The 105,814-nt window shown below is 71.0% G+C and carries 90 protein-coding genes, 1 tRNA gene and 1 pseudogene; 42 read left to right on the top strand and 50 right to left on the bottom strand.

Annotated features, from left to right (window positions below; translation table 11 throughout):
- Positions 1 to 151: 151 nt before the first annotated feature.
- A tRNA-Arg gene (locus tag AC07EG_RS33740) sits at positions 152 to 224 on the bottom strand.
- Between the two features lie 208 nt (positions 225 to 432).
- Between AC07EG_RS33740 and AC07EG_RS33735 the strand changes: the two genes are divergently transcribed.
- Positions 433 to 1,362, top strand: coding sequence for a cation diffusion facilitator family transporter (locus AC07EG_RS33735; protein ID WP_478257296.1), 930 nt, complete (start codon positions 433 to 435; stop codon positions 1,360 to 1,362).
- Here the strand turns inward: AC07EG_RS33735 and AC07EG_RS33730 are convergent, their stop codons facing one another.
- The 14 genes from AC07EG_RS33730 to pip all read right to left on the bottom strand — a co-directional run bounded on the left by AC07EG_RS33730 (position 1,363) and on the right by pip (position 20,524).
- The gene (locus AC07EG_RS33730; RefSeq protein WP_478257295.1) at positions 1,363 to 2,331 is read right to left on the bottom strand and encodes an ABC transporter permease; all 969 of its coding nucleotides are present in this window, start codon (positions 2,329 to 2,331) and stop codon (positions 1,363 to 1,365) included. It lies immediately after the preceding gene.
- Positions 2,328 to 3,275: an ABC transporter permease gene (locus tag AC07EG_RS33725; RefSeq protein ID WP_478257294.1), complete on the bottom strand. Its 948-nt coding sequence runs from the start codon at positions 3,273 to 3,275 to the stop codon at positions 2,328 to 2,330. Before AC07EG_RS33725 ends, AC07EG_RS33730 begins: the two co-directional genes overlap by 4 nt.
- Entirely contained in the window at positions 3,272 to 4,792 is a 1,521-nt protein-coding gene (locus AC07EG_RS33720) for a sugar ABC transporter ATP-binding protein (RefSeq protein ID WP_478257293.1), read from the bottom strand. The genes AC07EG_RS33725 and AC07EG_RS33720 overlap by 4 nt, the downstream gene beginning before the upstream one ends.
- Positions 4,782 to 5,861: an ABC transporter substrate-binding protein gene (locus AC07EG_RS33715; protein ID WP_478257292.1), complete on the bottom strand. Its 1,080-nt coding sequence runs from the start codon at positions 5,859 to 5,861 to the stop codon at positions 4,782 to 4,784. Before AC07EG_RS33715 ends, AC07EG_RS33720 begins: the two co-directional genes overlap by 11 nt.
- A gap of 39 nt (positions 5,862 to 5,900) precedes the next feature.
- Positions 5,901 to 8,342 carry a LamG-like jellyroll fold domain-containing protein gene (locus tag AC07EG_RS33710; protein WP_478257291.1) on the bottom strand — a complete coding sequence of 814 codons (2,442 nt, stop codon included), beginning with the start codon at positions 8,340 to 8,342 and terminating at the stop codon, positions 5,901 to 5,903.
- Between the two features lie 383 nt (positions 8,343 to 8,725).
- Positions 8,726 to 8,929, bottom strand: coding sequence for a LuxR C-terminal-related transcriptional regulator (locus tag AC07EG_RS33705; protein WP_478257290.1), 204 nt, complete (start codon positions 8,927 to 8,929; stop codon positions 8,726 to 8,728).
- A 1-nt stretch (position 8,930) separates the two neighbouring features.
- Positions 8,931 to 10,097, bottom strand: a complete 1,167-nt coding sequence (rhaI, locus tag AC07EG_RS33700; protein ID WP_478257289.1) for an L-rhamnose isomerase — start codon at positions 10,095 to 10,097, stop codon at positions 8,931 to 8,933.
- A 10-nt stretch (positions 10,098 to 10,107) separates the two neighbouring features.
- Complete coding sequence (rhaS, locus tag AC07EG_RS33695; protein WP_478257288.1) at positions 10,108 to 11,175, bottom strand: rhamnose ABC transporter substrate-binding protein; 1,068 nt, start codon at positions 11,173 to 11,175, stop codon at positions 10,108 to 10,110.
- Entirely contained in the window at positions 11,175 to 12,134 is a 960-nt protein-coding gene (locus AC07EG_RS33690; RefSeq protein WP_478257287.1) for an ABC transporter permease, read from the bottom strand. Before AC07EG_RS33690 ends, rhaS begins: the two co-directional genes overlap by 1 nt.
- On the bottom strand, positions 12,134 to 13,180 hold the full coding sequence (locus tag AC07EG_RS33685) for an ABC transporter permease (RefSeq protein ID WP_478257286.1): 1,047 nt from the start codon (positions 13,178 to 13,180) through the stop codon (positions 12,134 to 12,136). Before AC07EG_RS33685 ends, AC07EG_RS33690 begins: the two co-directional genes overlap by 1 nt.
- Positions 13,177 to 14,670, bottom strand: a complete 1,494-nt coding sequence (locus tag AC07EG_RS33680) for a sugar ABC transporter ATP-binding protein (RefSeq protein WP_478257285.1) — start codon at positions 14,668 to 14,670, stop codon at positions 13,177 to 13,179. The genes AC07EG_RS33685 and AC07EG_RS33680 overlap by 4 nt, the downstream gene beginning before the upstream one ends.
- Positions 14,671 to 15,113: 443 nt before the next feature.
- Positions 15,114 to 18,269: a family 78 glycoside hydrolase catalytic domain gene (locus AC07EG_RS33675; RefSeq protein ID WP_478257284.1), complete on the bottom strand. Its 3,156-nt coding sequence runs from the start codon at positions 18,267 to 18,269 to the stop codon at positions 15,114 to 15,116.
- A 60-nt stretch (positions 18,270 to 18,329) separates the two neighbouring features.
- Entirely contained in the window at positions 18,330 to 19,325 is a 996-nt protein-coding gene (locus AC07EG_RS33670) for an Lrp/AsnC family transcriptional regulator (protein WP_478257283.1), read from the bottom strand.
- Between the two features lie 278 nt (positions 19,326 to 19,603).
- On the bottom strand, positions 19,604 to 20,524 hold the full coding sequence (gene pip, locus AC07EG_RS33665; RefSeq protein ID WP_478257282.1) for a prolyl aminopeptidase: 921 nt from the start codon (positions 20,522 to 20,524) through the stop codon (positions 19,604 to 19,606).
- A gap of 40 nt (positions 20,525 to 20,564) precedes the next feature.
- Here pip and AC07EG_RS33660 point away from each other — a divergent pair, with 40 nt between their 5' ends.
- Positions 20,565 to 21,053 carry a MarR family winged helix-turn-helix transcriptional regulator gene (locus tag AC07EG_RS33660; RefSeq protein WP_478257281.1) on the top strand — a complete coding sequence of 163 codons (489 nt, stop codon included), beginning with the start codon at positions 20,565 to 20,567 and terminating at the stop codon, positions 21,051 to 21,053.
- Here AC07EG_RS33660 and AC07EG_RS33655 read toward each other — a convergent pair.
- Positions 21,016 to 21,327, bottom strand: a complete 312-nt coding sequence (locus AC07EG_RS33655; RefSeq protein WP_478257280.1) for a hypothetical protein — start codon at positions 21,325 to 21,327, stop codon at positions 21,016 to 21,018. The genes AC07EG_RS33660 and AC07EG_RS33655 overlap by 38 nt on opposite strands.
- A 109-nt stretch (positions 21,328 to 21,436) precedes the next feature.
- Between AC07EG_RS33655 and AC07EG_RS33650 the strand changes: the two genes are divergently transcribed.
- Positions 21,437 to 23,077 carry a hypothetical protein gene (locus tag AC07EG_RS33650; protein ID WP_478257279.1) on the top strand — a complete coding sequence of 547 codons (1,641 nt, stop codon included), beginning with the start codon at positions 21,437 to 21,439 and terminating at the stop codon, positions 23,075 to 23,077.
- On the opposite strand, the gene AC07EG_RS33645 is transcribed toward AC07EG_RS33650, so the two are convergent.
- A complete protein-coding gene (locus tag AC07EG_RS33645; protein ID WP_478257278.1) occupies positions 23,058 to 23,618 on the bottom strand; it encodes a TetR/AcrR family transcriptional regulator in 561 nt (186 codons plus the stop codon). The genes AC07EG_RS33650 and AC07EG_RS33645 overlap by 20 nt on opposite strands.
- A gap of 115 nt (positions 23,619 to 23,733) precedes the next feature.
- Here AC07EG_RS33645 and AC07EG_RS33640 point away from each other — a divergent pair, with 115 nt between their 5' ends.
- The 6 genes from AC07EG_RS33640 (at position 23,734) to AC07EG_RS33615 (ending at position 30,279) form a co-directional block, all read left to right on the top strand.
- Entirely contained in the window at positions 23,734 to 24,681 is a 948-nt protein-coding gene (locus AC07EG_RS33640; protein WP_478257277.1) for an alpha/beta hydrolase, read from the top strand.
- A 260-nt stretch (positions 24,682 to 24,941) separates the two neighbouring features.
- Positions 24,942 to 27,341 carry a tetratricopeptide repeat protein gene (locus tag AC07EG_RS33635; RefSeq protein WP_478257276.1) on the top strand — a complete coding sequence of 800 codons (2,400 nt, stop codon included), beginning with the start codon at positions 24,942 to 24,944 and terminating at the stop codon, positions 27,339 to 27,341.
- Between the two features lie 71 nt (positions 27,342 to 27,412).
- Complete coding sequence (locus AC07EG_RS33630) at positions 27,413 to 28,549, top strand: serine hydrolase domain-containing protein (protein ID WP_478257275.1); 1,137 nt, start codon at positions 27,413 to 27,415, stop codon at positions 28,547 to 28,549.
- Between the two features lie 36 nt (positions 28,550 to 28,585).
- Entirely contained in the window at positions 28,586 to 29,332 is a 747-nt protein-coding gene (locus tag AC07EG_RS33625; RefSeq protein WP_478257274.1) for an IclR family transcriptional regulator, read from the top strand.
- A 128-nt stretch (positions 29,333 to 29,460) separates the two neighbouring features.
- Entirely contained in the window at positions 29,461 to 29,748 is a 288-nt protein-coding gene (locus AC07EG_RS33620; RefSeq protein WP_478257273.1) for a hypothetical protein, read from the top strand.
- Between the two features lie 3 nt (positions 29,749 to 29,751).
- Positions 29,752 to 30,279, top strand: a complete 528-nt coding sequence (locus tag AC07EG_RS33615) for a hypothetical protein (protein WP_478257272.1) — start codon at positions 29,752 to 29,754, stop codon at positions 30,277 to 30,279.
- On the opposite strand, the gene AC07EG_RS33610 is transcribed toward AC07EG_RS33615, so the two are convergent.
- The 7 genes from AC07EG_RS33610 to AC07EG_RS33580 form a co-directional block, all read right to left on the bottom strand.
- The gene (locus AC07EG_RS33610) at positions 30,269 to 31,438 is read right to left on the bottom strand and encodes a CaiB/BaiF CoA transferase family protein (RefSeq protein WP_478257271.1); all 1,170 of its coding nucleotides are present in this window, start codon (positions 31,436 to 31,438) and stop codon (positions 30,269 to 30,271) included. The two genes, AC07EG_RS33615 and AC07EG_RS33610, sit on opposite strands and share 11 nt — an antisense overlap.
- Positions 31,438 to 32,850: an aldehyde dehydrogenase family protein gene (locus AC07EG_RS33605; protein ID WP_478257270.1), complete on the bottom strand. Its 1,413-nt coding sequence runs from the start codon at positions 32,848 to 32,850 to the stop codon at positions 31,438 to 31,440. The genes AC07EG_RS33610 and AC07EG_RS33605 overlap by 1 nt, the downstream gene beginning before the upstream one ends.
- A 142-nt stretch (positions 32,851 to 32,992) precedes the next feature.
- Positions 32,993 to 33,691 carry a GntR family transcriptional regulator gene (locus tag AC07EG_RS33600; RefSeq protein WP_478257269.1) on the bottom strand — a complete coding sequence of 233 codons (699 nt, stop codon included), beginning with the start codon at positions 33,689 to 33,691 and terminating at the stop codon, positions 32,993 to 32,995.
- Complete coding sequence (locus AC07EG_RS33595; RefSeq protein ID WP_478257268.1) at positions 33,688 to 34,479, bottom strand: SDR family NAD(P)-dependent oxidoreductase; 792 nt, start codon at positions 34,477 to 34,479, stop codon at positions 33,688 to 33,690. Before AC07EG_RS33595 ends, AC07EG_RS33600 begins: the two co-directional genes overlap by 4 nt.
- Positions 34,480 to 34,481: 2 nt before the next feature.
- On the bottom strand, positions 34,482 to 36,173 hold the full coding sequence (locus AC07EG_RS33590) for a hydantoinase B/oxoprolinase family protein (protein ID WP_478257267.1): 1,692 nt from the start codon (positions 36,171 to 36,173) through the stop codon (positions 34,482 to 34,484).
- Complete coding sequence (locus tag AC07EG_RS33585) at positions 36,170 to 38,203, bottom strand: hydantoinase/oxoprolinase family protein (RefSeq protein WP_478257266.1); 2,034 nt, start codon at positions 38,201 to 38,203, stop codon at positions 36,170 to 36,172. The genes AC07EG_RS33590 and AC07EG_RS33585 overlap by 4 nt, the downstream gene beginning before the upstream one ends.
- Positions 38,200 to 39,855: a thiamine pyrophosphate-binding protein gene (locus AC07EG_RS33580; RefSeq protein WP_478257265.1), complete on the bottom strand. Its 1,656-nt coding sequence runs from the start codon at positions 39,853 to 39,855 to the stop codon at positions 38,200 to 38,202. Before AC07EG_RS33580 ends, AC07EG_RS33585 begins: the two co-directional genes overlap by 4 nt.
- 164 nt (positions 39,856 to 40,019) lie before the next feature.
- On the opposite strand from AC07EG_RS33580, the gene AC07EG_RS33575 reads away from it, so the two are divergent.
- The 6 genes from AC07EG_RS33575 to pqqB all read left to right on the top strand — a co-directional run bounded on the left by AC07EG_RS33575 (position 40,020) and on the right by pqqB (position 44,556).
- On the top strand, positions 40,020 to 41,393 hold the full coding sequence (locus AC07EG_RS33575) for a WS/DGAT/MGAT family O-acyltransferase (RefSeq protein WP_478257264.1): 1,374 nt from the start codon (positions 40,020 to 40,022) through the stop codon (positions 41,391 to 41,393).
- 141 nt (positions 41,394 to 41,534) lie between these two features.
- A complete protein-coding gene (pqqA, locus tag AC07EG_RS33570) occupies positions 41,535 to 41,627 on the top strand; it encodes a pyrroloquinoline quinone precursor peptide PqqA (RefSeq protein ID WP_209662225.1) in 93 nt (30 codons plus the stop codon).
- A gap of 58 nt (positions 41,628 to 41,685) precedes the next feature.
- On the top strand, positions 41,686 to 42,378 hold the full coding sequence (gene pqqC / locus AC07EG_RS33565) for a pyrroloquinoline-quinone synthase PqqC (RefSeq protein ID WP_478257263.1): 693 nt from the start codon (positions 41,686 to 41,688) through the stop codon (positions 42,376 to 42,378).
- Positions 42,375 to 42,632 carry a pyrroloquinoline quinone biosynthesis peptide chaperone PqqD gene (pqqD, locus tag AC07EG_RS33560; RefSeq protein WP_478257262.1) on the top strand — a complete coding sequence of 86 codons (258 nt, stop codon included), beginning with the start codon at positions 42,375 to 42,377 and terminating at the stop codon, positions 42,630 to 42,632. Before pqqC ends, pqqD begins: the two co-directional genes overlap by 4 nt.
- Positions 42,623 to 43,714 (top strand): pyrroloquinoline quinone biosynthesis protein PqqE, encoded by a 1,092-nt coding sequence (gene pqqE, locus AC07EG_RS33555; RefSeq protein ID WP_478257261.1) that lies wholly within the window; start codon positions 42,623 to 42,625, stop codon positions 43,712 to 43,714. Before pqqD ends, pqqE begins: the two co-directional genes overlap by 10 nt.
- Positions 43,711 to 44,556, top strand: a complete 846-nt coding sequence (gene pqqB, locus AC07EG_RS33550) for a pyrroloquinoline quinone biosynthesis protein PqqB (protein ID WP_478257260.1) — start codon at positions 43,711 to 43,713, stop codon at positions 44,554 to 44,556. The genes pqqE and pqqB overlap by 4 nt, the downstream gene beginning before the upstream one ends.
- On the opposite strand, the gene AC07EG_RS33545 is transcribed toward pqqB, so the two are convergent.
- Positions 44,553 to 45,527: an aldo/keto reductase gene (locus AC07EG_RS33545; protein WP_478257259.1), complete on the bottom strand. Its 975-nt coding sequence runs from the start codon at positions 45,525 to 45,527 to the stop codon at positions 44,553 to 44,555. The genes pqqB and AC07EG_RS33545 overlap by 4 nt on opposite strands.
- 94 nt (positions 45,528 to 45,621) lie before the next feature.
- On the opposite strand from AC07EG_RS33545, the gene AC07EG_RS33540 reads away from it, so the two are divergent.
- On the top strand, positions 45,622 to 46,140 hold the full coding sequence (locus AC07EG_RS33540) for an ArsR/SmtB family transcription factor (protein WP_478257258.1): 519 nt from the start codon (positions 45,622 to 45,624) through the stop codon (positions 46,138 to 46,140).
- Positions 46,137 to 47,378 carry an MFS transporter gene (locus tag AC07EG_RS33535; RefSeq protein WP_478257257.1) on the top strand — a complete coding sequence of 414 codons (1,242 nt, stop codon included), beginning with the start codon at positions 46,137 to 46,139 and terminating at the stop codon, positions 47,376 to 47,378. The genes AC07EG_RS33540 and AC07EG_RS33535 overlap by 4 nt, the downstream gene beginning before the upstream one ends.
- A 987-nt stretch (positions 47,379 to 48,365) precedes the next feature.
- Here AC07EG_RS33535 and AC07EG_RS33530 read toward each other — a convergent pair.
- Complete coding sequence (locus AC07EG_RS33530) at positions 48,366 to 49,775, bottom strand: amidase (RefSeq protein ID WP_478257256.1); 1,410 nt, start codon at positions 49,773 to 49,775, stop codon at positions 48,366 to 48,368.
- A gap of 8 nt (positions 49,776 to 49,783) precedes the next feature.
- Positions 49,784 to 50,764: a D-2-hydroxyacid dehydrogenase gene (locus tag AC07EG_RS33525; protein ID WP_478257255.1), complete on the bottom strand. Its 981-nt coding sequence runs from the start codon at positions 50,762 to 50,764 to the stop codon at positions 49,784 to 49,786.
- A gap of 112 nt (positions 50,765 to 50,876) precedes the next feature.
- Between AC07EG_RS33525 and AC07EG_RS33520 the strand changes: the two genes are divergently transcribed.
- From AC07EG_RS33520 to AC07EG_RS33505, 4 genes are all read left to right on the top strand, one after another.
- A complete protein-coding gene (locus tag AC07EG_RS33520) occupies positions 50,877 to 51,605 on the top strand; it encodes a maleate cis-trans isomerase family protein (RefSeq protein ID WP_478257254.1) in 729 nt (242 codons plus the stop codon).
- 45 nt (positions 51,606 to 51,650) lie between these two features.
- Positions 51,651 to 52,382, top strand: coding sequence for a maleate cis-trans isomerase family protein (locus AC07EG_RS33515; protein WP_478257253.1), 732 nt, complete (start codon positions 51,651 to 51,653; stop codon positions 52,380 to 52,382).
- Position 52,383: 1 nt separating this feature from the next.
- Positions 52,384 to 53,052 carry a GntR family transcriptional regulator gene (locus tag AC07EG_RS33510; RefSeq protein WP_478257252.1) on the top strand — a complete coding sequence of 223 codons (669 nt, stop codon included), beginning with the start codon at positions 52,384 to 52,386 and terminating at the stop codon, positions 53,050 to 53,052.
- Between the two features lie 69 nt (positions 53,053 to 53,121).
- Positions 53,122 to 54,609 (top strand): apolipoprotein N-acyltransferase, encoded by a 1,488-nt coding sequence (locus AC07EG_RS33505; RefSeq protein ID WP_478257251.1) that lies wholly within the window; start codon positions 53,122 to 53,124, stop codon positions 54,607 to 54,609.
- A 61-nt stretch (positions 54,610 to 54,670) separates the two neighbouring features.
- Here AC07EG_RS33505 and AC07EG_RS33500 read toward each other — a convergent pair whose 3' ends face one another.
- Both AC07EG_RS33500 and AC07EG_RS33495 read right to left on the bottom strand, forming a co-directional pair.
- Positions 54,671 to 55,729, bottom strand: a complete 1,059-nt coding sequence (locus AC07EG_RS33500) for a tartrate dehydrogenase (RefSeq protein WP_478257250.1) — start codon at positions 55,727 to 55,729, stop codon at positions 54,671 to 54,673.
- Complete coding sequence (locus AC07EG_RS33495) at positions 55,726 to 57,189, bottom strand: NAD-dependent succinate-semialdehyde dehydrogenase (protein ID WP_478257249.1); 1,464 nt, start codon at positions 57,187 to 57,189, stop codon at positions 55,726 to 55,728. The genes AC07EG_RS33500 and AC07EG_RS33495 overlap by 4 nt, the downstream gene beginning before the upstream one ends.
- A gap of 150 nt (positions 57,190 to 57,339) precedes the next feature.
- Between AC07EG_RS33495 and AC07EG_RS33490 the strand changes: the two genes are divergently transcribed.
- From AC07EG_RS33490 to AC07EG_RS33470, 5 genes are all read left to right on the top strand, one after another.
- Entirely contained in the window at positions 57,340 to 58,596 is a 1,257-nt protein-coding gene (locus AC07EG_RS33490; RefSeq protein ID WP_478257248.1) for an aspartate aminotransferase family protein, read from the top strand.
- 13 nt (positions 58,597 to 58,609) lie between these two features.
- Entirely contained in the window at positions 58,610 to 59,113 is a 504-nt protein-coding gene (locus AC07EG_RS33485) for a DUF3830 family protein (protein ID WP_478257247.1), read from the top strand.
- Positions 59,114 to 59,224: 111 nt separating this feature from the next.
- On the top strand, positions 59,225 to 60,625 hold the full coding sequence (locus AC07EG_RS33480) for an FAD-binding oxidoreductase (protein WP_478257246.1): 1,401 nt from the start codon (positions 59,225 to 59,227) through the stop codon (positions 60,623 to 60,625).
- Between the two features lie 2 nt (positions 60,626 to 60,627).
- Positions 60,628 to 62,181, top strand: a complete 1,554-nt coding sequence (locus tag AC07EG_RS33475) for an acetolactate synthase large subunit (RefSeq protein WP_478257299.1) — start codon at positions 60,628 to 60,630, stop codon at positions 62,179 to 62,181.
- Positions 62,182 to 62,285: 104 nt separating this feature from the next.
- Complete coding sequence (locus AC07EG_RS33470; RefSeq protein ID WP_478257245.1) at positions 62,286 to 63,017, top strand: PP2C family protein-serine/threonine phosphatase; 732 nt, start codon at positions 62,286 to 62,288, stop codon at positions 63,015 to 63,017.
- Positions 63,018 to 63,707: 690 nt separating this feature from the next.
- Here the strand turns inward: AC07EG_RS33470 and AC07EG_RS33465 are convergent.
- From AC07EG_RS33465 to AC07EG_RS33455, 3 genes are all read right to left on the bottom strand, one after another.
- Entirely contained in the window at positions 63,708 to 64,850 is a 1,143-nt protein-coding gene (locus AC07EG_RS33465) for an alpha/beta hydrolase family protein (protein ID WP_478257244.1), read from the bottom strand.
- Between the two features lie 113 nt (positions 64,851 to 64,963).
- Positions 64,964 to 67,132 (bottom strand): 3-hydroxyacyl-CoA dehydrogenase NAD-binding domain-containing protein, encoded by a 2,169-nt coding sequence (locus AC07EG_RS33460; RefSeq protein WP_478257243.1) that lies wholly within the window; start codon positions 67,130 to 67,132, stop codon positions 64,964 to 64,966.
- A gap of 7 nt (positions 67,133 to 67,139) precedes the next feature.
- Positions 67,140 to 68,351, bottom strand: coding sequence for an acetyl-CoA C-acetyltransferase (locus AC07EG_RS33455; protein WP_478257242.1), 1,212 nt, complete (start codon positions 68,349 to 68,351; stop codon positions 67,140 to 67,142).
- Positions 68,352 to 68,480: 129 nt separating this feature from the next.
- Between AC07EG_RS33455 and AC07EG_RS33450 the strand changes: the two genes are divergently transcribed.
- From AC07EG_RS33450 to AC07EG_RS33440, 3 genes are all read left to right on the top strand, one after another.
- Positions 68,481 to 69,677: a TetR/AcrR family transcriptional regulator gene (locus AC07EG_RS33450; protein WP_478257241.1), complete on the top strand. Its 1,197-nt coding sequence runs from the start codon at positions 68,481 to 68,483 to the stop codon at positions 69,675 to 69,677.
- Positions 69,678 to 69,895: 218 nt separating this feature from the next.
- Complete coding sequence (locus AC07EG_RS33445; RefSeq protein ID WP_478257298.1) at positions 69,896 to 71,191, top strand: acyl-CoA dehydrogenase family protein; 1,296 nt, start codon at positions 69,896 to 69,898, stop codon at positions 71,189 to 71,191.
- A gap of 26 nt (positions 71,192 to 71,217) precedes the next feature.
- Positions 71,218 to 72,432, top strand: a complete 1,215-nt coding sequence (locus tag AC07EG_RS33440) for an acyl-CoA dehydrogenase family protein (RefSeq protein ID WP_478257240.1) — start codon at positions 71,218 to 71,220, stop codon at positions 72,430 to 72,432.
- Between the two features lie 414 nt (positions 72,433 to 72,846).
- On the opposite strand, the gene AC07EG_RS33435 is transcribed toward AC07EG_RS33440, so the two are convergent.
- The gene (locus AC07EG_RS33435; RefSeq protein WP_478257239.1) at positions 72,847 to 73,053 is read right to left on the bottom strand and encodes a 5' nucleotidase, NT5C type; all 207 of its coding nucleotides are present in this window, start codon (positions 73,051 to 73,053) and stop codon (positions 72,847 to 72,849) included.
- Between the two features lie 275 nt (positions 73,054 to 73,328).
- On the opposite strand from AC07EG_RS33435, the gene AC07EG_RS33430 reads away from it, so the two are divergent.
- The 3 genes from AC07EG_RS33430 to AC07EG_RS33420 are packed head-to-tail and all read left to right on the top strand — an operon-like array spanning position 73,329 to position 74,711.
- Entirely contained in the window at positions 73,329 to 73,673 is a 345-nt protein-coding gene (locus AC07EG_RS33430) for a hypothetical protein (RefSeq protein WP_478257238.1), read from the top strand.
- A complete protein-coding gene (locus AC07EG_RS33425) occupies positions 73,670 to 74,029 on the top strand; it encodes a hypothetical protein (protein WP_478257237.1) in 360 nt (119 codons plus the stop codon). The genes AC07EG_RS33430 and AC07EG_RS33425 overlap by 4 nt, the downstream gene beginning before the upstream one ends.
- A 16-nt stretch (positions 74,030 to 74,045) precedes the next feature.
- A complete protein-coding gene (locus AC07EG_RS33420; RefSeq protein WP_478257236.1) occupies positions 74,046 to 74,711 on the top strand; it encodes a YdcF family protein in 666 nt (221 codons plus the stop codon).
- Here AC07EG_RS33420 and AC07EG_RS33415 read toward each other — a convergent pair.
- The 10 genes and pseudogenes from AC07EG_RS33415 to AC07EG_RS33370 form a co-directional block, all read right to left on the bottom strand.
- A complete protein-coding gene (locus AC07EG_RS33415) occupies positions 74,687 to 75,781 on the bottom strand; it encodes an alpha/beta fold hydrolase (RefSeq protein WP_478257235.1) in 1,095 nt (364 codons plus the stop codon). The genes AC07EG_RS33420 and AC07EG_RS33415 overlap by 25 nt on opposite strands.
- Before the next feature lie 42 nt (positions 75,782 to 75,823).
- Positions 75,824 to 76,678, bottom strand: coding sequence for an SDR family oxidoreductase (locus AC07EG_RS33410; RefSeq protein ID WP_478257234.1), 855 nt, complete (start codon positions 76,676 to 76,678; stop codon positions 75,824 to 75,826).
- A 46-nt stretch (positions 76,679 to 76,724) separates the two neighbouring features.
- Positions 76,725 to 77,264 carry a GNAT family N-acetyltransferase gene (locus AC07EG_RS33405; protein WP_478257233.1) on the bottom strand — a complete coding sequence of 180 codons (540 nt, stop codon included), beginning with the start codon at positions 77,262 to 77,264 and terminating at the stop codon, positions 76,725 to 76,727.
- The gene (gene map / locus AC07EG_RS33400; RefSeq protein WP_478257232.1) at positions 77,261 to 78,028 is read right to left on the bottom strand and encodes a type I methionyl aminopeptidase; all 768 of its coding nucleotides are present in this window, start codon (positions 78,026 to 78,028) and stop codon (positions 77,261 to 77,263) included. The genes AC07EG_RS33405 and map overlap by 4 nt, the downstream gene beginning before the upstream one ends.
- A 176-nt stretch (positions 78,029 to 78,204) precedes the next feature.
- Entirely contained in the window at positions 78,205 to 79,359 is a 1,155-nt protein-coding gene (locus tag AC07EG_RS33395) for an acyl-CoA dehydrogenase family protein (protein ID WP_478257231.1), read from the bottom strand.
- Positions 79,356 to 81,338 (bottom strand): acetyl/propionyl/methylcrotonyl-CoA carboxylase subunit alpha, encoded by a 1,983-nt coding sequence (locus AC07EG_RS33390; protein ID WP_478257230.1) that lies wholly within the window; start codon positions 81,336 to 81,338, stop codon positions 79,356 to 79,358. Before AC07EG_RS33390 ends, AC07EG_RS33395 begins: the two co-directional genes overlap by 4 nt.
- A 5-nt stretch (positions 81,339 to 81,343) precedes the next feature.
- Positions 81,344 to 82,957 carry a carboxyl transferase domain-containing protein gene (locus AC07EG_RS33385; protein ID WP_478257229.1) on the bottom strand — a complete coding sequence of 538 codons (1,614 nt, stop codon included), beginning with the start codon at positions 82,955 to 82,957 and terminating at the stop codon, positions 81,344 to 81,346.
- 461 nt (positions 82,958 to 83,418) lie between these two features.
- Positions 83,419 to 83,784 carry a cellulose binding domain-containing protein gene (locus AC07EG_RS33380; protein WP_478257297.1) on the bottom strand — a complete coding sequence of 122 codons (366 nt, stop codon included), beginning with the start codon at positions 83,782 to 83,784 and terminating at the stop codon, positions 83,419 to 83,421.
- 189 nt (positions 83,785 to 83,973) lie between these two features.
- Positions 83,974 to 85,380, bottom strand: a pseudogene (locus tag AC07EG_RS33375) (endo-1,4-beta-xylanase); the annotation flags it as partial.
- 201 nt (positions 85,381 to 85,581) lie between these two features.
- Positions 85,582 to 86,385 (bottom strand): SGNH/GDSL hydrolase family protein, encoded by an 804-nt coding sequence (locus AC07EG_RS33370; RefSeq protein WP_478257228.1) that lies wholly within the window; start codon positions 86,383 to 86,385, stop codon positions 85,582 to 85,584.
- A 164-nt stretch (positions 86,386 to 86,549) separates the two neighbouring features.
- Here AC07EG_RS33370 and AC07EG_RS33365 point away from each other — a divergent pair, with 164 nt between their 5' ends.
- The 3 genes from AC07EG_RS33365 to AC07EG_RS33355 all read left to right on the top strand — a co-directional run bounded on the left by AC07EG_RS33365 (position 86,550) and on the right by AC07EG_RS33355 (position 88,370).
- The gene (locus AC07EG_RS33365; RefSeq protein WP_478257227.1) at positions 86,550 to 87,137 is read left to right on the top strand and encodes an SACE_7040 family transcriptional regulator; all 588 of its coding nucleotides are present in this window, start codon (positions 86,550 to 86,552) and stop codon (positions 87,135 to 87,137) included.
- Positions 87,138 to 87,203: 66 nt separating this feature from the next.
- A complete protein-coding gene (locus AC07EG_RS33360) occupies positions 87,204 to 87,692 on the top strand; it encodes a hypothetical protein (RefSeq protein WP_478257226.1) in 489 nt (162 codons plus the stop codon).
- A gap of 555 nt (positions 87,693 to 88,247) precedes the next feature.
- Complete coding sequence (locus AC07EG_RS33355) at positions 88,248 to 88,370, top strand: hypothetical protein (RefSeq protein WP_478257225.1); 123 nt, start codon at positions 88,248 to 88,250, stop codon at positions 88,368 to 88,370.
- Positions 88,371 to 88,447: 77 nt separating this feature from the next.
- Here the strand turns inward: AC07EG_RS33355 and metX are convergent, their stop codons facing one another.
- Both metX and AC07EG_RS33345 read right to left on the bottom strand, forming a co-directional pair.
- Positions 88,448 to 89,530 (bottom strand): homoserine O-acetyltransferase MetX, encoded by a 1,083-nt coding sequence (gene metX / locus AC07EG_RS33350; protein WP_478257224.1) that lies wholly within the window; start codon positions 89,528 to 89,530, stop codon positions 88,448 to 88,450.
- Positions 89,527 to 90,825 carry a bifunctional o-acetylhomoserine/o-acetylserine sulfhydrylase gene (locus tag AC07EG_RS33345; RefSeq protein ID WP_478257223.1) on the bottom strand — a complete coding sequence of 433 codons (1,299 nt, stop codon included), beginning with the start codon at positions 90,823 to 90,825 and terminating at the stop codon, positions 89,527 to 89,529. Before AC07EG_RS33345 ends, metX begins: the two co-directional genes overlap by 4 nt.
- Positions 90,826 to 91,067: 242 nt before the next feature.
- Between AC07EG_RS33345 and AC07EG_RS33340 the strand changes: the two genes are divergently transcribed.
- Positions 91,068 to 91,538 carry a hypothetical protein gene (locus AC07EG_RS33340; RefSeq protein WP_478257222.1) on the top strand — a complete coding sequence of 157 codons (471 nt, stop codon included), beginning with the start codon at positions 91,068 to 91,070 and terminating at the stop codon, positions 91,536 to 91,538.
- Positions 91,513 to 93,066, top strand: coding sequence for a helix-turn-helix domain-containing protein (locus AC07EG_RS33335; RefSeq protein WP_478257221.1), 1,554 nt, complete (start codon positions 91,513 to 91,515; stop codon positions 93,064 to 93,066). Before AC07EG_RS33340 ends, AC07EG_RS33335 begins: the two co-directional genes overlap by 26 nt.
- Here AC07EG_RS33335 and AC07EG_RS33330 read toward each other — a convergent pair.
- Genes AC07EG_RS33330 through AC07EG_RS33320 form a run of 3 tightly spaced genes read right to left on the bottom strand, consistent with a single transcriptional unit; the run spans position 93,039 to position 95,259 of the window.
- Positions 93,039 to 93,473, bottom strand: a complete 435-nt coding sequence (locus AC07EG_RS33330) for a pyridoxamine 5'-phosphate oxidase family protein (protein WP_478257220.1) — start codon at positions 93,471 to 93,473, stop codon at positions 93,039 to 93,041. The two genes, AC07EG_RS33335 and AC07EG_RS33330, sit on opposite strands and share 28 nt — an antisense overlap.
- Positions 93,470 to 94,339 (bottom strand): LLM class flavin-dependent oxidoreductase, encoded by an 870-nt coding sequence (locus AC07EG_RS33325; RefSeq protein ID WP_478257219.1) that lies wholly within the window; start codon positions 94,337 to 94,339, stop codon positions 93,470 to 93,472. Before AC07EG_RS33325 ends, AC07EG_RS33330 begins: the two co-directional genes overlap by 4 nt.
- Positions 94,336 to 95,259 (bottom strand): zinc-binding dehydrogenase, encoded by a 924-nt coding sequence (locus AC07EG_RS33320; protein WP_478257218.1) that lies wholly within the window; start codon positions 95,257 to 95,259, stop codon positions 94,336 to 94,338. The genes AC07EG_RS33325 and AC07EG_RS33320 overlap by 4 nt, the downstream gene beginning before the upstream one ends.
- A 160-nt stretch (positions 95,260 to 95,419) precedes the next feature.
- Here AC07EG_RS33320 and ald point away from each other — a divergent pair, with 160 nt between their 5' ends.
- Positions 95,420 to 96,532 carry an alanine dehydrogenase gene (gene ald / locus AC07EG_RS33315; RefSeq protein WP_478257217.1) on the top strand — a complete coding sequence of 371 codons (1,113 nt, stop codon included), beginning with the start codon at positions 95,420 to 95,422 and terminating at the stop codon, positions 96,530 to 96,532.
- A gap of 4 nt (positions 96,533 to 96,536) precedes the next feature.
- Here ald and AC07EG_RS33310 read toward each other — a convergent pair whose 3' ends face one another.
- Both AC07EG_RS33310 and AC07EG_RS33305 read right to left on the bottom strand, forming a co-directional pair.
- On the bottom strand, positions 96,537 to 97,244 hold the full coding sequence (locus AC07EG_RS33310) for a TetR/AcrR family transcriptional regulator (protein ID WP_478257216.1): 708 nt from the start codon (positions 97,242 to 97,244) through the stop codon (positions 96,537 to 96,539).
- Positions 97,241 to 98,725, bottom strand: coding sequence for an MFS transporter (locus tag AC07EG_RS33305; protein ID WP_478257215.1), 1,485 nt, complete (start codon positions 98,723 to 98,725; stop codon positions 97,241 to 97,243). Before AC07EG_RS33305 ends, AC07EG_RS33310 begins: the two co-directional genes overlap by 4 nt.
- A 397-nt stretch (positions 98,726 to 99,122) precedes the next feature.
- Here AC07EG_RS33305 and AC07EG_RS33300 point away from each other — a divergent pair, with 397 nt between their 5' ends.
- The 4 genes from AC07EG_RS33300 to AC07EG_RS33285 all read left to right on the top strand — a co-directional run bounded on the left by AC07EG_RS33300 (position 99,123) and on the right by AC07EG_RS33285 (position 105,758).
- Positions 99,123 to 100,115, top strand: coding sequence for an ABC transporter ATP-binding protein (locus AC07EG_RS33300; RefSeq protein ID WP_478257214.1), 993 nt, complete (start codon positions 99,123 to 99,125; stop codon positions 100,113 to 100,115).
- Positions 100,115 to 100,999, top strand: coding sequence for an ABC transporter permease (locus AC07EG_RS33295; RefSeq protein WP_478257213.1), 885 nt, complete (start codon positions 100,115 to 100,117; stop codon positions 100,997 to 100,999). Before AC07EG_RS33300 ends, AC07EG_RS33295 begins: the two co-directional genes overlap by 1 nt.
- A gap of 88 nt (positions 101,000 to 101,087) precedes the next feature.
- Positions 101,088 to 104,855 (top strand): ABC transporter ATP-binding protein, encoded by a 3,768-nt coding sequence (locus AC07EG_RS33290; protein WP_478257212.1) that lies wholly within the window; start codon positions 101,088 to 101,090, stop codon positions 104,853 to 104,855.
- 309 nt (positions 104,856 to 105,164) lie between these two features.
- Positions 105,165 to 105,758 carry a DUF4291 domain-containing protein gene (locus tag AC07EG_RS33285; RefSeq protein ID WP_478257211.1) on the top strand — a complete coding sequence of 198 codons (594 nt, stop codon included), beginning with the start codon at positions 105,165 to 105,167 and terminating at the stop codon, positions 105,756 to 105,758.
- The last annotated feature ends 56 nt before the right edge of the window (positions 105,759 to 105,814 follow it).

Genomic DNA, 105,814 nt, shown 5'->3' with positions numbered 1-105,814 from the left:
CCCGATCCCGGTCACCCCGGTCGTCTGCGACTGCGCCTGCGCGACCAGCGGATTGCTCATCCGTCCCCCTTCAGCGACACCTGAAGGGTACGACGTTGGTGAAGGGTGCTTCGGTTCCGGCGGAAAAACCTGGAACCCGATCAGAAGTGTGTGCCCTCGGCAGGATTCGAACCTGCGACACCTGCCTCCGGAGGGCAGTGCTCTATCCCCTGAGCTACGAGGGCCCGCCGCCTGAGCGACTGGGTGAAGCCTATCGCATGCCCAAACCACCCTGACAGCGGGTTGATGATCCCGCCGGACGGGAAGCCCCGGTTGGGGGGTTGGGCCCGGGCGAGCCGCGTCGTAGCGTCGTGGCACAGCTTAGGCTCACCTCTATTGCACTCATGCGCATGTCACTATATATTCCCGGTAGTCGAGGCGGGAGGCAGCGGGATGGGCCACGGACACGGCCATGGACACGGGCACGGCCACACGCCGCCGGGGGGCGCGTCCGGCAAGTACGTGCGGGCGCTGACCGCCGCGCTGGTCATCGGCGCGGCCTTCATGCTGCTGGAGTTCGCCGTCGGGTTCGCGACGTCTTCGCTGGCGTTGATCTCCGACGCGGCACACATGTTCACCGACGTGCTCGGCGTGGGCATGGCGCTCGTGGCGATCCTGCTCGCCCGGCGCAGCGGGCCCACGTTCAGCCGCACCTTCGGGCTCTACCGCGCCGAGGTGCTGGCCGCGCTCGCCAACGCCGTGCTGCTGTTCGGCGTCGCCGGGTACGTGCTCTACGAGGCGATCGGCCGGATCACCGACCCGCCGGAGGTGCCCGGCCTGCCGGTGCTGCTGGTGGCCGCCGCCGGGCTCGCCGCCAACGTGGTGTCGTTCCTGCTGCTGCGGGACGGCGCCAAGGAGAGCATCAACGTCCGCGGTGCCTACCTCGAGGTGCTGGCCGACATGATCGGCTCGTTCGGGGTGCTGCTCAGCGGCCTGATCACGCTGACCACCGGCTGGCGCTACGCCGACCCGATCATCGGTGTCGCCATCGGCCTGTTCGTGCTCCCCCGCACCTGGACGCTGGCCCGCCGCGCGCTGCGGATCCTGTTCCAGCACGCCCCGCAGGGCGTCGACGTGGGCCGGATCAGCGAGGAGCTGGCCGCCCTGCCCGGGGTGGCCGACGTGCACGACCTGCACGTGTGGACGCTGACCTCCGGCATGGAGGTGGCCTCGGCGCACCTGACCGTGGAACCCGCCGCGCACCACCCCGACGTGCTGGTCGAGGCGCAGAACCTGCTGGCGGGCAACTACGGCATCGAGCACGCCACCCTGCAGGTCGAACCGCGGGAATCGGCCCGCAGGTGCGGCGAACTCTCCTGGTGACTACTTGACCTGGCGCGAGAGCCAGCGCTGCAGGGTGACCACGACCAGCAGGATGGTGCCGCTGACCACGGCCTGCCAGTTCGAGTTCAGCGAACCCACCTGGTTGATCACGTTCTTGATCACCTGCAGCAGCAGCACGCCGACCAGCGTGCCGAGGATGGTGCCCGCGCCACCGGTGAGCAGCGTGCCGCCGAGCACCACCGCGGAGATCACCTCCAGCTCCATGCCGACGCCCAGCACGGTCACCCCGGACGAGGTGTAGGAGGCGATCAGCAGCCCGCCGAACCCGGCCAGCAGCCCGGACGCCAGGTAGGTGAGCACCTTGGTGCGCACCACCGGCAGCCCCATCAGGTCGGCCGCGTCCTCCTGCCCGCCGATCGCCAGCACCGTCGAGCCGTAGGTGGTCCGGTGCAGCACCAGCGCGCCGAGGCCGAAGGCGACCACGACGATCCAGATCGGGTAGCCGACGCCCAGCAGCTGGCCCTGCGCCAGCTCGCGGAACGCCGAGTCCGGCGGCACCTTGTACGTGGTCGCGCCCTCGTCGCTGATCAGCAGCAGCACGCCGCGGGCGAACAGCAGCCCCGCCAGCGTGACGATGAACGGCGGCAGCCCGCCGCGGGCGATGACCAGCCCCTGCACCAGGCCGATCGCCCCGCACACCACCAGCGGCAGCAGGATCGCCGCCCAGGTGCCGTACCGCGCGCCCCAGGCGGCCAGCACACCGCCGAGCGCGAACACCGAGCCGACCGACAGGTCGATGCCGCCGGTCATGATCACGAAGGTCATGCCGAGCGCCACCACGGCCAGGAACGACGCCTGCAGCGCGATGTTGGTCAGGTTGCCGGTGGTGCCGAACGAGTCGAACGCGAAGGTCGACGCGAGCACCGCGACCACCAGGATCACCAGCGCGCCCTGGCGCTGCACCGAGCGCGCCACCCTGGCCCGGGTGGCGATGGGGGTGGTGGTCATTTCACCGCCTTCTTCCTGGCCTGCTTCCGGCCGAGCTGCACGTAGACCGCGGCGACCACGATCACCGCCTGCACCACCTGCGCGGTGGAGTCGGGGATGTCGTGGAAGATCAGCGTCGCGGTGATCAACTGCATCAGCAGCGCGCCGGCGATGGTGCCGGCGATGCGGACCTGGCCGCCGGACAGCGGCGTGCCGCCGATCACCACCGCGGTGATCGCGGACAGCTCCACCAGCAGCCCGAGCTTGGTCGGGTCGCTGGCCTGCGACCGCGCCGCCATCAGCACCCCGGCCAGCGCGGCGAGCAGCCCGCAGACCACGTAGGTGGTGATCAGCACCCGCTTCACCGGCAGCCCGGCCAGTTCCGCGGCCTTCTTGTTGCCGCCGATGGCCACCAGCTGGCGGCCGTAGGTGGACCGGCGCACCAGGAACCAGGCCAGTGCGGCGACCACGGCGGCGATCAGCACCACGTACGGGACGCCCAGCAGGTCACCGGAGCCCAGTTCGACCATGCCGTCGTCGCGGATGCTCTTGATCTCGCCGCCGAACACGTTGGCCAGCCCGCGCCCGGCCACCATGATGCCGAGCGTGGCGATGATCGGCTGCACGCCGACCTTCGCCACCAGCACCCCGGCGAGCACCCCGGTCACCGCCCCGGACAGCACGGCGATCAGCAGCGCGACCGCGGTGCCGTAGCCGATGTACAGCGGCACCAGCGCCGCCGCGATGGCCATCACCGCGCCCACCGACAGGTCGATGCCCTCGGTGCCGATCACCAGCGCCATGCCCAGCGCCACCAGCAGCACCGGCGCCACCTGGATCAGCTGCAGGCGCAGCGTGCCGGCGCTGACGAAGTTGTCGGTGACGACCACGTTCACCAGCAGCAGCAACACCAGTGCCACGTAGACGCCGTTGCGGCGCACCCAGTCCTTGTCGAAGCGGCTCATTCGCCGTCCTCCCCCGCCAGCGCGGCCAGCAGCGCCGCGCCGGTGACCCGGTCGCCGGTCAGCTCCCGGCTCACCGCTCCGTTGTGCAGCACCACGATCCGGTCGGCGCCCTCGACCAGTTCCTCCAGTTCGCTGGAGATCAGCACCACCGCGAGCCCCTGGCCGGCCAGTTCGTCGATCAGCCCCTGCACCTCCAGCTTCGCGCCGACGTCGATGCCGCGGGTGGGCTCGTCGAGCAGGAACACCTTCGGTTCGGTGCACAGCCAGCGCGCCATCAGCACCTTCTGCTGGTTGCCGCCGGACAGTTCCCGCACCTTCTGCGCCGGACTGGACGCCTTGATGTGCAGGCGTTTCATGAACGTCTCGACCAGCGCGTCGATCCGGGCCTCGGTGACCAGCCCGGCCCGCGAGAACCGCGGCAGCACGGCCAGCGCGATGTTGTCGCGCACCGACAGGTCCGGGATGATGCCCTCGGCCTTGCGGTCCTCGGACAGCAGCGCGATCCCCGCCCGCAGCGCGTGCCGCACGGAGTTCGCCTTCACCTTCCGGCCGCTGACCGACACCGAACCCGACTGCGCGGGCAGGGCGCCGTAGACCGCCTTGACCGTCTCGCTGCGGCCGGACCCCAGCAGTCCGCCGAGGCCGACCACCTCACCGGGGCGCACGGTCAGCCCGACGCCGGACAGCCGGTGCTTGACGTCCAGCCCGGCCACCTCCAGCACCGGTTCCTCCCCGCGCGTGTGCTCTTCGCCGAACTCGGTGGCACCCTCGCGTTCGACCTGCTCGATGTCCCGGCCGAGCATCCGCGCCACCAGGGTGACCCGGTCCAGCTCGGCCATCGGGCCGGTGTGCACCTGCTGACCGTCCCGCAGCACGGTCACCCGGTCGCACAGCTCCCACAGCTCGTCGAGCCGGTGCGAGACGAAGATCAGGCCGACCCCGCGGTCCCGCAGACCCCGCGCCACGTCGAACAGCGTGGCCACCTCACGGGTTTCCAGCGACGACGTCGGCTCGTCCATGATCACCACGCGGCTGTCCACCGAGACCGCCCGCGCCAGCGCCACCATCTGCTGCACGCCGAGGCCGAGCCTGCCGAGTTCGGCGGTCACGTCCACGTCCAGCCCGAGCGACCGGGTCAGCTCGGCGGCCTGGCGGTTCATCGCCGCCACGTCGATCAGCTTCCACCGGTTGCGCGGCTCCCGGCCGAGGAAGATGTTGCGCGCCACCGAGAGCAGCGGCACCAGGTTGATCTCCTGGTAGATGGTGGAGATCCCGGCGTCCTGCGCGGCGGCGGGCCGGTGGAACTCCACCGGCTGCCCGCCGAAGCGCACCTCGCCGCCGTCGGGCCGGTGCACCCCGGTCAGCACCTTGATCAAGGTCGACTTGCCGGCCCCGTTCTCCCCCACGAGGGCGTGGATCTCCCCCCGCGCGAGGGAGAAATCCACGCCCCGCAGGGCGTGCACACCGCCGAAGGACTTCGTGACGGCGGTGGTTTCCAGCAGTGCGTCAGAAGGCATTGGCGAGGTTCTGGGCCGCGTTGTCCTTGTTGTACTCGTCGTCCTCGATGATGACGTTCTCCGGGATGGCCTCACCGTTGTAGAACTTCTGCGCGGTCTCGAAGGCCAGCGGGCCGAACCGCGGGTTCGACTCGATCACCGCGTTGATCTGCCCGTCCACGATGGCCTGGACCGCGTTGCGGGTGCCGTCGATGGAGACGATCTTGACGTCCTCGCCCGGCTTCTTGCCGGTCGCGGTCACCGCGGTCACCGCACCGAGGCCCATCTCGTCGTTGTGCGCGTAGATCGCGGTGATCTCCGAGTTGGCCTGCAGCAGCTGCTCGGCCACCTGCTGGCCCTTCTCCCTGGCGAAGTTGCCGGTCTGCTCGGCCACGATCTGCAGGCCGGGGTACTGCTTGAGCTGGTCCTTGAACCCGGCGTTGCGGTTGTCGGTGACGTTGTTGCCCGAGGAGCCGAGCAGGATGGCCACCTTGCCGGTGCCGCCGGTCGCCTTGTTCATCGCGTCGGCGGCGCGCTTGCCCTGCTCGTAGAAGTCCGAGCCGAGGAAGGCCACGTAGTCGGTGCAGGGCGTGTTGGTCACCTTGCGGTCGATGGTCAGCACCGGCACGCCCTTGGCCTTGGCCGCGGCCAGCGCCGGGTCGAGGCCGTCGGAGTTCACCGGCGCCACGATGAGGAACTGCGCGCCCTGGTTGAGCAGGTCCTGGATGTCGGCGATCTGCTTGGGCAGCTCGTTGTTCGCGTTGGTCACCAGCAGCTGCTTCACGCCCAGCTGCTCGGCGGCCGACTTGATCGACGCGGTTTCGGCGGCCCGGAAGGCCGCGGTGTCGGGTTCGGACTGCGAGAACCCGACCACCGCGGTCTTCAGGTCCAGTTTCTGCGCCCCGTTCTTCTCCAGGGTGCACCCCTCCCCCGCCCCGGGGGCCTGGCTCTTCACCACCTGCCCGTCACCGCCGGTGGTGCCGGTCGGCGCGGCGGAACTGTTCGAATCTCCCGGATTGGTGCAGCCGGTCAGCGCCAGTCCGGCGGCGGCCAGCAACACGACGCTCAGCCGGGCTTTTCTGTGGTTCATCGTTGAACTCCTCGGTGGGGCGGGGGAAACGGGTGGAAACTAGGGGCGGGTCGCGAGGGCCGCGATCTCCTGGTCGGTCAGCGCGCGGTCGAACAGCCGGACGTCGTCCACGTCCCCGCGGAGGAAGTCGACCTGGTTGCCGCCGTACTGGCCGCGGCCGATCACCGTGTGCCCGGTGGACGCCGAGGCCACGCAGGAGCTCTGCCCGGCGACCTTCCGGCCGTCGACGTAGAGCGAGAGCGTGCCCGCCTTGGCGTCGCGGACACCGGTGAGGTGGTACCAGCGACCGGTTTCCGGCTTCTCCGGCGACAGCGCGCGCAGGCCGACGAAGCTCATCGCCCAGCGCTGGTCCTGGCCGGAGTACTGCAGGAAGAAGGCGCTGTTGCTGCCGGTGTCCTGGCTGACCACGGTCTGGAAGGCACCGTCGGCCGCGTCGAGCTTGGCCCACGCGGACACCGAGTAGCTGCCCGCGGTGTTCACCAGCGCGCTGCCGGTGTCACCGAAACCGCCGCCGTTGAAGGAGACCGCGCCGCCCTGGACGCCGGTGGCCCATTCGGCACCGGTCAGCGTGGCGTCGGCGTCACCGATCGCGTCGGCCGCGGTGGTACCGCTGCCCTCGTCGAACTTGTAGGCGTGCACCCCGTCGGTGCCCGGCGTGCCGGGACCGGGGTCGGGCGCACCGGTGCCGCTGCCGTCGGATTCGCGGATGATCTGCTCGTTGATCGCCTTGACCTGGCCGAAGTCCATCTTCTTCACCTGGCGGTCGTAGGTGAAGAAGCCGTTGACCTCGTGCTCGACGTCGGTGATCTGGGTGTAGATGGCCCCGCCGATGCCGCAGCGCTGCGCGGCCTCGAGCACGTCGGTCTGGTTCTCCACGTACCGGCGGGTCAGCGTGGCCTGGTCCGGGGTCATCTCGTAGGCGTGGCCCTCGCCGAACCACATGTGGCCGTCGATCTCCAGGCCGAAGCCGCCGTGCTCACCGTCCATCGAGGCGCGGTCGGCGTCCGGCACCGGTGTGCCGGGGCCGACGTAGGCGTGCCAGTCGAGCACGTCACCCTTGCCCGAGTCACCGAGCGAGTCGCAGCAGTTCACCCCGCTGTGCGCGTTGACCAGCCTGCTCGGGTCCTGCGCCTTGACCTCCTCGGCGATGCGGCCGGTGGCGTCGCGGTTCCACTCGCCCCAGCCCTCGTTGAACGGCACCCAGCCGATCACCGAGGTCCAGTTCTTCTTCTCCTCGACGATCTCGTGCAGTTCGGTTTCGAACTGCTGCTGCGCGTCGACCGGCGGCCGGCCACCGGTCTTCATCGCCGGCATGTCCTGCCAGACCAGCAGGCCGAGGCGGTCGGCGTGGTAGTACCAGCGGTCGGGTTCGGTCTTGATGTGCTTGCGCACGGTGTTGAAGCCGAGTTCCTTGTGCTGCTCGAGGTCGAAGGCCAGCGCCGCGTCGGTGGGCGCGGTGTAGATGCCGTCCGGCCAGTAGCCCTGGTCCAGGGTGGACATCTGGAACAGGATCTTGCCGTTCAGCGTCATCCGCAGCTTGCCGTCGGCGCCCTCGACCTTGCCGACCTCACGCATGCCGAAGTAGGAGCCGACCCGGTCGACCGGGCGGTCACCGGCGTCCCGCAGCACCACGTCGAGGTCGTAGAGGAAGGGGTTGTCCGGCGACCACAGCTTCGCCCGCGGCACCTCCACCCTGATCTCCCCGGCCGCCGGGCTGCGCTTGCGGCTGACCACGGCACCGCCGTCGCGGACGATCACCTCGGCGGTCAGCTTGCTCGCGTCGCCGCTGGTCTGCACGGTCAGGCCGAGGGTGTTCGTGTCGATGTCCGGGACCATGCCCAGGTTCTCCACGTGCGCGGCGGCCACCGGCTCCATCCAGACCGTCTGCCAGATGCCGGACGCGCCTTCGTAGAAGATGCCGCGGTCGGGCACGATGCGCTGCTTGCCGACCGGCTGCCAGGTCTGGTCCGCGCGGTCCTCGACGCCGACCACGATCTCCTGCTGGCCGCCCGGTTTGAGCGCGTCGGTGATGTCGGCGGAGAAGGCGCCGTAGCCGCCCTTGTGCTCGGCGACCTTCTTGCCGTTGACGTGGACCGACGCGAGGTAGTCCACCGCGCCGAAGTTCAGCTTCAGCCGGTTCTTGCTGCCGACCTGCCAGTTCGGCGGCACGGTCACGGTGCGGCGGTACCACATGTGGTCCTCGTGCCGCTCGATGCCGGAGAGCACCGACTCGGTCGGGTAGGGCACCAGGATGCGCTCACCGAGCGTCTTGCCGAACGGCGGGGCCTCACCGGCGGTGGCGCCGGCGAACTCCCACACGCCGTTGAGGTTCTGCCAGTCCTTGCGGGTCAGCTGCGGCCGCGGGTACTCCGGCAGCGCGTTGTCGGGGTTGACCAGGTGGGTCCAGGGGGTCGGCAGCTTCGGGGTGCCCAGCTGCCATTCCGGCTGCGCCGAAGCTTGCGGGGCCACCACGGTGAGCATCGTCAAGACCGAGGCGAGCGCGGCCACGGCCCACGGTCGTCTGATCTTTCGGCGTCGGCTGACACGTGACATCGTTGTCGTACACCCTTCAGGTGAGGTCCTGGTGAACCAGCGGCTGCTGGCGCCGGGAAACGAGCCCGCGTGTGCCGGCACGGGATGGACTCGCCGTGACACATTTCACGCGGGGACTCAACAGATGTCAACACATCCGACCATACTTACTCAGCTCTCAACATTTGCGCTTGCACCGGCTCTTCCAGGGGATGTCCGATTCGGTTGCGGACAGAACAAGATCCCCGGCGCGGCGGGCCGCACCGGGGATCTGTTGATTCTTGTCTCTTTGTGGGATGGCTGGGCAGAGATCCGACGATGGTCCGATCGGGTCAGAGCAGCCCGCGCCGGACGGCCCACACCACGGCTTCGATCTGCGTGCGCACGCCCAGCTGGTCGCAGATCGCCCGGGTCCGGCGCCGGACGGTGCGGCCGGACAGCCCGAGCCGCCGGGCCACCGCGTCCGCGGGCAGGCCGGAGGCGAGCAGCCGGAGCAGGACCAGGTCGTCCCGGCTGAGGCGGGCCCTGGTCAGCACTTCAAACCCCCCAGCCCATCGCGGCGCCGCCGGTGCGCTCGGCCTCGATCCGCTCCTGGTAGCCGCTGCGGTGGTAGGCGGCGATCGGATCCGGGTCCAGCCCCAGGTCCTGGCGCAGTTCGGCCAGCTTCGGGCGGACGTCGGTGTGGAACGCGTCCATCACCACCGCGTTCGCCCCGAGCACGTCGCCATCGGCCTGCGCCCGCGCCAGCGCGTCGGTGTCGACCAGCAGCGCCTTCGCCGTGGCCTCCTGGACGTTGAGCACCGAGCGGATCATCGCCGGCACCTTCGGTTCCAGGTTGTGGCACTGGTCCAGCATGAACTCCACCCCCGCGGCCGGGTCCAGCCCGCCGGCGGCGACGAGTTCGTGCATGATCCGGAACAGCTGGAACGGGTCCGCCGCACCCACGATCAGGTCGTCGTCGGCGTAGTTGCGGCTGTTGAAGTGGAACCCGCCGAGCCTGCCCTCCCGCAGCAGCACCGCGACGATGAACTCGATGTTCGTGCCCGGCGCGTGGTGGCCGGTGTCCACCAGCACCTGCGCGCGCTCGCCGAGGCGCAGGCACTGGGCGAACGAGGTGCCCCAGTCCGGCACGTCCATGGTGTAGAAGTGCGGCTCGAAGAACTTGTACTCCAGCAGCAGCCGCATGCCTTCCGGCATCCGGTCGTACACCTCGCGCAGGCCGTCGTGCAGCCGGTCCTGGCGGGCGCGGATGTTGTCCTGCCCGGCGTAGTTGGTGCCGTCGGCCAGCCACACCGACAGCACGCCGGACCCGGTGGTGCGGCCGATCTCCACGCACTCCAGCAGGTGGTCCACGGCCTTGCGGCGCACCCCGGGATCGGGGTTGCCCAGGCTGCCGAGCCGGTAGTCGTCCTCCTGGAACACGTTGGGGTTGATGGCGCCCAGCGCGATGCCGCGGTCGGCGGCGTACCGGCCGAGCGCGCCGAAGTCGTCGACGCGGTCCCAGGGGATGTGCAGCGCGATGCTCGGCGCCACGCCGGTCAGCTCGTGCACCTTGGCCGCGTCGTCGATCTTCTCATACGGATCACGCGGGATGCCGCGCTGGGCGAACACCTTGAACCGGGTGCCGGAGTTGCCGTACGCCCAGGACGGGGTCTCGATCCGTTGCGTGCGCAGGACCGCCGCGGCCGCTGTCCACGAACTCATGGTGTGCCTCTCAGAAGTCGAACCGGTCGATGTTGGCCGCGTCGAACACGGTCGGCGGGCCGAGCACGACCTCGCCCTCCGCACCGATGGTGTACTCCCCCAGCTCCCCGGCGGTGAACTTCTCGCCCTGGGCGCCGGTGATCCGGCCGGACGCCAGCGCGGTCGCCGCCTGCACCCCGAGGTACCCGAGCTTGTCCGGCTCCCACAACGCGAACTTGCCGACCGTGCCGTCCTTGACGTAGGCCCGCAGCTGGTTCGGCGTGCCGAGCCCGGTCAGCGCCACCTTGCCCCGGTACGCCGAGGAACTGAGGTAGCGCCCGGCCGCGGCCAGCCCCACCGTCGTCGGCGAGACGATGCCCTTGAGCTGCGGGTGCGCCTGCAGCAGCCCCTGGGTCTTCTGGAACGAGGTCTGGTCGTCGTCGTTGCCGTAGGCGATCTCGACCAGCTCCAACCCGGCGTGCTCGGGTTTCGCCAGTTCCTGCTTCATGATCTCGATCCAGGTGTTCTGGTTGGTGGCGTTCGGGGTCGCCGAGAGAATGGCGATCTCCCCGTTGCCGCCGATCGCCTCGGAGATCAGCTGGACCTGTTTCACCGCGATGTCACGGGAATCGGCCTGGTTGATGAACACGTCACGCGCGTCGGTGGCCACGTCGGAATCCAGCGTGACCACCTTCATCCCCTGCCGGCGCGCGGTCTTCAACGCCGGTGCGACCGCGTTCTCGTCGTTGGCCGCCATGATCAGCGCGTCCTGGCGCTGCTGTGCGGCGGTGTTGATGTAGGTGACCTGCGAGGAAGCGCTGGCGTCGGACGGACCGGTCGCCTTGAACTCGGCCCCCAGCTCACCCGCCGCCTTCTCACCGCCCTGCTGGACCACGGTGAAGTACGGATTGTTCACCTGCTTGGGCAGGAAGGTCATCTTCAGCCCGGTCTTCAGCGGGGCCGCCGGATCCGCCGCGCCGGTGGCCTGCGGGGCGGGTCCCGGCCCGGCGCTGTCCTTGGTGGTGCCCCCGCAGGAGGCGAGCAGCAGGACCAGGCCGAGCACCGCGGCACCCCGTCGTGCGACGGTGGGAACGTTCATCAGGTTTTCCTTCCCGCTGGGAGAAACCGGCTGCCGAGCAAGCGCGGGACGAGCACCCCGGCGAGCAGCAGGGCGCCGGTGACCACGGTGATCACCTCGGTCGACACGTCGTCGAGGATCAACAGGTGACGCAGCCCGCCGAGCAGCAGCACCCCGGCGATGACCCCGCCGAGCGTGCCCCGCCCGCCGAAGATGGACACCCCGCCCAGCAGCACCGCGGCGACCACGGCCAGTTCGAGCCCGTTGCCGTTGTCCGCGCGGGCGCTGGAGAACCGCAGCGTGTAGACGATGCCCGCGAGCGCCGCGACGGCCCCGGTCAGCACGAAGAGGATCAGCTTGACCCGCTTGACGCGGATCCCGGAGAACCAGGCGGCTTCGGCGTTGGCACCGATGGCGAAGGTGGCCCGGCCGAACGCGCTGAAGTGCAGCAGCACGGCGAACCCGACGGCCAGCCCGGCGAACAGCAGGATCGGGTACGGGACACCGGTCCCGGGGATCGGCGCGTTGCCGAACTGGGTGAAGCTCGCCGGGAAGTCGGCGACCGCGGTGTCACCGAGCAGCACCAGCGCGAGCCCGCGGTACAACGCGAGCGTGCCGATGGTGACCGCGAGCGAGGGCAGCCCGAGGCGGGTGACCAGCAGTCCGTTGACCGCCCCGCAGACCGCACCGGCGACGACCGCCACCGGCAGGATCAGCTCCAGCGCCCACCCGGCGTTCCACAGCGTGCCGACCAGCGCGCTGGACAGGCCGAGCACCGAGGCGACGGACAGGTCGATCTCACCGGCGACCACCACCAGGGTCAGCGGCAGCGCGATCAACGCGATCTCGGCGATGTCCAGGCCCAGGTAGAACAGGTTGCCGCCGGAGAGGAAGGCGCCGCCGGTGCGGATGGCGCCGAACACCGCGACCAGCACCAGCAGCAGCACCAGCACCGACTCCCAGCGCAGCAGCCGCGTCATCACGCACCCCCGTTCCTCGTTCGGCGCAAAGCCGCCGCCAGCCGCAGCGCCACCAGCCGGTCGAGCGAGATCGCCGCGAGCAGCAGCGCGCCGGTGATCGCCTGCTGCCAGAACGCGGGCACGCCGAGCACCACCAGCGAACCGGCGATGGTGCTCAGCAGCAACGCCCCCAGCGCCGCGCCGAGCACGGTGCCCGACCCGCCGAAGATGGCCACCCCGCCGACCACCACGGCCGCGACCACCTGCAGTTCCAGCCCGGTGCCCGCGGCGGCGTCGACCGTGCCGTAGCGCGCCGCCCACAACGCACCGGCGAGCCCGGCGATGGCCCCGGACACGGCGAACGCGGTGAACGTGCGCCGCCCCACCGGGATCCCGGCGAGCACCGCGGCTTCCGGGTTGGAGCCGATCGCGTAGAGCTGGCGCCCGGACCGGTAGGAGCGCAGGAAGTACCAGGCGGCCAGCACCACGACGAGGGTGATCAGCACGAGGTTCGGCACGCCGAGCAGGCGCCCGCTGCCCAGGGAGAGCAGCCCGGCGGGCAGGTCGGCGGCGTTGATCTGCTGCCCGGAGGCGAGCGCGAAGTCGAGGCCGCGGAAGACGTACAGCGTGCCGAGGGTGACCACCAGGCTCGGCACCCGGCCCAGCGCGACCACCAGGCCGTTCGCCGCACCGCAGGCCAGGCCGATCAGCACGCCGAGCGCGATCCCGGCGAGCACGGGCAGGTCCTCCTGCGAGGCGAAGGTGTCGGCGGTGAGGAAGGCGGCCAGGCCGAGGACCGAGCCGACGGACAGGTCCACGTTGCGGGTGATCACCACGATGGTCTGGCCGACCGCGAGCAGCGCCACGATCGAGGCGTTGAGCAGCAGGTCGCGCACGCTCTGGGCCTCGACGAACCGCGGGTTGCCCAGCGCCGTGCCGCCGACCACCAGCAGCAGCGCGAGCAGGATGCCGAGTTCGCGGACCTTGCCCGCGCGATCGGCGAGCCGCCGGGCGCTCCCGCCGCGCTCCACCGGTCTTGTACCGTCCACAGTGGACTGCGCGGTCATGCCCGGCCCGCCGCCGCCAGCGCCACCGACTCCTCGGTGGCCGACGCCCGGTCCAGCTCGGCGACGAGGCGGCCCTCGTGCATCACCAGCACGCGGTCGGCCATGCCCAGCACCTCGGGCAGCTCGGAGGAGATCATCAGCACCGCCACCCCGGCCGCGGCCAGTTCGGCGAGCAGCCGGTGCACCTCGGCCTTGGTGCCGACGTCGATGCCGCGGGTCGGCTCGTCCACGATCAACACGGCCGGCTCGCGGGCCAGCCACTTCGCCAGCACCACCTTCTGCTGGTTGCCGCCGGAGAGCACCCCGACCGGGTCGGCGAGCCGGGAGAACCTCAGGCGCAGTTTGACGGCCCAGTCCCGGGCGAGCGCGCGTTCGTCGGCCCTCCGGATCAGCCCGCCGCGGCTGAGCGCGCCGAGCGAGGCCAGCGCCGCGTTGCGCTCGATGGAGGCGTCCATCACCAGGCCCTGCTGCCTGCGGTCCTCCGGCACGAAGCCGATCCCGGCGGCCATCGCGGCGGTCGGCGAGCCCGGTTCGAGCCGTTTGCCGTGACGGTGCACGGTTCCGGCGTCGGGCCTGTCGATGCCGAAGACGGCTCGGGCCACCTCGCTGCGCCCGGCACCGACCAGCCCGGCGAGCGCGACGATCTCGCCCGCTCTCAGCTCGAAGGAGATGTCGGTGAACACGCCTTCCCTGGTCAGGCGGCTGACTCGCAGGGCCGTCTCGCCGGGGGTCTTGTCCTGCTCGGGGAAGAGCGTGGACAGCTCGCGGCCGACCATGCGGCGGACCAGGTCCTCGGGGGTGTGCCCGGCCAGTTCGCCGGTCCAGACGTGCTCGCCGTCGCGCAACACCGTGGCGCTGGTGCACAGCTCGAACACCTCGTCGAGCCGGTGGGACACGAACAACACCGCCACCCCGGCGTCGAGCAGGGCGCGGACCACGCCGAACAGCCTCCTGGCCTCCACTTCGGACAGTGCAGCGGTCGGCTCGTCCATCACCACGACGCGGGCGTCGAAGGACAGGGCCTTGGCGACCTCGATGAGCTGCTGATCGGCGATCGACAACCCGCGAGCCGGGCGGGCCGGGTCGAGCGCCACCCCGAGCCGTTCGAACAACTCGCGCACGGCCTCGTGCATCGCCCCGGTGTCGATGCGGCGGCCGGCCCGCAGCGGCTGGCGGCCCATGAACACGTTCTCGGCCACGGAGAGGTCGCCGAACAGGGTGGGTTCCTGGTAGATCACCGCTATCCCGGCCGCCCTGGCGTCGGCGGGGCCACCGAATCGCCTCGGCACGCCGTCGACCAGCACGGTTCCCTCGTCGGGCCGGTGCACCCCGGCGAGGACCTTGATCAACGTGGACTTGCCTGCGCCGTTCTCCCCGAGCAGGGCGTGCGCGCGGCCCTCGTGCAGGCCGAGCGTGACGCGCCGGAGCGCCCGCACCGCGCCGAAGCCCTTGGAGACCTCGCGCAACCCGGTCACCTGCTCAGCCGCCACTGGCGCTCCTAAATCGTTTCAATCCAGGACTGAGCCGAGAGTGCTTCGAAGCTGTGACCCATGTCAAGTTCTGGCGGTGAGCTATCCCGTAAATGACGCTCGGCGCTTACGATGAGTGCATCCCCTGTTGCGCATCGCTATCGCAATGAGGTCTGCTTTGCAACGTTTCAAGGCACATTGCTGGTCGCCGCGTGGTCATACCCTGGTGGAGCCGAACCGAGTTGCACCGCGGTGCAGCCGAGCCCCAGACCGAAGCGGTCGAGACTCTCTCTCAAGATCTAGTGAACTCGGCCTCGGCAGATCGCCGGACGAACCCCCGCCGCTCCTAGGGGGCGTCCAAGCCCAGCGTACCGCCCGCCGCCGGCGGTGGAGGGTTGCTGGCGCTGGTTGTCCACAGGTGGCGGCTGGTGTGGACGTGGGTGGGATTCGGCTGCACGAGTGCATTACGAAGGTCGAGTGGTGAAGCGGTATTCGCCGTGGTCCACGCGGTACACCGAGTACCCCCGCTCCATACGCACGAACTCGGCCGCCGGCACCGAACTCGCCGCGGAGGGCAGGTGCACCTCAGCCGTGCAGCCCACCGGGACTTCGACGGTCAGCCTCAACCCACCGCCCACCGCCGCCCAGTGCACGCCGACGCGGCCCCGGACCGTGTCGACCGTGCTCCCCGCCCAGTGCACCCCGACCCGCGCGTCCGGCCGCACGGTGAACGTCCGATAACCGTCGTCCCCCGGCCGCACGCCCGCCACGTTCTCGTACAGCCACTGCGTGACGGTCCCCTGGAAGTAGTGGTCCCGCGAACGCGAGTCCAGCTGCCACATCTCCCACATGGTGTCCGCCCCGTGGTCGAACCAATAACCCCAGCTCGGGTAGCTGCGCTGCGTGGCGACCGCGTGCGCGACGTCGGCGTGGCCGTGGGCGGTCAGCACGCGCAGCAGCACGCTGGTGCCGAGCGCCCCGGTGTTCAGGTGGTCACCCCGTGACCGGATGTCCGCCACCAGGCTGTCCACAACGGACTTCTCCGCCCCGGCGGGCACCAGGCCGAACGCGAGCGGGACGGCGTTGGAGGTCTGCCGGTAGTCCGGGTCCTTCGCGGTGCGGTAGTACCCGTCCGGGCCGAGGAAGGCCGCGTTGAACGCCGCGTGCAGCGAGGCCGCGACGGACCGGTACCGGGCGGCCGTCGACGAGTGGCCCAGCAGGTCGCCGAGTTCCGCGGTGCCGGTCAGCGCCCGGTGCAGGTAGGCGGTGGCGGTCAGCCGGGTGTCCTCGGGCGGCACACCGCCGTACCCCGGCGGCAGGTAGTCACCGAGCGCGGTGACCGCCAGGCCGTTCTGCAACCGGCCGATCTCCCAGTCCAGGTACCGGGTCAGCGGCCCCCAGTGCGCGGCGGCCACCGCCTCGTCGCCGTACCACCGGTACACCTCCCGGACCAGGAACGGGTAGACGGTCGTCCACTCCGGCGCGGGCGCCAGTTCCCGGTACCCCCAGCCGCCGCTCGGCACGATCACCGGCAGCTGCCCCGGTTCGTGCTGGCTGTCCGCGAGGTCACCGATCCACTTCGTCAGGAACCGCGGCACGGCGAACGCGTACGCCAGGCTCGGCGCACCGAGTTGCGCGTCACCGGTCCAGCCGTTCTTCTCGTACATCGGGGTGTCGGTGGGGATGCCGTGCAGGTTGTTCAGCAGCGTCCGGCGCATCGCCCGGTCCAGCTGCTCGAAGAACGGCTCGGCGCAGCGGAACGTCGCGACCTCGCGCACCTTCGTGTGCACCACCCGCCCGAGCAGCCGCGGCGGGGTGGCCAGCCCGTGCACCTCGACGTACCGGAAGCCCTTGTACGAGAACTTCGGCTCCCACGTCTCCTCACCCGTGCCCGCGCAGGTGTAGGCGTCCTTCTGGTGCCGCCCCGGCACGTGCCCGTTCTCCCAGATCACGCTGCCGTCCTGCCGCAGCCGCTCACCGTGCCACAGCTCGACGGTGGTGCCCGCGGGCGCGCGCACGGTCAGCTGCGTCCAGCCCGCCATGGTCCGCCCCAGGTCGGCGACGAACACCCCCGGCCGCAGCGTGGTCACCGACACCGGCGTCACGGTCTCCACGACCTCGATCGGCTCGTGTTGCTGGCCACGCAGGACACCGCGGGGCGCGCTCGAGACGACCGGCGTCCGCCAGTCGCCGTCGTCGAAACCGGTGGACGACCAGCCGGGCCGCACCAGGCGTGCGTCGTAGGATTCACCGGCGTACAGGGAATCCGAGGTGGTCGGGCCGTCCGCCAGCCGCCACGAGGGGTCGGAAGCGATCGTGGTCCGGCTGCCGTCCGGGTGCGTGATCTCCAGCTGCGCCAGCAGCTTCGGTTCACCACGCCAGTCCGGTTTCTCCCAGCGCCAGACGTTCGGCGTGGTCATCGCGTAGAAACCGCGGCCCAGCGTCACGCCGATCGCGTTGGCCCCGGCGGCCACCAGCTCGGTGACGTCGTGCGTCGCGTACAGCACGGTCTTGTCGTAGTCGGTGAACCCCGGATCGAGCACCTGCGTGCCGACGCGCTCGCCGTTGATCTCGGCTTCGTAGTACGCCAACCCGCTGATGTGCAGCCGTGCGCTCGCCACCGGTTTGTCCACGGTGAACTCCCGGCGCAGCAGCGGTGCGGCGATCTGCGGTGGTGGCACCGAAACACCGCTCCCCCACGGACCCTGGCCGTGGGGAGCCAGTACGACGGCCTCGGCCCAGGCGCTGTCGTCGAACCCGGGCTGGTGCCAGCCGTCCTGCTCGGTGTCCGCGACCCGCCAGCCCGCGCCGGTGACCAGCTCCGCTGTTCCGGCCCGCAGCCGGACCAGCAGCCCACCCGGGTTGATCGGCACCGAACCCCGGTTCGTGGCCAGCACGGCGAGCACGACCCGGCCGCTCACGGGCACCTCGGCGTGCCGCGCGGTCCGCCAGCCGTCGACCTGCTCGGGTGCGTGCAGCACCTGCGCACCGTCGAGGAACAGGGTGAAGTCGTCGTCCGCCGTGGCCACCAGTTCCGCCTCGGTGACCCCGGCGGGCAGGTCGAGCGAGGCGCGGAACCAGCGCGGCCCGGCGGGCGCGTGCTGGCTGGTGCTGCCCGGCGACCAGATCCACGACGCCCCGGCGAAGTCGAGCGGGGCCGCCGGGGCGGGCGCGCCGATCCACGCCGCCGTCCAGCCGGTCCCCAGGAAACCGGTCTCCCACCAGCTCCGCGTGCTCCAGTCCGACGCCAGGCCGTGCTGGTCCCAGAGCCGCACACGCCACTGGTACCGGGTGTGCGGCCGCAACGCCGGGCCGTCGTAGGCGACGGCGGTCGACCGGTCGGACTCCACCCGCCCGGAGTCCCAGACGCCGTCGACCTCGATCCGGTAGGCCGTCTGCCGGGCGTGGTGACCGCCGGCGACCGGGACCCAGGACAGCAGCGGCCGGGCGGCGTCGAGGCCCAGCGGGGTTTCCGCGTACTCGACGGTCAGCCGTTCGGCCCGGAGCACACCGCCCTCGCTTTCCGATCGCGCCGCGAAGGCCGGGGTGGGCAGCGCGAACGCGCCCGCGCCCAGTGCGGAGGTCTGCAGGAAGCTACGCCGGTTCAGTCCGCCAGTCATCACCGGAAAGTACGAACGCGGCCGAGCGGGCGGCAACGGCGCTGTCCGGTTTCGGTCGCCTCACCACCCGGTTGCCCCCGGGCGGCCGGGGTCGAGCACGGTGGCGCTCTTCACCGTGCGCGCCACCGGCGCGGTCTCGATGTGCCGCACCCCGGGCAGCACGGCCAGCTGCCGGGTCAGGTAACCGTAGAGGTCCTTCCCCGTGGAGCAGACCACCCCGGCCACCAGGTTCGTGCGCCCGGTGGTCACCGCGGCGTAGGCGACCTCGGGGTGTTCCTCGGCCATCACCCGGCCCACCAGCTCCAGTTCGGCGGGCTCGACCGAGAGCCAGAGCAGCGCGTGCACCCCGAAGCCGAGCAGCCGGTGGTCGAAGTCCACGCTGAACCGCAGCAGGCCGCCCGCCCGCAGCTCGGCCAGCCGCCGGCGGACCGTGGTCTGCGACCAGCCGGTCGCCTCGGCCAGTTCGGTCGCCGGGGTGCGGCCGTCGGCCCGCAGCAGCGCCAGCATCCGGCAGTCCTGCTCGGACATCTCCCGCCGGGGCGGCGCGTCGGTGGTCCAGGTCAGCTCGCCGATCTCCCGGCGGGTCAGCACGCTGGCCTTGCGCAGCAGCCCTTCGCCGCCGCCGAGGAACACGTGCAGCACGCACTGCGCGGTCAGGTCCAGCACCCGCGGGGTGCGCGGCAACTGCTTGAGCAGCGGCGTGTTGTCCTCGCCGTGGCCGCCGGGTATCCGCGTCACGCAGACGATTTCGGTGCCGCCGGAGGTCAGCTGCACCCACGAGGTGTCGTCCCGCTTGGCGATCGCGGTGGCCAGCGCGTCCGCCGCGTCGCCGGTGCAGCGCACCCTGGTCAGCCACAGCACCTCGCCGAGCAGGTCCGGATCGCTCAGCCCGATCACCTTGACCGCGCCGTGCGAGCGCAACGCGGTGTAGCGCCGGGCGACGGTCTGCCCGGACACCCCGAGCACCTCCCCGATCCGGCTGAACGAAGCCCGGCCGTCGAGTTGGAGCGCGTGGAGCAAACGGCGGTCGAGGTCGTCGATCGCGTGCGAAGTCACCAACTCAGGCTAGATCGCGCCCGATTGCACCGATAGCGATCGATGCACTGGATCGCTCACGTTGGCGTCGAAATGCTCGTTCCCATGACCTTTCTCGTTGCTCGCCGCCAGGGAAAAGGGTGCGCCCGGGTGCCTTCGCCAGGAACACGCTGGCCTGGGCACCGGCATCCGCGAACACGGCGTGGCCAGGGTGCCGTTCCCCGGCGTGCACCTGAACTCGGTGCACGAGGACGACATCGCGCGGCTGGGCGGCCGACCACGCGGACGACCTCCGCTGATCAGCGGAACCGGTCGACGGCGGCGAGCAGCGCTTCGCCCATCGCGCCCCTGGCGTGGTGACCGGCGCCGGGGATCACCACGAGCTCGGCGTCCGGCCACGCCTTGGCCATCGCCCACGCGGTTTCCAGCGGGGCGCTGAGGTCCAGCCTGCCGTGCACCATCACACCGGGAATGCCGGCCAGCTTCCCGGCCTCACGCAGCAGGACGCCGTCCTCCAGCCAGGCGTGGTGGTGGAAGTAGTGCGCGGCCGTGCGGGCCAGCGCCATCCGGAAGGCCGGGTCCGCCCAGCGCGGGTCCGGGTCCGCCGGGTCCTCGTCGACGGCCGCCGCTTCCCAGGCGCACCAGTCGGCAGCCGCCTTCTCGCGGACCGCCGGGTCGGGGTCGTTGAGCAGGCGGTGGTAGGCGGCGACCACGTCGTCGTCCCCGGCGCCTTCGCGGAACCGCTCCCACGCCTCCGGGAACAGCTTGCCCAGCCCGCGGTAGAGCCAGTCGATCTCGGACGGCCGGGTGTTCGTGATCGCCACCAGCACCATTTCGGTGACGCGCTCCGGGAACCGTTCGGCGTAGGCGAAACCCAGCGTCGCACCCCACGAACCGCCGAACACCAGCCAGCGCTCGATGCCCAGGTGCTCACGCAACTCCTCCATGTCGGCGAGCAGGTGCTCGGTGGTGTTCACGCTCAGGTCGGTCTCGAAATCGACGACCGACGGCGTGCTCAGGCCGGCACCGCGCTGGTGGAACTGCACCACGCGGTAGGCCGCCGGATCGAAGTAGCGGCGGCCTTGTGAGACCACACCGGGACCGCCGTGCAGCAGGACCGCGGGCTTGCCGTCCGGGTTCCCGGAAACGTCCCAGTAGACGTGGTTGCCGTCGCCGACGTCGAGCAGACCGCTGTCGTACGGCTCGCCGTGGGTGTACAAGAGTGCCTCCCAGTTGTATTAGCGCTGTTATATTAGCGCCATGACGTCCACCGGGATCGGGACCCGCCTGCGGCACCTGCTCGAACTGCTCGACGGTGACGTCGCGCGCCTCTACGCCGACCTGGGGCTGGCCGAGTTCCGGCCCCGCTTCACACCGGTGGTGCGCACGCTGACCGAGCACGGCCCCCTACCCATCCGCGACCTCGCCGAGGCGCTGGGCGTCACCCATTCCGCCGCCAGCCAGACGGTCACCCAGATGCGCAAGCTCGACCTCGCCGAGCTGCGGCCGGGTGCGGACGCCCGTGAGCGCATCGTGCACCTGACCGCGAAGACCCGTGAGCTGCTGCCGGTGCTCGACGCCGAGTGGGCCGCCACCGAAGCCGCCGTCGCGGAACTCGACGCCGAGCTGCCGCACCCGCTGGCCGAGGTGCTCAACGCCGCCACCCGGGCGCTGGAGCGGCGGCCGTTCCACGACCGCGTCCGCGCCCGGCTCAGAACAACCGGAGCTGATCGTCCCGCAGCTCCCTGAGGTGCACGTCCGCGCACCGGCGGCAGGTGACCGGTTCCTCCGTCGGCGCGAGCCCGCGCAACGGGTCCCAGGTGTTCAGCCCGGCTCCGCAGACCGGTAGCCAGGCGTCGTTGACCAGGTGCACGGTGCCCGACGGCGTCCGCCCGCGCGCACCCTCGGCCGACGGCGGCGCCGGGACCCGGTGGTGCACCTGGCGGCGGAGGAAGGCCTGCAGCGGCTCGCGGCCGGGGAGCGGCAGCTGCTCGGCGATCTCGGGGCTGTCGGCTGGTTCCATGTCCCGATCCTCGCACGCCCCACCGACAGCTCCAGGCGGGGAAAACTCCCAGGCAGCGGCCCCGGTAGATTGACGCGGACCCCGAACCCCGTTCCCGAAGGACCCCGGTGTGGTTGCGCTCATCTGCGGCTGGCTGCTGCTGGCCGCTCTGGTACTCGGCGGGTGGACCCGCATCTCCACCAGCCGGGCATGGCGCCTCGCCGCACTGACGCTCGCGGTCACCTATTCGCTCGGCCACCAGGCGTTGTTCTCCACCGTCGCCGAAGACGCCTTCATCACCTTCCGCTACTCGGAGAACCTCGCCGACGGCAACGGCCCGGTGTTCAACGCCGGCGAGCGGGTCGAGGGCTACTCGAACTTCCTCTGGATGGTGCTGATCGCGGTGCCGAAGGCGCTGTTCGGCAAGGGCATCGTGGTCGGCGCCGCGGTGCTCGGCGTGGTCTGCGCGGTGGCCTGCGTGGTGCTGTCGTACCTGCTGGTCAACCGGCTGGTGCGGGACAAGGCGCTCGGGGTGCTCGCGGCCGTGCTGACCGCCGGTGCCAGCGGGCTGGCCGCGTACGGGCCGTCCGGCCTGGAGACGCCGCTGTTCCTGCTGCTGGTGCTCGGGGTGCTCCACGCGCTCGCGGCGAAGCGGCCGCTGGTCGCCGGGCTGCTGGTCGCACTGGCCGGGATGACCCGGCCGGACGGGCTGCTGATCGCCGTGCTGGCCGGGCTGTACCTGCTGGTGCGGGCGGTCCGGCAGCGGACGGGCTGGCGTCCGGTGCTCGAGTACGCCGCCGGGCTGCTGGTGCTGGCGCTGCCGTGGACGATCTGGCGGGTCGTCTACTACGGGCACCTGCTGCCGAACGCGGTCGCCGCGAAGTCGGGGGGTTCGCTCGGCTGGCAGCTCGCCCAGGGTGGCGAGTACCTCGGCGGGTTCGCGGTGGCGTCGCTGGGCTTCCTGGTGCTCGCGGTGCTGGCGATGGCCGGGCTGGTGTGGTTCAGCTCACCGGGGGAGCAGCGTTCGCTGGTGTGGTTGATCTTCGCGATGGCGTTCGCCTACCTCGCGTTCATCACCTACGCGGGCGGCGACTGGATGCCCGCGTACCGCCTGCTCGCGCCGGTGCCGCCGCTGCTCGGGGTGGCGTCGGTGGCCGCGTGCGGACTGCTGGACGCCGAGAGCCTGCGGGCCCGGATCTCCGGGCTGCGCCTGGTGCCGCTGGCCGCCGCCGCGGTCTGCGGGCTGTCGCTGCTGGTGTCGATCACCGACCCGAAGATGCTCGAGCTGATGCACCAGTGGCGCGCGAAGATCGCCGAGATGGAGGAGTTCGGCTCGCTGCTCGGGCAGAACCTGCCGCCGGGCACGCTGATCAGCACCTACGCCAACGGCGCGCTGTCCTACCGGGCCGGTCCGTCGGTGCCGGTGGTCGACGTGCTGGGCCTGACCGACGAGCACATCGCGCGTCACGGTCACCGGACCGAGGAGAGCGGGCCGATCGGCCACATCGCGCACGACTACGACTACGTGGTCAACGTGCGCAAGCCGGCGCTGGGCATCGTCACCGGCAACGGCTTCGCCGTCCGTCCACAGTGCACGGACGACGCGGTCTACCGCGACACCTACCAGGTGGCCAACTTCCGCCGTGAGGGCACGCAGCTCTACGCCGTGGTGTTCCCGCGCAAGGACCAGGCCGCCACGCTGATCGCCGCGCTGGACGCCGACCCGCGGTTCGTCCACGAGCCGTGCCCGGCTACCGCACCAACGCCCTGACCGAGAGCGCCAGCTTCTCCCGCACGGCCACCGGGTCCTCCAGGTAACCGCCGACCATCGCGCCGTCACGCAGGAAGACCAGCACGCTGGAGATCTCCGCCGGGATGCCCGCCTGGACGGCCAGTTCGGCGAGCGCGCCGGCGAACCAGTCGCGGTGCTCACGCACCACCCGGCGCACCGGGTGGCCGGGATCGGGGTACTCGGCGGCGGCGTTGATGAACGGGCAGCCGCGGAACCCGGCACCGCAGATCAGCTCACCCAGGCCCGCGACCAGGCGTTCGAGCAGTTCACGCGGGTCCTCGGCGCGTTCGGCCGCGGCCGCGACCCGCCGCCGCAGCGACTGGTCCTCGGCGACCAGGTAGGCGCAGACCAGGTCCTCCTTGGACGGGAAGTGCCGGTAGAAGGTGGCCCGGCTGACGTCGGCCGCCTCGATGACCCGATCGACGCCGACCGAGTGGATGCCGTCGGCGTAGAAGATGCGCGCGGCGGTCTCCACCAGCCGTTCCCGGGCCGCTGACCGGCGGCCAGTCGCAATAGTCATGAGACGAGCGTAACAGAACGTTCTGTCTTGTTCCTCTGGCGAAGCCGTGGCGACCGGGCTAGGTTCAGTGTCAGCAGAACGAGACAGAACGTTCTCCCTCATACCGGAGTCAGCCATGACCGCGAACCCGCACAACCTCCCCCTCGAACCGGCCGCCCAGGCGTTCGCCGAAGCGACTTCGCAGCCCCCGTTCCTGTTCGACCTGGCTCCCGCCGACGGCCGCAAGGCGGTCGACGAGGTGCAGTCCGGCGAGATCGCCAAGCCCGCCGTGGACGTCGAAGACCTGACCATCCCCGGTGACGTGCGGGTCCGCATCATCCGCCCGGCCGGCGCCGACGGCCCGCTGCCGGTGATCGTCTACCTGCACGGCGCGGGCTGGGTGTTCGGCAACTCGCACACGCACGACCGGCTGGTCCGCGAACTGGCCGTCGGCGCCGGTGCGGCCGTGGTCTTCCCGGAGTACAGCCTGTCGCCCGAGGCCAGGTACCCGATCGCCGTCGAGCAGAACTACACGGCGGCCAAGTGGGTCGCCGAGCACGGCGGCGAGCACAACCTGGACGCCGGGCGGATCGCCATCGCCGGTGACTCGGTCGGCGGCAACATGACCGCGGCGGTGACGCTGCTGGCCAAGCAGCGCGGTGACGTCCGGTTCCGGCAGCAGGTGCTGTTCTACCCGGTGACCGACGCGAGCTTCGACACCGAGTCGTACCAGCGGTTCCGGGAGGGCTACTTCCTGCGCCGGGACGGCATGCAGTGGTTCTGGGACCAGTACACCACCGACCCCGCCCAGCGCGCGGAGATCACCGCCTCCCCGCTGCGCGCCGGCCTGGACGACCTGGCGGGCCTGCCGCCGGCCCTGGTCATCACCGCCGAGGCCGACGTGCTGCGCGACGAGGGTGAGGCATACGCCAGCAAACTGCGGCAGGCGGGCGTCCCGGTGACGGCCGTGCGGTACCAGGGCGTCATCCACGACTTCGTGATGCTGAACGCCCTGCGGGAAACCCCGGCCGCCGGCGCCGCCATCGCCCAGGCCGCCGCCACCCTGCGGGCCGCCCTGCAGTGAGCCGGTGCCCACGGGTGTGGCCCCCCCCGTCACCCCCGTGGGCTCCTTCTCCGGGGTTCGGCAAACCCGGGCCCGATCCTCGACCCCGGGCTCGCGCCCGGCCACCCCCTTCCCATCCCCGGTCCAAAGCCAAGAACCCGGCGGGGGTGAGCCAGTCAGAATGAAAAACCGGGGTGGAATCACCCGCTCAACGGAATCGCACCCTGTACACACCTGACCCCCTCTGCCAGAATTGCGGTGAGGGGGTTTTGCCTGCCGTGATGCCAGTTCGTCACCGGCCGGAGTTCGAGCCGGCCGAGTTGCCGAAGGCGCGGATGGTCCGCTGGTGGTTCTTCAGCGGCGCGGCCGCGCTGTTCGCGCTCGTCTTCCTCCTGCTCCCCTATTGGATCACCGTTCCGGAAAGAGCCCCCACCGGTGCCTCGATCACGATGACCGTGGCCCTGTTCACCGGCCTGATCGTTTCCCTGCTCTTCACCCTCTACGGCATCGGCCGCGCCCGGCTGGAAATAGCCGCCTACAACGCCAACGAAGTCGACATCGAACTGTTCGAAATCGACGGCGATCAATCACCGGCCGAGATCACCGCGGCCTTCAAGTGCAAGCTCAACGAATCCCGGATGTACACCCCCGCCGTGGTCCCCGGGGTCTCCCGCTCCTACGACTTCATCCAGATCGTGGAAAGCGCGGGCGAAGCCGCGACGGGCTGGTGGACCGTCGCCTCGCGGTTGATCCGCCTGGCCCGGCCACCGCACGCGATCCGGATCAGCGGCCGCCTCCGCTCCGCCGACGGCCGCCACCAACTGGTGCTCGACGTGGTGCGCCAGCCCGGTTTCGCCGCCAGCCCGCTCCTGCTCACCGACGACGACGAGCAGCGCCTGCTCGGCCGCGCCGCGAACGCGGTGGCCGCGCTGGTCATCCCCCGCAGCAAGTACTGCCGCACCCAGCAGTGGGCCCGCTGGCGCGGCGCGAAGATCCCCGGCGCCCTGTTCGACGCCTACGAACGCGCCAACCAGTACAAGTCCGAGCGCCGCTACGACGAAGCCCTCGCCGAGTACCACCGCGCGATCGAGCTGGACCCGGCCAACGTGCACATCCGCGTGGAGATCGGCAACCTCCAGGAACGCCTCGACCTGCACCTGGCCGCCCTGGTCACCTACGACGACGTGGTCACCCTGTGCGAGAACCGGCAGTACGGCCCGTCCACCCCGGAAGCGGCCGCGCTGCTGCTCGCCCGCTACCGCCGCGCGCTGGTCCTCGGCCGCGGTGACTGGCTGGCCCACGACTGGTGGCTGGGCGACCCGAAGACCCGGATGCGGCAGATCCGGATGCGGGAATCGATCCGGCTCCGGTTCGACCGCTACCGCGAGGTCCTGCCCCCGCCTGCCGGGCTGCTCGACGAGCCGGACGGCGCCCCCAACGAGACCAAGGCCGCCCGGCTGCGGGCCTACCTCTGCCAGGTCGCGCAGCACGAACTGGAGCAGTTGATCGCCGAACCCCGGCCGCGGCGCCTGCGGCAGCTTCTGTCGGACAACTGCCTCCGGCTCGGCCTGCTCGCGGTGCACCTGCGCCGGTCCATGTCCCACGCCGAGATGGGCACGCCGCTCGGCGGGTACGCCCCGGTCAAGGGGGTGGCGGTGGACGGGTTCGAGCCGCTGGCGAAGGACACCACGTGGCCGCCGTCGGTGCGGGCGCTCACCGAGGTGGTCGAGGAGCAGCTCAAACCCCGTGGCCCGTCGTCGGTCTGGCACGAGCACTACAACGCGGCGTGCGTGTACGCGGTGACCCTGCTGCCGACCGGCATGCGCGGTGAACCCGGTACCGCCGAGGAAACCGTGCGCCCCCTCGACGCGCTCGAGAAGAAAACCCTGATCACCAAAGCGATCGCGCAGCTCGACAGCGCGGCGGCGTCGCGGCATTCCGGCTACCTGGCGCAACGCCGCCCGTGGGTGATGTCGGAGGACCCCGACCTGTCCACCCTGCGCGGGCAGCCGGAGTTCCGCGCCTTCGAGATGATCACCTACTCCCCCGACCGCCCCACCCCGCTGCGCCCGCGCCGGGTGCACGCCTGGGAACTGGCCACCTACACCTCCACGCTGGTGCGGCAGATCGCCAGCTGCCTGTCCCACGCCTGGCGCCGGTACACCCCGCAGCCCAAGGAGTTCATCGACGAGGTGGCCGCGGACACCTGGCACCGCGCGGAGCACGAGGCGTGGGAGACGATCTCCCAGCTGGCGTCGGGGAACCACGAGTGGCAGACGCGGTACCAGGCGATCAAGGCGCTGCAGCGCTGGTCGCACGCCTCCGGGTACGCCTGCGACGAGATCCGCTTCCCGGCGTACTCCGAGCACGCCCTGTTCACCAGGGCCGCCGCCCTCACCGACGACATGGAGCTGCGCAAGGAGTGGCAGCTGCCGCAGGGCGAGCACACGGTGAACAAGGAGACGGAGCTGTACCTGCGCCGGTGCGCCGACCGGCTGGTCGAGCTGTCCCACCTGCTGCGCACCCCCGGTGACCACGCCATCGCGCCGCGCACGCGCAAGGACTTCCAGCAGCGCACCGAAACCTGGGCCGCGCTGGCGGACTGGTTCGCCGACGGCGACACCCCCAGTCCGGTGTCCGCGCGGCACGACCGGTTCGAGCGCGCGTTCCGCCGGAGGTAGGGCCAGCTCCACCCCCGAGACGGGTAAGCACTCCCTGTGACGAACCGCGCGCGCCCCATAGTTTTCCAGGCATGGGAGCAACTCGGATCACCACCGCAGCCGTCATCACCGCACTCACCCTGACCACCGCCGCACCGGCACTGGCGACCACCCCCGGTTTCGGCCGCGCGGACCTGCAGCACCACCTGGACGCCATCCGCGACGCCGGGATCACCGGGGTGCAGGCGCAGGCAGGCACCGGGACCCGCCGATTGACCGCGCGGTCGGGCGTGGCCGAAGCGGGCAGGTCGAAGCCGGTACCGCACGACGGCTCGTTCCGGATCGGCAGCAACACCAAGACCTTCGTCGCCGTGGTGGTGCTGCAGCTGGTCGGCGAGGGGCGGCTCGGCCTCGAGGACAAGGTCGCCGACCTGCTGCCGGGCGTGGTCACCAGCCCCGGCGGTGACCAGATCACCGTGCGCCAGCTGCTGCAGCACACCAGCGGGCTGCACGACTACACCAGGGACCTGCCGTTGCGCAGCGAGCAGGATTTCCTGGCACACCGCTTCGACCGCCACGACGCGGCCCAGCTGGTCGAGCGGGCGATGGCGCAGCCGCCGGAGTTCGCGCCGGGCACCAGCTGGGACTACTCGAACACCAACTACCTGCTGGCGGGCATGCTGATCGAGAAGATCACCGGCGCGCCGTGGGCGGACCAGGTCCGCGCGCGCATCCTGAAGCCGCTGGGCCTGCGCGACACCTTCTCCCCCGGTGAGCGGACCGGGCTGCCGAAGCCGCACGCCCGCGGTTACACCGTCTGGCCGGGCACCACCAAACTGGTCGACACCACCGAACTGAACCCGACCTGGGGCGGGGCGGCCGGGGACATGGTCTCCACGCCGTCGGACCTGAGCCGGTTCTGGCAGGCCCTGCTCGGCGGCAAGCTGCTGCGCCCGGCGGAGTTCGCCGAGATGCGGAAGACGGTGCCCGCGAAGACCTGGCAGGAAACCGAGCCGGGCAGCGCGTACGGGCTGGGCATCACCAGCAACCCGCTCGGCTGCGGCGAATTCGCGTGGTCGCACGGCGGGGACATCCCCGGTTTCGCCACCCGGAACGGTTTCAGCGGCGACGGCCGCCGTGGCGTCGTGCTGTCGCTGTCCACCGAGGCCTTCGGTGGTCCGGCGGAAGCGGTGGTCAAGCGCACGGTCGAAGACGTGGTCTGCGACTGATTTGCAGTTCCCCCGAAGTTGATCAACCATGGGGCGATGACCGCCAAGCGGACACCGGGCGCCAGCAGCTCCCGCAAGGTGTTGCAGTTGCTGCTGGCGTTCTCCGAACGGCGGCCGGAGGCCACCGTGGCGGAGCTGGCCGCGCTGGTGGGCACCCCGATCGCCACCACCTACCGGTACGTGGCGCTGCTCAAGGAACTGCAGCTGCTGGAGGAGGGCCGGGCCGGGCGCTACCACGTCACGTCGCAGGTCATGCCGCTGGCGCGGGCCGCGCAGGTGGCGAACGACCTGGTCCGGCTGGCGCGCCCGGTGCTGGAGGACGCCACCCGGGGGCTGCGGGAGACCGTGCTGCTGTTCCAGCACTTCGGCGACGCGGCGGTCTGCGTGGACCGGGTGGAGTGCGACCAGGCCATGCGGTTCGCCTTCCAGCCGGGGCATTCGGTGCCGCTGGGCACCAGTTCGTCGGGGAAGATGCTGCTGGCCAGCCTGCCCGAACCCGAGCGCAGCCGGCGGCTCGCCGAGGTGGTGCAGCGGCGGGGCGCCGGTCTGCGGGAGGAGCTGAAGCGGGCCGAGCTGAACCGGTACGCGGTCAGCTCGGGCGAGGTCGACGAGGGCGTGTGGTCCTGTTCGGTGCCGGTGCGCGTGCCGGGGCAGCGGCCGACCGTGCTGACCGTCGCCGGCCCGGCCCTCCGCTTCGGCGACGAGGCCAAACGCACCGCGATCACCGTCCTGCACCACCACGCGCAACGCATCCAGGATGCCTTCACCCAATACGGTTTGTAGCCCCCGCGAGGTCGCGCTGGTCAGAAGCGGCCTCGCGCGCCACGCCGGAGGCGTGGCCGAAGACGCGGAACCGCTGACTGGGCCAGACGTCGTATTGAATGCGGGGTAACCGGACCAAGGAGTGACCGATGGGTGGTTTCAGACCGGATGGGCCGCAGCCCGCGGCGATGATGGACGACGCGGCGGAGACCGCGCGGTTCGCCGCCGGGGTGGTGGAGCTGGGGCGGGAGGAGCCGGATCCGCAGACCGGCGGGCCGCCCTTCGGGTACTCGGCCCAGGCGCGGCTGCTCGCGGAGCTGTGGAACGCCGCGATCCGCACGCGCGCCGCCGGGATGCGGGTGCTGGCCGACGCCACCGAGCGGGAGGCGGACGAACTCCGCGACGCCGCCGACGAGCACCTGCTCCGCTACGCCTGAAGGGTGCCGATGGTGTTCATGCACCGCGAGCTGCGCACCGCCGCCGCCCACCTGGTGCGGTTGCGGGCGGCGGCGGAATACCTGCACGCGCCCGACCCGCTGCACGCGCTGCGGTACGTCGACTGCGCGCCCGCCGCGTTGCGCGGCATGGTGGACCGGGCGCGGGCGGCGCAGAAACCGCTGGCGGAAGCCAATGTCGACTACAGCGAGGCCCGCATCCGCGGCCACTTCACCGATCGCGGTGAGCTGGTGCGCGCCTACCGGGACGAGCGGGAGGCGACCGAGAAGACCGTGCTGGCCGGCCTGCGCATCGCCGACCAGCTCGACGGCTTCGCCCGCGCCGCCGCCCGGTACGCGGTCGACGTGGCGATCCGGGCCGACGCCGCCTGCGTGCTGGTGCTCGACGGGGACCTCACCCCGGAACCCGCCGATCTGGTGCACGAGGCGTGTGCCGCGATCGTGCACCAGGTCGAGCAGTACCTGGCCGCGATCGAGGCGCTGGCGTCCGAACTGGACGGCCTCACCGGGTGAACCCGGCGATCTCCTCGGCGCTGAACCCCAGTTCCGCCAGCACCTCCTCGGTGTGCTGCCCGAGCAGCGGCGGGGCGGAACTGGGCCGCGCCGGGGTTTCCGACGCCTTCACCGGGAACCCCGTGCCGTGGTAGGTGCCCACGCTCGGGTGCGGCAGCCGGACGACCTGCTCGCGTTCCTCCGCCCACGGGTCCTCGTACACCTCGTCGACGGTGTTGATCGGACCGGCCGGGATGGACGCCTCCTCGAACTTCTTCAGCCATTCCGCGTTCGTGCGGGTGCGCATGACCGCGGCGATGCGTGAATTCAGCTCGTCCCGGTGTTCCGCCCGCGACGCGTTCGTGGCGAACCGCGGGTCGTCGTCCAGCCCGAGCAGTTCCCGGAACCCGCGCCAGAGCTTTTCGCTGCCCACGGCCACGTTCAGCCAGCCGTCGGCGGTCGGGTACGCCTGGTACGGCACGATGCTCGGGTGCGCCGAGCCCATCCGCTCCGGGCGTTCCGCGTCGTAGAAGTACGCCCCGGCGGCGTAGGTGTGCCAGGCGAGCTGGGCGTCCATCAGCGACACGTCCAGGTACTGCCCGCGACCGGTGGTGTGCCTGGCCTGCAACGCCATCAGCACGCCGATGATCGCCCAGGTGCCCGCGTTCAGGTCGGCCACCGGCAGGCCCACCTTCGCCGGTGGGCCGCCGGGTTCGCCGGTCAGCCCCATCACCCCGCCCATGCCCTGCGCGATCAGGTCGTACCCGGGGCGGTCGCGGTACGGCCCGGTCTGCCCGAACCCGGTGATGGACACGTGGATCAGCCGGGGGTTCAGCTCCGACAGCGTCCGGTAACCGAGCCCCCAGCGCTCCAGCGTGCCGGGGCGGAAGTTCTCCACCAGCACGTCGGCCCGCGCCACCAGCCGCCGGACGGCCTCCTGGCCGCGCTCGTCCTTGAGGTCGAGCACGATGCCGCGCTTGTTCCGGTTCGCGGCGAGGAAGTAGACCGCCTCGCCCGTCGAGCCGACGAACGGCGGGCCCCAGTTCCGCGTGTCGTCCCCGTGCCCCGGCGGCTCGACCTTGATCACGTCGGCGCCCATCTCCCCGAGGTGCTGCGTGCAGTACGGCCCGGCGAGGATCCGGGACAGGTCCACCACGCGGAGGCCGTCCAGCGGCCGCATCAGCGCTGGATCGCCTTGGTCTCGAGGAACTCCTCCAGCCCGAACCGGCCCAGTTCCCGGCCGTTGCCGGACTGCTTGTAACCGCCGAACGGGGCCAGCGGGTTGAACGCCCCGCCGTTGACCTCGACCTGCCCGGCGCGGATCCGCCTGGCGACCGCGGTGGCGTGCTCGGCGTCCCCGGCCCAGACCGCGGCGGCCAGGCCGTACTGGGTGCCGTTGGCGATGGCCACCGCCTCCTCCTCGGTCTCGTAGGTCAGCACCGAGAGCACCGGCCCGAAGATCTCCTCCTGCGCGATGGTCATCTCCGGGGTGACGTCGGCGAACACGGTCGGCCGGACGTAGTAGCCCTTGTCCAGGCCCTCCGGCGCGTCCGGGCCACCGGCGACCAGCGTCGCGCCCTCCTCGATGCCCCGCTGGATGTACCCGCGCACGCGGTCGCGCTGGGCGGCCGAGACCAGCGGGCCCAGCTTGGTGGCGGGGTCGGCCGGGTCGCCGACGCGGAACTTCGCCACCCCGTCGGCGAGCAGGCCGACCACCTCGTCCCGCTGGTCGCGGTGCACGATCATCCTGGTCAGCGCGGTGCAGGTCTGGCCGCTGTTGAGGTAGACGTTGCTCAGCCCGGACTTGACCGCGGTGGCCAGGTCGGCGTCGGGCAGGATCACGTTCGGCGACTTGCCGCCCAGTTCCAGCGCCACCCGCTTGACCGTCTGCGCGGCCACCTCGGACACCCGCGCGCCGGCCCGCGAGGAACCGGTGAACGAGACCATGTCGACGTCCGGGTGCGCCGCGATGGCTTCACCCACCACCGGGCCGGTGCCGCTGACCAGGTTGAACACGCCGGGCGGCAGGCCGATCTCGTCGAGGATGTCGGTGAGCAGGTAGGCCGCCAGCGGGGCCACCTCGCTCGGCTTGAGCACCACCGTGCAACCGGCGGCCAACGCGGGTGCGACCTTCGCCACAATCTGGTGCAACGGGTAGTTCCACGGCGTGATCGCCCCCACCACGCCGATCGGTTCCCGCACGATCAGCGAGTTGCCGACCTCCTCACCGCGGTCGGGCACCACTGCTGGATCGCGGTAGCTCGCCGCCACCACGGCGGGCAGTCCGGCCTGCACCTTCTGCGCGATCTTCACCGGCGCGCCCATGTCCGCGGTGATCGCCTCGGCGATCGCCTGGTTGCGCTCCTTCAGCTTCGCCGCGAGCTGCCCGAGGTAACCGCAGCGCTGCTCAGCGGGGGTGGCCGACCAGCCGTCGAACGCCCGGCGCGCGGCGGCCACGGCGGCGTCGACGTCGGCGGCGCTCCCGGCGGGCACCCGGTCGATCACCTCCTCGGTGGCCGGGTTGACCACGTCGATGGTCTCCGGCGCGGAGGAGGCGATCCACTTGCCGTCGACATAGATCACGTCACGCATCGCAGCAAACTCCCTAGTCGGTCCAGCGGAACGCCTTGCACCTTAGCTGGATTTTTGGTCGCGCCTCCGGCGCGACGGCGAGGTCGCTTTTGAGCCTCGCGTGTTGTTGCCGAGCGCAGAACCGTATTCCGGCGTGGTGAGGTCATTGGGGTTTCCGGCGGTGGTAGGCGGCCAGCAGCTGGCGTTCGGCATCGCGGAGGTAACGTTCCAGTGCCTGCTCGGCCAGGTCGAAGCGGCGGCGGCGGAGGTGGCCGATGATCTTCTCGTGCCGCGCCAGGTAGGGCTCGAAGAACGCCTGCGTGCTCTCGGTGAGCACGAAGAACAACCGCGTCTCGGCGAGCACCTGGCGCATCGTGCCCGCCACCCGATCGCTGCCCGCCAGCTCGCAGAGCGCCTGGTGCCACTGGATGCTGGCGGTGGCGACGGCCTGCCAGTCCTCGGCGAGCGCGGCCTGCTTGCCGGTCGCCAGCGCCTGCTCCAGCTCGGTGAGCACCAGGTCGCCGCGGTCGGCGGCCTCGCGGACCGCAGCGCATTCGACCATGCGCCGGATCCGGTACAGGTCCTCGATGTCCGGCGCGGTCAGCTCGCGGACGAACACCCCGCGGTTGAGTTCGCGCACCGCCAGCCGCTCGTGCGCCAGCAGCTGGAACGCCTCGCGCAGGGTGTTCCGGGAAACCCCGAGCGCCCCGCTGATCGCCGGTTCCGACAGCCGGGTCCCCGGCAGGAACACGCCCTCGGTGATGCGCTGCCGCAGGATCTGGGCCACCCGCTCGGCGGTGCCCGCCCTGGCCAGCGACGACCGGTCGCCAGCGAGCACCGCCGACGGATCGCCGCCGGTCACCGCACGCCCAGGTCGAAGTCGAGCGAGTAGCGGTTGCCCGGCATCGCCCCGGCGGCCTTGGCCCCGTCCACCGGGAGCACCGCGCCGTTGACGAACCGCGATTCGTCACTGGCCAGGAAGACCACCGCCTTCGCCACCTCCCACGCCTCGCCGACGCGGGCGGCCGGGGTGCTCGCGGTGAGCGCGTGCTGCTTGGCCTCGAACTCGTCCGGCGAGGCCAGCGTGCCGCGCAGCATGTCGGTGTCGATGGCACCGGGGTTGACGGTGTTGACCCGGATGCCCAGGTGCGCGTGCGCCACGGCGAGCGACTTGGCCAGCCCGACCAGCGCGTGCTTGGTGGCGTTGTACACCGGGTCGGCCGGGCGGCCCATCATGCCGCCGTTCGACGAGGTGAGCACGATGCTGCCCGCCTTGGCCTCGATCATGTGCGGCAGCACCGCCCGCGAGGTCAGGAACGCGGTGCGCACGTTCAGCGCGAAGATGTGGTCGAACTCGGCGAGCGTGGTCTCCGGCAGCGGCTTGCCGAGGTGGATGCCGACGTTGCTGAACAGCACGTCGATCCGGCCGTGCTCACCGAGCGACTGCTCCACCACGGCCTGGACGGCGGTTTCGTCGGTGGCGTCGGCGATGGTGTGCCGGTAGTTGCGGTGCTCGATCACCTCGGCGGGCTCGCGGATGTCGCTCGCGTGCACGATCGCGCCCTCGGCGAGGAACTCCTTCACCGTGGCCAGGCCGATCCCCCGCGCCCCACCGAAAACCAGCGCGACCTTGTTGTCCATGCGGCCCATGTTCAGTCCCTCTCGACGATGCGGTAGTCGGCGGGCAGCCGGACCAGCGCGTCCGGCCTGCCGGTGTAGCGGATCTCGACGCCGTAGGTCTCCCGTGCCGCTTCGATCGACACGTAACCGTCGACCACGTCCGCGAGCACGCGTTCCGGGTCGCGTTCGCGCGGATCGCCGTAACCACCGGCGCCCGGCAGCACCACGTCCACCTCGGCGTCGGGTGCCAGGTGGACCCGGCGCTTGCCGGGCAGCTCGGTGCCGTCGGCCAGGCCGAACCGGCCCGGCTCGCCGTCCAGGCCGCCGTGCACCCCGGTCGCCGGTGAGCTGGTGCGGTCGACGTTCCCGTTCACGCTCCAGGAGATGTGCCCGCGGGCGGTCACCGTGGTCGACTGGCCGAGCCCACCGCGGTGGGTGCCCGCGCCACCGGAGTCCGTGCGCAGCACCCGCCGGATCTGCACCAGTGGCGCCATGGTCTCGATCACTTCGGTCGGCGTGGCCCGCAGCCCGCTCGGGAAGCCCGTGGTGTTCAGGCCGTCCTTGGTCGCCCGCGCGCCGATGCCCCCGGTCTGGAACACGTTCAGCATGAACTCGCGACCGTCCTCATGGGACCGTCCACGCCAGATGGTCATCCAGAGCGCGTCGGCGCTGTGCGCCATCCGCCCGTCCAGTGCGCCGATCAGCAGGGACGGCAGGAAGTGGCCGATCAGGTGCCGGGAGGCGACCGGGGCGGGCGGCAGGCAGTTGAGCACCGAGCCGGCCGGCGCGGTCACGTGCACCGGCCGGAACGAGCCCGCGTTGTGCGGCACCTCCGGGGCGATCGCCGCCTTCACCGCGAACGAGGCGTACGCCCGGGTGTAGTTGAGCACCACGTTGATGCCGTGCCTGCTCTGCGGTGACGAACCGGCGAAGTCGATGTCGATGTCCTCACCGCGCACGGTCAGCGCGGCCTCGAGGCGCACCTCTTCGCCGCCGAAGCCGTCGGTCCGCAGTTCGCTGCGGAAGGTGCCGTCCGGCAACGCGGCGATGGCGTCCCGCAACGCGCGCTCCGACCGGTTCATGATCTCCGCGGCGATCTCGTCGAGGGAGTCCAGGTCGAACTCCTCGGCCAGCCGCACCAGGCTCGCCGCGCCGACGGTGTTGCCCGCCACCTGCGCGTACAGGTCGCCGATGGTCTCCTCCGGCGTGCGCACGTTGGCCCGGATGATCGATTCCAGGTCGGCGTTGACCTCACCGGCCCGGAGGAACTTCAGGATCGGCAGCCGCAGGCCCTCTTCGAACACCTCGTTCGCCTCGGCGGAAACCAGCCGGCCGCCGATGTCCGGGGCGTGGCAGCAGGAGGCGAACCAGGCGATCACCCGGCCGCGGTGGAACACCGGGGTGGCCACGGTGATGTCGTTGATCTGCCCGGCGGTCTGCCACGGGTCGTTGGTCAGCAGCACGTCGCCGGGTGCCAGCGATCCGGGCGGGTGGGCGGCGACGAAGTGGTGCATGCCGGTGGCCATCGCGTTGATGTGCCCCGGCGTGCCGCCGACCGACTGCCCGATCATCTCGCCGCGGGAGTCGAACACCGCGCAGGCGAGGTCGAGCGATTCCCGCACCACGGCGGAAAACGCCGTGTTGACCAGTGCGTTCTGCTGTTCGGCCAGGATCGAGTGCAGCCGGTTGCCGACCACGCCGACCAGGATCGGGTCCACGCTCACGGGGTCACCACCAGACCGGAGTCGGCCCGCACGGTGCACACCGCGCCGGGTGGAACGACCAGAGTGGACTCACGTTCCTCGATGATCGCCGGGCCGTCGACGCGGTCACCCGCCTCGAGCCGGTAGCGGTCGTACACCGCCGTGTCGACAAAACCACCCGGGAAGTACGCCTGCCTGCTGCCCTTGCGGGCCTCCCCGTCCCCGGCGCCGACGTTCAGCCGCAGGTTCACCCGCGGCACCGGACCGGCCGAAACCACCCGCCAGTTCAGCACTTCCACCCCCACGTCGGGGCCGGTCCGGCGGTACAGCTCGCGGTAGGTCTCGGTGAAGTCGTGCACCAGTGACGCGGGCCATTCGCCTTCGCGCACCGGCACGCGGATCTCGTACCCCTGCCCCGCGTACCGCATTTCGGCGATCCGGCTGTGCGTCACCGAGTCCACTCCGGACGCTTTGAGCAGTTCCTCGCCCTCACGCTCCATCTCGGTGAACAGGGCGTCCACTTCGGACCAGCTCAGCTCGTCCACCCCGGCCCGCGAGGTGCGCACGAAGTCGAAGGCCAGTGGGGCGGTCAGGAAACCGACCGCGCTCATCACGCCCGCGGCGGGTGGGGCGACCACCTGCCGGGCACCCAGCGCCCGCGCCACCCCGACGCCGTGCACCGGCCCGGCCCCGCCGAAGGTGAACATCGGCAGCCGCGCCGGGTCCTTGCCGCGTTCCACCGCGTGCACGCGTGCGGCGTTCGCCATGTCCTCGTTGACGTGCGCGTGGATGCCGTACGCCGCCTCTTCGAGGCTGACGCCCAGCGGTCCGGCGATCTCCCGCTGGATGACCTCGCGTGCCGCGTCCAGGTCCAGCGTCATCTCGCCGCCGAGGAAGTACCCGGGGTCGAGGTAGCCGAGCACCAGGTCGGCGTCGGTGACCGTGGGTTGGGTGCCACCGCGGCCGTAGCAGACCGGACCCGGCTCGGAACCCGCCGAATCCGGGCCGACGGTGAGCAGTCCGAGCGCGTCGATGCGGGCGATCGAACCGCCGCCGACGCCGATCTCGATCATGTCGGTCACCGGCACCTTCACCGGCAGCCCGGATCCCGGCAGCAGCCGGTACACCCGGTCGACCTCGAACTCGTGCGTGACCAGCGGCGCGCCGTCGGAGATCAGGCACAGCTTCGCCGTGGTGCCGCCCATGTCGAAGGCGAGCAGATCGGCCTCCCCGGCCACCGCCCCGAACGCCGACGCCGCCAGCGCCCCACCGGCGGGCCCGGATTCGAGGATGCGGATGGGGAACCGCGCGGCGGTGTCCACCGTGGCGATGCCGCCGTTGGACAGCATGATGTGCGGTGCCGGGCCGATGCCCGCGCGGTGCACCCGCTGTTCGAGATCACGCAGGTAGCGCTCGGTCAGGTCCTGCACGTAAACGTTCGCGGCCGTGGTCGAGGCCCGTTCGAACTCGCGGATCTCCGGCACCACCTCCGAGGACAGCGCCACCCGCAACCCGGGCGCCACCCCGGCCAGCACGTCCCGCGCCCGGCGCTCGTGCTCGGGATTGGTGAACGAATGCAGGAAGCAGATCGCCACCGCTTCGATGCCGCGTTCGGCCAGTTCGGTGCCGAGCCGGGCGACGTACTCCTCGTCGAGCGGGGTGCGCACGCTGCCATCAGCGAGGATGCGTTCCGGCACGTCGAACCGGAGGTGCCGCGGCACCAGCGGCTCGGGCAGCTCGATCTGCAGGTCGTACAGCTCGTAGCGGTGCTCGCGGCGCATCTCCAGCACGTCGCGGAAGCCCGCGGTGTTCAGCATCGCCAGCCTGGCTCCCTTTCGCTCGATCAGCGCGTTGGTGACCAGCGTGGTGCCGTGCACCAGTTTGTCCACTTGGGACGGATCACGCAGGTTGGCGCGCAACAGCTGTTCCACCGCGCGGGCCGGTTCGTCGTGCGTGGTCAGCGCCTTGCCGATGGCCACCACGCCGGAGGCGTCCAGCACGCACAGATCGGTGAACGTGCCACCGATGTCCACCCCCACCTGGAGCGTCATGCCCGTTCCTTCCGGTACCAGCGCGGTGACGTGTTCAGCGGCGGGCGCATGGCCGCGGCCACCACCAGCAGGTTCGGCTCGTCGGCCCCGATCATCGAGCCCAGTTTCCGGCGGAAGGCCCGGCCGAAGCCCTGCACGCGCTCGGCACGCAGGCCGAACGACTTGCCCAGCGCGACGAAGTCCGGGCCGGCCAGGTCCACCCCGCGGGCGGGCAGCCCGGCCTGCTCCTGGTCGAAGCGGAGCATGCCGTACCCGCCGTCCTCCACCACGACCACGGTGACCGGCAGGTTCTCCTGCACCGCGGTGGCCAGCTCCCCGCAGGCGAACAGGAAGCCGCCGTCGCCGGTGATGCAGACGGCCCGGCCCGCGCCCGCCGCCGCGCTGCCGAGCGCGGCCGGGAAGCCGAAGCCGAGCGTGCCCCAGCCCATCGGGTAGGCGAGCTTGCGCGGGCCGGGGATGCGGTGGAACCCGCCGACCCAGTACCCGGCCACGCACATGTCGGTGACCAGGACCGCGTCCTCGGGCAGCACCTCCTCCAGCGTGCCGAGGAAGTCGGCGGCCTGCGGCTCGTCCTCGCGGATGCGCCGCCGGATGGTCGCGCTCATCCGGCGCAGCCTGGCGGTCAGCTTCTCCAGCCCGTCCTTGGGCGGCAGTTCCCCGAGCAGGGCGGTGACCACCTCGCGGGCGTCCCCGACCAGGCTCAGCTCCGGCCGGTAGTTCTTGGCCGCGTCCTCGCCGTCGACGTTGACCGTGATCAACGTCGGCGGTTGCGGCATCAGCCAGTTCTGCGTCATCAGGCCGTCGAAGTCGGTGCCGACGCCGAGCACCAGGTCGGCCTCGTCCCAGAGCGCGCCGACCTCCGGGCTGTGCACCGAGTTCGGGGCCAGGCAAGGGTGTTCGGGGGGCAGCAGGCCGCGGGCGCCGTAGGTGGTGAGCACCGGCGCCGCCAGCTTCTCCGCCAGTTCGCCGAGCACCGTGCCCGCCCCGGCTCGCAGCGCGCCGCCACCGGCCCAGATCAGCGGCCGCTCGGCTCGTTCGAACAACTCGCGGGCACGGCCGAGGTCGAGCGGCTCGCTGACCGGCTCGACGTGCACGGGGTCCTTGGCGCGCTTGGTGACCTCGGTCAGGAAGTCGGCCGGGATGCCGAGGTAGACCGGGCCGCTCTGCGGCCGTTGCGCCAGCCGGGCCGCCTGGATCGCGGCACCGGCGATCTCCTCCGGCGAGCCGACGGTGGACTGCCCCTTGGTCAGCGGCGCGAACAACGCCGCCTGATCGCGGCTCTCGTGCAGCAGCCCGCGCACCGTGCCGGGACGGCGCAGGGTGGACGGCACGTCGGTGGCGATGACCAGCACCGGGGAACCGGACGCCTGCGCCTCGCCCACCGCCGCCAGCGTGTTGGCCGCCCCGGGGCCGGTGGTCACGACCGCGACGCCGAGCTTGCCGGTGGCGCGGGCGTAACCGTCGGCGGCATACCCCGCGGTCTGCTCGTGGCGGACGCCGATCAGCTGCAGCCCGGTGGCCGCGAGCGCTTCCCAGATCGGCAGGTTGTGCACGCCCGGCAAGCCGAAGGCCACCTCCACGCCCAGCTCACCCAGCGCGTCGGCGAGCTGATCGGCCCCGGACTTCGGCTTCGCATGGCTGACGAGCGGCACGCCGCCAGCCTACTCAATCGTTCAACGATCGAACAGTACCGCTACCCGATGTTGTGGTGCCCCCGGCGGATCTCCCACTGTCGCAGGGTGTTTCCCCGGCTCGATCCACGCGTACACTCGGGCCTCCGGTGGAACCCGGGTGCCGGAGAGAGAGGTGGCCGGATATGCCGTTGATGCCCGTTACCGACTCGATGTTCCTCCTGGTCGAATCCCGAGAGCACCCGATGCACGTCGGTGGCCTCCAGCTGTTCTGCAAACCCGAGGACGCCGGCCCCGACTACCTCAGCGACCTCCGCCGCAGGCTGCTCGAACGCTCCGAAGTCCGCCGCGCCTTCCGCCGCCGTCCCGCGCGCCCGGTCAACACCATGGGTTACGCCGCCTGGGCCGAGGACGTCGAACTCGAACTGGACTACCACTTCCGGCACTCCGCCCTGCCCCAGCCCGGCCGCATCCGCGAGCTGCTCGAACTGACCGGCCGCTGGCACAGCACCCTGCTCGACCGGCACCGTCCACTGTGGGAGGTGCACCTGGTGGAGGGCCTGCAGGACGACCGGTTCGCCGTGTACAGCAAGGTGCACCACGCGCTGATGGACGGCGTCTCCGCCCTCCGCCAGATGCAGGCGACGCTCAGCGACAGCCCGGACGAGCGCGATTCCCCGCCGCCGTGGGGCGGGCCGAAGACCAGGCAGGTGCGGCGGCCCCGCCGCGACCCGCTCTCGCTGCTCACCGGCACCCGGCAGTCGCTCGGCCAGCTGGCGCGACTGCCGCGTGCCGCGGTGAAGGTGGCCAACGAAGCCTTCCGCGAGCACAGCCTGACCCTGCCCACGCAGGCGCCGAAGACCATGCTCAACGTGCCGATCGGCGGCGCGCGGCGGTTCGCCGCGCAGTCCTGGTCGCTCGACCGCGTGCGCCGGGTGGCCACCGCCGCCGGGGTGTCGCGCAACGACGTGGTGCTGGCGATGTGCTCCGGCGCCCTGCGCGACTACCTGATCGAGCAGCGGGCGCTGCCGCACACCTCGATGGTCGCGATGGTGCCGGTGTCCATGCGCAAGCCGGTCGAAGCCGGGGAGTCCTCCGGCAACGCGGTCGGCGCGCTGCTGTGCAACCTGGCCACCGACCGCAGCGACCCGGCCGACCGGCTGAAGGTGATCCACCAGTCCATGCGCGACGGCAAGCGCATCTTCAAGGACCTCACGCCGCTGCAGGCGCTGATCCTGTCCGCCATCAACGTGGCGCCGCTCGGCGTGTCCGGCATCCCCGGCTTCGTCAGCAACACGCGCCCGCCGTTCAACCTGGTGATCTCCAACGTGCCGGGCCCGCGCCGGACGATGTACTGGAACGGCGCGCGGCTCGACGGCGTCTACCCGGCCTCGGTGCTGCTCGACGGGCAGGCACTGAACATCACGCTGACCAGCAACGGCGACAACCTGGACTTCGGCATCACCGGCTGCCGCCGCAGCGTGCCGCACCTGCAGCGCCTGCTGACCCACCTGGACACCGCGCTGGCCGAGCTGGAAAGCGCGGTCGCCAAATCCTGAGCACCCTCCGTCACTTCGAAATCGCTTTACTACTCCATCAGCGGGACACAGGCTCGGGGCAAGGCGGAAACCCTAGCTTTGCCTCGGACGGCGCTTCTAGGGTCGTCCTTGCCCGGTCGTCGTCGATGGCGAGGAGTCAGCATGATCGAACCCACGGAGGTCTGGACCACTCCGGACTTCGTCGAGTACGAAACGCCGATGGAAGTCACGGCCTACGCGGCCCGCATGGAATAACGGGCTGGCGGGGGCCGCGCGCCCCCGCCGCCTCCCCGCACCCAGCGAAGGGGCCACGATGAGCGCGCCGCTCAGCCACGCCGAGTTCGACGCCGCCCTGCGCGGACTGTCCCACCGCTACTGGGGCACCCACCCGTTCCACCAACGGATGCACGCCGGCGAGCTGTCCGAGCACGAACTGCGGGTCTGGGCCGCGAACCGGTGGTACTACCAGCGGATGATCCCGCAGAAGGACGCGGCGATCATCAGCAACTGCCCGCTGCCGGAGGTGCGGCGCCAGTGGTTGCCGCGGCTGGTCTACCACGACGGGGCCGCACCGGGTGAGGGCGGCATCGAGCGCTGGCTGCGGTTGTGCGAAGCGGTCGGCCTCAGCCGCGAGGAAGTGCTGGACGAGCGGCACGTCGTACCCGGCGTCCGGTTCGCCGTGGACGCCTACGTCACCTTCGCCAGGACCAGACCGTGGGTGGAGGCGGTCGCGTCGGGGCTCACGGAGATGTTCTCCGGCCAACTGATGAAGCGGCGGGTGGCCGACGTGCTGGCCAACTACAGCTGGATCAGTCGCACCGACCTCGCCTACTTCACCAACCGCATCGACGCGGTGTCCGGCGAAGGGCAGGCCACAGTGGACCTCGTGCTGACCCACTGCCGCACCAGGGAGCAGCAGGAGGCGGCGATCGCCGCGCTCTCCTTCAAGTGCGACGTGCTGTGGTCCACCTTGGACGCCATCGAGCGCGCCGCGCGCAAGGAGTGACCGTGAAACCCCGACTGCGCCGCGGTGTCCGGCTCACCTACGACAAGGTGCGTGAAACGCACGTGCTGCTGTTCCCGGAAGGCGTGCTGGTGCCCAACAAAACCGCCGTCGCCGTACTGGAACTCTGCGACGGGGAGGCCAGCGTCGCCGACATCACCGAAGCGCTGGGCTGCCAGTACCGCGGGGTGCGCGAGGCGGACGTCAGCGGGGTGCTGTCGCGGTTGGCGGAACGGCGGGTGGTCGAATGGACGTGAAGCCCGCGGAGCCGCCGCTGGGCATGCTCGCCGAGCTGACCCACCGCTGCCCGCTGCACTGCTCGTACTGCTCCAACCCGGTCGAACTGGTCACCCGGGCGGACGAACTCGATACCGGCCAATGGCTTTCGGTGTTGTCGCAGGCGCGGGAACTGGGCGTGCTGCAGGTGCACCTGTCCGGCGGGGAGCCCCTGGCCCGGCCCGACCTGCCGGAGCTGGTTTCGCACGCGAGCGAGCTCGGGTGCTACGTCAACCTGGTCACCAGCGGCCTGGGCCTGACCTCGGCGCGGCTCGACGACCTCGCAGAACGCGGGCTCGCGCACATCCAGCTGTCCGTGCAGGGCGCGGACGCCGAGCGCGCGGACCGGCTCGCCGGTACCCGAGCGCACGAGCACAAACTGACCGCCGCGGCGCTGATCAAGCGGTCCGGGTTGCCGTTGAGCGTGAACGTGGTGCTGCACAGGCAGAACCACGACCAGCTGGCCGGGATCATCGTGCTCGCCGAGCGGATGGGCGCCGACCGGCTGGAGCTGGCGAACACCCAGTACTACGGCTGGGCGCTGAAGAACCGGACGGCGTTGATGCCGACCAGGGCCCAGCTCGACGCCGCCGAACCGGTCGTGCGGGCCGCCGCCGAACGCCTGCGGGGCACCATGGAGATCATCTACGTGGTCGCCGACTACTACGAGCCGTACCCGAAACCGTGCATGTACGGCTGGGGTGCGCGGCAGCTGACCGTGGCCCCGAACGGCGACGTGCTGCCGTGCCCGGCGGCGACCGCGATCACCACGCTCGAGCTGGACAACGTCACCCGCAAGCCACTGCACGAGATCTGGTACGGCTCGTCGTCGTTCAACGCCTTCCGCGGGGAGGACTGGATGAGCGAGACCTGCCGGTCCTGCGACCGGCGTGGCGCCGACTACGGCGGCTGCCGCTGCCAGGCGTTCCTGCTCACCGGCGATGCGGCGGCGACCGATCCGGTGTGCTCGCGGTCGCCGGACCGCGAGATCGTCGACCTGGTCCTCGCTGCTCCACCACCGGCCGTGGAACCGGAACTGGTCCTGCGGCGGGTGCCGCGATGAAGGTGCTGCTGCTCGGCACCGCCGCCGGAGGCGGTTTCCCGCAGTGGAACTGCGCCTGCGCGCTGTGCGCTTCGGACGCTCCACACCGGACTCAGGACTGCGTGGCGATCAGCGCGGACGGCCGCGGCTGGTACCTGGTCAACGCGTCCCCGGACATCCGGGCGCAGATCCTCGCGTCGCCGGTGTTGCGTGCCGGACCGGGGCCGCGGGAGACGCCGTTGCGGGGTGCGCTGCTCACCGATGCGGAGCTGGACCACACGCTGGGCCTGGTCATGCTGCGCGAGGCACCGTCGTTCGAGGTGTGGGGCCCGGACGCCGCCCTGGGCGCCTTGCGGGGTGCGCTGCCCGTCGGCCGGTACGGCGACTGGACGTTCTCGCCGGTGCCGCCGGAGGTCGGCGGACTGCGTGTTCGTGCGCTGCCGGTCAGCGACAAGAAGCCGAAGTACGCCCGGGATTCCACAATGGACGGCCCGTGGGTGGTCGCCTACCGCGTCGAGGACCCGTCGACCGGGGGCGTGTTCGTCTACGCCCCCTGCCTGGCGACCTGGCCGCCCGGTTTCGACGAGTTCGTCGCGGGCGCGGACTACGTGCTGCTCGACGGGACCTTCCACGGTGACGGCGAGATGTCCGGAACCGGGGTCGGCACGCAGGCGCAGCGGGCCATGGGGCACGTCCCGATCACGGACAGCCTCGCCCGCATCCGGCACCGCCCCGGCACGCGCTGGGCCTACACGCACCTGAACAACACGAACCCGGCTCTGTGCCCGGAGTCCGCGGAGCACAAGGAGGTCCTGGCCGCCGGCGCCGAACTGCCGCTCGACGGCACCCTGCTGACCCTCTAGGAGATGCCCTCCGGTGAGGCGCCGTCGACCTGCACGGCACCGGCCGTGATGCGCTCGATCTCGGCGAGGTCTTCGGCGGTCAGGTCGACGTCGGCGGCGGCCAGGCTCTCCGAGATGTTCTTCGGCTTCCGCGCGCCGACGATCGCCACGTGCACACCCGGTTGCGCGAGCACCCAGGCGATGGCCAGCTGGCTGACCGTGATGTCCCTGCCCGCGGCGAACTCCTTCAGCTCGTCCACCACCTCCAGGTTGCGCCGCAGGCTGTCGCCCTGGAACGCCGACGCCTGCGAACGCCAGTCGTCCGGCTCGAACACGGTGTCCTGGGTGAGCGAACCGGTCAGCAGGCCGCTGCCCAGCGCGCTGTAGGCGAGCACGCCGATGTTGTGCTCACGCGCGTACGGCAGCGGGTCCTCTTCGATCGCCCGCCGGAACAGGTGATACGGCGGCTGGAGCGTTTCCACCGGCCGGGTGGCGTCGAAGGCGGCCAGCTGGCGGGTGTCGTAGTTGGACACCCCGGCGTGCCGGATCTTGCCCTCGTCCACCATTTCCTGCAGCGCCGACGCGGTCTCCTCGGCCGGGGTGCCCGCGTCGGGCCAGTGCACCTGGTAGAGGTCGATGTGGTCGAGGCCGAGGTGGCGCAGGCTCTCCTCCACCCCGCTGCGCAGCGACGCGCGCCCGGCGTTGCGGGGGCGGTTTTCGCCGGGGTAGATGCCGCCCTTGGTGGCGATCACCAGGCTGTCCCGGTCGCGGTTCAGCTCGTCGCGCAGTGCCTTGCCGAGCAGCGCCTCCGCCTTGCCGGAGCCGTATCCCTGTGCGGTGTCGAAGAAGTTGACGCCCAGTTCGCGGGCGTGCCGGATGGCCTCGGCGGCGGTGTCCTCGTCGAACGAGCCCCAGTCACCACCGAGCTGCCAGGTCCCGAAGGCGATCCGGGAGACCTCCAGCCCGCTCCTGCCCAAAGTCGTCGTACGCATGCGCCCAGCGAAACACAGGGCCGCCGCGGGCGCACGGCACTACCCCCAAAGAGTCATTTGACAGTTGGCCGAGCTGGCTCCGATACTCGCGTCCATGTCGGAGAAGACCGAGCTGGTCGAGTTGCGCGTGCTCGCCCACCCCCTGCGCCTGCGCATCTTGTCGCTGCTCACCGGGGCGGCGATGAGCGCCGCCGAAGCCGCCCGCGAACTGGGTGAGACGCAGGCGAACGTCAGCTACCACCTGCGGCGCCTGCACGAAGCGGGCCTGCTGGTGATCGCCGAGGAGGTGCGCATCCAGGGCGGCTTGGCCAAGCGGTACCGGCACGTCCCGAGGTCCGGGCGGCCGTGGAACCACGACGACCGGGAAGGCGAGCAGCTGTTCGCCGCCGCCTTGGCGGGCGAACTGCGGCGGCGCACCGAGCACCGGGTGGCGAAGGGCCGGTCCGCCGTCACCGATGCGGAGGTCTGGCTCTCCCCCGCCGACTGGAACCGGGCCGTCGACCTCGCCCAGCAGCTCGGCGAGCTCCTGCACGCGGCCGCCCGGCCACCGCGCTCGCCGGGCACGCGCCGGGTGAGCGCCACCGTCGCGCTGTTCGAAATGACCCGGTCATGAGCCTGCGGGACCCGTTGCGACACCGGGATTTCCGTTGGCTGCTCGCCGGGCGGACGGGGGCCGAACTCGCCAACGCGATCGCGCCCGTGGCGCTGGCGTTCGCGGTGCTCGACCTGACCGGTTCGGTGGTCGACCTCGGCCTGGTGGTCGGCGTGCGCTCGCTGGCGAACGTGGTGCTGCTGCTGTTCGGCGGGGTGCTGGCCGACCGGTTGCCGCGGGCGGTGATCCTGCAGGGCACCGGCGTCGCGGCCGCTTCGACGCAGGGCCTGATCGCCGCGAGCGTGCTGGGCGGTTTCGCTTCCATTCCGCTGCTGCTCGGGTTGAGCGCGCTCAACGGTGCGGTCAGCGCGGTCTCCCTGCCCGCCGCTGCTTCGCTGACCCCGCAGACCGTGCCCGCTGCGTTGCTGACCCCGGCGAACGCGCTGGCGCGCATGGGCGCGAACACCGGCCGGATCACCGGCGCCGCACTGGGCGGGGTGCTCGCGGCCGGTTTGGGTGCGGGCTGGGCGATCGGCGTGGACGCCGCGGTCTTCCTGCTGTCGGCGGCGGGTTACCGAGGGGTGCGGTTGACCCGGCGGGCGGTTTCGCGGTCGCACCCGCTGCGGGACCTGGTCGAGGGCTGGCGGGAGTTCACCGCGCGGGCCTGGGTGTGGGTGGTGGTCGCGCAGTTCGGGGTGGTGAACGCGGTGATCACGGGTAGCTACGCGGTTTTGGGCCCGGCGATCGCCGACGAGACGGTCGGGCGGGCGGCTTGGGGCTTTGCCCTGGCGGCGCAGACGGCCGGGGCGTTCGCCGGCGGGGTGGTGGCCGCGCGGTGGCAGCCGCGGCGGGCGCTGGTGCTCGGGGTGGCGGTGATCGCGGTGGAGGCGGTGCCCTTGGTGGTGCTGGCTTCCTCGCCGCAGTTGGTGCCGCTGCTTTGTGCGGCTTTCTTGGCGGGGGTGGCCATCGAGCAGTTCGTGGTGGCTTGGGATGTGTCGCTGCAGGAGAACATTCCGGAGGAGAAGCTGGCGCGGGTCTACTCGTACGACATGCTGGGCTCGTTCATCGCCATGCCGGTGGGGGAGGTCGCCGCGGGGCCGCTGGCCGCTCACTTCGGTGCGGATACGACCTTGCTGGCCGGAGCACTGCTCATCGTGGTGAGCACCGCTCTCGCTTTGTGCAGCAGGCAGATTCGGACCTTGACGAGGAAGGCGGCTCAGCCAGCTGAGGTCACTGGAGTTGTGCCGTCGGCACCCTGACCTCCGGCCTGAATGCGAGCCAAGTCAACACGAGAGCGCCCCTCAACGAGGCACCAAAGGGCGGCAGCAACCCAAGACCAACCCCCAAGGGCGACGGCACTAAAGGCTGGTTGCCCGAGCGCAACGACCACTCAAGACCAGCTACCCAAGGCGACCTCAACTCACGACCAGCCACCCAAAGGCGACCCCAACTCAAGGCTAGGTACCCAAAGGCGACGCCAACTCACGGCCAGCTACCCAAGGCGACGCCAACTCAAGGCTAGGTACCCAAGGGCGACGACAATCTCAAAGGCGGTCTCCCAAGGGGAGACGGCAACTCAAGACCATCACCCAAGAGGCGACGGCAATTTGAACGAGCCCTCCAAGGGCGACCGCGATTCGAGGCGAACGCGCGGAGCCACCTGAAAGGGCCATCCAGACCCAGCAGGCCAAGACAGGCAGCCCGAGACGAGCAAGCAAAGTGGCAGCTGCCAAGACCACAGGCGCCAAGCTGCAGCCGTCAAGCTGCCGCAAGCTGCAGCCGCCAAGCTGTAGTCGCTGAGGTTGGCCGCAGCTCGTGAGAGCAGCGCTCTTTCATGAGAGCACCGCTCTCGCTTCTCGCGGATAAGGACTCGCCTTCGGCGACAGTGAGCACTGCTCTCGTTTTAGAGCATATGTCCGCCGCTGGGCTGCCCGAGGCGCTTTGCCAGGGGATTCGCAAGTGGGCAGCGCTCCGAAACGAGAGCACTGCTCACTTCGACGATCCCCTCCAGCCAGCAGAAATCCCCTAGCGAGCACTGCCCTGCCCCATCAGAGTCAACTGCTCCAAAACGAGAGCAGTGCTCACACCTCAGCCGGGGCCACCCCCGACGCACCCCGCCCGAGCCCCGTCCCCGCCCACGCAACTCACCCCGCCGGAGTCCCACCCCGCCGACGCAATTCACCCTTGCCGAAGCCCCCGCCGACGCCCACTTCAACCGAGAGCACTGCTCTCGCATCAGAGCACCCTTATCGACGCGGCATCGCCGGTTGGTCCGTAGCCCGCGGCTTGACCTCTTCGACCAGTTTCGCCACCGCCAGCACCAGGTCATCCGAGTGCCGCGGCCCCACGATCTGCAACCCCACCGGCAACCCCGCAGCCGTGAACCCCACCGGAACGCTGATGGCCGGCTGCTGCGTCAGGTTGAACGGATAGGTGAACCGAGTCCACTCCGGCCAGCTCGTGTACGAACTCCCCGGCGGCACATCGTGCCCCGCCTCGAAAGGCGAGATGGGCATCATCGGCGTGATCAGCACATCGTGCCGCAGGTGGAACTCGCCCATGTGGATGCCCAGCGCCGCCCGCACCGCGCTCGCCTCCAGGTAGTCGCTCGCCGAGAACGTGTGCCCGTGCTCCCAAACCCGCCGCAACCCCTGGTCGACCAGTTCCGCCGAACCCTCCGGGAACGTGTCCAGCCACTTCGCCGCACCCGTCGACCAAAGCACGTCGAAAGCGTCCAGCGGGTCCCCGAAACCCGGGTCCGTCTCCTCCACCCGCAGGCCCGCCTCGTCCAGGGCGGCCACCACCCCCAGCACGATCCGCGCGATCTCCGGATCGACGTCCACGTAACCCAGGTTCGCCGAATACGCGGCATTCACCCCGCGCACATCCCGACGCACCGCCTCCCGGTACGAACTCACCGTCGGCGGCAGGGCGGACGGATCCCGGTGGTCCGACATGGCGAGCACGTCCAGCAGCAACGCCACGTCGTCCACCGAACGCGCCATCGGACCGGCGTGCCCCAGCGGCCCGAACGGGCTGGCCGGGAACAGCGGGATGCGCCCGTGCGTCGGCTTGAACCCGACGATGCCGCAGAACGAGGCCGGGATCCGCACCGAACCACCACCGTCGGTCCCCACCGACAGCTCGCCCATGCCCGCCGCGACGGCCGCCGCGCTGCCGCCGCTCGAACCGCCCGCGGTCAGCGACGGGTCCCACGGGTTGCGCGTGATGCCGGTCAGCGTGTTGTCGGTGACGGCCTTCCAGCCCAGTTCCGGCGTGGTCGTCTTGCCCAGCAGCACCAGCCCGTGCTCACGCAGCCGCGCGGTCACCGGGCTGTCGACCTCCCACGGCCCGGCCGGGTCGATGCAGCGCGAACCACGCAGCGTCGGCCAGCCCTGGGTGAGGAACATGTCCTTGATCGAGGTCGGCACCCCGTCCAGCCAGCCGATCGGATTGCCGTCGCGCCACCGCTGCTCGGCCAGTTTCGCCTGTTCCAGCGCGGAATCGCCGTCGACGAGGCAGTAGGCGTTCAGCTCACCGTCCCGCGCCGAGATCGCGTCGAGAGAAGCCTGCGTCGCCTCCACCGGGGACAGCTCGCCGGACCCGTAGGCCGCCACCAGCTCACTGGCCGTCAGCAGGGTCCCCGACTCGTTCATGGTCCTCCTCAGTTGCTGCCGGACGGCACGTAACCCAGCCGCTTGTCCACGACATTACGAAGCGGCTGCCCGCGGCGCCACCGCTCGAAGTTGCCGGCGAACACCTCGACCAGGGTGTTGCGCCAGCCGAGGAAGTCGCCGGACATGTGCGGGGAGATCAGCACGTTCTCCATGCTCCACAGTGGACTGTCCACCGGCAGCGGCTCGGTGTCGAACACGTCGAGCGCCGCGCCGGCCGGGGTGCCCGCGCGCAGGGCCGCGACCAGGTCGCCGGTGACCACCAGCTCGCCCCGCCCGACGTTGACGAACCGCGCACCGGGCTTCATCGCGGCGAACACCCGCGCGTCGAACATGCCCTTGGTCTGCTCGGTCAGCGGCGCCACCGCCACCACGTAGTCGTAATCGCCGAGGTGCCCGGCCAACTCGGCGGACGGGTGCACCACGCCGAAGTCGGGATCGGACTCGCGGGCCGTCCGCCCGGCACCGGCCACGACCAGCCCGGCCGCCCGCAGCAGGCGCGCGATCGACCGGCCGATCGGCCCGGTGCCGACCACCAGCGCCCGGCGACCGGCGATCCGCTCGGTCTCGCGGTGCCGCCAGGTCCGCTCCTGCTGCAACTGCCGCGAGCGCGCGAAATCCTTGGCGAAGGCGAGCACCACACCCAGCACGTACTCCGCGATGGCGTCGTCGAAGACACCCCGCGAGTTCGTCAGCACCACGTCGCTGTCACGCAAACCGGGGAACAGCACCGGGTCCACCCCCGCGCTGGCGATGTGCAGCCATTGCAACCGGTCCGCGGCTGCCCACGCGCCGGGCACGGCGGTGGACAGGAAGTCGTAGACGAACAGGATGTCAGCGCCGTGTAACGCCTTCTTTAAACCCGCCTCGTCGGTATAACGCACCTCGGCCGCGTGCTCGATGCTGTCCATGTCCGGGGGGTGCTGGTCGCCGCACAGCACCGCCAACACCGGGGATTCCGTGCCGATCACCGTTGACACGGTAAGAGCCGGTCGTATGATTGTCAACAATCCGAGGAGCCACCCCGGAGGCTCTCTGCATTCCCCAAGACGTCACCGCGGAGGCTTGGCCTTGGATTTCGAGATGCCCGTGTTCGACGGCCCGCTCGCCCAGCGGGGCATCGGCGTGATCGCCCCGTTCGACCTCGCTCTGGAGCGCGAGTTGTGGCGCTGGGTTCCGATGGAGGTGTCGCTCCACCTGGCGCGCACCCCGTACGAACCCGTGCCGGTCAGCATGGAAATGGCCCAATTGGTCAGCGACAGCAGGCACCTGGCCGCCGCCACGCGTGACGTGCTTCACGTGGAACCAGAGGTGGTCGCATACCTGTGCACGTCGGGCAGCTTCGTCAACGGCATCGACTACGAGCGCTCGCTGTGCAAGGCGATCTGCGACGCCGGCGCGCCAGACGCGGTCACCACCTCCGGTGCGCTGGCTGAGGTGCTGCAACGCCTGGACCTGCACAAAGTTTCCGTGCTGACGCCGTACGACGAGGACCTGACCGGGAAACTGCACGAGTTCCTGGCCGAACTGGACGTGGAAACGGTGTCCAGCGACCACCTCGGCCTCGGCGGTGGCATCTGGAAGGTGAACTACCGGACCATCGCCGAGCGCATCCTCGCCGCCGACCACTCCGAAGCCGAAGCGGTGTTCGTCAGCTGCACGAACCTGCCGACCTTCGACCTGATCGAGCCGCTGGAGGCGGCGCTCGGCAAGCCGGTGCTGACCGCGAACCAGCTGACCATGTGGGCCTGCCTGATGCGCATGGAGCTGCCGATCGTGGGACCGGGCAACTGGTTGCGTGACGTTTCGTAGGTCCAGCCGGTAGGATTGTCGACAATCTGCAGGAGGTGCTTGGGCTTGACCACCATCGGTTTCATCTACCCCGACCACGCGGCCGAGGACGACTACCCGCTGGCCGAGCGCCTGCTGGGGCCGGCTTTCCGGTTCCCCGTCGAGCACATCTACGGCACCGACCTGCACGCCGTGCCGGAGCTGCTCGACCTGGGCAGCCCCGAGCGCCTCAAGGAAGGCGCCTCGCTGCTGGCGAAGCACGAGCCCGCCGCGGTGGTGTGGGCGTGCACGAGCGGCAGCTTCGTCTACGGCTGGGAAGGCGCGCGCGAGCAGGCGGACCAGCTCGCCGAAGCCGCCGGTGTGCCGTCGACCAGCACGTCGTTCGCGTTCGTCGACGCGGCGAAGGCACTGGGCGTCCGGAAGGTGGCCGTCGCGGCGAGCTACCCCGACGACGTGGCGCGCCTGTTCGTCGACTTCCTCGGTGCGGGCGGGGTCGAGGTGCTGGCCATGTCGAGCGCGGGCATCGACACCGCGGCCGAGGTCGGCGAGCTGGGCCCGGACGCCGTGGTGGAGCTGGCGGTGGCGCACGACCACCCGGAAGCCGACGCCGTGCTGGTGCCGGACACCGCGATGCGTACGCTCGGTGTGCTCGGCGCCATCGAGGAGCGGCTCGGGAAGCCGGTCCTCACCGCGAACCAAGTGACCATCTGGGCCGGTCTCCGGCAGGCGGGTAGCCAGGTGACCTCCGGTGAGCTGGGGACCCTGTTCGCGGAACCGGTCCCGGAAAAGGGAATGTGACATGCCGCTGGCCGACATCGAACCGGTGAACCGGGAGTCCACCGCGGGCATCATCGCGCGGCAGCTCCGCGACGCGATCATGAACGGCGCGCTGCCACCCGGCACGCAGCTGGGCGAGACGGAACTGGCGTCGCGGTTCCAGGTCTCGCGGGGGCCGCTGCGGGAGGCGATGCAGCGGCTGGTCTCGGAGGGCCTGCTCCGCAGCGAACGCCACCGCGGGCTGTTCGTGATCGACCTCGAACCGGAGGACGTGTACGACATCTACGTCGCGCGCACCGCGATCGAGCGGGCCGCGGCGATCCGGATCATGCGCGGGGACCGGGAGAAGGCGGCCGCCGCGCTGGACGAGATCGTGCGTGCCATGGAAGCCGCCGCCAACGAGGACGATCCGACCGCGCTCTCGGACGCGGATCTGCGTTTCCACGAGGTGCTCGTCGCCGAATCCGGCAGCAGGCGGCTGATCCGCATGACGCAGACGCTGCTGATCGAGACGCGGATGTGCCTGTCGATGCTGCAGCAGACCTACCAGCGCGTCGAGGAACGGGTCGACGAGCACAACCAGCTGATCGACGCCATCCGCGCCGGTGACGAGGAAGCCGTGTTGAAACTGCTGGAGGGGCACATGGAAGACGCCATCCAGCGCCTGCTCCCCGGCACCTCGCTGCACTGACGAAAGTGGGGTGCGCCGGGCGCCCTTCGGGCAGTGTGCCGGACGTGGTCCGGTTCCTAGCGTTGTGCCGTGACCAAATCGAAGATGCTCTGGTGGGCCGGAGTCGTACTGCTGGCCCTGAGCGTGCACACCAACTGGGCCAGTCCGCTCGCGGCGTGGTTGTTCGCCGTCCCGCTGCTCCTCTTCGACGCCCGCCGGGGGCTGCTCAAGGTGCTCGGTGCGCTCGCGATCGGCATCCTGGTCTGGCTCGGCGCGACCTCGATGCTCTTCGTGCCCGAGGCGTTGCTCGGCTTCACCGCGCTCCTCCTGCTCCAGTGGCTGGCGTTCGTCGCGCACCGACTGCTCGGCCCGCACCTGCCGGGTTTCCTCGGCACGCTCGTGTTCCCGGCCGTGCTGGCCTGCGGCGAGTACCTGTTCGCGCTGTTCGCCGGTCTCGGTGACTTCGGCGCGCTCGGTTCGACCCAGCACGCGAACCTGCCGCTGCTGCAGGTGGCTTCGGTGACCGGCGTCTACGGGATCACCTTCCTCATGGGCTGGTTCGCCTCGACCGTCGTGTGGGCTTGGGAAACGCGCAACGCGCGCAAGCTGGTGGTCTACGGCGTCACGCTCGCGGTCGTGTTCGTCGCGGGTGGTGCCCGGCTCGTGCTTTCCCCGCCCACCGAACGGTCCGTGCGGGTCGCCGCCGTCAGCCCGACGCGGGCCGCCGATGCACGCTCCGAAGAGGCCATTTCCGCGATGGACCTCAAGTACTGGCGGGCGGCGGAGGTCGTGGCGGCCGACCCGGGAGCCGTGCGGGCGGCCTTCGCGCCGGTCACCGACGATCTGCTCGAACACACCAGGACCCAGGCTCGGGCGGGCGCGAAGATCGTGCTGTGGCCGGAAACGCACGCTCGTGTCCTGGAACGGGACCATCGCGACTTGCTCGACCGGGCTGCGGTGATCGCCAGGGAGAGCGGTGCGTACGTCAACCTGGGTTATGCGATGTACACCGGTGAGGCACCGAACGTCCGCAACCTGAGCACCATGATCACCCCGGCGGGCGAGGTCGCCTGGACCTACGACAAGAGCCAGCCGACGCCGATGGAGCCGATGGCGCCCGGAGCGGGAGAAGTGCCCACTGTGGACACCCCGTACGGCCGGATCGCCGGGGTCATCTGCTACGACGCGGATTATCCGGAGTTGATGCGGCAGGCGGCGGAGAAGGGGGCCGATCTGGTGCTGGTCCCGGCCAACGACTGGGCCACCTTTTCCGAACTGCACGCGGAGAAGGCGGTGTTCCGGAACGTGGAGTACGGGTATTCGATGCTGCGCAATTCTGCGCACGGGGTGTCCACTGGCGTGGACGCGCAGGGGCGGGTGCTGGCGCGGGCGGACTGGTTCCGGACCGATCAGCAGGTGCTGGTGGCCAACTTGCCGTTGCAGGAGCGGGCTTCCACTGTTTACGGCGCCGTTGGGGATGTTTTTGCGTGGCTGTGTTTGGCGGGGGCCGTGGGGTTGGGTTTTGCGGGTGCCCGCCGTAGTGCGCGCATGGTTGCCCACCCCGCGCCATCATCGTGACAGCGGCGGGGATGGGCCAGTGTGGGTGGTGCTGTCGGTTGCCCGGCTTGCGTTCTGGCTTTTATGTCAGTGCATCGGCGATGGCGGTGCCCAGGTCGGTGGTGGTGGCGGAGCCGCCCAGGTCCGGGGTGAGTGTGTTGCCGTCGGCCAGGACCTTTTCCACCGCCGTGTTGATGGCCTTGGCCGCCTCGTTTTCGCCCAGGTGGTCCAGCATCATGGCACCGGCCAGGATTTGGGCGACCGGGTTGGCGATGCCTTGGCCGGCGATGTCCGGGGCGCTGCCGTGCACCGCTTCGAACATCGACGGGTGGTCGCCAGGCGGGTTGATGTTGCCCGAAGGCGCCATGCCGAGACCACCGGTGACCGCCGCCGCCAGGTCGCTCAGGATGTCGCCGAACAGGTTCGAGGCGACGACCACGTCCAGGCGGTCCGGGTGCTGCACCACGCGCGCCGCCAGTGCGTCCACATGGCACTGTTCACTGTGGACACCGGGGTACTCGGCGGCGATCTCGGCGAAGATCTCGTCCCAGTACGGCATCGAGTGGATCAGGCCGTTCGACTTGGTCGCCGAGCAAACCCGGCCGGTGCGGGTCTTCGCCAGCTCGAAGGCGTACCGGATGATCCGCTCGACGCCCACGCGGGTGAACACCGACTCCTGCAGCACGAACTCCCCCGGCTGCCCGGTGTTGTGCCGCCCGCCCAGCTGGGAGTACTCACCCTCCGAGTTCTCCCGGACGATGACCATCTCCAGCTCCTCCGCCGACCGCCCGGCCAGCGCCGAAGTGGTGCCCGGCAGCAACCGCACCGGGCGCAGGTTCACGTACTGCGCGAACGCCCGGCGCAACGGGATCAGCAGGCCCCACAGCGAAACGTGGTCCGGCACCCCGGGGAAGCCGACGGCGCCCAGGAGGATGCCGTCGAAGGCGGACAGCTGCTCGACGCCGTCCTCCGGCATCATCCGCCCGGTCTCGGTGAACCGCTCGCAGCTCCAGTCGAATTCGGTCCACTGCAACGAGAAGCCGTGCAGGCCGGCCGCGCGGTCGAGGACCTTGCGTGCCTCGATGGTGACGTCGACGCCGATGCCGTCGCCGGGGATGCCGGCGATCCGGTACCCGGTCACAGGTTCACCGCGATGTACTTGGTCTCCAGGAACTCCTCGATGCCGAACTTGCCGCCTTCGCGGCCCAGCCCGGACGCCTTGATGCCGCCGAACGGCGCCGCCGGGTTGGACACCAGGCCCTGGTTCAGCCCGACCATTCCCGACTCCAGCCGCTCGGAGACCCGCAGCGCCCGCTTGATGTCCGTGGTGTAGAGGTAGCTGACCAGGCCGTATTCGGTGTCGTTGGCCGCGGCGAGCACCTCCTCCTCGGTGTCGAAGATGTAGATCGGCGCGACCGGGCCGAAGATCTCCTCGGTGGCCATGTCCGCTTCCAGCGGCACCTCGGTCAGCACGGTCGCCTGGTAGAAGTTCCCCGGACCGTCCACAGTGGCCCCTCCGGTGAGCACCTTCGCGCCGCGTTCGACCGCGTCGCGCACCAGGCCGCTGACCTTCTGCACCGCCGCCTCGTCGATCAGCGGGCCGACCACCACGCCGTCTTCGGTGCCGCGGCCCATCGGCAGCGCGGACATCTTCTCGGTGAGCCTGCGCGCGAACTCCGCCGCCACGCCCTTCTGCACGTAGATCCGGTTGGCCGCGGTGCACGCCTCGCCGATGTTGCGCATCTTCGCCTGCATCGCCCCGTCGAGCGCGGCGTCGAGGTCGGCGTCGTCGAACACGATGAACGGCGCGTTCCCGCCCAGTTCCATCGACGTCCGCAGCACCTTGTCGGCGCACTGCTCCAGCAGCTTCCGGCCGACCGCGGTCGACCCGGTGAACGACAGCTTGCGGGCCCGGCCGTCGCGGATCAGCGGCTCCATCACACCACCGGAATCGCTGGTGGTGAGCACGTTCAGCACGCCTTCGGGCAGCCCGGCCTCGGCCAGGATCTCGGCCAGGGCCAGCATCGACAGCGGGGTCTGCGCGGCGGGCTTGATGATCATCGTGCAGCCCGCGGCCACCGCCGGGCCGATCTTGCGGGTGCCCATCGCCATCGGGAAGTTCCACGGCGTGATCAGCAGCGACACCCCGACCGGCTGCTTGGCCACCAGGAACCGGCCGGTGCCGTTGGGCGCCACCGAGTAGTCACCGCCGATGCGGACCGCTTCCTCGGCGAACCACCGGAAGAACTCGGCGGCGTAGGCGATCTCACCCCGCGACTCGGCCAGCGGCTTGCCCATCTCCAGGGTCATCAGCAACGCGAGTTCCTCGGTGCGGTCGACCAGCGCCTGGTAGGCCCGGCGCAGGATCTCGCCCCGTTCGCGCGGGGCCGTGTTCGCCCACTCGGCCTGCGCGGCGACCGCCGCGTCGAGCGCCGCCATGCCGTCCGACGGCGACGCGTCCGCCACCTCGCACAGCGTTTCACCGGTGGACGGATCGAGCACCGGGAAGGTCCGGCCACCTTCGGCGGCGGTCCACTTCCCCCCGATGAAAAGTTCCTTCGCGACCGTGTCGACGACCCCGGCCTCGCTGATCTCGCCCATCACCACTGCTCCCTGTCCGCGTTTCATTGCGCCCGGTCCGAGGGCCATGCTATGCATATTGTCAACAATCGACAAGAGTCCTCGACCTGTCCCCGGTCGGCTACCCGGCGACCGTCCCGCGCAACCTTCGCCCAAAGGAGCACCGCTGCCATGGCCCAGCTCTCCCCCCTGCTCAAGCAGGCCACCCCGGTCGTCGTGGACCACGGCGAGGGCACCTACCTCTTCGACAGCGAAGGCAGGCGGCACCTCGACTTCACCGCCGGCATCGGGGTGACCAGCACCGGCCACTGCCACCCGAAGGTGGTCGCCGCCGCGCAGGAGCAGATCGGCAAGCTGATCCACGGCCAGTACACGACCGTGATGCACAAGCCGCTGCTGGAGCTGACCGAGCGCCTCGGCGGGGTGCTGCCGTCCGGTTTGGACTCGCTGTTCTTCTCGAACTCCGGCAGCGAAGCGGTCGAAGCCGCGCTGCGGCTGTCCCGCCAGGCGACCGGGCGGCCGAACGTGATCGTGTTCCAGGGCGGCTTCCACGGCCGGACCGTCGCCGCCGCGTCGATGACCACCTCGGGCACCCGGTTCAGCGCCGGCTTCTCCCCGCTGATGTCGGGTGTGCACGTGGCCCCGTTCCCCTACGCCTACCACTACGGCTGGGACGAGCGGACCGCGACGAAGTTCGCGCTGCGCGAGCTGGACTACCTGTTCGCCACCGTCACCGCCCCGAACGAGGTCGCCGCCTTCTTCATCGAGCCGGTGCTCGGCGAGGGCGGCTACGTCCCGGCCAACACCGAGTTCATGGCCGGGTTGCGCGAGCGCGCCGACAAGCACGGCATCCTGCTGGTGCTCGACGAGGTGCAGACCGGCTTCGGCCGCACCGGCCGGTTCTGGGGCCACGACCACTTCGACGTGCGGCCCGACATCGTGCTCATCGCGAAGGGCCTGGCCAGCGGCTTCCCGCTGTCCGGCATCGCCGCGTCGCAGGAGCTGATGGCCAAGGCGTGGCCCGGCTCGCAGGGCGGCACCTACGGCGGCAACGCGGTTTCGTGCGCGGCGGCCTGCGCCACGCTCGACGTGATCGAGGAGGAGGGCTTGGTCGCCAACGCCGCCGAGCGCGGCACGCAGCTGCTCGACGGCGCCCGCCTGATCGGGGACAAGACCCCGGCGATCGGCGACGTGCGCGGGCTCGGGCTGCTGGTCGGCTCGGAGTTCACCACCGCCGACGGTGAGCCCGACACGGTCACCGCGCAGGCCGCGCAGAAGCTGGCCGCCGAGCGCGGGCTGCTGCTGCTCACCTGCGGTGCCTGGATGAACGTGGTCCGGATGATCCCGCCGCTGGTGGTCACCGCCGAGCAGGTCGACGAGGCGCTGGGCATCTGGGCCGAGGTCGTCGACGCCGTCACCAAGAACTAGAAGGAGTCCGTAGTTGGCCCGCTACATCACCATCACGCTGGACAAGCGCGGTGTTTCCTGCCGCGCCCGGCTGCTCGACGCCGAAGCCCCGCGCACCTGCGAAGCGGTGTGGAACGCGCTGCCGCAGAGCGGTTCGGCCTACCACGCGAAGTACGCGCGCAACGAGGTCTACACGCTCGTGCCGCCGTTCGCCCAGCCCAAGCCGGGGCGGGAGAACCCGACCGTCACGCCGATCCCGGGTGACGTCGTGTACTTCGGCTTCGAGGCGTGGGAGATCGGCAACCCGGCGTACGGCTACGACGAGGGCAGCGAGGCCCACAGCGATCAGGGCGCCACCGACCTGGCGATCTTCTACGGCCGCAACAACCTGCTGATCAACGGCGACGCCGGCTGGGTGCCCGGCAACGTGTTCGCCACGATCGAGGAGGGCCTGACCGAGATGGCCGCCGCCGCGCAGGACCTGTGGTTGCGGGGTGTCGAAGGCGAGACGCTTTCCTTCGCCCGCGCGGAAAACTGAAGGACCCCCACCGAAGAACGTGAAAAGGTTTCATAGCGGGATTCGTCCAGCCCGTACTACCCTGCGGTAACCAGGTCTCGGCGCAGAGGTGAGAGGACGGTCGACACCGCCATGAACGACAGCGGTTCCGGGGGTTTCGAGCAACGCCTCGCCGACATCGTCGGCCAGGCCAACCTGCTCACCGGCGAGGCCGTGGGCGAGGACTACGCCCACGACGAATGCCTCACCGTGGAGCCGGAAAAGCCCCGCTACGTGGCCAAACCGGCCACCGCCGAGGAGACCGCGGAACTGCTCAGGGCCGCGGGCGAGCACCGGGTGCCGGTGACCGCCCGCGGCTCGGGCAGCGGCCTGTCCGGTGCGGCGCGGCCGCGGCCGGACGGGCTGCTCATCTCCTTCGAGCGGATGAACCGGGTGCTCGAGGTCGACACCGAGAACCACGTCGCCGTGGTCCAGCCCGGGGTCACCCTGGCCGAACTGGACGAGAAGACCGCCGAGGCCGGGCTGTCCTACACCGTCTACCCCGGTGAGCTGAGCGCGAGCATCGGCGGCAACGTCGGCACGAACGCGGGTGGCATGCGGGCGATCAAGTACGGCGTCACCCGGCACAACGTGCTCGGCCTGCAGGCCGCCCTGCCCAGCGGTGAGCTGATCCGCACCGGCGGGAAGACCACCAAGACCTCCACCGGCTACGACCTGACCCAGCTGATCATCGGCTCCGAGGGCACGCTGGCGCTGGCCACCGAGGTGATCGTCCGGCTGCACCCGCGGCTGGCGCACGGCGCCACCGTGCTCGCCCCGTTCGGGGACCTCGACCAGGTGGTGCGGGCGGTGCCGAAGATCGTCGCCAGCGGGCTGGACCCGCACATCCTGGAGTACATCGACAACCTGACCATGGCCGCGATCGTCTACAAGGAACAGTTGGCGCTCGGCGTGCCGGACGAGGTCAGGGACGCGTCGCAGGCCTACCTGGTGGTGGCGCTGGAGAACCGGGACGGCGACCGGCTGCACGCCGATGTCGGGACCCTGGCCGAACTGCTCGCCGAACTGGGTGCCGCCGACGTCTACGTGCTGGAGGGGCCGTCCGCCCGCAAGCTGATCGAGGCGCGGGAGAAGGCGTTCTGGACGGCGAAGTCGGTCGGTGCGGACGACGTGATCGACGTGGTGCTCCCGCGGGCGGAGATGCCCGCCTTCCTGGCGAAGGTGCGTGAGCTGGCCACCGCCGCCGAGTCCGGCGCGGTCGGCTGCGGGCACGCCGGCGACGGCAACGTCCACTTGGGAATCTTCCAGAAGGACCCGGTGAAACGCGGCGCGCTGCTGCGTGAGATCTTCGCGGCCGGGATGGCCGCGGGCGGCTCGATCTCCGGTGAGCACGGCATCGGCCACGCCAAGAAGGCGCACTTCCTCGAACTGGAGGACCCGGCCAAGGTCGAGCTGATGCGCCGGATCAAGCAGTCCTTCGACCCGCGGGGCATCCTCAACCCCGGGGTTCTCTTCGACCAGGAGTCACAGTGAGCATGAACGGCGCGCAGTCCCTCATCCGCACCCTCGTCGACGCGGGGGTGGACGTGTGCTTCGCCAATCCGGGCACCTCGGAGATGCACTTCGTGGCCGCGCTGGACTCGGTGCCGGAGATGCGCGGGGTGCTGGCGTTGTCCGAGGGCGCGGTGACCGGGGCCGCCGACGGTTACGCCCGCATCGCCGGACGGCCCGCGGCGACCCTGCTGCACCTCGGGCCCGGCCTGGCCAACGGCCTGGCGAACCTGCACAACGCCAAGCGGGCGCACACCCCGGTCGTGAACGTCATCGGGGACCACGCGATCGACCACAAGAAGTACGACGCCCCGCTGGAATCCGACATCGAGGCGCTCACCGGCACGCTGAACGGCTGGGTGCGGCGCTCCGGCCACACCGCCGACGTGGGCGCCGACGCCGCCGCCGCGGTCGCCGCCGCCCAGGACGCGCCCGGCCGGGTGGCCAGCCTGATCCTGCCCGCGGACGTGTCCTGGGGTGGGGGCGGGAAGACCTGCCCGCCGGTGCCCGCGCGCGTGCCGAAGGAGGTGGACGAAGCCACCGTCCGCCGGATCGCCGACGTGCTGCGCAGCGGTGAGCCGGTGGCGCTGCTGGTCGGCGGGGCGGCCTGCCGGGAAACCGGCCTGCGCGCCACCAGCCGGATCGCCGCGGCGACCGGGGCGAAGGCGTTCGCCGAGGTCTTCCCCGCCCGCATCGAACGGGGTGCCGGGCTGCCCGCGATCGAGCGGCTCGGTTACCTGGCCGAGCACGTGGAGTACCAGCTGCAGGGCATCGAGCACGTGGTCGTCGCCGGGGCGAAGCCGCCGGTGTCGTTCTTCGCCTACCCCGGCAAGCCGAGCGACCTGGTGCCGGAAGGTGCGCGGGTGCACACCCTGGCGGGGCTGGACGCGGACGCGGTCGGTGCCCTGCAGGACCTCGCCGACCTGGTCGCCGCGGACACCGAACCCGTGCTGCAGGAGGAGAACCGGCCCGCGCTGCCGAGCGGCCCGCTGACCCCGCAGAACTGGGTGGAGGTGATCGGGGCGCTGCTGCCGGACAACGCGATCATCTCCGACGAGGCCAACACCTCGGGGGTGCTGCTGCCCGCGGCCACCGCCGGCGCCCCGCGCCACGACGTGCTGACGCTGACCGGCGGCGCGATCGGGCAGGGCATCCCGGTGGCCACCGGCGCGGCGATCGCGGCGCCGGACCGGCCGGTGGTCAACCTGCAGTCCGACGGCAGCGCGCTGTACACGATCTCGGCGCTGTGGACGCAGGCGCGGGAAAAGTGCAACGTGACCACGGTGCTGCTGAACAACCGGGCCTACGCGATCCTGCGGCTGGAGCTGCAGCGGGTGGGCGCGGACGGCTCCGGCCCGAAGGCCGCCGAGCTGCTGGACCTCTCGGGGCCGGACATGGATTTCGTGAAGATCGCCGAGGGCATGGGCGTGCCCGCCCGCCGGGTGACGACCGCCGAGGAGCTGGCGGACGCGTTCTCGTGGGCGCTGGCCGAACCGGGCCCGCACCTGATCGACACGATCGTGCCGCCGCTCGTCTGATTTTCACAGGGTCTTCTCAGATAGATCTTCGGTAACTGACGGTTTCGCCCGGTTCACTTGTGGTGTACCGGGTGCAACCCGGTCGTACCGTGAGGAGGCCGGCCATGATGACCACGCTCCAGCTGACCCTCGGCCACCGCCCGATGTCGGATTCGGTGAGCAGGCGGGGTCCGCGGTCGATCAACGCCGACGCGATCGCGACGCACACGGACGCGGTCTCGGGGCGCACGGCCTTCGTGGTCGCGGACGGCGTCGGCGACCACCTGCTGGCCGCCAGGGCGGCGCGCCTGTCGGCCAAGGTCGCCGCGGAAACCTCCGCCCGCTGCGGGGCCTACGAGGGGCTGCGCGCGGCGCAGCAGGAACTGCGGTCGCAGTTCGAGGAGCAGCAGGCCGACTGCGTGCTGGTGGTGGCCGTGCTGCCGCCGCTGGACTCCCCGGTGGAGGCCCAGGCCGACATCGCCTGGGTGGGTGACTGCCGGTTGTACCGGTGGAACGGGCGGGTGCTGTCGCAGCTGACCGTGGACCACACCCTGGCCGAGTTCTGGCGCTCGCAGGACCTGGTGCCGTCGGCGCGCATGGAACACGTGGTGACCGACTCGGTCCGCACCGCGCGGGACTCGGACATCGGGCGGGCGTTCACCCCGGTCCGCGGCGGTCGCCTGCTGCTGTGCACCGACGGTGTGCACAAGAACCTGAACATGGTGGCGGTCAAATCCCTGCTCTCCACCGCCACCTCCCCGCACGACGCCGCCGAGCGCCTGGTGGAGGCCGCCCACACCCTGGGCAGCACGGACAACGCCACCGCGGTGGTCGTCGACCTGCAACCCCTCCCCTGACCCGCGTCAGGGCGGTCCTCGGGAGCCCGCACCCGCTCACACCAGTTGGGCACCAGGCGCACGTCCGGGAACCGGTGAGCCTCCGGCACCGGTTGCCCGCCCTCCCCCGTGAACTCGCAGGCAGGCTGCCGACCGTCGTCGGCGAACCGGAGACCCCGGCACGGGGTCGCGGCGAAAGCACTCACCTCGACCGGATCCGGTCCCACCGGCAGCGGAGGCCCACCCGGCGGCGGCACCTCCTCGGCGGGAGAACGGGCGGCCAAGAGCAACATCGTGACCACAGCCAAGAACCGCATGTTCACCTATCCAGCAGCCCTCGCATCTTCCCGTTGCCTCCACACCGCTGCCGCCATCGCTACCACCGGATCAGTGCAGCCGCTCACCCACACACGAAGCCCGAAAAACCAAGCACCACACACCCCGGGCCGCCGAACCGGGGACCCAGCCACCCGCGAGCCGAAGGCACTCACACAAAACCGGAAAACTCCAGCCGCACACAAACCGAAAGGCCACCCGTCCCACCACACACGCAAGCCAGGAGCCCAAACCGGAGAACCACCCAGACTCCCCCTTCCCCATCCCGGTCCAAAGCCAAAAACACGGCGGGGAGGGCCTTGTCAAGGCATCTTTCCCCGCCTTTGACAAAGCCCTCCCCGCCGTCGTCACACTGAAGAACCGGGGTGGGAACCGTCAAGCGCAGGTCCGACCAGCCACCGGATCGCAGAACTTGACTTCCGGGTAACGCGGAGATCCCGTCGAAAGCAGCGGCTGCGGAATCCCCCGCAAATGCTCATCGAAGAAAGCACGCGCATACCGCCGCACGATCGCGTTGGCCCGTTCCCCCGGCATCCCCGCCCCGACGTCCAGGCCCAGCTGGTCCCCCAGCACCCCCACATCCGTGAACGAGCCGTGCTCCGGTCCGGTCACCACCAGCCAGCGCTTCCAACCGCTCAGGTCCGCCCAGTCACGTTCCCAGGAATCCGACTGCTCCCCGGTGCCCGGCGTGTACTGGTGTTCCCGGCCCAGGAAGAGGAAAGGCCGGGACAACCCCGTCGAAGGCAGCGGCGTGCCGCTCGAGCCATCGATGTTCACGCCCGCCTTGATCCGCGGATCGGCCACCATGGCGTGCGTGCCGGCTGCGCCGCCCGCCGAATGGCCGGCCATCGCGATACGCGACGGATCGATCGAACGGCCCCAACCAGCCAGCAGGGAATCGATCACGAACGAAACATCCGCGGCGCGGCCATGAGCGAGTTTCGCCCAGAAGGCGGGCGCCTCCTCCGGCGGACGCGTGATCTCGCACGCGACGCATTCCGCGACCCGCCCATCAGGGAAAGTCGTCGCGACGTTCTCATAGGTGTGGTCGACGACGGCCACCACGTAACCGTGGCTCGCCAGGTCCTCCGCCAGGCCGGACAGCGTGGCCCGCGGTTTGGTGAAGCCCGGTGACAACACCACGAGCGGCCACCGGCCCATCGGCGGTGCGTCCACGAAGGAATGCGTGCGCGTGTGGCTCAGCACGTCCCAGGGCAGCCCCTCGATCTCCCCTTCCTTCAGCAGCAGCTCCGATTCCAGCGGCGTCATGTACTGCGCCCGCTTCCCGAACGGCGCCCAGGTCGGGTACCGCAGCGAAACCATCAGCTCACGCGGTCCCGCCTCCGGCACCCAGGTGTCCGGGCGCGACGAGTCCACCAGGTGCAACGCGGTCATCCCGACCGGATACACCCCGGTCGGTTTGAGCAGGTGCAGCGGCTTTTCCGCGGACGCGGACGCGGGCACCGCGCCTGTCGCCAGCACCAGCACCCCCACCAGGCCCACCAGACGTCTCAGCATGGGTTCCCCTTCATCTATTTATCTAGCTACCTAGCACTATAGACCCAGGGAACCGCCACCACGCAAAAAAGTGGCCCCGCCGGCGAACCGGCGGGGCCACTCGTCAACCCGTCCTACTCGTAGATCTCGCCCTTTTCGGCCTTCGCCACCAGCGACTCCGGCGGCAGGAAGTGGTCGCCGTAGCGTTCGGCCAGCTCACGCGACCGCGCCACGAACCCGGCCAGGCCACCCTCGTACTGGTTGATGTACTGGATGACACCACCGGTCCACGCCGGGAACCCGATGCCGAAGATCGAGCCGATGTTCGCGTCCTGCACCGAGGTCAGCACGCCCTCGTCGAAGCACTTCACCGTTTCCAGCGCCTCGGCGAAGAGCATGCGCTCCTTGAGGTCCTCGAACGGCACCTCGGTGCTGCCCGACTTGAACGCGTCCCGCAGCCCCGGCCACAGCCCGGTCCGCTTGCCCTCGTCGTCGTACTCGTAGAAGCCCGCACCGGAGGACCGGCCCTTGCGGTCGAACTCCTCCACCATCCGGTCGATGACCGCCTCGGAGGCGTGCCCCTGCCAGGTGCCGCCCTCGGCCTCGACCGCCGCCTTCGTCTCCAGCCGGATCTTGCGCGGCAGGGTCAGCGTCAGCTCGTCCATCAGCTGCAGCGGCGGCGCCGGGTACCCGGCCTGCGTGCCCGCCTGCTCGATCGACGCCGGTTCGACGCCCTCACCGAGCGCGGCCACCGCCTCGTTGATGAACGTGCCGATCACCCGCGAGGTGAAGAAACCGCGGCTGTCGTTGACCACGATCGGGGTCTTGCGGATCTGCAGGGTGTAGTCGAAGACCTTGGCCAGCGTGGCCGGCGAGGTCTTCTCCCCGCAGATGATCTCCACCAGCGGCATCTTGTCCACCGGCGAGAAGAAGTGGATGCCGATGAAGTCCTCGCTGCGCTGCACGCCCTCGGCGAGCGTGGTGATCGGCAGCGTGGAGGTGTTCGAACCCAGCACCGCGTCGGCGTTGACGATGCTCTCGATCTCGCCGAACACCTTGTGCTTCAGCTCGACGCTCTCGAACACCGCCTCGATCACGAAGTCGACCCCGGCGAAGTCGGCCGGGTCCGCGGTCGGCTTGATGCGGGCCAGCAGCGCGTCCGACTTCTCCTGCGTGGTCTTGCCCCGCGAGAGCGCCTTCTGCTCCAGCTTGACCGCGTAGCCCTTGCCCTTCTCGGCCGCTTCCTGCGAAACGTCCTTGAGCACCACGTCGATCCCGGCCTTCGCCGAGACGTAGGCGATCGCCGCGCCCATCATCCCGGCGCCGAGCACGCCGACCTTCTTCGCGGTGTACTTCTCGAACCCGTCCGGCCGCGAGCCGCCGGAGTTGATGTGCTGCAGGTCGAAGAAGAACGCCTTGGTCATGTTCTTCGCCACCTGCCCGGTGGCCAGGTGCACGAAGTACCGGGTCTCGACCAGCTGCGCGGTGTCGAAGTCGACCTGCGAGCCCTCGATCGCGGCGGCCAGGATCGCCCGTGGCGCCGGCATGTTCGCGCCCTTGATCTGCTTGCGCAGGTTGGCCGGGAAGGCGGGCAGGTTCGCCGCGAACTTCGGGTTCGACGGCGTACCACCCGGGATCTTGTAGCCCTTGACGTCCCACGGCTGCACGGCCTCGGGGTTCGCCTTGATCCACTCCTTGGCCTTCGGCAGCAGCTCGTCCACGGAACCGACGAGCTCGTCCACCAGGCCCAGCTCCAGCGCCTTGGCCGGCTTGTGCCGCTGACCCTGGAGCAGCACGTTCAGCAGCGCGCTCTGGATGCCGAGCAGCCGCACGGTCCGCACCACGCCGCCACCACCGGGCAGCAGGCCGAGGGTGACCTCGGGCAGGCCGATCTGACTGCCCTTGACGTCGGCGGCGATGCGGTGGTGGGTGGCCAGCGCCAGCTCCAGGCCCCCGCCGAGGGCGGCCCCGTTGATCGCCGCCACGACCGGCCGCCCGAGCTGCTCGAGCCGCCGCATCTGGGCCTTCATCTGCCCGCTGCTCTCGGTGATCTCGGCCGCGTTCTCCGGCTTGGCCTGGATCAGGTCGTTCAGGTCACCGCCGGCGAAGAAGGTCTTCTTCGCCGAGGTGAGCACCACGCCGGTGATGTTGTCCTTCTCCGCTTCGAGGCGGTCGACGACCACACCGAGCGACTCGCGGAAGTCGGCGTTCATCGTGTTCGCCGACTGCTTCGGGTCGTCCAGGGTGAGCACGACGATGCCGTCGGAATCCTGCTCCCAGCGGATGGTCTTCGCTTCGGTCATCTCTTCCTCACACCCGCTCGATGATGGTCGCGACACCCATGCCGCCGCCGATGCACAGGGTGACCAGCGCGCGGCGGGCCTGACGGCGCTCCAGCTCGTCCACCACGGTGCCGACCAGCATCGCGCCGGTGGCGCCGAGCGGGTGGCCCATGGCGATGGCACCGCCGTTGACGTTGACCTTCTCCTCCGGCAGGTTCAGGTCCTTCATCCACTTCAGCACCACCGAGGCGAACGCCTCGTTCAGCTCGAACAGGTCGATGTCGTCGACCGTGAGCCCGGCGGTGGCCAGCACCTTCTTGGTGGCCGGGGTGGGCCCGGTCAGCATGATGGTCGGCTCGGAACCGATCGAGGCGGTGGCGACGATGCGCGCCCGCGGGGTCAGGCCGTACTGCTTGCCGATCTCCTCACCGCCGACCAGCACGATCGCGGCGCCGTCGACGATGCCCGACGAGTTGCCGCCGGTGTGCACGTGGTCGATCTTCTCCACCGAGTGGTACTTCTGCAGCGCCACCGCGTCGAAGCCACCCATGTCACCGATGCCGGCGAAGGCGGGCTTCAGCTTGGCCAGGCCCTCCAGCGAGGTGCCGGGGCGGCGGTGCTCGTCGTGGTCGAGGATGGTCACCCCGTTGATGTCCTTGACCGGCACGACCGACTTCGCGAAGTAGCCGCCGGACCAGGCCGCCTCGGCCTTCTCCTGGGAGCGCACGGCGAAGGCGTCGACGTCCTCGCGGGAGAAGCCCTCCATGGTGGCGATCAGGTCGGCACCGATGCCCTGCGGCACGATGTAGTTGTCGTACGCGGTGGCCGGGTCCATGAACAGCGCACCGCCGTCCGAACCCATCGGTACCCGCGACATCGACTCCACGCCGCCGCCGATCACCAGGCGGTCCCAGCCGGACCGGACCTTCTGCGCGGCGATGTTGGTGGCTTCCAGGCCGGAGGCGCAGAAGCGGTTCAGCTGCACACCGGCCACCGTCTCGGGCAGCCCCGCCACCAGCGCCGCGGTGCGCGCGATGTCCCCGCCCTGCTCACCGACCGGGGAGACCACCCCGAGCACGATGTCGTCGATCACCGCGGGGTCCAGGTTCGGGTGGCGCACCTTCAGCTCGTCGATCAGGCCGACCACCAGGTCGACCGGCTTGGTGCCGTGGAGCGCACCGCCCTTGTTCTTGCCGCGAGGCGTGCGGAGCGCCTCGTAGATGTACGCCTCACTGCTCACAACAGGTTTCCTCCGAGTACTGGGATACGTACTGGTCAGTAGCGCTAATACAGACTAACTTATCCCCGACAAACCCCAGGCTGTCAATGGGTTGCGAGGCATTAGACAGTCGCTAGAGTGTGTTCACCTATGGAACCTACGCCCGCCCGTGGCAAGCGGCCACGCGATCGCAAGAACCAGCTCGCCGGAGTGGCCGCCGAGCTGTTCCGGGCGCGCGGTTACCACGGCGTGGGCATCAACGACATCGCCGCCGCGGCCGGGGTGACCGGGCCCGCGCTGTACCGGCACTTCGCGGACAAGCAGGCGATCCTGGCGCACGTGGTGCTCTCCGGCATCGACGACATGGAGGCCGCGACCGCCCAGGCGGTTTCGGACCGCGCGGTGCCGGGGCCCGCGCAGATCGAGGCGTTGCTCACCTGCCTGGCCGGGCAGGCGGTGGAACGCCGGGAGATCGCCGCGCTCTGGCGCTGGGAGGGCAAGCACCTGCCGCGGGAGGACCGCCGGGAGATCCGGCGGCGGTCCAGCGAGGTGCTCGCGTCGTGGGCCAAGTCACTGCAGCTGGTGCGCCCGGACCTCTCCCCGGAGGACGCGGAACTGCTCTGCTGGGCCGGGCTGAGCGTGTTCGGCAGCGTCTCCGTGCACCACACGAGCGTCGCGAAGCGCCGGTTCGCGCAGCTGCTGGTCGAACTCGCCGGGCGCGCCCTGCACACCGAACTGCCGCCGGCGCCGGAGGTCGTGGCCGCGCCCGTGCCACCGGGGCTCGGGCAGCGGTCCCGTCGTGAGCAGCTGCTCTCGGCCGCGACGGAACTGTTCTCGCAGCGCGGTTTCCACGCCGTGAGCATGGAGGAGATCGGCGCCGCGGCCGGGATCACCGGCCCGAGCGTCTACCGGCACTTCTCCAGCAAGTCGGCGCTGGTGGTGGCGATCTGCCGCCGCGCGGCGGACCGCCTGGCCCTCGGCGCCGAGCACGCGTTGCGCACCAGTGCCCCGCCGGACGAGCGCGAGGCGCTGCGGCGGCTCGCGGAGTCCTACGTGCGCACGCTGACCGGTTCCGCCGAACTGACCGTCGCCTTCGCCGGGGACCCGCTGAACCTGCCCGAGCAGGACCAGGCCGAACTGCTCCGGGTGCAGCGGGACTACGTGGCGCAGTGGGTGCAGCTGCTGTCGGCGGTGCACCCGTCGCTGAACGCGCGGGAAGCGAAGATCACCGTGCACGCCGCGCTGACCATCGCGAACGACCTCGCCCGCACGCGCCGGGTGAACTCCCGGCCGAATCTCGCCGCGGAACTGCACAGCCTGGTGGTTTCGGTGCTCGACGTCCGCTGATCGGGGCGATGACGCCGCGTGTCCAGCAGCCGCGGTTTCCTGTGGGACTCATCACCTTCGAACGAGTTCGCCCGGCCGAAGTGCGCAGAAAGCTACAGAGCCCGCCGGAATGACCCCCGGCACTGGCGTTCGCCACCCCGTCGAGTTAACCTACTGGCGAGTAGGTAAGCGATGACGGGAGGGCGGCCATGGGCACGCCGGGGAAGAAGCGCGACGCCATGGGCTTGGGCCTCGCCGCGCTGACCAAGCTCGCGGGGGTCAAGGCGATCGACCGGGCCGGGCTGCGCAAGCCGATCGAGTCGCTGGTCTCGTCGGCGACCCGCAGCGGGTTCAAGGCGGCCGGTGCCGCCGGGCGCTCGTTCAAGGCGGTCCAGCGGCGGGACGCACCCGAGCGGCTGGCTTCGGCACCGGACAGCGGGCTGTTCGACCTGACCCCGTCCGAAGAGCAGCAGATGATCGTGGAGACCGTCCGCGAGTTCGCCGCCGAGCAGCTGCGCCCGGCCGCCGCCGAAGCCGACGCGAAGCTGACCACGCCGGACGGGCTGCTCACGCGGGCCGCCGAACTGGGCGTGACCCTGGTGGGCATCCCCGAGGAGCTCGGTGGCGTGGGCACCGAGCGTTCGGTGGTGACCGGCGCGCTGGTCGCCGAGGCGCTCGCGCACGGTGACCTGGGGCTGGCGGTCGCGGTGCTGGCGCCGTCGGCGGTGAGCACCGCCCTGGTTTCCTGGGGTGACGCCGAGCAGCAGGCCACCTACCTCCCGGCGTTCGTCGGGGAGAACGTGCCCGCCGCCGCGCTGGCGCTGCAGGAGCGGGCGCCGCTGTTCGACCCGTTCAGGCCGAGCACCAAGGCCAGGCGGACGCCGCACGGCTACCGGCTGGACGGGGTGAAGTCGCTGGTCCCGCGGGCCGCGCAGGCCGAGTTGTTCGTGGTGTCGGCGGATCTGGAGGGGCGCGGGCCGGCGCTGTTCATCGTCGAGTCGTCGAACGCGGGTGTGAGCATCGAGGGTGAGCCCGCGATGGGCCTGCGTGGCGCGGCCACCGGGAAGCTGCACCTCGAAGGGGTTTCGCTGCCCGCGTCGGCGCTGCTCGGGGGCGGCAAGCCGGAGGTGTTCGCCGAGCTGGTGCGGCTTTCGCGGCTGGGCTGGGCGGCGCTCGCGGCGGGCACCGCGAAGGCCGTGCTGGACTACGTGATCCCGTACGTCAACGAGCGGCAGGCGTTCGGGGAACCGGTCAGCCACCGGCAGGGCGTGGCGTTCCAGGTCGCCGACATCGGCATCGAGCTGGAGGGCCTGCGCCTGGTCACGCTGCGCGCGGCGGCGCGGGCCGAACAGGGCAAGCCGTACGCCCGCGAGGTCGCGCTGGCCAGGCGGCTGGCGGCGGACAAGGGCATGAAGATCGGCAGCGCCGGGGTGCAGCTGCTCGGCGGGCACGGCTTCGTCAAGGAGCACCCGGTCGAGCGCTGGTACCGCGACCTGCGGGCGGCCGGTGTCCTCGAAGGCTCGGTCCTTCTCTGAATTCCTTGGGCGGAAAGGGTTCCATCATGATCAATCTCGAGGTTCCGGCCAAGGCGCGGGCGCTGGTCAACCAGGCGTACCAGGCGGCGGCGGAGGTCTTCCGGCCCATCTCGCGGAAGTACGACCGCGCCGAGCACGCCTATCCGTCCGAACTGGACATGTTCGCGGCGCTGCTGGACGGGCTGAACTCCTCCGGTGAGGGCGGCGCGGGCGCGGCGGGGGTGCGCCGCGACGAGAAGGCGGACAAGAAGGCGTCCGGCAACCGCAACGGCGCGAACCTGAACGTGGTGCTCGGCACGATCGAGATGTGCTGGGGCGACGTGGGCCTGCTGCTGTCGATGCCGCGGCAGGGGCTGGGCAACGCGGCCATCGCGTCGGTGGCGAACGAGGAGCAGCTGGCGCGGTTCGGCAAGCTCTGGGCGGCGATGGCGATCACCGAGCCGGACTGCGGCTCGGACTCGGCGGCGATCAACACCACCGCCCGCCTCGACGGCGACGAGTACGTGCTGAACGGCGAGAAGATCTTCGTCACCTCGGGCGAGCGGGCCGACGCCGTGGTGGTCTGGGCCACCCTGGACAAGTCCAAGGGGCGCGCGGCGATCAAGTCGTTCGTGGTGGAGAAGGGCACGCCGGGGTTCGAGGTGGTGCGCTTGGAGCACAAGCTCGGGATCCGCGCGTCGGACACCGCGGTGCTGCGCTTCGACAACTGCCGGGTGCCGAAGGAGAACCTGCTCGGCACCCCGGAGATCGACACCAAGAAGGGGTTCGCGGGGGTCATGCAGACCTTCGACAACACGCGCCCCCTGGTGGCCGCCATGGCGGTCGGTGTCGCACGGGCGGCGCTGGAGGAGACCGCCCGGATCCTGGCCGAAGCCGGCATCACCGTCGACTACGACAAGCCGGCGCACCACCAGCACGCCGCCGCGGCGACGTACCTGGAGCTGGAGTCGGACTTCGAGTCGGCGTACCTGCTGACCCTGGAGTCGGCGTGGATGGCGGACAACCGGAAGCCGAACTCGCTGCAGGCGTCCATGGCCAAGGCGAAGGCGGGGCGGTCGGTCGTCGACATCACGCTGCGCTGCGTGGAGCTGGCGGGGGCGCTGGGGTACACCGAGGAGTCCCTGCTGGAGAAGTGGAGCCGGGACGCGAAGATCCTGGACATCTTCGAAGGTACCCAGCAAATCCAGCAGTTGATCGTGGCCCGGCGGTTGCTGGGGAAGTCGTCGGCCGAATTGAAGTGAGCTCGCGGGGTCGGCCCGGCTGTTGCGGCCGGGCCGAGTTCCTGCGTCAAGCGGCCTGAGGTGGGGGCTCGCTCGGCGCCGGGGAGAGCTGGTTGGCACGCCATTCCTGGTCCTCCGCACGGACGATGCGTTCCGCTTCCGCCCAGTTCCGCACGCGATTCGGCGGCGGATCCAATCCCGCATTGGTCGGGTTCGAGTAAGTGATCACCGTCTTTGTCGAGCCGCTGCAACTCCCTGAGGTTGTCCGGGCTGTCATCGATGTACACATCGGCGTTGACGTGCCCCTTCTCCTTCATGAAGCATGAGGTCCCAACAGGGAATGGCGTGCTTGTCCAGCCAGCCGGCGGTCTGGACCACGGCGGCCCGGTGGAAGTACCTGGTGAACAACCGATGGGTGATGATCCGGATCCGGACTCATTCGTTGCTCAACCTGCGCAATGACTGCACGCACCCGGGGATGGGCGACAGCTGGGTGACCCCGTACCGGTGCACGCGCTCGTACTCCTCGTTGCTCACCCCCCATTCCTTCAGTCCGCAGGTCACGTCCTCACTCAACGAATCCGCGTCCACCCCGCGCCAATGCGCGACGATCTCGCGCATCTTCCCGTAGAAGCCGCGCACACACCGTCCAGGTCCACGCCGAGGACGAAATCCTTCTCCAGATCAGCCATGGCCAACTCCTTCCACACGGTGGCCTGCCGTACGCCGAGGTCGCCTGGGTGCCGACCCCGTTACGCCGGTCGGAGCACTCCGGTCGTTCTGTGACTCGGCTGTCGCCGGGGCTTGAGGGAGGCCACCCGGTTCGGTGGCGTTTCGTCGCGAGACCGGGTGGTGTCCACCCATCGGGGCCCGGGGATCGCGCAGGGTCGAGGGCAAACCCCTCGAAAGGAACCCGAATGCGCACCCGCACCGCCATCATGGCCCTGACCAGCGCCCTCGCCCTGTGCTGCACGGCACCCGCCATCGCCTCCGCGGCCGAGGGCGAGTTCACCTACCGCTACCTCGACGAGAACCGCGACCTCCAGGTCGGCACGCTGGTCAACCCGCCCAACGGCGAGTGCATCGAAATCCCGGACAGCCCCGACTGGGACGCCTTCGCCTTCCGCCCGCGCAACAACACCAATGCACGGGCGTTCGTCTTCAAGGACGACGACTGCGAAGGCGAGGAACACATCATGCTCCACCCCGGCGGCGGGGAGGGGTCCTACAAGCAAGCGATCCGCTCGGTGATGTTCAGTTGAACCGCCCGAACGGACCCGGGGTGCGCGCCGCCTTCCTGGCCCTGACCAGCGCCCTCGCCCTGTGCTTCGCGCCCGGCATCGCCTCCGCCGCCGACGGTGAGTTCACCTACCGCTACTTCGACGAGGACGGCCGGATCCGCGTCGGCTCGCTCATCGATCCGCCCAGTGGCCGGTGCATCGAGATCCCGGAGATCGCCGACTGGGACACCTCCGCCTTCAACCCGCGCAACGGCACCGATGCCCGCGCGGTGGTCTTCAAGGACGACGAGTGCCGGAGCGACCAGTACTTCTCCCTGCGCCCCCACGGCGGCCACGCCTCCGATCGGCTCCTGCTGCGTTCGGTGGTGTTCAGCTGAGCGATAACCTGGTTCGGTGACCGTGGACACCGCCACCATTCCCGAAGCCGTTCGCGCTGACGTCGAGGCGTTGTGGCGGTTCCTGCGGGTGGACGACGAGATCGCCCCGGTGGACGTGGCGATCGGGCTCGGCTGCCACGACCCGGGGGTGGCGGTGTACACGGCCGAGCTGTTCCTGCGCGGGGTCTGCCCGCTGATCGTGTTCACCGGCGCCAACGCCCCGACCACGATCGGGCGGTTCCCGCGCGGGGAGGCCGTGCACTTCCGCGAGATCGCGGTCGAGCACGGGGTGCCGGAGCAGTCGATCCTGGTCGAACCGGCGGCCAAGCACACCGCGGACAACATCGACTTCAGCCGCGAACTGCTGCGCGAGCGGGGTGTGCGGGTCGGCTCGGTGCTGCTCACCTGCCGCCCCTACCACCAGCGCCGCGCCCGCGCGACGGCCGCGAAGCGGTGGCCGGGGGTGGACATCCGCTGCTCCGCCGACCGGCGGCCGCTGCACGCCTACACCGCGGGCATCGGGGACGCGACGCTGGTCATCGACATGCTCGTCGGCGAAGCGCAGCGGCTGACGCGGTACGCCGAACTGGGCCACACGCTGGCGGAGCACGTACCCACCGAAATCACCGACGCGTACCAGCGGCTGGCGGCCGCGGGTTACACGTCGCGCCTGCTGCCCTGATCATCTCCAATCTCGGGTCGCAGTTGCTCCGCGTGGAATTCGTCGATGTAGTGCCAGGTGGTGCCCCTGGCCTTCCGGCCGGTCAGCACGCCGAGGTGACCACCCGGCGCGGTCTTGAACCGCACCTCCGGGGCGTTCTCCAGCAATCCCGTCAGCCGTTCGACGGCGGCGCGCGGGGCGATGGTGTCGGTCTCACCAGCCACGATCAGCGTCGGCACCTTCACCCGGGACAGCGAGATGATCCGCCCGTTGAGGTCCACGCTGCCCTCCGCCAGGTCGTTCGCCCGGAAGAAGCGGTGGTACAGCTGCCCGAACGTCCGCCCCGGGTAGGCGGCCATGTTGTCCATGAAGTGGTCGACCGCCTCGATCTGGGCCAGGTAGTCCCGGTCGTCCAGGTTCTTCAGGATCGCCAGCGGCTTGGTGATCTCCTTGTGCAGCCCGGTCGCCCGGAACACCCGGCTGACCAGGTACGACGGCGCCCCGCCGAGCGCGCGGTAGAACGGGGTGAGCAGGTGCCCGCCGGTCAGGTCGACCAGCGGGCGGAACGGCGCCACCAGCGGGATCGCGGTGAAGTCGAACGGTGAGGCCACCGTGACCACCGACTCGACCGGCAGCTCCGGCTGGTCCGCGGTGGTCAGCAGGGAGAAGATGCCGCCGAGGCACCAGGAGACCAGGTGCACGCCCTGCCCGCCGGAGTCCTCGCTCACCCGCCGGATCGCCCGCGGCAGCACCTCCTCGATCCAGTGCTCGATGCCGAGGCGGCGGTCGGAGAAGGCGACCGTGCCGTAGTCGACCAGGTAGGTCCGCTGCCCGCGGTCCACCAGGTGCTCGGCCAGGCTGCACCCGCGGCGCAGGTCGAAGCACAACGCGGGCGCGGCCAGCGGCGGCACCAGCAGCACCGGCGGCCCGTCCGGCGCCCGGCCACCCGAGGTCAGCCGGTACACCGAGCGGTTCGGGCCGTGGTCGATCAGCACCCTCGGCACCGGGCGCAGGTCGGCCACCCCGCCGTGCAGCACCTTGCCGAGCACGTTGGCGGTCGCGGCGGCCAGCCGGGCCGGCGGTGTGGCCATGGCACGAACTCCCCTGCTCAGACGGACTCCCTGAGCCCCAATCTACCCATCCGAGCCGACCGACGGAGCACTGTTCGCCGCCCGGGATTCGTATTCGGCCCTGGCGCCCGGATGCGCTCCCGCGAGCACCTTGTCGGCGCCGAGCGAACGCGAGACCCACTCCCCCGCCCGCCGCGGCAGCAGCCGGGTGAACCGGCCGACCACGTCCAGCGACTTCGGCACGAAGACGTCGAACCGGGGCCGCCGCAACGCCTCCGCGATGGCCGCCGCGACCTCGTCCGGGGACACCGACTTGATCATCCGCGCCTCCGGCAGGCCGCTGGCCAGTTCGGTCCGGACGATGGCCGGCATCACGCAGGACACCTCGACGCCGGTGCCCCGCAGTTCCAGGTGCACCGCCTCGGACAGGCCGACCACACCGTGCTTGGTCGCGCAGTAGGTGGCCGCGCCGGGGAACCCGGCCTTGCCCGCCATGGACGCGACGTTCACGATGTGCCCGCTGCCGCGCGGCCGCATGCGCCGGACCGCCTCGCGGGTGCCGTGGATGACCGCGTGCAGGTTGATCTCCAGCTGCCGCCGGGTGGCGGCGTCGTCCTCCTCGGCCAGCGGTGCCAGCGGCATGATGCCCGCGTTGTTGACCAGCACGTCGATCGGCCCGAGCCGCTGCTCGACCTCGTCGAGGAATTCGCTGAAGCCCTTCGTGTCGGTCACGTCCAGCGGGAGGGCGAGCGCGTCCAGCTCTCCGGCCGTCTTCTCGGCCCGGACCTGGTCCAGGTCACCGATGGCGACCCGGGCGCCGAGGCCGGTGAGCAGTTCGGCGGTTTTCGCGCCGATGCCCTGCGCACCGCCGGTGATCACCACGACCTTGCCCTGGAGGGAACGCGCTCGCTTGGCCATCTTCGTGCTCCTTCGCCGTTGAGAGAGCCTATTGGCGTTTCGCCAATCATTGCCCCGCGGCGCGGTCCCGTCCATCCCCCACTCGTTGCTCGAACACCTGCCCCGGCCAGCCGTGGTAGTCGAAGGTGACCGTCTTCCGGAAGCCCTGCCGCTCGTAGTAGCGCACCAGGCTGCCGTCACCACCGGCGTAGCAGTCGACGCGCACCAGGTCGATGCCGCGGCGGGCCGCCTCGTCCAGCGCGTACCGGATCAGCTCGGCCCCGACCCGGCGGCCGGTGAACTCCCGCGCGGTGAGCAGCAGGCCCAGGTAGATCTCGGGTTCGTCCACGGCGGGCACGTGCTCCGGCGGGCCGGGGTCGAGGATGATCGCACCGGCCGGTTCACCGTCGATCTCCGCCACCACCAGGTTGCCGCCGGACGCCATGCCGCGCACGCGCTCCACCCGCTTCGGCACCGCCGACCACGGTTCGGTGCCCCACTGCTGCGTGTTGCCCCGCGAGTTCATCCAGGCCACGGCGCCGTCGAACATCCGGAGCAGGGTTTCGGTGTCTTGCTCGCCCCCGGGGCGGAACTTCGGTTCGCTCACAAAGCGGTGAGCGTACGTGGCCCGTCCTCGGTCACCGCGACGGTCAGTTCGACGTGGGCCGCCCGGGAGCCGTCGGCGGTGCGCAGGGTCCACCCGTCGCGGTCGGTGCGGTACTCGTCGCGCCCGCCGGCGATCAGCATCGGCTCCAGCGCGAACACCAGGCCGGGACGCAGCCGCAGGCCCCGGCCGGGGCGGCCTTCGTTGGGCACGTGCGGGTCCTCGTGCATGGCGTGGCCGATGCCGTGGCCGCCGTGGTTCTCGAGCATGCCGTACCCGTCGCGGCGGCCGACCACGCCGATCGCGTGCGACACGTCGCCGAGCTTGTTGCCGGGGATCAGTTGCGCCACGCCCGCCATCAGGGCTTCCGTGGTCGCCTCGATGAGCCTGAGGTCGGCCGGATCGGCTTCGCCGACGACGAAGCTGATCGCGGCGTCGCCGTGGAGGCCGTCGATGCAGGCACCGCAGTCGATGCTGACCAGGTCACCGTCGGCGATGCGGTAGTCGTTGGGGATGCCGTGCACGACGGCGTCGTTCACGCTCGCGCAGAGCACGCCGGGGAACGGCGACGGGGCGCCGCGGGGGCGGTAGTGCAGGAAGTTGGGCTTGGCGCCGTTGTCCCGGATGACCTGGGCGGCGACGTCGTCCAGCTCACGCAGGCTCACCCCGATCGCCGCGTGCTCGCGCACGGCCTCCAGCGCACGGGCGACCACGCGCCCGGCTTCACGCATGACGTCCACTTCACCCGGCGTCTTGATCTCAACCATGACGATAACTATACCGGTATAACTATCCCGGGTCGAGCTGCGGGGTCAGCACCTCGGCTCAGCGGAATCGGAGCCGGGTACGACGGCGTCCGGGTCACCTCCGCGCTCGGCCCTGCCTCCGGCCAGTCCGCCGGGCAGCCGGGGCCCCGAGCAACCAGCTCGGGGCCCCGGCTGCCTCAGCGGAGGCCGAGTTCCCTGGCGATGAGCATGCGCTGCACCTCGCTGGTGCCCTCACCGATCTCCAGGATCTTCGCGTCGCGGTAGAAGCGGCCCACGGGGAATTCGTTCATGAAGCCGTAACCGCCGAAGATCTGGGTGGCGTCCCGCGAGTTGTCCATCGCGGCGTTCGAGGAGACCAGCTTCGCGATCGCGGCCTCCTTCTTGAACGGCTCGCCGCGCAGCATCTTCGAGGCCGCCGCGTAGTAGGCCAGGCGGGCGGTGTGCGCCCGCATCTCCATGTCCGCGATCTTGAACTGGATCGCCTGGTACGTCCCGATCTTGTGCCCGAACGCCTCGCGCTCGCCGACGTAGCGCAGGCATTCGTCCACGCACCCCTGCGCCAGGCCGACGCTCAGCGCGGCGATCGCCACCCGGCCCTCGTCCAGAATGGACAGGAACTGCGCGTACCCGCGACCACGCGAGCCGAGCAGGTTCTCCTCCGGGACCCGGCAGTCGTCGAACGACAGTTCGTGCGTGTCCGAGGCGTTCCAGCCGACCTTCGAGTACTTCGGTGCCACGGTGAACCCCGGTGTGCCCGAGGGCACCAGGATGGCCGAGATCTCCTTGCGGCCGCCCTCCTTCTCGCCGGTCACCGCGGTCACCGTGACCACACGCGTGATGTCGGTGCCCGAGTTGGTGATGAACGACTTGCTGCCGTTCAGCACCCACTGTCCGCCGTCCAGTTTCGCGGTGGTGCGGGTGGCACCGGCGTCCGAACCGCCGCCCGGTTCGGTCAGGCCGAACGCACCCAGCGCCTCACCCGCGCACAGCGACGGCAGCCAGCGCTGCTTCTGCTCGTCGTTGCCGAACCGGTAGATCGGCATGGCGCCGAGGGACACCCCGGCCTCCAGGGTGATCGCCACCGAGGAGTCGACCCGCGCCAGTTCCTCCAGCGCCAGGCACAGGGCGAAGTAGTCGCCGCCCATGCCGCCGTACTCCTCCGGGAACGGCAGGCCGAACAGGCCCATCCGCCCCATCTTCGCGATCAGCTCGTACGGGAACTCCTCCCGTTCGTAGTACCCGCCGATCACCGGGGCCACTTCGGTGCGCGCGAAGTCCTCGACGGTCTTGCGCAGCGCCTCGTACTCCTCGTCGAGCCGGAAATCGATCATGTCGCGTCCTCCTGCGGGGTCACCACGGCAAGCGCTTCGTCCAGGGCGACCTGTTGGCCCGCCCGCACGTGCAGTTCCTCGACCACGCCGTCGATCGGCGCGGTGATCGTGTGTTCCATCTTCATCGCCTCGACCACCAGCAGCGGGGTGCCCGCGGTGACCACGTCCCCGCGGGCCACCTTCACCACCAGCACGGTGCCGGGCATCGGGCTGGTCACCGGACCCGCCTCGGCTGCCTCCCCGTGCGCCAGCTGCACGATCGGGCGCTCCCCGATCAGCACCGCGTGGCCGTCCCTGGCCAGCCACAGGCCGTTGGGCACCGAAGCCGTCTCGTAGCGGTGGAACTCGCCTCGGTACCGGAGTTCGAGCTGACCACCGCGCCGGGCGGCGGACACCGCGACCGGTTCGCCGTCGTCCACGCTCACCGTGGCCCGCGAAGGCGAGCCCTCGACGCGCACCAGCGCCTCGGCCTCGCCGGACCGCAGGCGGAAGCTCACCCCGCCGCCCCCGCCGATGCGCCAGCCGGTCGGCACCGCCCACGGGTCCACAACGGGCTCGGTGGGCCAGAGCCCGAGCAGCCGGTCCATGGCCGCGGCGACGAAGAATTCGGCGGGCACCTCGGCCGAGGTCAGCTCGGACAGCCCGCGTTCGACCAGGCCGGTGTCCAACCGCCCCGCCCGCACGTCCTCGTCCGCGAGCAACGCCCGCAGGAAGCGCACGTTCGTGCCGACGCCGAGCACCGCGGTGTTCGCCAGCGCCAGGTCCAGCCGGTGCAACGCGGCGGCGCGGTCCGGGCCCCAGGCGATCACCTTCGCCAGCATCGGGTCGTAGTTGGACCCGACCTCGGTGCCTTCACGCACCCCGGAATCCACGCGGACCCCGTCGTCGGCGGGCTCCACCACCCGCAGCACGGTGCCGCCGGTGGGGATGAAACCGCGAGCCGGGTCCTCGGCGTACACCCGGGCCTCCACCGCGTGCCCGTGCAGGCGGACGTCGGCCTGCCGCACGCCCAGCGGTTCCCCGGCGGCCACCCGCACCTGCCACTCCACCAGGTCCAGCCCGGTGACCTGCTCGGTGACCGGGTGCTCGACCTGCAGCCGGGTGTTCATCTCCATGAAGAAGAACTCCTCGGCGTTCTTCGCCGAAACGATGAACTCGACCGTGCCCGCACCCGAGTAACCGACCGCACGCGCGGCCTCGACGGCCGAAGCCCCCATCCGCTCCCTGGTCGCCTCGTCCAGCAGCACCGACGGCGCCTCTTCGATGATCTTCTGGTGCCGCCGCTGCAGGCTGCATTCGCGTTCGCCGAGGTGGACCACGTTGCCGTGGCCGTCGGCGAGCACCTGGATCTCGATGTGCCGCGGGGTGGTGACGAAGCGTTCCAGCAGCAGCGTGTCGTCGCCGAAGGACGCCTTGGCCTCGCGGCGCGCCGACTCCACCGCGGCGTCCAGCTCGGCCGGGTCCTCGACCAGCCGCATGCCCTTCCCGCCGCCCCCGGCGGACGGCTTGAGCAGCAGCGGGTACCCGACCTCCTCGGCAGCCGCGGCGAACCCACCTCCGGGAATGTCCAGATCGGACGCCCCGGGCACCACCGGCACCCCCGCCGCCGAGACCGTGCGCTTGGCCTGGATCTTGTCGCCCATCGCCTCGATCGCGCCGACCGGCGGGCCGATGAACACCAGCCCGGCTTCGGCGCAGGCGGTGGCGAACGCGGCGTTCTCGGCGAGGAAGCCGTACCCCGGGTGCACGGCCTGCGCCCCGGTTTCCTTCGCCGCCCCGACGATCGCCGGGATGGACAGGTAGCTGCGGGTCGCTTCGGCGGGGCCGATCCGCACCGCGACGTCGGCTTCGAGCACGTGCCGCGCATCGGCGTCGGCGTCGCTGTAGACGGCGACGGACCGGATGCCCATGCGGCGCAGCGTGCCGATCACCCGGACGGCGATCTCCCCGCGGTTGGCCACCAGAACCGTGTCGAACAAGGTGATCACATCCGGAAAACGCCGTAGGAAACTTCTTCGAGCGGGGCGTTGGCGGCGGCCGACAACGCGAGGCCGACCACCGTGCGGGTGTCCGCCGGGTCGATCACCCCGTCGTCCCAGAGCCGCGCGGTCGAGTAGTACGGGCTGCCCTGCTCCTCGTACTGCTCGCGGATCGGGTCCTTGAACGCTTCCTCGTCCTCGGCGGACCACTCGCCACCCCGGCCTTCGATGGCGTCGCGGCGCACCGTCGACAGCACCGACGCGGCCTGCTCCCCGCCCATCACCGAAATGCGCGCGTTCGGCCACATCCACAGGAACCGGGGTGAGTACGCCCGCCCGCACATCGAGTAGTTGCCCGCACCGAACGAGCCGCCGATGATCACCGTCAGCTTCGGCACCCGCGCGCAGGCCACCGCGGTGACCATCTTCGCGCCGTGCTTGGCGATGCCGCCCGCCTCGTAGGCGCGGCCGACCATGAACCCGGTGATGTTCTGCAGGAACAGCAGCGGGATCGAGCGCTTGTCGCACAGCTCGATGAAGTGGGCGCCCTTCATCGCCGACTCGGCGAAGAGCACCCCGTTGTTGGCGATGATGCCGACCGGGTGGCCGTGCACGTGCGCGAACCCGGTGACCAGGGTGTTGCCGTACTCCTTCTTGAACTCGGCGAACCGGCTGCCGTCGACGATGCGGGCGATCACCTCGCGCACGTCGTACGGGGTGCGCGAGTCCGTCGGCACCACGCCGTACAGCTCGGCGGGGTCCACCGCGGGCGGCTCGACCGGGCGCACGTCCCACGGCCGCGGGCGGCGCGGGCCGAGCGTCGAGACGATCGACCGGACGATGCGCAAGGCGTGCGCGTCGTCGGTGGCCAGGTGGTCGGTGACCCCGGACTGACGGGCGTGCACGTCGCCGCCGCCCAGCTCCTCGGCGGTGACCACCTCACCGGTCGCCGCCTTCACCAGCGGCGGGCCGCCGAGGAAGATGGTGCCCTGGTTCCGCACGATCACGGCTTCGTCGCTCATCGCGGGCACGTACGCGCCGCCCGCGGTGCACGAGCCGAGCACCGCGGCGATCTGCGGGATGCCGCGTGCGGACATGGTCGCCTGGTTGTAGAAGATGCGGCCGAAGTGCTCGCGGTCGGGGAAGACCTCGTCCTGGCGCGGCAGGAAGGCGCCACCGGAGTCCACCAGGTAGAGGCACGGCAGGTTGTTGTGCAGCGCGACTTCCTGCGCACGCAGGTGCTTCTTCACCGTCATCGGGTAGTAGGTGCCGCCCTTGACGGTGGCGTCGTTGGCCACGATCACGCACTCGCGGCCGGACACCCGGCCGACACCGGTGATGATGCCGGCGGCGGGCGCCTCGTCGTCGTAGAGGCCGGTCGCGGCCAGCGGCGACAGCTCCAGGAACGGCGAACCCGGGTCGAGCAGCGCGTCCACCCGGTCGCGGGGCAGCAACTTGCCGCGTTTCACATGCCGGGTGCGGGCCTTCTCCGGGCCGCCCACCCGCGCCTGCGCGAGCCGCTTGCGCAGGTCCTCGGCCAGCTCGGCGTGACCGGTGGCGTATCGGGCGTAGTCCTCGCTCCGCGGGTCGGCGGAACTGCTCAGCACCGGGGTGTCCATGGCTCCTCGCGACAGGGGTTAGCGGTCGTTAACACCAGGATCGATGTTAGCGACCACTAACCAGCCTGTCCAGGGCGTGGCCGCCGCTGAACAGCTTCCAGCAGAAACCGCTCCTCCGCTCACCGGCACGAGGCTCGACGACGTCTTCGCCAGCGCTTCGAAACGGGCGCGAACGGCAGGCGAACCACCCAAACCGGCGACGGCGGCGTCGAGGCCGGCGAACTTCGTCGGCGGACGGCCGGGCAGCACGGGCAGGTCGAACGGGTTCGCGGTGGAGTGCGGGTGGGCGAGTCAGCGGGACGCGCTCGGCGAAGACCGGGTCGCCGCCGAGGCCGAGCACGGCCGAACCGCCGCCGACGCCGATGGCCCGCCCCGCGGCCGGCAGCGCGACGAGGTCGTCGCCGAGGGACGCGGGGCGGGCGGAAACGCGGTCGTGGCGGAGCCGCGGTGGTGCCGGTGGGTCAGGGCGTGCTGCAGCTGACCGACGGCGCCGCCCACTGCCCGTTCGCCATCACGGTGAAGCCGAACGTGGTGGTGCCGTTCGCCGGCAGGTTGCCGTTGCCGTTCGGCTTCATGGTCATCACGTTGCCGCTCCAGTCCCAGCTCGGCGTGCCGTTCCAGGTGGTGGAGACCTTCTGCGGCGCGGTCACCGTGACGGTGGCCGTCCAGCTGCTGATCGCCGACGCGCCCGCGGTGATGGTCACCTGGCCGTTGAACCGGTCACCCCACTGCTGGGTCCGCTGGTAGGTCGCGGTGCAGGAGGCCGGGTTGCCGGGGTTGCCCCCGTCCGAGGGCGCGACCGCCTGGCCGGTGCTGGTGGAGATCATGCCGGCGCACAGGTTCCGGCTGGCCAGCCCGGCGGCGATCTGCGGGATGGCGTTGATCGTCGACTGGTAGCCGTCGTGCATCAGGATCACGCCGCCCGGCTGCAGCTGGGCCGCCGCCTGCACGATCTGGCTGGTGCTCGCGCCGTTCCAGTCCTGCGAGTCGACGTTCCACAGCACCTCGGTCAGCCCGAGTTGCTGCTCGACCGACTTCAGCGTGCTGTTGGTCTCGCCGTACGGCGGCCGGAACAGCTTCGGCGTCTCACCCGTGGCCTGCTGCAGCGCCTGCTGCGTCTGCGTCAGCTCAGCGGTCATCTCCTGCGCCGACAACTGCGTCATGTGCGGGTGCGACCAGCTGTGGTTCCCGACCCACATCCCGGCGTCGCGCTGGCTCTTGGCCAGCGAGGGGTTCTGCTGGACCTTGTTGCCCACGTTGAAGAACGTCGCCCGCAGTCCGGCCGACTTCAGCGCGTTGATCAGCTGCGTGGTGGTGCCGCTGATCGGCCCGTCGTCGAAGGTCAGTCCCACGTACCCGGCGGAGCAGGACCCGCCCGGGCTGCCGCCGCCGGCGTTGAGCGCGCTGAGCACGGCGTCGTAGGCGGACTTCTTCTGCCCGTTGCCGTTCCACAGCAACGGGGTGTCGTTCGGCCGCCACGAGTCGCTGTCCCGGATGCCCCACACGGTGATGCCGTTGCAGCGCGGCACGGCGAGGCAGTCCTTCACCACGTTGCTGTAGGTGGTCGGCGACGCGCCCTGGATGTCCAGTTCGGTGATCTGCACGTCCACGCCGAGCGCCGCGAAGCTGGACAGCGTGGTGCGGTAGTTCGACGGGTACGGCGAGCCGCTGTTGAGGTGCGACTGGAAGCCGACGCAGTCGATCGGCACGCCGCGGTTCTTGAAGTCCTGCACCATCCTGTAGACGGCCTGGGTCTTGGCGTGGGTCCAGTCGTCGGTGTTGTAGTCGTTGTAGCAGAGCTTCGCACCCGGATCGGCCGCGCGCGCCGCCTTGAACGCCGCCTCGATCCAGTCGTTGCCGGTGCGCTGCAGGTTGGAGTCGCGCCGGGCTCCGCTGCTGCCGTCGGCGAACGCCTCGTTCACCACGTCCCAGGCGACCACCTTGCCCCGGTAGTGGGTGGCGACCTGGGTGACGTGGTTGAGCATCGCCTGGCGCAGCGGGCTGCCCTCCATGCCCTGCATCCACCCCGGCTGCTGCATGTGCCAGGCCAGCGCGTGCCCGCGGACCTTCATGCCGCGGCTGAGCGCGTGGTTGACGATCTGGTCGGCCGCCCCGTAGGAGAACTGGTTCTGGCTGGGCTCGGTGGCGTCCATCTTCATTTCGTTTTCGGGCGTGACGCTGTTGAACTCGGTGTTGAGGATGCCCGTGTAGGTGGAGTCGTTCAGCTTGTGCGCGGCGACCGCGGTGCCGAAGTAGCGGCCGCTCTCCGCGGCGGCGGCGCCCAGCGTGGTCGCCGCGTTCGCCACCCCCGGCAGCACCACCACGGACAGGGCACCGAGCAGCCCGGTCAGACCGGCCACCGCGGCCCATCGCCTGCCTCTTCGGGGGGACCTGCCGGCGTCGATGACAGCAGTTTCGGACATCACTTCCTCCAAGGGGTGCGTTCCGAAAGTTTCGGGGAGAATAATGAAACCTTTCGGACGGTAAATCCGCTGGAGAATGGTGTCAAGCAACGTGAACCCGGATGGAGCAAGTCGAAAATTTCGGTCCTGGACAGCAAAAAAGCCGGAGGGGTCAGCCGTGCAGGCGGCTGACCCCTCCGGCGATCCGGCGGACCCGCGGACTCAGCCGGCGGCCGAGTTCAGCGCCGCGAGGTAACCGAGCTTCTGCCCGTTGGCGGTCGGGTGGTACGACTCGTCGACCGGCCAGGTGAGGCTGTGCAGCCAGCGGTCCGAGGAGCAGATCTCGTGCCCGGTGAACACGTTGCGCACGTCGACGAAGGTGAAGCCGGCGCTGGACGCCCGCGAGGAGGTGACCGAAGCCAGCGCGTCCGCGCCGGAGTTGATCGCGGACCGCTTGGTGTCGCTCAGGCCGACGTCGCACGAACCCGGCACCTTGTAGAAGCGCGGGTAACCGAGCACGTACACCTTCGCGCCCGGCGCCTTCTGCTTGATCTTGCTGTAGACGCCGTCGAGCAGCCCCGGCAGCGTGTTGTTCACGTAGGTCTTGGCCTCGGCGACCCGGTTCACGCAGGCCTGGTCCGAGCCGAGCGTGCAGTCGGTCATCACGTCGGCGAAGCCCGCGTCGTTGCCACCGACCGAAACGGTGACCACACCGGTCCCGGAACCGACGCTGTCCAGCTGGCTGAGCACCTGCGAGGTGCGGGCACCGGAGCAGGCGAGGAAGTTCAGCGAGGCACCGTTCGCACTGGCCCAGAGCTTCGGGTAGGCATTGGCGCTGCGCTTGCAGGAGCCCGAGTCGCCGTAGCTGCCGGCGCCGAGCCCGGAGGAGTAGGAATCGCCCAGCGCCACGTAGTTGGTCGCGGCCGAGGCGGGGATCGTGAAGCCGAGCAGGGCGAGCGCGGCGACGAAGGCCACGGTGAGCGCGCGCCGCGCGGGCAGGGTCGGTTTGTGGTCGGACGAGACCATCGGTTACTCCTTAGTAAGCCCCCAACGTGAAGAACAAGTACCACGTGGGAAATACACGTGGAAGCACGATCCGATGACGTAACACGACTGGACCAGGCCGAAAGTCGCCCGTCCGGATTGCCCCGTTGTTAGCGATCGCTAACCTGCTGCTCTACCATGGGGTGATGCCAGCGCACCCGACCCCGCTCGTGCACGGTGAGAAGGCCAGCAGGCGCGAGCAGATCCTGGCCGCGGCCGCCGAACTGTTCGCCCGCCACGGGTTCCACGGCGTGGGGATCGACGACATCGGCGCCGCCGTCGGCATCTCCGGTCCCGCGTTGTACCGCCACTTCCGCAGCAAGGACGCCATGCTCGGCGAGATGCTGGGGTCGATCAGCCGGTACCTGCTCAACGGCGGCAAGGCGCTGGCCGAACTGCACGCGGGCGCCGGCCTGCTCGACGCGCTGGTGCGGTTCCACGTGGACTTCGCGCTCAGCCAGCCCGCGCTGATCACCGTGCAGGAGCGGAACCTGGCCAACCTCACCGACGCCGACCGCAAACAGGTTCGCGCGCTCCAACGCCAGTACGTGGAGCTGTGGGTCGAGGCGATCCGGAGCACCGTGCCCGAAGTCGGTGAAACCCACGCGCGCTCTTCGGCACACGCCGTGTTCGGCCTGATCAACTCCACCCCGCACAACCGCTATCTGGCTGACGAAGAACTGGCCGAACTGCTCGAACGGCTGGCGCTCGGTGCCCTTCGCGCCGCCCGGTGACGCACGGCTCCCGATAGTCACCCGGGAGTGGTCCCAAAGGTGGCCGGGCTGGTGTTTGATAGGCACGTGCAGCCCGACAGGAGCGACGACGAGCACCGGCGGCTCGTGGAGAAGGCGCAGCGCGCGCTGGTGGCGATGCGGTTCGGCGAGGACGCGGACGCGCTGGACCAGCTGGCGCCCGCCGGCGCCGGCCTGCCCGAAACCCGCGAGCTGATGCTGCTGCTCTTCGGCGAGTGCAGTGCGATGGTGGCCACCCTCGGCGACGGCGGGACCGCGCCGGTCAAGGTGCAGGTGTTCGACGAAGCCGGCGAAGAGGTCTCCATCGACCAGGCCGACCCGCCGGTCCGCACCGCGGTCCGGACGCTGCTCGCGGAGGTCCACGGCAACACCGAGGCGGCGCAGGAACAGCTGGAGATCGCCCTGTCCAGCGCGGCCCCGGAGGAGGTCGACAGCCTGGTGCTGCAGGCACTGCGGTGGACCATCCGGCTGTCCACCGAGTGCCTCGACCGCGACCTCCCGGTGACCGCCTGGATCTCCGAGGCCCTCGCGGACTAGGGCGTGGCCTGCCGATCCCCTGCGTGATCGTGTGCAGCTGATGGGGTGTGGTGGGACGTGGTGAGCTGGGCACCCCGGGAGGACAACGGCGAGTTCGTGATCGGCGTCGGTTCCACGAGCGTGCGGGCGCATCAGCACGCGGCGGGTGCCCGGAAAAAGGGGGCTGCGCGGACTGGATCGAAGACCTCGCGGTCGACGGGGAATGCCTGGGGCGCTCCCGGGCGGGCTGACGGCCAAGCCCCACCTGGCCGTCGACCACGCGGGCTTGCCGCCAGCAGTCATTCCTCACGCCCGGCCAGGCTGGGGACAATCCGCAACTACTGCCGCTGTTCGAGGAGATCCGGGGCCTCGAGGTGGACGGGCAGAGCGTGCGGGTCGGGCGGGTGCTGGCGGAGAAGGCTTACACCCACCCGAGCACCCGCCAGGCGCTGCGAGAACGCAGGATCAAGGCCACCATCCCCGAACGAGCTGACCAGATCACCCGCCGCAAAGGGGCGAGGATGGGCCGGTGGCAGGCCACCGGCCTTCGACCCCGGCCTCTGCGAGCTGCGCAACGTGGTCGAGCGATGCTTCAACCGGCTCAAGCAGTTCCGCGGCCTGGCCACCCGCTACGCCACACGAGCCGCCTACCACCGCGCCGAGATCATCCTCGCCTGCATCGTCCTCCGCCTCCGATGAAGATCCCCAGGACACGGCTTGGGTACTGCCCGGCGGGCCGCGCTCGTGCTCTTTCGCGCAGCCTCGCCGGAGAGCGCCTAACCCAGCAGCGGTTTGAGCAGTGCGGCGATCTGGGCGGTTTCGATCAGGAACGAATCGTGGCCGTACGGGGAGTGGATCACCGCCGCCTCCCCCGCACCCGGGATGCCCGCCGCCAGTTCCACCGACTGCGAGAGCGGGTACAGCCGGTCGCTGTCCACCCCGGCGACCACCGTGCGCGCGGTGACCCGCGCCAGTGCCGCCGCGATGCCGCCACGGCCGCGGCCCACGTCGTGCGAGTTCATCGCGCGCGTCAGCGTCACGTAGCTGCCCGCGTCGAAGCGCCGCACCAGTTTTTCCGCGTGGTGGTCCAAGTAGGACTCCACGGCGAACCGGCCGTCGCCCTGCGGGTCGCGGCCGAAGCGCCGCTGGAGCTCGGGGGCGCTCCGGTAGGTCACGTGCGCGATCCGCCGCGCGATGCCGAGGCCGTGGTCGGGGGCCTCACCGGTGCCGTAGTAGTCGCCGCCGTGCCAGTGCGGGTCGGCGGTGATCGCGTGCAGCTGCGGGGACGCCCACGCGATCTGGTCCGCCGAAGCCGCCGCCGGCGCGGCCAGCACCAGCAGCGCCGCCACCCGCTCGGGGTGGCCCACCGCCCATTCCAGCGCCCGCATCCCGCCCATCGACCCGCCCAGCACCGCGGCCCAGCGGGTGATGCCGAGCGCGTCGGCCAGCACGGTCTCGGCGAACACCTGGTCGCGGATGGTCAGCGCCGGGAACCGGCTGCCCAGCGCCCGGCCGTCGGCGTCCGAAGAGGACGGTCCGGTGGAGCCCTGGCAGCCGCCGAGCACGTTCGGCGCCACCACGAAGTACTCCTCGGTGTCCACCGGGCGCCCCGGCCCGACCAGCGCGTCCCACCAGCCGGCGCTGGGGTGGCCCTCGCCGGCGGGACCGGCGACGTGGCTGTCACCGGTCAGCGCGTGCTCGACCAGCACCGCGTTCGACGCGTCGGCGTTCAGCTCACCCCAGGTCTCGTAGGCCAGTTCGAAGCCGGGCAGCACGCCGCCCTCCAGCCGGACCGGCTCGGCCCGGGTGACCCACCGGCGACGGCCCGGCGGGTCACCCGGGCGCCAGGCACCGGTCACAGAGCGGCCTTGGCCGCCCTGAACCCGGCCTCCAGGTCCGCCTTGAGGTCCTCGATGCCCTCCAGCCCGACGGCCAGCCGCACCAGCCCCGGCGTCACCCCGGACGCGAGCTGCTCCTCCGGCGACAGCTGGCTGTGCGTGGTGCTCGCCGGGTGCACGATCAGGCTGCGCACGTCCCCGATGTTCACCAGCTGGCTGTGCAGTTCCGTGCCGTCGACGAACCGGCGGCCCGCTTCGACCCCGCCCCGCAGGTCGAACGAGAGCACCGCACCCGCCCCACCGGGCAGGTACTTCTGCGCGGCCTGGTGGTACCGCGACGACGGCAGGCTGGCGTAGTAGACCTTCTCCACCTCGTCCCGCGCCTCCAGCCACTCCGCGAGCGCCTTGGCGTTCGACACGTGCCGCTCGATGCGCAGCGACAGCGTCTCGATCCCCTGCAGGATGAGGAAGCTGTTCAGCGGTGAGATGGCGGCGCCGGTGTCACGCAGCAGCTGCACCCGCGCCTTCGCGGCGTACGCACCCGGGCCGAGCGCCTCCCAGTACTTGAGACCGTTGTAGCTGGGGTCCGGCTCGTTGAAGCCGGGGAACTTCGCCGGGTTCGCGCCGAAGTCGAAGGTGCCGCCGTCGACCAGCACGCCGGCGATCGTGGTGCCGTGGCCGCCGAGGTACTTGGTCGCCGAGTGGACCACCACGTCGGCGCCGTGCTCGATCGGGCGCAGCAGGTACGGCGTGGGAATGGTGTTGTCCACCACCAGCGGGACCCCCGCCTCGTGCGCGGCGTCCGCGACGGCCCGGATGTCGAGCACGTTGCTGCCCGGGTTCGCCAGCGTCTCGGCGAAGAACAGCTTGGTGTTCGGCCGGACCGCGGCCTTCCACTGCTCGATGTCGTCCTGGTCCTCGACGAAGGTGACCTCGATGCCGAGCTTGGGCAGCGTGTAGTGGAACAGGTTGTAGGTGCCGCCGTAGAGCGAAGGGCTGGAGACGAAGTGGTCACCGGAGTTCGCCAGGTTCAGGATCGCCGCGTTGGTGGCCGCGGTGCCCGAGGCGAAGGCCAGCGCCGCCACCCCGCCCTCCAGCGCCGCCACCCGCTGCTCCAGCACGTCCTGGGTGGGGTTGTTGATGCGGGTGTAGATGTTGCCCGGCTCGGCGAGGCTGAACAGGTCGGCGCCGTGCTGGCTGTCGCGGAAGACGTACGAGGTGGTCTGGTAGATCGGCGTGGCGCGGGCGCCGGTGGCCGGGTCCGGCGCGGCGCCGGAGTGGATCTGCTTGGTTTCGAAGGACCAGCCATCGGTCATCGTTCGGCTCCTCGCGGGCTAGGGGGATTGCCCCGAAGTTAGCCACTGCCTCCGTTCGGCCCAACCGGCTCTCACGCCTTGGGAGCCGGGTACCCCATCGGGCGTACGAACCGGAGCCGCTCTGGACACGACGACGGGACCCCGGTACCCCCGCGATCCTCGACCGCGTGACCAGGTTGCGTCCCCGGACCCGCAAGTGACTGCTGTGCACCCACGTCGTCGCCTCCGTCGGCTGGCTCGGCGTGGAGCTGTCGATCCTGGTGCTCGGCGCGGTCGGGCTGCTCGGCGGCGACCCGGCCGTGGTCCGCGGGGCGCAGCTCAGCGCCGGGTTGCTCGGCGGGGTGTGCTACCCGCCAGCCAGCCTGCTCACGCTGGTTTCCGGAATCGCGCTGGGCCTCGGCACAAAATGGGGGCTGGTGCGTCACCGGTGGGTCGCCGGGAAGATCGTGATCACGCTCGGGCTGACCATCGGCGGCAATTTCGCGGTGGTCCCGGAATTCGCCGGAGCCTCGGCGCGGGCCGCCCGCGGGGAGCCCGTCGGGGACACCGCCGTCATGCTGGTCACCGCCATGAGCGCCGGGCTCACCCTGCTGCTGATCGCCACCCTGCTGTCGTTCTTCAAGCCCGGCGGCCGGATCCGGCGACCGAGGTTGCAGGCGCGGGTGGCCACCCCCGAGTATTCCTCCCATGGCGTCGGTGCAGACCGTGGTTGACCGGGTGGGGCCCACGTTGCTGCACGCCCTTTCCCTGCCGGGCGATCCGCCGCCGGTGGCCGACGTGGTGATCGCCGAACCGGGCGCGCCCAGCCACCTCGCGGCCGGTGACCTGGTGCTGGCGGTGGCGGTGACCAATCCGGCGGACGCGGTCACCCTGGTGCGCTGCTGCGCGAAGCAGGGCGCGGCGGCGGTGTTGTTCAAACCACCGCTGGCCGCCAAGCCCTCGGTGAAGCGGGCGGCCAAGGCGGCGGACATCGCGTTGATCGAGGTCAGCGCGGCCACCTCGTGGGCCCAGCTGGTGTGGTTGCTGCGGACCGTGCTGGACGCGCTGACCGACGAGGCCGAGGCCCCGGAGAACGGCGGCGACCCCGGTGGCGGTGACCTGTTCCGGCTGGCCGACGCGGTGGCCTCGGTGGTCGACGCGCCGGTCACCATCGAGGACACCAATTCGCGGGTGCTGGCCTACTCCGCCCGCCAGGACATCACCGATCCGGCGCGGGTGTCGACCATCATGGGCCGCCGCATCCCGGACGACGTGCTGGCGCGGTTCCGCTCGCGCGGGGTGTTCCGCGAACTGTCCCGCGGCAGGCAGACGATCTTCGTGCCCGAGCAGCGCGACGGCACGCTGCCGCGGTTGATCGTGCCGATCCGGATGGGCGGTGAGCTGCTCGGCTCGATGTGGGCGGTGGTGCGCGGCCCGGTCTCCGACGAACGGGCCGCCGCCTTCGCCGACGCCGCGCCGGTGGTCGCCCTGCACCTGCTGCGGCGCCGCGCGCACGCCGACGCCCAGCGCCGCGCCAGCGCCGAACTGCTGCGGGCGGTGCTGCAGGGCAAGGCCAGCCCGCGCAAGGCGGTCGCCGAGCTCGACCTGGCCGAGGTGCCGCACCGCGTGGTGGTGATCGACACCCCGGAGGACGGTTCCCGCAACGCCGAGGGCGGCAGGCTCGCCCTGCTGGAACGGATTTCCAGCGGCATCGGCTGGCGCCCGGTGGCCACCGAACTGGCCGGCCTGCTCTACGCCGTCGTCCCGGACGGCGAAGCCTGGACCGAACTGCGGGAGGTGCTGGCCCAGGCCAAGACCCGCCGCGGCGCCCCACGGGTGGCGGCGGGCAGCGCGAGCGAGGTCGCCGAGCTGGCCCGGTCGCGCGCGGAAGCCGAGGAGGCGTTCGGGCTGCTGCGGGCCGGGCTGGTGCCGGGCCGGGTGGTCAGCTTCGACGAGGCGTGGACCGCGCTGGCCCTGCACCGCACGGCGACCGCGGCCGGTGCCGCGAAGGTGGCCGAGCTCGGTCCGCTGCAAGCGATCCGCGCGTACGACGAGGCACACCGGACCGACTACACCGACACGCTCTACGAATGGCTGCGGCACCCGGGTGATCCGCGGGGTGCCGCGCAGGCGTTGCGGATCCACCCCAACACCCTGCGGTACCGCATGCGGAAGCTGGGTGAACTGGTGCCGATCGACCTGGACGACCCGGACGTGCGGCTCGCCCTGCTCACTCAGCTCGTCACCCTGCGGTGGGCCTGATAGCTGAGGTCGATCGCCCGCAGGCGGTCCGGGCGCAGCCGCAGCCAGCTGGTCCGCGCGTCCTCGTGCAGGTAGGCGCGGAACCGCTCGTCCCAGCGGGATTCGTCGGCGCCGAGGTAGCGGCTCAGCTTCCGCCTGCCCCGCGGGACGTCGAACGGCAGCAGTTCCGCCCGGCCACGCGCCTGCACCTGGCGCACCAGGCCGGTTTCCGGTTCGCAGACGTCGACCACCAGCGCCAGCACCGGATCCGCGGTGACCAGGGCGGGCAACCGCGACCACGGGCCGGTGAGGATCCAGAACGCCCCGTCCTCCCAGAGGTACCAGGTGGGCCGCACGCTCGGCCCGGCCGCGGCGACCCTGGCGGTCAGCGGCCCGGCGAGGAAGGCGTCGACGTCGAAGGGGCTCACCGCAGCAGTCCGGCGACCTCGCCGAGCAACTCGATCTGCTCGCCGCGGTCACCGGTGAACGGCATCGCGGCGATCCGGTCCACCCCGGCGTCGGCGTAGGCCGCGAGCCGGTCGGCGACCCGCGCCGGGCTGCCGGTCACCAGTGCGTCCCGCGCCTGCGCCTCGCTCATCCCGTACCCGGTGAGCGAGCGGACCTGGGCGTCGAGCACCGCCTCCGGGACCGGGCCCAGCGCGAGGCTGACCCCGGCGGTGATCCGGGGCGTGGGCCGCCCGTGCTCCGCCGCCAGCTCGGCCAGCCGCTCCCGTTGCCCGGCGATCCACGGTGGCGACGAGAACGCGGGGAACCATTCGTCACCGAACCGCGCCACCCGCCGCAGCAACCCCGGACCGCTGCCGATGACCAGCGGCGGCACCTCCGCGCCCGGCGCCAGCGCGAACTCCACACCGTCCACAATGGCCGGTTTGCCGGCGATCAGGTCCGGCAGCACCGCCAGCGCCGCCGTGGTCCGCTCGCCCCGCTCGGCGAACGGCACCCCCGCCGCGCGCCAGCCGAGGTCGCCGTGCGCGTCACCGCCGGTCCCGATCCCCAGCAGCACCCGGTTCCCGGACAGCAACTGCAGCGTCGCGATCTGCTTCGCCACCCAGGCCACCGGCCGCAACGCCAGGACCAGCACGCCGAAGCCCACCTTGATCCGGCTGGTGGCGGCCGCGGCGGTGGTCAGCGCGACGATGCTGTCCATGCGCGGCGACGCGGTGATCAGGTGATCGCCGACCCACACCGACTCCAGGCCCGCGTCCTCGGCCCGCCGTGCGTGCGCGACGAACGATTCCGGCGTGGAACCGTCGAGGTAGACACCGAGCTTCACCGGACCTCCAGCAGGGTTTTGCCGATCGTGGTGCGGGCTTCGATCGCCGCGTGGGCGTCGGCCGCGCGGTCCAGGGGGAAGCGCTGCCCGATCAGCGGTCGCAGCCGTCCGGCGGCGGCCTCGGCCAGCGCGCGGCGGGACAGCTCCGGCAGTTCCTCCGGCTTCGCCAGCGGCCCCCGCTCGACCCGCACCCCGCGGGCTTCGGCGTCACCGAGTTCGGCGGCCTCCCCGCTGGCCTGCCCGAACACGAACACCCGGCCACCCGGCGGCACCGCCTCGGCGGCCGCCCGGCCGATCTCCCCGCCGACCCCGTCGAACACCACGTCGACCGGCACGGCCCAGCCGGGCTCGCGGTAGTCGACGGTGACATCGGCCCCGAGTCCCTTCGCCACCGCCAGCTTCTCCGGTCCGCCCGCGGCCGCCACCACCTCGGCACCGGCCGCCTTGGCGAGCTGGACGAGGAGGCTGCCCACCCCACCGGCGGCCGCCTCGACCAGCACGCGTTCACCCCCGGTCAACGCCGCCGCGCGGATCAGCACCACCGCGGTCCGCCCGTCCGCGAGCAGCGCCACCGCCTCGTCCAGCCCGAGTCCGGGCGGCACTTCGAGCACGTTCCCCGCCGGTGCGACCGCCCGCTCGGCGTAACCGCCGGTTCCCCGCAGGCTGCTCACCACGCGCTTCCCCACCAGCGACCCGTCCTCGGCCGCCAGCACCACCCCGCCGACCCCGTTGCCCGGGACCACCGGCAGCTCCCGGCCGAACGGCCCGAAGCCGGTGCGCCGGAACTGCGTCTCGACGTAGGTGACCCCGGCGAACGCCACGTCGATCAGCACTTCACCCGGTCCGGGCACCGGCTCCGGGGCCTCCCCCGCGACGAGCGCCCCTGGCTCGCCGAACTGCCTCAACCACACCGCTCTCATGGGGACCACCTTGTGATCTCCAGTTCGGTGGAGGTCAAGAGTTGTGCTGGCAAAACCACCAGCGCAGTTCAATCCTGTCCGCGCAGCACGATGACACCGCCGTCCGAGTGCATCACCGTGAACAAGAGCACTTCCCAGACCACCGCCCGAGGAGGCAGCCGTGCGGATCGCCGTCCCCCGTGAGATCAAGACCCACGAGTACCGGGTCGCCCTCACCCCGGCCGGGGTGCACGAGCTGACCCGCCGCGGTCACGACGTCTTCGTCGAGGCCGACGCCGGGCTCGGCTCGGCGATCACCGACGACGAGTACCTGGCGGCCGGCGCGAAGATCGTCGCCACCGCCGACGACACCTGGGCCGAGGGCGAGCTCGTGCTCAAGGTCAAGGAGCCGATCGCCGAGGAGTACGCCCGCCTGCGCGCCGACCAGGTGCTGTTCACCTACCTGCACCTCGCCGCCGACCAGCCGCTGACCGAGGCGCTGCTGAAGGCCGGGACCACCGCCGTCGCCTACGAGACCGTGCAGCTGCCGAACGGCGCGCTGCCGCTGCTGGCGCCCATGTCGGAGGTCGCCGGACGGCTGGCCCCGCAGGTCGGCGCCTACGCGATGATGAAGCCGAGCGGTGGCCGGGGCGTGCTGCCCGGCGGCATCCCCGGCGTGCACCCGGCGCGCGTGGTGGTCATCGGCGGCGGGGTGGCCGGGCTGAACGCCGCCCGCGTCGCGCTGGGCCTCGGCGCGGACGTCGAGATCCTGGACACCAACGTCGACCGGCTGCGGCAGATCGACAACGACTTCGGCGGCCGCATCCGCACGGTCACCTCGAACGCCTTCTCCGTCGAACAGGCCGTGCTGGCGGCCGACCTGGTGATCGGCGCGGTCCTGGTGCCCGGGGCCAAGGCGCCGAAGCTGGTCTCCAACGAACTGGTCTCGCGGATGAAGCCGGGCAGCGTGCTCGTCGACATCGCGATCGACCAGGGCGGCTGCTTCGCCGATTCGCGCCCCACCACCCACGACGAGCCGACCTACCAGGTGCACGAGTCGGTCTTCTACTGCGTGGCGAACATGCCGGGCGCCGTGCCCCGGACCTCGACCTACGGGCTGACCAACGTGACCCTGCCGTACGCGGTGGCGCTGGCCGACCGCGGCTGGCAGGCCGCGCTGCGGGCCGACGCCAGCCTGGCGAAGGGCCTCAACACCCACGCCGGGCAGCTGACGAACGAGCCGGTCGCCGTCGCGCACGGCCTCGCCCACACCCCGCTTTCGCAGGTCGTCTGAGGGCTCACGCCTCCGCGGCGATGCCGAGGAGCATCCGGTCCAGGCCGTACTCGAACAGCGCGTCCGGATCGGTGCCCTCGGTGAGCCCGAGGTACCGGAGGACCCGCGGGAACCGGTCGCCGTACACCGCGGTGAACCGCTCCGCGACGGCGGCGTTCATCTCGTCGAGGCTCGGCCCGTCCGGCCCGAGGCTCTGGGTCCACTTCACCTCGTTGAGGGTGAAGCCGTAGACGTAGTTGTTGAGCGCCCCCGCCGCGGAGACGATCTGCTCGCGCGGCAGCGGTGAATCCTCGAGGGCGCCGACGAACGCGTCGTACACGCGCATCGCCTCCGGCCCGGCGTTGAGCATCACGCCGACCACCGCGCTGATCCAGGGGTGCGCGTGCACGACCGCGCGCACCCCCTTGGCGATCGACCGCAGCCGGTCGGCCCAGTCGTCGTCCTCCGGCGGCAGCTCGATCTCCCCGAACACCGCGTCCAGCGCGAGTTCCAGCAGGGCGTCCTTCGTCGGCACGTGCCAGTAGAGCGACATCGGGGCCACGCCGAGCTGGGCGGCGAGCTTGCGCATGGACAACGCCGCCAGCCCGTGGCCGTCGAGCACCTCGACGGCCACGCGCACGATCTGCTCGCGGGTCAGGCCCGGTTGCCGGGAGGTGGTGGCCCGGCGTTCGGTCAGCCAGATGCTGTCGAGCCACGGTCCCTCTCCGGTCACGCGGTCACCCTATCGGCGCCTTCCCGGCGCAGGAGCACCCAGGCGAGCGCGCCCGCCGCCACCGCGGCCACCGCCCCGCACAGCAAGCTCAGCGAGATCCCGTCGACGAAGGCGTCCCGCACCTGGTGCACCGCTTCGGGCGAACCGGCTGCCCGCAACGCCAGGCCGACCGACCGCTCCACCCCGTCCGGCAGGAACGGCGGCAGTTCGGCGGCGAACCGCGCGGCCACCAGGCTGCCGAGGATCGCCACCCCCAGCGAGGTGCCGAACTCCTGCAGCGTGGAGGTCAGCCCGGAGGCGATCCCGGCGCGCTCCCGGGGGATCGCGCCCATCAGCGCGTTCGCCGAGGTGGGCATGGCGATGCCGACCCCGGCGCCGACCAGCACCAGGCCGAGCAGCGTCGGCCCGTACCCGCTGTCGGTGGCGGCGAAGCTGAGCGCGAACAGGCCGCCGCCGAGCACGGTCAACCCGGCGGTGATGGTCGCCGGGACGCCGATGCGGGCGCTGAGCTTCGGGCTGGCCGGGGTCACCACCAGCACGCTGATCGCCAGCGGCATCACCCGGAACCCGGCTTCCAGCGGTGAGTACCCCAGCACGAACTGCAGGTACTGGGTGAACAGGAACAGCGAACCGCCCATGGCGAAGGCGACCAGCGCGTTGCTGGCGACCGCACCGGTGAACCGCGGGTTCCGGAACAGCGCGAGGTCGAGCATCGGCTCGGCGGTCCGGCGTTCCCAGGCGGCGAACGCCGCGGCGGCGACCAGCCCGGCGGCCAGCGGCACCAGCACCCGGCCCGAGCCCCAGCCGTGCTCGGGCACCGAGATGATGCCGTAGACCACGCCCACGCTCATCACCACCGACAGCAGCACCCCCGGCAGGTCGAGGCGGCGGCTCGACGGCGCCTTCGACTCCGGCACCAGCAACGCGATGGCCGTGATCGCGAGCGCGCCGACCGGCAGGTTGAGCACGAACACCGAGCCCCACCAGAACCGCTCCAGCAGGCCGCCCCCGATCACCGGCCCCAGCGCGAACCCCAGCGACGACACCGCGGACCAGGCGGCGATCGCCTTCGGCCGCTCCCGCTCGTCGAAGATCTGCACCAGCACGGCCAGCGTGGCCGGCATCAGCAGCGCCGCCCCGATGCCCATGCCGCCGCGCGCCAGGATCAACTGCAGCGGCGTCTGCGCCAGCGCGGCGACCGCGGAACCGCCGGTGAACAGCACCAGGCCGATCAGCAGCGCCCGCTTGCGGCCGAAGCGATCGGCGAACGAACCGGTGGTGAGCAGCAGCCCGGCCAGCACCAGCGAGTAGGCGTTGAGCACCCACTGCACCTCGGCGGTGGTGGCGCCGAGCGAATCGGTGATGGCCGGGATGGCCACGTTGAGCACGGTGTTGTCCAGCAGCACCACGAGCAGCGCGAGGCAGAGCACGGACAGGATGGCCCACCTGCGCGGGTGCCCGGCGGGCGAGAGCTGGGTCATGCCGGAATCCCCCTTACAGCGTACGAGTCCCTTACACCGTACGAGACTGTGAGGGCGTGCGCCACCGGGTTCGCGATGAGCGGAAGAAGGGGGTGGACATGAAAGCGGCGGCCCGCTCAACCAGCCTGGGGGTCACTGGGAGCGGGCCGCCAATGCACAGTGTAGGCACTATCGCCGGGCTTCGCCCCCCGGGGTCGGCAAGTCGCGGAGATTGGTTGTCCACCGGGAGCAAGCGAATCCGGTGGAAGACCCGGTGCCGGTGCGCCGACCTGCGGTTTCGCCCCGAGTACCCCGGGAAGTGACCGAGCGAGGCAGTGACAAAAGTGACGGAGATCGCGCTACGAGGGCCCGCGTAGGGCAGGATGCCACCCACAGCAAGCCGACGATCGGGGGAGAAATGCACGACGGCAGTGGCCGCATCGTGGTGCAGAACCTCACCAAGCAGTTCGGGCCGGTGACCGCGGTGCAGAACCTGAGCTTCGTGGTGGAGCCGGGTTCGGTGACCGGGTTCCTCGGCCCCAACGGCGCCGGCAAGACCACCACCCTGCGCATGCTGCTGGGCCTGGTCAAGCCGACCGCCGGGACCGCGACCATCAACGGGCGCCCGCACGACCAGCTGGGCAATCCGGCCAGGGTGGTCGGCTCGGTGCTGGAGAACGAGGGCTTCCACCCCAAGCGCACCGCGCGCAACCACCTGCTGGTCTACGCCGCCGCGATCGGCGTGCCGGACCGGCGGGCCGACGAGGTGCTCGGCCTGGTCGGGCTCAGCTCGGCGGCGCACCGGAAGGCGGGCGACTTCTCGCTCGGCATGCGCCAGCGGCTGGCGCTGGCCACCGCCCTGCTCGGCGACCCGCAGGTGCTGGTGCTCGACGAACCGGCGAACGGGCTGGACCCCGAGGGCATCGCCTGGCTGCGCACCTTCCTGCGCTCCTACGCCGGTGGCGGGCGCACCGTGCTGGTGTCCAGCCACCTGCTGGCCGAGGTGGAGCAGACCATCGACCAGGTGGTCATCATCAGCCGCGGGCAGACGATGTACCACGGGCGGGTGGACCAGCTCCGCGGTTCGCAGCAGGCCCGGGTGGTGGTGCTGCCCGGTGACAGCGCCAAGCTGGGCACCGCGCTGAAGGAGGCCGGGGCCGCCGACGTGCAGCCGATGCCGGACGGCTGGCTCACCGTGGCGGGTGCCACCGCCCGCCAGGTCGGCGACCTGGCGTTGCAGCAGGGCGTGCCGATCTACGGGCTGCGCGAGGAGACCGCGGACCTGGAGAAGCTGTTCTTCCAGCTGACCGCGGGCCAGTTCAGCGCCCGGCAACCGCCACCCGGCTGGGGGCCACCACCACAGCAGCACCAGCAGTACCAACAGCAGCAGCAGTGGGGAGGTCAGCGCTGATGGGCAGGCTGATCAAAGCGGAGTTCCGGAAGACGCTGTCCACCAAGAGCTGGTGGGGCCTGCTGATCCCGGCGGTGCTGTTCGCCTTCGTCTTCTCGCTCGGCTGGGGCTTCACCACCAACGACTTCGCCGACTTCCTCGGCAGCTCCGACACCCGCGAGCTGACCAGCATGCTCGGCATCAACCCCGGCGAGTGGCCGGTCGGCCTGCTGGCGATGGCGCACGGCATCAACGTCGGCACGCTGTTCCCGGTGATCTTCGGGGTGTTCGCGCTGGCGGGTGAATACTCGAAGAAGACCATTTCGACCACCTTCCTCACCGCGCCGAACCGCGGCATGGCGCTGAGCGCGAAGATGATCACCTACGTGGTCTGGGGCGTGCTGTACGGCGTGGTGCTGGTCGGCGCGGCGTCGCTGGGCACGGCGCTGACCGTGGACAGCGCGCTGATGCCGAGCGCCCCGCAGTTCCTCGGCGTGCTGGGCGCGGGCATCCTGGCGACCGTGCTGGCCACCCTGTTCGGCATCGGCGTCGGCGCGGTGTGGAACAGCGTGGTGGGCAGCGTCATCACCCTGGTGATCTACCTGCTGGTCGTGGAGAACCTGCTGGTCATCATCGCCTTCGGCTGGCTGGACGTGACCTGGCTGGGCGGGGTGCTGCCGAACGGCACGGTCAACGGCATCGTCGGCGCGATCGGCGCGGAGGCGTTCGGTGCGGCGGGCGTCACCCTGCCCGGCCTCGACGACGAACTCCAGTGGGCGCTGCAGTTCGCCGCGGGTGCCCCCGGCACCTTCTCGTGGTGGGCCTCGGCCCTGATCTTCGCCGCCTGGACCGCCATCTTCTTCGTCGGCGGCTGGCTGGTGAACCAACGCCGGGACATCACTTGAGTCCTCGGCCTCGGCTCCGCCGAGGCGCGGGGGGAGGGGAACTGCGCTGCGCGGCAATTGTCGGTGATCGCGCCTAGCCTTGGCGATCGTGACCACTGCCCCACCCCGGCCTCGCACCGAGGCCCCGCCCGAACCCCCCGAAGCGGCCAGGCCCGGCTGGATCCGCCGGCTCGCCGCGGCCTGCTGGCGCCACCGCGTGCTGGTCGTGCTGTCCCTGTGCGCGGCCGTGTTCGGCGTCGGGCTGCAGGCGGTCGGGCCGCTGGTGGTGCGTGCCGCGGTGGACGACGCGGTGGCCGGGCGGACCGCCCAGCTCGGCCTGCTCGCCGGGCTGCTGATCGGCTTGCAGGTGCTCACCTTCGGCACCGCCTTCCTGCGCCGGTACGTCGGCGGGCGGCTCGCCCTCGACGTGCAGCACGACCTGCGCCAGGCGGTGTTCGGCGCGGTGTCCCGACTCGACGGTGGCAAGCAGGATTCCCTGCGCACCGGCCAGATCGCCTCGCGGGCGATCACCGACCTGCAATTGGTGGTCAGCATCCTGATGCAGGTGCCGCTGTCCGCCGGTTCGGTGATCTTCGCGCTGCTCGCGCTCGGCGCGATGCTGTGGATGTCGCCGCTGCTCACGGTGATCGCGCTGGTGGTCGCGCCCGGGGTGGCGATCGTGGTGGCGGTGAGCCGCAAGCGGTTGTTCCCGGCGACGTGGTCCGCCCAGCAGCGCGCCGCCGACCTCGCGCAGCACGTCGAGGAGACGGTCACCGGCGTGCGCGTGGTCAAGGGCTTCGGCCAGGAGGCCAGGGAGGTCGCCCGGCTCGAACGCACCGCGCGGAAGCTGTTCGGCGAGCGGTTGCGCGCCGCCCGGCTCACCTCCTTCCCCGCCGCCACCACCGCCGCGCTGCCCGCCGCCGGCCAGGTCGCGGTGCTGGGCGTCGGCGGCATGCTGGCGCTCGACGGCCAGGTCAGCCTCGGCACCTTCCTCGCCTTCGCCACCTACGTGGCCGCGCTGACCGGCCCGGCCCGCATGCTCTCCAGCCTGATCGTGCAGGCGCAGCTCACCCGTGCCGGCGCGGAACGGGTGTACGAGCTGATCGACGCCCAGCCCGAGGTGACCGAGAAGCCGGACGCCCGGCCGCTGCCGCCCGGCCCGCTGGGCATCCGGTTCGACGACGTCCGGTTCGGCTACACCCGCACCGAACCGGTGCTCGACGGCTTGTCGCTGCACGCCAGGCCGGGCGAGACGCTGGCGCTGGTCGGCACCGCCGGCTCCGGCAAGTCGACCATCTCGCTGCTGCTGCCGCGGTTCTACGACGTGCACGGCGGATCCGTCCACATCGGACAGGACGACGTGCGCGACCTCCGGCTGACCGAGCTGCGGCAGGCCATCGGCGTGGTGTTCGAGGAGGCGTTCCTCTTCTCCACATCGGTCCGGGACAACATCGCCTACGGCAAACCGGACGCGAGTGACGAGGAGGTCGTCGCGGCGGCGAAGGCGGCCGAGGCGCACGAGTTCATCGAGGCCCTGCCGGAGGGCTACGAGACGGTCGTCGGCGAGCGCGGCCTCACGCTGTCCGGCGGGCAGCGCCAGCGGCTGGGCCTGGCCCGCGCGCTGCTCACCGATCCCCGGGTGCTGCTGCTGGACGACGCCACGTCCGCGGTGGACACGGCCACCGAGGCGGCGATCTACCAGACGCTGCGCGCGGTCACCGCCGAGCGCACCACGCTGCTGGTCGCGCACCGGCGGTCGACGCTGGCGCTGGCCGACCGGATCGCCGTGCTGGACGCGGGCCGGGTGGTCGACGTCGGCACGGCGGCGGAACTGGAAGAACGCTGCCGGCTGTTCCGCGAACTGGTGGCCGGGCCCGACGAGAGCGTCGAGTCGGTGCACCACTGCACGCCGCTGCGGCCCAACGCCGACGGCGTCACCCCGGAGCTCTGGCCGGAAGACGAGCACGAGGACGAGGTCGCGCGGCGGGCCGAAGCCGCCGAGCAGCGCACCGGCACGCCGAGCCCGCGGGCGCTGAGCGGTCCCCGCGGCAGCGGTTCGCTCGACCTGCCGCCGACCGAGGAGTTGCTGGAGGGCGTGCGGAAGCTGCCGCCCCTCCGCGACGAGCCCGCGTTGCGGGGCATGGACGCGACCGCGCCGGATCCGCGGTTCCGGCTGGCCCGGATGCTGCGGCCGGTGCGCTGGCTGCTGGCCGGGGTGGTCGCGCTGGTGGCGGCGGACGCCGGGGCGAGCATCGCGCTGCCCGCGCTGTACCAGCAGGGCGTCGACCGGGGCGTGCTCGCCGGTTCGGTCACCGCGATCTGGGTGGTGGCGGCCATCGGCGCGCTGGTGATCGCGCTGAACTGGCTGGTGATCGCCGCGCAGACCCGGCTGACCGCCCGCAGCGGCGAGACCGTGCTGTACGCGCTGCGCGTGCGCAGTTACGCGCACCTGCAGCGGCTCGGGCTGGACTACTACGAGCGGGAGCTGTCCGGGAAGATCATGACCCGGATGACCACCGACGTGGACGCGTTGTCCACGTTCCTGCAGACCGGGCTGGCCACCGCGGTGGTCAGCGCGTTCACCCTGGTCGGCATCTCGGTGGCGCTGCTGGTGATCGACGTCTCGCTGGCGCTGTACGCGCTGGCGGTGCTGCCGGTGCTGGTGGTGGCCACGGTGGTCTTCCGGCGGCTGGCTTCGGCGGCGTACACCGAGGCACGCGAGCGGGTCAGCGTGGTCAACGCCGACATGCAGGAGAACGTGACCGGGATCCGGGTCGCGCAGGCGTACACCCGCGAGGAGCGCTCGGCGGAGTCGTTCGCCTCCAAGAGCGACGCCTACCGCCGTTCCCGGCTGCGCGCGCAACGCTACATCGCCACCTACTTCCCGCTGGTGACCATGCTTTCCGGGATCGCGGAAGCCGTGGTGCTGGTGGCGGGCGCGAACCGGGTGGCCGAAGGCACGCTGTCGGCCGGGGTGCTGCTGGCGTTCCTGCTGTACCTGGGGCAGTTCTTCTCGCCGATCCAGCAGCTCTCCTCGGTGTTCGACGGTTACCAGCAGGCGAAGGTGGGCCTGCGGCGCATCGGCGACCTGCTGCGCACGCCGAGTTCCGTGCCGCCGGCGGAGAACCCGCGTCCGGTCCCCGCGCGCCTGCGTGGCGAGGTGACCTTCGATTCCGTCGACTTCGCCTACGCGGGCACGGAGACCAAGGCCCTGTCCGGGGTTTCGCTGGACGTCCGGCCGGGCGAGACCATCGCGCTGGTCGGTGCCACCGGGGCGGGCAAGTCGACCGCGGTGAAGCTGGTGGCGCGGTTCTACGACGTGACGGACGGGGTGGTGCGCATCGACGGGGTGGACGTGCGGGAGTACGACCTGGCCGCGTTGCGGGGGCGGATGGGCGTGGTGCCGCAGGAGGCGCACCTGTTCTCGGGCACCGTGGCGGACAACGTGCGCTACGGCCGCCCCGCCGCCACGGACGCCGAAGTGGAAGCCGCCGTGCGTGCCGTCGGTGCGCTGGAGGGCGTCGCCGCCCTGCCGCACGGCTTCCGCCAGCCGGTCGGGGAACGGGGCCGCTCGCTGTCCGCGGGGCAACGGCAACTGGTCGCACTGGCGCGCGCGGAACTGGTGGACCCGGACATCCTCCTGCTGGACGAGGCCACCGCCGCCCTGGACCCGTCCACCGAAGCCACCGTCCTGCAGGCGACGGAGCAGATCACCCACCGGCGCACCACGTTCGTCGTCGCGCACCGCCTCGCCACCGCCGCCCGAGCCGACCGGATCGCCGTCCTGGCCCACGGCCGCATCGTGGAACTCGACACGCATTCCGCCCTGCTGGCCGCTCGGGGCGCCTACGCCCACCTGTGGCACCTGAGCACCTGACCCCCTCACGCCCGCCGCACCCGACCCCCACCTTCACAACCCAGCCGCACCACCGCCCGTCCGCCCGCTCCAGCCGCCGAACCCCATCCCCACGCACCCGAACCGCGCTCCCGCAGCCGACCCTCACGCCCGCCGCACCTGACCCCACGTTCGCAAAACCAGTCATCCACCAGCCGCACCACCGCTCCCGAACCGCCCCGGCCGACCGCCGCGCGCGTCAGCCCCTGCCGCACCACGGTCGCTCACTCGGCAGCCGCCAACACCGAAAAGCGGGTGCTCGAGGCACCCCTCGCTGTCACCATCACGGACATGCAGGACATTCCGTACCGCCAGATCCGCGCCTCGTACACCGAGACCACGATTCGCGTCTACCAGGCGTACTCCCCCGCCATCGCGGAACCGGCGCTCGCCGCCGGTACCTTCGTGCCCCCGTTCAAGCGCGGGCGCATGACCTGGATCAAACCGTCCTTTCTCTGGATGGCCTACCGCTGCGGCTGGGCGAGCAAACCCGGGCAGGAGCGCGTGCTGGCGATCGACATCACCCGCGAGGGCTTCGCCTGGGCCCTTCGCCACGCCGCCATGAGCCACCCCGACGACAACGAGGACCACGAGCAGTGGGCCAGGAGCCTCAGGACCGCCCCCGTGCGCATCCAGTGGGACCCGGAGCGCGGGCTGCGCCACCAGCCGCTGCCCCACCGTTCCATCCAAATAGGACTGAAGGGTGAAGCCGTCGACCGCTACCTCGACGAGTGGATCACCGGCATCACCGACGTGACCGCGACCATGCGGCGCATCGGCGAACTCGTGGAGAGCCGGGACGAGGAACTGGCCAGGGCGCTGCTCCCCGACGAGCGTCCCTACCAGCCTAGGTGTGATGTCCAGGGAGGTTGGTCAGGCGGGTGATGGGTGGCTGGCCTTCGGTGGATGAGTGGGGTCGGTGGTGATTGTAGAAGTGGAGC

This window comes from Amycolatopsis sp. NPDC045836 (assembly GCF_056431745.1).
Note: the sequence above shows the minus strand (reverse complement) of the source record. Positions and strands in the feature narration are given on the sequence as shown.

Coding starts and splice junctions, on each gene's coding strand:
- AC07EG_RS33440 (WP_478257240.1), top strand. CDS start 71,218: ATGATCAATCTCGAGGTTCCGGCCAAGGCGCGGGCGCTGGTCAACCAG.
- AC07EG_RS33655 (WP_478257280.1), bottom strand. CDS start 21,327: ATGGAACCAGCCGACAGCCCCGAGATCGCCGAGCAGCTGCCGCTCCCC.
- AC07EG_RS33660 (WP_478257281.1), top strand. CDS start 20,565: ATGACGTCCACCGGGATCGGGACCCGCCTGCGGCACCTGCTCGAACTG.
- rhaI (WP_478257289.1), bottom strand. CDS start 10,097: ATGAGTTCGTGGACAGCGGCCGCGGCGGTCCTGCGCACGCAACGGATC.
- AC07EG_RS33395 (WP_478257231.1), bottom strand. CDS start 79,359: ATGATCGATTTCCGGCTCGACGAGGAGTACGAGGCGCTGCGCAAGACC.
- AC07EG_RS33365 (WP_478257227.1), top strand. CDS start 86,550: ATGCCAGCGCACCCGACCCCGCTCGTGCACGGTGAGAAGGCCAGCAGG.
- AC07EG_RS33635 (WP_478257276.1), top strand. CDS start 24,942: ATGCCAGTTCGTCACCGGCCGGAGTTCGAGCCGGCCGAGTTGCCGAAG.
- AC07EG_RS33530 (WP_478257256.1), bottom strand. CDS start 49,775: ATGAACGAGTCGGGGACCCTGCTGACGGCCAGTGAGCTGGTGGCGGCC.
- AC07EG_RS33640 (WP_478257277.1), top strand. CDS start 23,734: ATGACCGCGAACCCGCACAACCTCCCCCTCGAACCGGCCGCCCAGGCG.
- AC07EG_RS33450 (WP_478257241.1), top strand. CDS start 68,481: ATGGAACCTACGCCCGCCCGTGGCAAGCGGCCACGCGATCGCAAGAAC.
- AC07EG_RS33715 (WP_478257292.1), bottom strand. CDS start 5,861: ATGAACCACAGAAAAGCCCGGCTGAGCGTCGTGTTGCTGGCCGCCGCC.
- AC07EG_RS33460 (WP_478257243.1), bottom strand. CDS start 67,132: ATGACCGAAGCGAAGACCATCCGCTGGGAGCAGGATTCCGACGGCATC.
- AC07EG_RS33370 (WP_478257228.1), bottom strand. CDS start 86,385: ATGGTCTCGTCCGACCACAAACCGACCCTGCCCGCGCGGCGCGCGCTC.
- AC07EG_RS33585 (WP_478257266.1), bottom strand. CDS start 38,203: ATGACGCTCCAGGTGGGGGTGGACATCGGTGGCACGTTCACCGATCTG.
- AC07EG_RS33605 (WP_478257270.1), bottom strand. CDS start 32,850: ATGCGTGACGTGATCTATGTCGACGGCAAGTGGATCGCCTCCTCCGCG.
- AC07EG_RS33490 (WP_478257248.1), top strand. CDS start 57,340: ATGGCCCAGCTCTCCCCCCTGCTCAAGCAGGCCACCCCGGTCGTCGTG.
- AC07EG_RS33470 (WP_478257245.1), top strand. CDS start 62,286: ATGATGACCACGCTCCAGCTGACCCTCGGCCACCGCCCGATGTCGGAT.
- AC07EG_RS33495 (WP_478257249.1), bottom strand. CDS start 57,189: ATGGGCGAGATCAGCGAGGCCGGGGTCGTCGACACGGTCGCGAAGGAA.
- AC07EG_RS33625 (WP_478257274.1), top strand. CDS start 28,586: ATGACCGCCAAGCGGACACCGGGCGCCAGCAGCTCCCGCAAGGTGTTG.
- AC07EG_RS33620 (WP_478257273.1), top strand. CDS start 29,461: ATGGGTGGTTTCAGACCGGATGGGCCGCAGCCCGCGGCGATGATGGAC.
- AC07EG_RS33465 (WP_478257244.1), bottom strand. CDS start 64,850: ATGCTGAGACGTCTGGTGGGCCTGGTGGGGGTGCTGGTGCTGGCGACA.
- AC07EG_RS33540 (WP_478257258.1), top strand. CDS start 45,622: ATGTCGGAGAAGACCGAGCTGGTCGAGTTGCGCGTGCTCGCCCACCCC.
- AC07EG_RS33675 (WP_478257284.1), bottom strand. CDS start 18,269: ATGACTGGCGGACTGAACCGGCGTAGCTTCCTGCAGACCTCCGCACTG.
- pqqA (WP_209662225.1), top strand. CDS start 41,535: ATGATCGAACCCACGGAGGTCTGGACCACTCCGGACTTCGTCGAGTAC.
- AC07EG_RS33735 (WP_478257296.1), top strand. CDS start 433: ATGGGCCACGGACACGGCCATGGACACGGGCACGGCCACACGCCGCCG.
- AC07EG_RS33385 (WP_478257229.1), bottom strand. CDS start 82,957: ATGGACACCCCGGTGCTGAGCAGTTCCGCCGACCCGCGGAGCGAGGAC.
- AC07EG_RS33610 (WP_478257271.1), bottom strand. CDS start 31,438: ATGCGGCCGCTGGACGGCCTCCGCGTGGTGGACCTGTCCCGGATCCTC.
- AC07EG_RS33410 (WP_478257234.1), bottom strand. CDS start 76,678: ATGGCCAAGCGAGCGCGTTCCCTCCAGGGCAAGGTCGTGGTGATCACC.
- AC07EG_RS33430 (WP_478257238.1), top strand. CDS start 73,329: ATGCGCACCCGCACCGCCATCATGGCCCTGACCAGCGCCCTCGCCCTG.
- AC07EG_RS33545 (WP_478257259.1), bottom strand. CDS start 45,527: ATGCGTACGACGACTTTGGGCAGGAGCGGGCTGGAGGTCTCCCGGATC.
- AC07EG_RS33445 (WP_478257298.1), top strand. CDS start 69,896: ATGGGCTTGGGCCTCGCCGCGCTGACCAAGCTCGCGGGGGTCAAGGCG.
- AC07EG_RS33475 (WP_478257299.1), top strand. CDS start 60,628: ATGAACGGCGCGCAGTCCCTCATCCGCACCCTCGTCGACGCGGGGGTG.
- AC07EG_RS33345 (WP_478257223.1), bottom strand. CDS start 90,825: ATGACCGATGGCTGGTCCTTCGAAACCAAGCAGATCCACTCCGGCGCC.
- AC07EG_RS33300 (WP_478257214.1), top strand. CDS start 99,123: ATGCACGACGGCAGTGGCCGCATCGTGGTGCAGAACCTCACCAAGCAG.
- AC07EG_RS33720 (WP_478257293.1), bottom strand. CDS start 4,792: ATGCCTTCTGACGCACTGCTGGAAACCACCGCCGTCACGAAGTCCTTC.
- AC07EG_RS33520 (WP_478257254.1), top strand. CDS start 50,877: ATGCCCGTGTTCGACGGCCCGCTCGCCCAGCGGGGCATCGGCGTGATC.
- AC07EG_RS33480 (WP_478257246.1), top strand. CDS start 59,225: ATGAACGACAGCGGTTCCGGGGGTTTCGAGCAACGCCTCGCCGACATC.
- AC07EG_RS33645 (WP_478257278.1), bottom strand. CDS start 23,618: ATGACTATTGCGACTGGCCGCCGGTCAGCGGCCCGGGAACGGCTGGTG.
- AC07EG_RS33630 (WP_478257275.1), top strand. CDS start 27,413: ATGGGAGCAACTCGGATCACCACCGCAGCCGTCATCACCGCACTCACC.
- AC07EG_RS33285 (WP_478257211.1), top strand. CDS start 105,165: ATGCAGGACATTCCGTACCGCCAGATCCGCGCCTCGTACACCGAGACC.
- AC07EG_RS33730 (WP_478257295.1), bottom strand. CDS start 2,331: ATGACCACCACCCCCATCGCCACCCGGGCCAGGGTGGCGCGCTCGGTG.
- AC07EG_RS33320 (WP_478257218.1), bottom strand. CDS start 95,259: ATGAGAGCGGTGTGGTTGAGGCAGTTCGGCGAGCCAGGGGCGCTCGTC.
- AC07EG_RS33725 (WP_478257294.1), bottom strand. CDS start 3,275: ATGAGCCGCTTCGACAAGGACTGGGTGCGCCGCAACGGCGTCTACGTG.
- AC07EG_RS33575 (WP_478257264.1), top strand. CDS start 40,020: ATGCCGTTGATGCCCGTTACCGACTCGATGTTCCTCCTGGTCGAATCC.
- AC07EG_RS33535 (WP_478257257.1), top strand. CDS start 46,137: ATGAGCCTGCGGGACCCGTTGCGACACCGGGATTTCCGTTGGCTGCTC.
- AC07EG_RS33690 (WP_478257287.1), bottom strand. CDS start 12,134: ATGACGCGGCTGCTGCGCTGGGAGTCGGTGCTGGTGCTGCTGCTGGTG.
- AC07EG_RS33710 (WP_478257291.1), bottom strand. CDS start 8,342: ATGCTCACCGTGGTGGCCCCGCAAGCTTCGGCGCAGCCGGAATGGCAG.
- AC07EG_RS33335 (WP_478257221.1), top strand. CDS start 91,513: ATGGCGTCGGTGCAGACCGTGGTTGACCGGGTGGGGCCCACGTTGCTG.
- AC07EG_RS33295 (WP_478257213.1), top strand. CDS start 100,115: ATGGGCAGGCTGATCAAAGCGGAGTTCCGGAAGACGCTGTCCACCAAG.
- map (WP_478257232.1), bottom strand. CDS start 78,028: ATGGTTGAGATCAAGACGCCGGGTGAAGTGGACGTCATGCGTGAAGCC.
- AC07EG_RS33510 (WP_478257252.1), top strand. CDS start 52,384: ATGCCGCTGGCCGACATCGAACCGGTGAACCGGGAGTCCACCGCGGGC.
- AC07EG_RS33380 (WP_478257297.1), bottom strand. CDS start 83,784: ATGATCTCCACCAGCACCGGCCAGGCGGTCGCGCCCTCGGACGGGGGC.
- pqqE (WP_478257261.1), top strand. CDS start 42,623: ATGGACGTGAAGCCCGCGGAGCCGCCGCTGGGCATGCTCGCCGAGCTG.
- pqqC (WP_478257263.1), top strand. CDS start 41,686: ATGAGCGCGCCGCTCAGCCACGCCGAGTTCGACGCCGCCCTGCGCGGA.
- AC07EG_RS33415 (WP_478257235.1), bottom strand. CDS start 75,781: ATGGCCACACCGCCGGCCCGGCTGGCCGCCGCGACCGCCAACGTGCTC.
- AC07EG_RS33305 (WP_478257215.1), bottom strand. CDS start 98,725: ATGACCCAGCTCTCGCCCGCCGGGCACCCGCGCAGGTGGGCCATCCTG.
- AC07EG_RS33685 (WP_478257286.1), bottom strand. CDS start 13,180: ATGACCGCGCAGTCCACTGTGGACGGTACAAGACCGGTGGAGCGCGGC.
- rhaS (WP_478257288.1), bottom strand. CDS start 11,175: ATGAACGTTCCCACCGTCGCACGACGGGGTGCCGCGGTGCTCGGCCTG.
- AC07EG_RS33595 (WP_478257268.1), bottom strand. CDS start 34,479: ATGGGCCGCATGGACAACAAGGTCGCGCTGGTTTTCGGTGGGGCGCGG.
- pqqB (WP_478257260.1), top strand. CDS start 43,711: ATGAAGGTGCTGCTGCTCGGCACCGCCGCCGGAGGCGGTTTCCCGCAG.